This is a genomic window from Bradyrhizobium arachidis, assembly GCF_024758505.1.
GTDB lineage: Bacteria > Pseudomonadota > Alphaproteobacteria > Rhizobiales > Xanthobacteraceae > Bradyrhizobium > Bradyrhizobium manausense_C.
In genome coordinates, this window is record NZ_CP077970.1 from 5845096 (window position 1) to 5960438 (window position 115343).

General features: G+C 62.9%; 102 protein-coding genes (2 of these 102 only partly in view). 45 read left to right on the top strand and 57 right to left on the bottom strand.

The annotated features are described in order from the left end of the window. Positions 1-280 carry the 5' portion of a VOC family protein gene (locus tag KUF59_RS27200; RefSeq protein ID WP_212459169.1) on the bottom strand. It extends 155 nt beyond the left edge of the window, so the window shows 280 of its 435 coding nt (coding positions 1-280); its start codon is at positions 278-280; its stop codon lies beyond the left edge, outside the window. A 220-nt stretch (positions 281-500) separates the two neighbouring features. Between KUF59_RS27200 and KUF59_RS27205 the strand changes: the two genes are divergently transcribed. The 5 genes from KUF59_RS27205 (at position 501) to KUF59_RS27225 (ending at position 5187) form a co-directional block, all read left to right on the top strand. Beyond that, a complete protein-coding gene (locus KUF59_RS27205) occupies positions 501-1373 on the top strand; it encodes an NAD(P)-dependent oxidoreductase (RefSeq protein ID WP_212459170.1) in 873 nt (290 codons plus the stop codon). Positions 1374-1395: 22 nt separating this feature from the next. After that, complete coding sequence (nhaD, locus tag KUF59_RS27210; RefSeq protein ID WP_212459171.1) at positions 1396-2673, top strand: sodium:proton antiporter NhaD; 1278 nt, start codon at positions 1396-1398, stop codon at positions 2671-2673. Positions 2674-2812: 139 nt separating this feature from the next. Beyond that, on the top strand, positions 2813-4408 hold the full coding sequence (locus KUF59_RS27215) for a sensor histidine kinase (protein ID WP_212459172.1): 1596 nt from the start codon (positions 2813-2815) through the stop codon (positions 4406-4408). A 43-nt stretch (positions 4409-4451) separates the two neighbouring features. Continuing rightward, on the top strand, positions 4452-4649 hold the full coding sequence (locus KUF59_RS27220; protein ID WP_212459173.1) for a DUF1289 domain-containing protein: 198 nt from the start codon (positions 4452-4454) through the stop codon (positions 4647-4649). A gap of 25 nt (positions 4650-4674) precedes the next feature. After that, positions 4675-5187 carry a TIGR02281 family clan AA aspartic protease gene (locus KUF59_RS27225; RefSeq protein WP_212459174.1) on the top strand — a complete coding sequence of 171 codons (513 nt, stop codon included), beginning with the start codon at positions 4675-4677 and terminating at the stop codon, positions 5185-5187. Positions 5188-5192: 5 nt separating this feature from the next. Here the strand turns inward: KUF59_RS27225 and dusA are convergent, their stop codons facing one another. The 5 genes from dusA to KUF59_RS27250 all read right to left on the bottom strand — a co-directional run bounded on the left by dusA (position 5193) and on the right by KUF59_RS27250 (position 9845). Continuing rightward, entirely contained in the window at positions 5193-6152 is a 960-nt protein-coding gene (gene dusA / locus KUF59_RS27230; RefSeq protein WP_249140403.1) for a tRNA dihydrouridine(20/20a) synthase DusA, read from the bottom strand. A gap of 541 nt (positions 6153-6693) precedes the next feature. Continuing rightward, positions 6694-7278: a GntR family transcriptional regulator gene (locus KUF59_RS27235; protein WP_258767238.1), complete on the bottom strand. Its 585-nt coding sequence runs from the start codon at positions 7276-7278 to the stop codon at positions 6694-6696. A gap of 222 nt (positions 7279-7500) precedes the next feature. Beyond that, the gene (locus KUF59_RS27240; RefSeq protein ID WP_212459177.1) at positions 7501-8289 is read right to left on the bottom strand and encodes a transporter substrate-binding domain-containing protein; all 789 of its coding nucleotides are present in this window, start codon (positions 8287-8289) and stop codon (positions 7501-7503) included. A gap of 58 nt (positions 8290-8347) precedes the next feature. Continuing rightward, positions 8348-9019: an amino acid ABC transporter permease gene (locus tag KUF59_RS27245; RefSeq protein WP_212459178.1), complete on the bottom strand. Its 672-nt coding sequence runs from the start codon at positions 9017-9019 to the stop codon at positions 8348-8350. A 34-nt stretch (positions 9020-9053) separates the two neighbouring features. Next, positions 9054-9845 carry an amino acid ABC transporter ATP-binding protein gene (locus KUF59_RS27250; protein ID WP_309500867.1) on the bottom strand — a complete coding sequence of 264 codons (792 nt, stop codon included), beginning with the start codon at positions 9843-9845 and terminating at the stop codon, positions 9054-9056. A gap of 165 nt (positions 9846-10010) precedes the next feature. On the opposite strand from KUF59_RS27250, the gene KUF59_RS27255 reads away from it, so the two are divergent. Further along, positions 10011-11003 (top strand): hydroxyacid dehydrogenase, encoded by a 993-nt coding sequence (locus KUF59_RS27255; RefSeq protein WP_212459179.1) that lies wholly within the window; start codon positions 10011-10013, stop codon positions 11001-11003. Further along, entirely contained in the window at positions 11000-12262 is a 1263-nt protein-coding gene (locus tag KUF59_RS27260; RefSeq protein ID WP_212459180.1) for a Zn-dependent hydrolase, read from the top strand. The genes KUF59_RS27255 and KUF59_RS27260 overlap by 4 nt, the downstream gene beginning before the upstream one ends. A 26-nt stretch (positions 12263-12288) precedes the next feature. Here the strand turns inward: KUF59_RS27260 and KUF59_RS27265 are convergent, their stop codons facing one another. Then, complete coding sequence (locus tag KUF59_RS27265) at positions 12289-13065, bottom strand: LamB/YcsF family protein (protein ID WP_212459181.1); 777 nt, start codon at positions 13063-13065, stop codon at positions 12289-12291. Positions 13066-13151: 86 nt separating this feature from the next. On the opposite strand from KUF59_RS27265, the gene pxpB reads away from it, so the two are divergent. From pxpB to KUF59_RS27280, 3 genes are read left to right on the top strand one after another with little or no spacing between them, the layout of a single operon-like run. Next, complete coding sequence (pxpB, locus tag KUF59_RS27270) at positions 13152-13901, top strand: 5-oxoprolinase subunit PxpB (RefSeq protein ID WP_212459182.1); 750 nt, start codon at positions 13152-13154, stop codon at positions 13899-13901. A gap of 8 nt (positions 13902-13909) precedes the next feature. Then, positions 13910-14974, top strand: a complete 1065-nt coding sequence (locus tag KUF59_RS27275; RefSeq protein ID WP_212459183.1) for a 5-oxoprolinase subunit C family protein — start codon at positions 13910-13912, stop codon at positions 14972-14974. A 17-nt stretch (positions 14975-14991) separates the two neighbouring features. Beyond that, positions 14992-15921, top strand: coding sequence for a dihydrodipicolinate synthase family protein (locus KUF59_RS27280; RefSeq protein WP_212459184.1), 930 nt, complete (start codon positions 14992-14994; stop codon positions 15919-15921). Positions 15922-16043: 122 nt separating this feature from the next. Here KUF59_RS27280 and KUF59_RS27285 read toward each other — a convergent pair whose 3' ends face one another. From KUF59_RS27285 to KUF59_RS27315, 7 genes are read right to left on the bottom strand one after another with little or no spacing between them, the layout of a single operon-like run. Further along, positions 16044-16928, bottom strand: coding sequence for a LysR family transcriptional regulator (locus KUF59_RS27285; RefSeq protein ID WP_212459185.1), 885 nt, complete (start codon positions 16926-16928; stop codon positions 16044-16046). 31 nt (positions 16929-16959) lie between these two features. Continuing rightward, a complete protein-coding gene (locus tag KUF59_RS27290; RefSeq protein WP_212459186.1) occupies positions 16960-18000 on the bottom strand; it encodes an MBL fold metallo-hydrolase in 1041 nt (346 codons plus the stop codon). Position 18001: 1 nt separating this feature from the next. Then, entirely contained in the window at positions 18002-18394 is a 393-nt protein-coding gene (locus KUF59_RS27295) for a RidA family protein (RefSeq protein ID WP_212459187.1), read from the bottom strand. 29 nt (positions 18395-18423) lie between these two features. After that, on the bottom strand, positions 18424-19731 hold the full coding sequence (locus KUF59_RS27300; protein WP_212459188.1) for an MFS transporter: 1308 nt from the start codon (positions 19729-19731) through the stop codon (positions 18424-18426). Between the two features lie 42 nt (positions 19732-19773). Then, entirely contained in the window at positions 19774-20562 is a 789-nt protein-coding gene (locus KUF59_RS27305) for an SDR family oxidoreductase (RefSeq protein ID WP_212459189.1), read from the bottom strand. Then, positions 20559-21551, bottom strand: coding sequence for a D-2-hydroxyacid dehydrogenase family protein (locus KUF59_RS27310; protein WP_212459190.1), 993 nt, complete (start codon positions 21549-21551; stop codon positions 20559-20561). The genes KUF59_RS27305 and KUF59_RS27310 overlap by 4 nt, the downstream gene beginning before the upstream one ends. A gap of 15 nt (positions 21552-21566) precedes the next feature. Further along, positions 21567-22190 (bottom strand): RraA family protein, encoded by a 624-nt coding sequence (locus KUF59_RS27315; protein WP_258767239.1) that lies wholly within the window; start codon positions 22188-22190, stop codon positions 21567-21569. A 248-nt stretch (positions 22191-22438) separates the two neighbouring features. On the opposite strand from KUF59_RS27315, the gene KUF59_RS27320 reads away from it, so the two are divergent. Beyond that, positions 22439-23371 (top strand): LysR family transcriptional regulator, encoded by a 933-nt coding sequence (locus KUF59_RS27320; protein WP_212459192.1) that lies wholly within the window; start codon positions 22439-22441, stop codon positions 23369-23371. 265 nt (positions 23372-23636) lie between these two features. On the opposite strand, the gene KUF59_RS27325 is transcribed toward KUF59_RS27320, so the two are convergent. The 10 genes from KUF59_RS27325 to KUF59_RS27370 form a co-directional block, all read right to left on the bottom strand. Beyond that, on the bottom strand, positions 23637-25322 hold the full coding sequence (locus KUF59_RS27325; RefSeq protein ID WP_212459193.1) for a GMC family oxidoreductase: 1686 nt from the start codon (positions 25320-25322) through the stop codon (positions 23637-23639). Further along, positions 25319-26836, bottom strand: a complete 1518-nt coding sequence (locus tag KUF59_RS27330; protein WP_212459194.1) for an FAD-dependent oxidoreductase — start codon at positions 26834-26836, stop codon at positions 25319-25321. The genes KUF59_RS27325 and KUF59_RS27330 overlap by 4 nt, the downstream gene beginning before the upstream one ends. A gap of 20 nt (positions 26837-26856) precedes the next feature. Further along, positions 26857-27969 (bottom strand): ABC transporter ATP-binding protein, encoded by a 1113-nt coding sequence (locus KUF59_RS27335; protein ID WP_212459195.1) that lies wholly within the window; start codon positions 27967-27969, stop codon positions 26857-26859. A gap of 4 nt (positions 27970-27973) precedes the next feature. Further along, positions 27974-28921 carry a carbohydrate ABC transporter permease gene (locus KUF59_RS27340; RefSeq protein ID WP_212459196.1) on the bottom strand — a complete coding sequence of 316 codons (948 nt, stop codon included), beginning with the start codon at positions 28919-28921 and terminating at the stop codon, positions 27974-27976. After that, complete coding sequence (locus tag KUF59_RS27345; protein ID WP_408918034.1) at positions 28918-29874, bottom strand: carbohydrate ABC transporter permease; 957 nt, start codon at positions 29872-29874, stop codon at positions 28918-28920. The genes KUF59_RS27340 and KUF59_RS27345 overlap by 4 nt, the downstream gene beginning before the upstream one ends. Positions 29875-30007: 133 nt before the next feature. Then, entirely contained in the window at positions 30008-31273 is a 1266-nt protein-coding gene (locus KUF59_RS27350; RefSeq protein WP_212459197.1) for an ABC transporter substrate-binding protein, read from the bottom strand. 155 nt (positions 31274-31428) lie between these two features. After that, complete coding sequence (locus KUF59_RS27355) at positions 31429-32202, bottom strand: enoyl-CoA hydratase/isomerase family protein (protein WP_212459198.1); 774 nt, start codon at positions 32200-32202, stop codon at positions 31429-31431. Further along, positions 32199-33788: an acyl CoA:acetate/3-ketoacid CoA transferase gene (locus tag KUF59_RS27360; RefSeq protein WP_212459199.1), complete on the bottom strand. Its 1590-nt coding sequence runs from the start codon at positions 33786-33788 to the stop codon at positions 32199-32201. Before KUF59_RS27360 ends, KUF59_RS27355 begins: the two co-directional genes overlap by 4 nt. Before the next feature lie 7 nt (positions 33789-33795). After that, positions 33796-34746, bottom strand: a complete 951-nt coding sequence (locus KUF59_RS27365; RefSeq protein WP_212459200.1) for a Gfo/Idh/MocA family protein — start codon at positions 34744-34746, stop codon at positions 33796-33798. A 50-nt stretch (positions 34747-34796) separates the two neighbouring features. After that, on the bottom strand, positions 34797-35843 hold the full coding sequence (locus KUF59_RS27370) for a LacI family DNA-binding transcriptional regulator (RefSeq protein ID WP_212459201.1): 1047 nt from the start codon (positions 35841-35843) through the stop codon (positions 34797-34799). 183 nt (positions 35844-36026) lie between these two features. On the opposite strand from KUF59_RS27370, the gene KUF59_RS27375 reads away from it, so the two are divergent. After that, positions 36027-36800: a 3-ketoacyl-ACP reductase gene (locus KUF59_RS27375; RefSeq protein ID WP_212459202.1), complete on the top strand. Its 774-nt coding sequence runs from the start codon at positions 36027-36029 to the stop codon at positions 36798-36800. 20 nt (positions 36801-36820) lie between these two features. On the opposite strand, the gene rhaI is transcribed toward KUF59_RS27375, so the two are convergent. Beyond that, positions 36821-38119, bottom strand: coding sequence for an L-rhamnose catabolism isomerase (gene rhaI, locus KUF59_RS27380; protein ID WP_212459203.1), 1299 nt, complete (start codon positions 38117-38119; stop codon positions 36821-36823). Beyond that, positions 38116-40212, bottom strand: a complete 2097-nt coding sequence (locus KUF59_RS27385; RefSeq protein ID WP_212459204.1) for a bifunctional rhamnulose-1-phosphate aldolase/short-chain dehydrogenase — start codon at positions 40210-40212, stop codon at positions 38116-38118. The genes rhaI and KUF59_RS27385 overlap by 4 nt, the downstream gene beginning before the upstream one ends. 184 nt (positions 40213-40396) lie before the next feature. On the opposite strand from KUF59_RS27385, the gene KUF59_RS27390 reads away from it, so the two are divergent. From KUF59_RS27390 to KUF59_RS27415, 6 genes are all read left to right on the top strand, one after another. After that, positions 40397-41209 (top strand): DeoR/GlpR family DNA-binding transcription regulator, encoded by an 813-nt coding sequence (locus KUF59_RS27390; RefSeq protein WP_212459205.1) that lies wholly within the window; start codon positions 40397-40399, stop codon positions 41207-41209. A gap of 2 nt (positions 41210-41211) precedes the next feature. After that, a complete protein-coding gene (locus tag KUF59_RS27395) occupies positions 41212-42753 on the top strand; it encodes a sugar ABC transporter ATP-binding protein (RefSeq protein ID WP_212459206.1) in 1542 nt (513 codons plus the stop codon). Continuing rightward, on the top strand, positions 42750-43736 hold the full coding sequence (locus tag KUF59_RS27400) for an ABC transporter permease (RefSeq protein WP_212459207.1): 987 nt from the start codon (positions 42750-42752) through the stop codon (positions 43734-43736). Before KUF59_RS27395 ends, KUF59_RS27400 begins: the two co-directional genes overlap by 4 nt. A gap of 5 nt (positions 43737-43741) precedes the next feature. Beyond that, positions 43742-44725, top strand: coding sequence for an ABC transporter permease (locus KUF59_RS27405; RefSeq protein ID WP_212459208.1), 984 nt, complete (start codon positions 43742-43744; stop codon positions 44723-44725). 50 nt (positions 44726-44775) lie between these two features. Continuing rightward, entirely contained in the window at positions 44776-45891 is a 1116-nt protein-coding gene (locus KUF59_RS27410; RefSeq protein ID WP_212459209.1) for an autoinducer 2 ABC transporter substrate-binding protein, read from the top strand. A gap of 133 nt (positions 45892-46024) precedes the next feature. Beyond that, positions 46025-47389: an FGGY-family carbohydrate kinase gene (locus KUF59_RS27415; protein WP_212459210.1), complete on the top strand. Its 1365-nt coding sequence runs from the start codon at positions 46025-46027 to the stop codon at positions 47387-47389. A gap of 88 nt (positions 47390-47477) precedes the next feature. Here KUF59_RS27415 and dinB read toward each other — a convergent pair whose 3' ends face one another. From dinB to KUF59_RS27450, 7 genes are all read right to left on the bottom strand, one after another. After that, a complete protein-coding gene (gene dinB, locus KUF59_RS27420; protein ID WP_212459211.1) occupies positions 47478-48725 on the bottom strand; it encodes a DNA polymerase IV in 1248 nt (415 codons plus the stop codon). A gap of 180 nt (positions 48726-48905) precedes the next feature. Then, the gene (locus KUF59_RS27425) at positions 48906-49484 is read right to left on the bottom strand and encodes a histidine phosphatase family protein (RefSeq protein WP_212459212.1); all 579 of its coding nucleotides are present in this window, start codon (positions 49482-49484) and stop codon (positions 48906-48908) included. Positions 49485-49538: 54 nt separating this feature from the next. Beyond that, complete coding sequence (locus KUF59_RS27430; RefSeq protein ID WP_212459213.1) at positions 49539-50627, bottom strand: ABC transporter ATP-binding protein; 1089 nt, start codon at positions 50625-50627, stop codon at positions 49539-49541. 9 nt (positions 50628-50636) lie between these two features. After that, on the bottom strand, positions 50637-51470 hold the full coding sequence (locus KUF59_RS27435; protein ID WP_212459214.1) for a carbohydrate ABC transporter permease: 834 nt from the start codon (positions 51468-51470) through the stop codon (positions 50637-50639). Between the two features lie 9 nt (positions 51471-51479). Then, the gene (locus KUF59_RS27440; protein ID WP_212459215.1) at positions 51480-52430 is read right to left on the bottom strand and encodes a carbohydrate ABC transporter permease; all 951 of its coding nucleotides are present in this window, start codon (positions 52428-52430) and stop codon (positions 51480-51482) included. 144 nt (positions 52431-52574) lie between these two features. After that, positions 52575-53837 (bottom strand): ABC transporter substrate-binding protein, encoded by a 1263-nt coding sequence (locus KUF59_RS27445; RefSeq protein WP_212459216.1) that lies wholly within the window; start codon positions 53835-53837, stop codon positions 52575-52577. Between the two features lies 1 nt (position 53838). Beyond that, the gene (locus tag KUF59_RS27450) at positions 53839-54780 is read right to left on the bottom strand and encodes an N-acetylmuramic acid 6-phosphate etherase (protein ID WP_212459217.1); all 942 of its coding nucleotides are present in this window, start codon (positions 54778-54780) and stop codon (positions 53839-53841) included. 93 nt (positions 54781-54873) lie between these two features. Here KUF59_RS27450 and KUF59_RS27455 point away from each other — a divergent pair, with 93 nt between their 5' ends. The 5 genes from KUF59_RS27455 to KUF59_RS27475 are packed head-to-tail and all read left to right on the top strand — an operon-like array spanning position 54874 to position 59797. Then, positions 54874-55752, top strand: coding sequence for a glucosamine kinase nucleotide-binding domain-containing protein (locus tag KUF59_RS27455; protein ID WP_212459218.1), 879 nt, complete (start codon positions 54874-54876; stop codon positions 55750-55752). Next, on the top strand, positions 55743-56498 hold the full coding sequence (locus tag KUF59_RS27460) for a GntR family transcriptional regulator (RefSeq protein ID WP_249140404.1): 756 nt from the start codon (positions 55743-55745) through the stop codon (positions 56496-56498). The genes KUF59_RS27455 and KUF59_RS27460 overlap by 10 nt, the downstream gene beginning before the upstream one ends. Then, entirely contained in the window at positions 56495-57520 is a 1026-nt protein-coding gene (locus tag KUF59_RS27465) for an SIS domain-containing protein (RefSeq protein WP_212459219.1), read from the top strand. Before KUF59_RS27460 ends, KUF59_RS27465 begins: the two co-directional genes overlap by 4 nt. Continuing rightward, on the top strand, positions 57520-58686 hold the full coding sequence (gene nagA, locus KUF59_RS27470; protein ID WP_212459220.1) for an N-acetylglucosamine-6-phosphate deacetylase: 1167 nt from the start codon (positions 57520-57522) through the stop codon (positions 58684-58686). The genes KUF59_RS27465 and nagA overlap by 1 nt, the downstream gene beginning before the upstream one ends. Positions 58687-58705: 19 nt before the next feature. Next, positions 58706-59797, top strand: a complete 1092-nt coding sequence (locus tag KUF59_RS27475) for a Gfo/Idh/MocA family protein (RefSeq protein WP_258767240.1) — start codon at positions 58706-58708, stop codon at positions 59795-59797. A gap of 101 nt (positions 59798-59898) precedes the next feature. Here the strand turns inward: KUF59_RS27475 and KUF59_RS27480 are convergent, their stop codons facing one another. Next, a complete protein-coding gene (locus tag KUF59_RS27480) occupies positions 59899-60717 on the bottom strand; it encodes an IclR family transcriptional regulator (protein ID WP_212459222.1) in 819 nt (272 codons plus the stop codon). A 152-nt stretch (positions 60718-60869) separates the two neighbouring features. Between KUF59_RS27480 and KUF59_RS27485 the strand changes: the two genes are divergently transcribed. Genes KUF59_RS27485 through KUF59_RS27525 form a run of 9 tightly spaced genes read left to right on the top strand, consistent with a single transcriptional unit; the run spans position 60870 to position 69693 of the window. Next, a complete protein-coding gene (locus KUF59_RS27485) occupies positions 60870-61865 on the top strand; it encodes an ABC transporter ATP-binding protein (RefSeq protein WP_212459223.1) in 996 nt (331 codons plus the stop codon). Continuing rightward, entirely contained in the window at positions 61858-62553 is a 696-nt protein-coding gene (locus KUF59_RS27490; RefSeq protein WP_212459224.1) for an SDR family NAD(P)-dependent oxidoreductase, read from the top strand. The genes KUF59_RS27485 and KUF59_RS27490 overlap by 8 nt, the downstream gene beginning before the upstream one ends. Continuing rightward, positions 62550-62837 carry a (2Fe-2S)-binding protein gene (locus tag KUF59_RS27495; protein WP_212459225.1) on the top strand — a complete coding sequence of 96 codons (288 nt, stop codon included), beginning with the start codon at positions 62550-62552 and terminating at the stop codon, positions 62835-62837. Before KUF59_RS27490 ends, KUF59_RS27495 begins: the two co-directional genes overlap by 4 nt. Continuing rightward, a complete protein-coding gene (locus tag KUF59_RS27500; protein ID WP_212459226.1) occupies positions 62834-64204 on the top strand; it encodes an FAD/NAD(P)-dependent oxidoreductase in 1371 nt (456 codons plus the stop codon). The genes KUF59_RS27495 and KUF59_RS27500 overlap by 4 nt, the downstream gene beginning before the upstream one ends. Continuing rightward, positions 64201-65361, top strand: a complete 1161-nt coding sequence (locus tag KUF59_RS27505) for an NAD(P)/FAD-dependent oxidoreductase (protein ID WP_212459227.1) — start codon at positions 64201-64203, stop codon at positions 65359-65361. Before KUF59_RS27500 ends, KUF59_RS27505 begins: the two co-directional genes overlap by 4 nt. Further along, complete coding sequence (locus KUF59_RS27510) at positions 65339-66889, top strand: ABC transporter substrate-binding protein (protein WP_212459228.1); 1551 nt, start codon at positions 65339-65341, stop codon at positions 66887-66889. Before KUF59_RS27505 ends, KUF59_RS27510 begins: the two co-directional genes overlap by 23 nt. 31 nt (positions 66890-66920) lie before the next feature. After that, positions 66921-67859 (top strand): ABC transporter permease, encoded by a 939-nt coding sequence (locus tag KUF59_RS27515; RefSeq protein WP_212459229.1) that lies wholly within the window; start codon positions 66921-66923, stop codon positions 67857-67859. After that, positions 67856-68722, top strand: coding sequence for an ABC transporter permease (locus KUF59_RS27520; RefSeq protein WP_212459230.1), 867 nt, complete (start codon positions 67856-67858; stop codon positions 68720-68722). The genes KUF59_RS27515 and KUF59_RS27520 overlap by 4 nt, the downstream gene beginning before the upstream one ends. Before the next feature lie 50 nt (positions 68723-68772). After that, positions 68773-69693: an ABC transporter ATP-binding protein gene (locus tag KUF59_RS27525; RefSeq protein WP_258767241.1), complete on the top strand. Its 921-nt coding sequence runs from the start codon at positions 68773-68775 to the stop codon at positions 69691-69693. Between the two features lie 68 nt (positions 69694-69761). Here KUF59_RS27525 and phaC read toward each other — a convergent pair whose 3' ends face one another. The 15 genes from phaC to aceE all read right to left on the bottom strand — a co-directional run bounded on the left by phaC (position 69762) and on the right by aceE (position 91401). Further along, positions 69762-71480, bottom strand: a complete 1719-nt coding sequence (gene phaC, locus KUF59_RS27530; RefSeq protein ID WP_212459232.1) for a class I poly(R)-hydroxyalkanoic acid synthase — start codon at positions 71478-71480, stop codon at positions 69762-69764. A 139-nt stretch (positions 71481-71619) separates the two neighbouring features. Continuing rightward, positions 71620-72996, bottom strand: coding sequence for a sigma-54-dependent transcriptional regulator (locus tag KUF59_RS27535; RefSeq protein ID WP_212459233.1), 1377 nt, complete (start codon positions 72994-72996; stop codon positions 71620-71622). Continuing rightward, positions 72986-74881 (bottom strand): sensor histidine kinase, encoded by a 1896-nt coding sequence (locus KUF59_RS27540; RefSeq protein ID WP_212459234.1) that lies wholly within the window; start codon positions 74879-74881, stop codon positions 72986-72988. Before KUF59_RS27540 ends, KUF59_RS27535 begins: the two co-directional genes overlap by 11 nt. After that, the gene (locus tag KUF59_RS27545; RefSeq protein ID WP_212459235.1) at positions 74874-75878 is read right to left on the bottom strand and encodes a cytochrome d ubiquinol oxidase subunit II; all 1005 of its coding nucleotides are present in this window, start codon (positions 75876-75878) and stop codon (positions 74874-74876) included. Before KUF59_RS27545 ends, KUF59_RS27540 begins: the two co-directional genes overlap by 8 nt. Beyond that, positions 75875-77266 carry a cytochrome ubiquinol oxidase subunit I gene (locus tag KUF59_RS27550; RefSeq protein ID WP_249140405.1) on the bottom strand — a complete coding sequence of 464 codons (1392 nt, stop codon included), beginning with the start codon at positions 77264-77266 and terminating at the stop codon, positions 75875-75877. The genes KUF59_RS27545 and KUF59_RS27550 overlap by 4 nt, the downstream gene beginning before the upstream one ends. A gap of 50 nt (positions 77267-77316) precedes the next feature. Next, positions 77317-78639 carry an NAD(P)/FAD-dependent oxidoreductase gene (locus KUF59_RS27555; RefSeq protein WP_212459237.1) on the bottom strand — a complete coding sequence of 441 codons (1323 nt, stop codon included), beginning with the start codon at positions 78637-78639 and terminating at the stop codon, positions 77317-77319. A 50-nt stretch (positions 78640-78689) separates the two neighbouring features. Continuing rightward, positions 78690-80966 (bottom strand): NADP-dependent malic enzyme, encoded by a 2277-nt coding sequence (locus KUF59_RS27560; RefSeq protein ID WP_212459238.1) that lies wholly within the window; start codon positions 80964-80966, stop codon positions 78690-78692. A 72-nt stretch (positions 80967-81038) separates the two neighbouring features. Further along, complete coding sequence (phaP, locus tag KUF59_RS27565) at positions 81039-81464, bottom strand: TIGR01841 family phasin (protein ID WP_212459239.1); 426 nt, start codon at positions 81462-81464, stop codon at positions 81039-81041. 66 nt (positions 81465-81530) lie between these two features. Continuing rightward, positions 81531-81866 (bottom strand): acyl-CoA thioesterase, encoded by a 336-nt coding sequence (locus KUF59_RS27570; protein ID WP_258767242.1) that lies wholly within the window; start codon positions 81864-81866, stop codon positions 81531-81533. Between the two features lie 54 nt (positions 81867-81920). Further along, a complete protein-coding gene (gene phbB, locus KUF59_RS27575) occupies positions 81921-82646 on the bottom strand; it encodes an acetoacetyl-CoA reductase (protein WP_212459241.1) in 726 nt (241 codons plus the stop codon). Positions 82647-82757: 111 nt separating this feature from the next. After that, positions 82758-83930, bottom strand: coding sequence for an acetyl-CoA C-acetyltransferase (locus KUF59_RS27580; RefSeq protein WP_212459242.1), 1173 nt, complete (start codon positions 83928-83930; stop codon positions 82758-82760). Positions 83931-83972: 42 nt separating this feature from the next. Beyond that, the gene (locus KUF59_RS27585; protein ID WP_212459243.1) at positions 83973-85316 is read right to left on the bottom strand and encodes a dicarboxylate/amino acid:cation symporter; all 1344 of its coding nucleotides are present in this window, start codon (positions 85314-85316) and stop codon (positions 83973-83975) included. Positions 85317-85358: 42 nt separating this feature from the next. Next, positions 85359-87104, bottom strand: coding sequence for a dihydrolipoyl dehydrogenase (gene lpdA, locus KUF59_RS27590; protein ID WP_258767243.1), 1746 nt, complete (start codon positions 87102-87104; stop codon positions 85359-85361). A 16-nt stretch (positions 87105-87120) separates the two neighbouring features. Beyond that, positions 87121-88689 (bottom strand): dihydrolipoyllysine-residue acetyltransferase, encoded by a 1569-nt coding sequence (locus KUF59_RS27595; RefSeq protein ID WP_212459245.1) that lies wholly within the window; start codon positions 88687-88689, stop codon positions 87121-87123. 24 nt (positions 88690-88713) lie between these two features. Continuing rightward, positions 88714-91401 carry a pyruvate dehydrogenase (acetyl-transferring), homodimeric type gene (gene aceE / locus KUF59_RS27600; RefSeq protein WP_212459246.1) on the bottom strand — a complete coding sequence of 896 codons (2688 nt, stop codon included), beginning with the start codon at positions 91399-91401 and terminating at the stop codon, positions 88714-88716. Positions 91402-92013: 612 nt separating this feature from the next. On the opposite strand from aceE, the gene lipA reads away from it, so the two are divergent. Beyond that, the gene (gene lipA, locus KUF59_RS27605) at positions 92014-92982 is read left to right on the top strand and encodes a lipoyl synthase (protein ID WP_212459247.1); all 969 of its coding nucleotides are present in this window, start codon (positions 92014-92016) and stop codon (positions 92980-92982) included. A gap of 137 nt (positions 92983-93119) precedes the next feature. Here the strand turns inward: lipA and KUF59_RS27610 are convergent, their stop codons facing one another. The 7 genes from KUF59_RS27610 to KUF59_RS27640 form a co-directional block, all read right to left on the bottom strand. Continuing rightward, positions 93120-95072, bottom strand: coding sequence for a TonB-dependent receptor (locus KUF59_RS27610; protein WP_408918035.1), 1953 nt, complete (start codon positions 95070-95072; stop codon positions 93120-93122). A gap of 800 nt (positions 95073-95872) precedes the next feature. After that, complete coding sequence (locus KUF59_RS27615) at positions 95873-96799, bottom strand: cation diffusion facilitator family transporter (protein ID WP_258770035.1); 927 nt, start codon at positions 96797-96799, stop codon at positions 95873-95875. A 42-nt stretch (positions 96800-96841) separates the two neighbouring features. Beyond that, positions 96842-97477 (bottom strand): response regulator, encoded by a 636-nt coding sequence (locus KUF59_RS27620; RefSeq protein WP_212459249.1) that lies wholly within the window; start codon positions 97475-97477, stop codon positions 96842-96844. A gap of 133 nt (positions 97478-97610) precedes the next feature. Continuing rightward, entirely contained in the window at positions 97611-98270 is a 660-nt protein-coding gene (locus KUF59_RS27625) for a response regulator (RefSeq protein ID WP_258767245.1), read from the bottom strand. Between the two features lie 95 nt (positions 98271-98365). After that, positions 98366-99550: a sensor histidine kinase gene (locus tag KUF59_RS27630; protein WP_258767246.1), complete on the bottom strand. Its 1185-nt coding sequence runs from the start codon at positions 99548-99550 to the stop codon at positions 98366-98368. Between the two features lie 393 nt (positions 99551-99943). Then, positions 99944-101206 (bottom strand): arginine deiminase, encoded by a 1263-nt coding sequence (arcA, locus tag KUF59_RS27635; RefSeq protein ID WP_212459252.1) that lies wholly within the window; start codon positions 101204-101206, stop codon positions 99944-99946. A 14-nt stretch (positions 101207-101220) separates the two neighbouring features. Beyond that, positions 101221-102654 (bottom strand): basic amino acid/polyamine antiporter, encoded by a 1434-nt coding sequence (locus tag KUF59_RS27640; RefSeq protein WP_212459253.1) that lies wholly within the window; start codon positions 102652-102654, stop codon positions 101221-101223. 342 nt (positions 102655-102996) lie between these two features. Here KUF59_RS27640 and KUF59_RS27645 point away from each other — a divergent pair, with 342 nt between their 5' ends. Next, positions 102997-103500, top strand: coding sequence for a DUF1269 domain-containing protein (locus KUF59_RS27645; RefSeq protein WP_212459254.1), 504 nt, complete (start codon positions 102997-102999; stop codon positions 103498-103500). A gap of 18 nt (positions 103501-103518) precedes the next feature. Here KUF59_RS27645 and KUF59_RS27650 read toward each other — a convergent pair whose 3' ends face one another. Next, the gene (locus KUF59_RS27650; RefSeq protein WP_212459255.1) at positions 103519-104232 is read right to left on the bottom strand and encodes a Bax inhibitor-1/YccA family protein; all 714 of its coding nucleotides are present in this window, start codon (positions 104230-104232) and stop codon (positions 103519-103521) included. 267 nt (positions 104233-104499) lie between these two features. Between KUF59_RS27650 and KUF59_RS27655 the strand changes: the two genes are divergently transcribed. The 11 genes from KUF59_RS27655 to KUF59_RS27705 form a co-directional block, all read left to right on the top strand. After that, positions 104500-104733: a DUF6894 family protein gene (locus tag KUF59_RS27655; RefSeq protein WP_212459312.1), complete on the top strand. Its 234-nt coding sequence runs from the start codon at positions 104500-104502 to the stop codon at positions 104731-104733. A gap of 145 nt (positions 104734-104878) precedes the next feature. Further along, a complete protein-coding gene (locus tag KUF59_RS27660) occupies positions 104879-106318 on the top strand; it encodes a basic amino acid/polyamine antiporter (protein WP_212459256.1) in 1440 nt (479 codons plus the stop codon). A gap of 34 nt (positions 106319-106352) precedes the next feature. Continuing rightward, a complete protein-coding gene (locus KUF59_RS27665; protein WP_212459257.1) occupies positions 106353-106640 on the top strand; it encodes a hypothetical protein in 288 nt (95 codons plus the stop codon). 31 nt (positions 106641-106671) lie between these two features. Then, positions 106672-107805 (top strand): AI-2E family transporter, encoded by a 1134-nt coding sequence (locus KUF59_RS27670; RefSeq protein WP_212459258.1) that lies wholly within the window; start codon positions 106672-106674, stop codon positions 107803-107805. A 10-nt stretch (positions 107806-107815) separates the two neighbouring features. After that, complete coding sequence (locus KUF59_RS27675) at positions 107816-108409, top strand: hypothetical protein (RefSeq protein ID WP_212459259.1); 594 nt, start codon at positions 107816-107818, stop codon at positions 108407-108409. After that, positions 108410-108892: a DUF992 domain-containing protein gene (locus KUF59_RS27680; RefSeq protein WP_212459260.1), complete on the top strand. Its 483-nt coding sequence runs from the start codon at positions 108410-108412 to the stop codon at positions 108890-108892. Between the two features lie 148 nt (positions 108893-109040). Then, positions 109041-109598, top strand: coding sequence for an HdeD family acid-resistance protein (locus tag KUF59_RS27685; RefSeq protein WP_212459261.1), 558 nt, complete (start codon positions 109041-109043; stop codon positions 109596-109598). 503 nt (positions 109599-110101) lie between these two features. After that, entirely contained in the window at positions 110102-110386 is a 285-nt protein-coding gene (locus KUF59_RS27690; protein WP_212459262.1) for a hypothetical protein, read from the top strand. A gap of 63 nt (positions 110387-110449) precedes the next feature. Continuing rightward, positions 110450-111694 (top strand): efflux RND transporter periplasmic adaptor subunit, encoded by a 1245-nt coding sequence (locus tag KUF59_RS27695; RefSeq protein ID WP_212459263.1) that lies wholly within the window; start codon positions 110450-110452, stop codon positions 111692-111694. Beyond that, positions 111691-114843 carry an efflux RND transporter permease subunit gene (locus KUF59_RS27700; RefSeq protein ID WP_212459264.1) on the top strand — a complete coding sequence of 1051 codons (3153 nt, stop codon included), beginning with the start codon at positions 111691-111693 and terminating at the stop codon, positions 114841-114843. Before KUF59_RS27695 ends, KUF59_RS27700 begins: the two co-directional genes overlap by 4 nt. Positions 114844-114846: 3 nt before the next feature. Next, on the top strand, positions 114847-115343 hold the start of the coding sequence (locus KUF59_RS27705) for an HlyD family secretion protein (RefSeq protein ID WP_212459265.1). Its footprint extends 574 nt past the window's final position; 497 of the gene's 1071 nt are visible here — the first part of the coding sequence; its start codon is at positions 114847-114849; its stop codon lies beyond the right edge, outside the window.

The following is a 115343-nucleotide window of genomic DNA, read 5'->3' on the forward strand; positions in this document are numbered from 1 at the left end:
CCTTGGAGCTCAGCCGCCGCTTCATGCCGTCAAACCCCTGGCTCACGAAGGCGACGTGATGGACAACGCCGGAATCGGGCTTTTGGGCCTCATCGGTCACGGAAATATCGACCAGGTGCACCACCGCTTTGCCCTCGCTGTACATCCAGGCGCCCGGAAAGGCGAAATTTGGCCGCGCGCCCTTCTCGAGCCCCAGCACGTCCTCGTAGAAGCGGACGGTCTCGGCGAGTTTCCGGGTCCTGATGTTGAAATGATCGAGGATGCCCACGCTCACACCCATGTCGTTCACTCCCTTTTTTTGAAATCCTTGTCCTTGCATCCTAACACAGGAGGTCACCAAACGAAGCCGTTGCCCTCCTCGCTCTAGGGTTTATGGTGCGCCCGTTCCGCCCGGCGCGGCGGAACCCCTCTGAAAGAAGAACCCCTCTGAAAGAACTGGCCCGGCTGGCTCCAGGCCCGGCAAAACCGCAAAATCCCAGGGTCAAAACAAGGTTACAAACATGGCTAAAGTCGCTTTCCTCGGTCTCGGCGTGATGGGCTTCCCGATGGCGGGTCACCTCGTGAAAAAGGGCGGCCATGAGGTCACCGTCTACAACCGCACCGCGGCCAAGGCGAAGGAATGGGCCGACAAGTTCGGCGGCAAGACCGCGGCCACGCCGAAGGCCGCCGCCGAAGGCCAGGATTTTGTGATGTGCTGCGTCGGCAACGACAACGATCTGCGCGCGGTGACGATCGGCGCGGACGGCGCCTTTGCCGGCATGAAGAAGGGCGCGACCTTCGTCGACCACACCACAGCTTCGGCTGAAGTCGCGCGCGAGCTCGATGCCGCCGCCACCAAGGCCGGCTTCAAATTCGTCGATGCCCCGGTCTCCGGTGGCCAGGCCGGCGCGGAGAACGGCGTGCTCACGGTGATGTGCGGCGGCGCGGCGGACGCCTATGCCGGCGCCGAGCCGATCATCACAGGCGCCTATGCGCGGATGTGTAAACTGCTCGGGCCCGCCGGCTCCGGCCAGCTGACCAAGATGGTCAACCAGATCTGCATTGCCGGTCTCGTGCAGGGGCTCTCCGAAGGCATCCACTTCGCCAAGAAGTCGGGCCTCGACGTCGCGGCCGTTATCGAAACCATCTCGAAGGGCGCCGCGCAGTCCTGGCAGATGGAGAACCGCTACAAGACCATGAACGAGAACAAGTACGATTTCGGCTTTGCCGTCGAATGGATGCGCAAGGACCTCTCGATCTCGCTGGCCGAAGCCCGCCGCAACGGCGCCAATCTGCCGGTGACCGCGCTGGTCGACCAGTTCTATGCCGAGGTCGAGAAGATGGGCGGCAAGCGCTGGGATACGTCGAGCCTGCTCGCGCGCTTGTCGCGCTGACCCCGAAAGCTCCGGCCGCATCTTGCTCATCGCGATCGCCGCCATCTTCGTTCTGGCCTATGCGGCGATCGCGCTCGAACATCCGCTCGGTGTCAACAAGAGCGCCACCGCGCTGATCGGCGCGGGGCTGCTGTGGGCCGTCTATGCGATCATGATCGGCGACCACGCCATGGTCGGCCGCCAGATCGATGAATCCGTCGCCTCCACCGCGCAGATCGTATTCTTCCTGATCGGCGCGATGACGATCGTCGAAGTGGTCGACGCGCATGACGGATTCGAGGTCATCACCTCCCGCATGAACACGACGAGCCAAGTCCGGCTGATGTGGCTGGTCGGCTTCGTCGCGTTCTTCCTGAGCGCCGTCCTGGACAATCTCACGACGACCATCGTGATGGTCTCGTTGATCCAGCGGTTGCTCGCAAGGCGAGACGACCGCCTGCTGTTCGCGTCCGTGATCGTCATTGCTGCGAATGCGGGCGGCGCCTGGACCGTGATCGGCGATGTCACCACGACGATGCTGTGGATCGGCGGACAGATCACGCCGCTGAACATCATGGGCGCCGTGTTCCTCCCCTCGCTGGTCAACCTGCTGGTGCCGCTGGCGTTCATCAGCTTCTCCCTCCAGGGCAAGACCATCGCGCCTGCCCCGAAGGAAGACAGGCTGCACGGCGTCGAGCTGCTTGAACGCAACCTGATGTTCTACCTCGGGCTCGGCACGCTGATCGCCGTGCCCGCCTTCAAGACGATCACGCATCTGCCGCCCTTCATGGGCGTGCTGCTCGGGCTCGGCATCGTCTGGCTGGTCGGCGAGCTCGTTCATCGCAACAAGGACGAGCATGTCCGCCGCCCTCTTACGCTGGCGCATGCGCTGACCCGGATCGACATGAGCGCGATCGTGTTCTTCGTCGGCATCCTGCTCGCGGTCGCCTGCCTCGACCATGCCGGCCTCCTGACGATGCTCGCCCGATGGCTCGAGGCGACCGTGGGCCGGCAGGACGTCATCGTGATCCTGCTGGGGCTGCTCAGCGCCGTGATCGACAACGTGCCGCTGGTCGCCGCGACGATGGGCATGTACGACCTCGCGCATTATCCGCCCGACAGCTTCATCTGGGAGTTCATTGCCTACTGCGCCGGCACCGGCGGATCGATCCTGATCATCGGCTCGGCGGCGGGCGTCGCCGCGATGGGGCTCGAGAAGATCGAGTTCCTCTGGTACGCCCGCCGCATCGGTGGGCTAGCGCTGCTTGGCTATCTGGCCGGAGCGGGCGTCTACGTCGCGCAATACGCGCTGATGCCTTGAGCCGAGCCATGGCGGCCTGCTCAAATTAACTCCCCGTTAACGTAATTCTTTAGCTCCTTAAGTCAGCTCTTAAGGATTTGTTGCCAGAGATAGACAATGCAAAAGGCCCGTCTCGCGCGGGCAGGAATTGTGTTGTTTCATGAGTAACCCCGCTGAAAAGCCCGAGGTTGTGCAGGTTCCGGCCGAGCCGTTGCCCCCGCCGTCGGCGAGCAGCCGAAAGGCTGCGGCGAAGCGGGTGCGCGAGGCCCGCGACAAGTTAACGTCCACGAGCGGAACGCGGCCCGCCTTCGACAACGAAATGCTCCGGCAGTATGCCCAGACGCGGCTGTCGGCTTCCTACGTCGTGATGCTGCTGGTGGTCGCAACCGGCCTGTTGTTCGGGTTCTGGATGCAGCCGATCCCGGCGGCGCTCTGGACCTGCGGCATGCTCTGCATCCATGCTGCGATGATCAAGAGTTGCAATCGCTTTCTGGCCGAGCCGGCCTCACCGGCCGCGACGCGCAAATGGCGCACGCGCTTCGTCGTGCTCGACCTGCTCTACGGCCTGTGCTGGATGGCGATCCTGATCCACCCCGTGCTCGACATGGTCACGGAAACGCTGATGATGTTCCTGATGCTGCTGGTGATCGCAGTGTCGAGCATGCTGGCGGCCAGCCTGCCGATCGCAGCACTTGCAGCCACCGCCCCGGTCGCGGTCGCGATGGCGCTGAGCTTCATCGTGACGGGGTCGATCGACAATTACATCCTCGCCGCGCTGGCGCTCGCAGCCGAGTTCTACTTCGTGTTGCTGGCGCGTCAGCTGCACTCCTCGACCTTCGCGACGCTGGAAGCGCGCGCGGAGAAGGACGCGCTGATCGGCGAGCTGGAACAGGCCAAGGCGATCTCCGACGAGGCGCGCCACCGCGCCGAATCCGCCAACGTCGCGAAGTCGCGGTTCCTGGCGCAGATGAGCCATGAGCTGCGCACGCCGCTCAACGCCATCCTCGGCTTCTCGGAGGTGATGAAGAGCGAGATCTTTGGCGCGCATGCGGTGCCGGTCTACAAGGAATATTCCGCCGACATCCATAATTCCGGCGTGCACCTGCTCAACCTCATCAACGAGATCCTCGATCTGTCGCGGATCGAAGCCGGCCGTTACGAGCTCAACGAAGAAGCGGTCTCGCTGGTCGGCGTGGTCGCCGACTGCCATCATCTGATGAAGTTGCGCGCCTCGAACCGCGGCATCACCATCCACGAGGTATTCGAACAGGACATGCCGCGGCTATGGGCCGACGAGCGCGCGATCCGGCAGGTCGTGCTCAATCTGCTGTCCAACTCCATCAAATTCACCCCGCAAGGCGGCGAGATCTGGTTGAAGGTCGGCTGGACCGCGTCCGGCGGGCAATATCTCAGCGTCAAGGATTCCGGCTCGGGAATCCCCGAGGAAGAAATCCCGATCGTGCTGGCCTCGTTCGGCCAGGGCTCCAATTCGATCAAGTCGGCCGAACAAGGCGCGGGCCTCGGCCTGCCCATCGCCAAGAACCTGATCGACCTGCACGGAGGCACCTTCACGCTGAAATCCAAACTGCGCATCGGCACCGAGGTGATCGTCACCTTCCCGCCGGAGCGCGTGATGTCGGCGCTCGCGCCCATGGCGGAAGAAGCTCCGCCCCTTCAGCCGGACAACATGGCTGTTACCGACGAGAAACGCCGGCCGCGCAACAAGCCGATAATGAGCGCGGGCACGGGTTCATAAGAGATGCTTGCAGACCTGCCCGATCATCCGTCACTATGTCTAAATGAGCAAAGACACGCCGTGCATCGCCGTCTGTATGATCGATCCCAAGACCAAGCTGTGCTTCGGCTGCGGCCGCACGCTGCCCGAGATCGCGCGTTGGCATGCGATGGAGCGCAGCGAACGGCTCACGGTCATGACGCTGTTGCCCGCGCGCATGGCGGAGGCCGGGCTTCAGCCGCTGGCGGGTTCCAAGGCCTGACGGTGCAGACCTTTGGAGGCGCCCGATGAGCCGCCTCATCCTGGTGATCCTGCTTCTGATGGCAACCGTGGGCGCGGTCGTCGCCTACAACGATCCGGAGCAGGTCGCGCGCGCCAGCGACACTGTGTCCGATTTCCTGCGCAAGCGCACCACCGTCAAGACCCAGGCCGTCGAAATCCAGCGCGGCCGCGGCGGCGAGTTCGCGTTGCTGGCGCGGATCAACGGCGTCAATGCTCCGATGGTGGTCGACACCGGTGCGACCTCCGTGGTGCTCACCTACGAGACCGCGAAAGCCGCCGGCCTGCCGCTGGAACTATTGGACTACAACGTCGACGTCGAGACCGCGGGCGGCCACACCAAGGCGGCGCGGCTCACACTCGATCGCCTCGCGATCGGCAAGCTGGTCGAGCGCTCGGTGCCCGCATTGGTGGTGCCGCACGGCACGATGAAGACCAATCTGCTCGGCATGAGTTTTCTCGACCGGCTGGAGCGCCTTGAAGTGCGCGCCGACCGGCTGAAGCTGCACGGTTATCAGTAAACGATTTATGCCGCGGCCTCGGCCGGCACGCGCTGGGTGACGCACGCGATCGCATCGCGCAACACGTCGATGCCCGATCCCGGCTTGACGCCATTCTCCGCCAGATGACGGCGGAACGCGCGCGCGCCCGGCACAGCATGGAACGCGCCGACGAAGTGCCGCGTGACGGCATGTAGCCGCGTTCCCTGCGCGAGCTGCGCCTCAATATAGGGCATCATCGCCTCGAACGCGTCCTGCATCGTCGCGTGCGGCGCGGCTTTGCCAAAGATCTCGGGATCGACCGCGAGCAGCCGCCACGGCTCCTGATAGGCGGCGCGGCCGAGCATCACGCCGTCGACATGCGCGAGATGCGCCTTCGCTTCATCGATGCTCAAAATGCCGCCATTGATGATGATGGGCACCTGCGGCATCGCGCGCTTGAGGCGGTAGACGCGATCGTAGTCGAGCGGCGGGATGTCGCGGTTCTCCTTCGGCGACAGCCCATTGAGCCAGGCCTTGCGCGCGTGAACGATGAGAGCATCGCTGCCCGCCGCCACCACGCCGCGCGCCAGCGCATCGAGTGCGACCTCCGGATCCTGGTCGTCGATGCCGATGCGGCATTTCACGGTAACGGGAACACGCACTGCGCGTTTCATCGCGTCGACGCAAGATGCAACGAGCTCCGGCTCGGCCATCAGGCAGGCGCCGAAGCGGCCGTCCTTCACGCGGTCCGACGGGCAACCGACGTTGAGATTGATCTCGTCGTAGCCAAACCCTTCGCCGATCTTCGCGGCTTCCGCAAGGTCGCGCGGATCGGAACCGCCGAGCTGCAGCGCCACCGGATGCTCGCTCGGATCGAACCCGAGCAGCCGCGCCCGGTCGCCATGAATGACGGCGCCGGTGGTCAGCATCTCCGTGTAGAGCAGCGCGCGACGCGTGAGATGACGATGGAAGACGCGGCACTGCCGGTCGGTCCAGTCCATCATGGGCGCCACGGAAAAACGATAATTATGCAATCTCAATGGTTTACCTATGCGAGACCGCTTTCGATTTGAACGTGTTACTCGCACCTCCTAGCGCTTCGTAACATAATCCTCAAGATCGCGCTTTCGCGCAATCGTTTGAAGATCGCAGCCAGCAAGAGAGAGCATACCGATCACAAATGCTGCAACTGGAAGAAGCTTCATCCCGCCCACAGCACAGTTCATCCAACACGTCAACAGATGGTGAGCAGCCGGCTCACATTGAATAAAGGTTCAATTGGGCTGCTCGACAAAATCCACAATCCAGGCCAATGGGCTCCGACCGCTACCGTCAGGAGTACAAAATCGCAGCGGATCGTCGATTGGCGTAAGAGATCGTAGCCCGTGGTTGCGGGGCCCCTACATCTTAAACCCAGCATATCGACGCGCTGGTTTCGTATCACCGCGCTGTCTAGATTAAATCGCCTGGCTCCATCTCCATGGCCCACCGGGAGCCGCGGCTCATGGCAATGCGTCGCCCTATCTGGTCGAGCGCGGGTGGCCATCAGCCAATCGCGCCAAGCTTGCGCATGATGCTGAGCTTGATATTTTCAATGTGGGTGTCGACGCCAGCACGAATTGCCGCAGGATCTTTGGCTCGCAACGCGGCGATGATAGCCAGGTGCTCGTTATGGACGGGAATGAAGCGCTCCGGCAGTCGGCTGAGATTGAACATCTGGGTCTTCAGGCGCAGATCGCGGATCAAGCCGGCGAGAACTGCATTGCCGCTGTTTTCGGCGAGCAGCGCGTGGAATCGCCTGTCGACTTCACGATTCTCCGGCGTATTCGGATCGCCGCGTTCGCGCAGGCGCAGGATCTGCGCCTCCACATCATCGAGCTCCGGCGACGCAATGCGACCGATCGACAGCACCGCCGCCTCTGCCTCGAGCACCCGGCGGACCTGCAGGATCTCGATGAACTCCTGGAGAGAGAATTCCTTGACGATCAGGCTGTTGCCGGGCGCACGCGCCACCAGCCCCTCGGTTTCCAGGCGATAGAGCGCCTCGCGGATCGGCGTGCGCGAGATGTCGAGAAACTCGGCAAGCCGCCGTTCTTGCATCACCGTGCCGGCCGGTAGCTCGCGCTTCACCAATAGGTCCAGGATTCGCTCATAGGCGAGCTGGCTCAGGCTCTTCTCGGACGGCGCGAGCAGAACGGACACGTCGGACGAGGGCTGATGTCGGCTGGACGGCTTCCTCGCTGTAGTCGGCCTGCGCGTCATGTCATCACATTCCTTCACTGCGCCGCCCGGCTGCCTCCGAAACCACCGGGGCAGCCGGGCGAAATTGATTCGACGTTCGCGGCAACGGACTCAGAGTTCGCTGCGGATCGGCTCCTTGGGGTGAGGGTCGAAACCGATCAAATCCGTCGTCAGCCTGGCGTAGGTTCCGTCTGCAATCATATCCGCCAAGGCGCCATTGATAGCCTTCGTGAGATTCGGCTTGCCCTTCTGGATGGCGAATCCCTTCTGAACCTGGCTCAGTGTGCCCTCGCCCGTGACCAGCGGCAACTTCCTGGCCTTGATCGCGTAGTTGGCGGCGACCGCATCGGTGACGACGGCGTCGAGATTGTCGTTGACGAGATCCTGCACGGCATCGACCTCGGCCTTGTAGCTCTTGAGCGTCGCGCCGCTCTGCTCAGCAATCTTGCCGAAGGTCGAGGCCGCCACGGCGCCGACATTCTTGCCCTTCAGGTCGTCGCCGGTGCGGATGCCGGTCGTCTTGCGGGTGAGGATCATCGCTCCTGATGCGAGCCAGCCATCGGCGAAGGTCACCTGCTTCTGGCGCGCCGCCGTAATGTCCATCGAGACACTGGTCATGTCGTATTGGCCGGAGAGAAGGCCGACGAGAGCGGCATCGAACTGGGTGATGACGGGCGTGTATTCAAGCTTGAGACGACGCGCGATCTCCTTGACGACGCGGATCTCGAGACCATCGAGCTCGCCATCCGGCCCGCGCATTGAAAAAGGAGCGAACGTGCCCTGCGTCGCCACCAGCAGCTTGCCTGGCTGAATCAGCTCGAAATCGGCGGCGGATGCGGGAGCTGCGAGCGTCAGGCCGATGCCGACTGCCAGGAGGGAGAATTGCCGTCGCGAAATCATTACAGGTCCTTTCGGGGTTGTGGTTTGCAGGTCCGTGAATCGTTTCGTCCTCAAGAGGTCAGTAACGCAGCGCGTAGCGCCGCTCGAGCCAGTGCGCGAGCCTGGAGAGCAGAGATGTCATGACGAGGTAGATGAACGCGCTGGCGATGTAGAAGTCGAAGGGCCGGAAGGTGCTCGCGATCAGGAGCTGCGAATAGAGCGTCAGCTCGACCACCGTGATGGTCGACAACAGCGAGGTGTTCTTCAGCGCCGCGATCGCCTCGTTGGTGAGCGAGGGAAGAATGATGCGGAACACCTGCGGCAGGATGATGCGCTGCATCGCGCCGGCGCGGCTCATGCCGAGTGCCAGCGCCGATTCCATCTGGCCCTTGGGGATCGCGGTGAGGCCGGCGCGGATGGTCTCGGCGACATAGGCGCCGCTGGAAATGCCGAGCGCGAGCGTGCCGGCGACGAACGGCGACAGTTTCAGGCCCAGCTGCGGAAAGCCGAAATAGACGATGAACACCTGGACCAGCGTCGGCGTGCCGCGGATGAACCAGACATAGAAGGACGCGGCGGAACGGACGAACTTCAGTCGCGACTGCTTGCCGAGCGCGGCGATCAGACCGCAGATCCAGCTCACCCCGATGATCAGCAGCGTCAGGACGAGAACGATCCCTGCGGCCTTCGCGAAGCCCGGCAGATAGGCCGCGAAGTCGACGATCCACTCGTTGATGTTCGTCAGGTTCATCGTCGTCAGATCCAATGAAACAATGCAGCAAAATTCATCCGGCCACGCCCTGATGCAGCACACGCCTGAGGAACTGGCGCAATCGATCGCTCCTGGGATCGGCAAGGACGTCGCCAGGCGCACCCGCCTCGGCAATGACGCCCTGATCGAAGAAGACGACGCGCGAGGACACGTCGCGTGCAAACGCAATCTCATGGGTGACGAGCAGCATGGTCATGCCGTCGGCGGCGAGCGACCCCATCAGCTCCAGCACCTCGCCGACGAGTTCGGGATCGAGCGCGGAGGTCACCTCGTCAAACAGCATAACCTCCGGCTTCATGGCGAGCGCCCGCACGATCGCCACGCGCTGCTGCTGTCCGCCGGACAGTTTTGAGGGATAGGCGCCGCGCTTCTCGTACAAACCGATGCGCTGAAGCAGCGCCTCCGCCTGTTCGACCGCTTCCTTGCGCGGCACCTTCTTGACCCGCACCGGTGCCTCGATGACGTTTTCGAGCACCGTCATGTGTGGCCACAGATTGTAGCTCTGGAACACCATCCCGATCTGCGCGCGCAGCTCGCGGAGCTGGAGCGGCGTCGGCTGGCGCCGCGCCCCCTCGATGTAGTCGAAGGAGAAACGGCCGAAATCCATGAAGCCTTCGTCCGGGATCTCCATCAGGTTGACGCAGCGCAAGAACGTGCTCTTGCCAGAGCCGCTGGCGCCGATGATGGAGATCACTTCGCCGGCGGCAACGTCGAGCGATACGCCCTTCAGCACCTCGTTCGCATCGAAGCGCTTGCGGATGTCCTTCAGTCTCAGGATCGGCGCATCGGCTGGCGTCGCAGTCACGAAGATCTCCCGACGAATGCCACCTTCTGTCTCCATCTCGCCGGCGCCGCACCGCTTTTTGCGAAGCCGAATTTTCAACGCTTGAAAAAATCCACTTAGATGTTAGTGGTATACCATTGGAGTGCAAGTGGCATTTTTTGGGCTCCGAATGCACAGGAAATGAGCATGGTTGAGACTTCGCGAACCTGCCTGATCGTTCAGCCGATCCATCAGGCCGGGCTGGATCTTCTCGCGCGAGGCGGGCTCATGCTGCGCCATCTCAAGCAGGCGGATGCACAAACGCTCGTCCGGGAGGCTAGCGACTGCGTCGCCGTCGTGACGCGCAGCGCCGGCTTTCCGGCCGCTGCGATCGAGGTCGCGCCGGCGCTCCGGGTGATCGGCTCCCATGGCGTCGGCGTCGACGCGATCGACGTTCCGCTCGCAACCGCACGCGGCATCGCCGTCGTCAATGCACCGCACAGCAATGTGCGCGCGGTCGCCGAACATGCGATTGCACTGATCTTCGCGCTGGCCAAGTCACTGGCTGCAGCTGACCGCGCCACGCGCGCCGGCGATTTCGGCTTCAAATATCGCACCCGGCTCGTGGAGCTCGAGGGGCTGACGCTCGGCATTGTCGGCTTCGGCAGCATCGGCCGCCAGACCGCGGTGCTCGCGAAGGCGCTCGGGCTGAAGGTGATTGCCCATTCGCTGGAGACCGCGCTGGAGATCTATGCGGAGATCGGCGTCGAGCCCGTGGCGGATCTTCATGAACTGCTTTCGCGCTCCGATATCGTCTCGCTGCATTTGCCGCTGACCGCATCCACCAAGGAGCTGATCGGCGCGGCGGAACTTGCGGCGATGCGGCCGGGCTCCTTTCTGGTGAACACCGGCCGTGGCGGTGTCGTGGACGAGATGGCGCTCATCGATGCGCTCGACAACAGTCCTCTTGCCGGTGCCGGTCTCGATGTCTTCGCAAGCGAACACATGCCGGCGGATCACCCTCTGCTGCACCACCCGCGGCTGCTGCTGACGCCGCACATCGCCGGCTCGACCGAAGCGAGCCTTGCCCGCACCGCGGAGGACGTTGCCCGCGGCGTCCTGGCGCTGCTCGCCGGCGAACGGCCCCGTTTCCTCGTCAACCCGGCGGTCTGGCCGCAACGCCGCGGAGCACGCACATGACCATTCACCCACGGCTCAGCGCGGACCGCGAGCTTGCGATTCGCCTCTTCGATCAATTGGCGGAACAGAGTCGCGACGAGCCCGGTGTGACCCGCGATGCCTATGGCGCCGGCGAGCAGCGCGCGCATGATCTCATCAGCGAGGAGGCCGCCGAGCTCGGTTTCATTCGCGCCGTCGACGCTGCCGGCAATCTTTTGCTCACTCTGCCGGGAACGGAGCCCGGTCTTCCGGCCTGGGTCGTCGGCTCGCATCTCGACTCCGTGCCGCATGGCGGCAACTTTGACGGGGCCGCCGGCGTCATCGCCGGGCTTGCCGCGGTTGCAGGACTGAAGCGTGCGGGCCGGCTGCCGCGACGCCCGGTCATTGTCGTCGCCACGCGCGCCGAGGAGAGCAACTGGTTTCCTGCCTCTTATATCGGCAGCCGCACCCTGCTCGGCCTGCTGCCCCCCGAGTTACTCGACCTGCCTCGCTCCGATACCGGCCGCCCGCTGCGCGACCACATGCGCGAGCTCGGATTGTCGCCTGAAGGCGTCGCCAAGGGCGAGCGGCTGCTCGCCCCCGAGCGCGTCCACGGGTTCGTCGAAACGCATATCGAACAGGGACCGGCGCTCGAAGCCGAGAAGATTCCACTGGGCCTCGTCACCGGCATCAGCGGCAGTTTTCGCTATCGCAAGGCACGTTGCCTCGGCAGCTACGGGCATTCCGGCGCGGTGCCGCGCCGGCATCGTCAAGACGCAGTGTTCGCCGTCTCGGATCTGATCCAGTCACTCGACCGGCTCTGGAGCGAGCTCGACGGCGCCGGCCGAGCCGCGACCATCACGTTCGGCGAGGTCTTCACCGACGCGAGCCAGCACGGCTTCAGCAAGATCCCGGGCGAACTCAATTTCTGCCTCGACGTGCGCAGCGCTGATCGCGATCTCCTGGATGACATCCACGCGCGGCTAATGGCCTTCGTCGCCGAGATCGAGACCAGACGCGGCGTCCGCTTCGCGCTCGGCGAGCGAACCGGGAGCCAGCCGGCCGTAATGAGCGCAGAGTTGTTGCGGCAGCTCGGCAGCATCGCCGATCGCCTTGGCATCCCGCATCTGTCGATGCCGAGCGGTGCGGGCCACGATGCGGCGGTGTTCGCCAATGCCAGCATTCCCAGCATCATGCTGTTCGTGCGCAACCAGAATGGCAGCCACAATCCGCATGAAGCGATGCGGATCGAGGATTTTCACGCCGTGGCCACCGTCCTCACCCATCTGATACTGGAATGAGCAACCATGATCGACTGCGCTCGAAATCAGGCGGCGATGACCTGCGACATCGGGGCAAGGGTGATGCCGGCGGCAGCGAGCCGCTCGCGCAGGCGCTGCGCCATCGCGACCGCGCCCGGCGTATCGCCGTGGACGCAGACGCTGTCGATCCGGGTCGGCAGCCGCGTTCCCGACAGACAGGTGATGGCGCGATCCTCAACCATGCGAATGACCCGTTCAGAGGCGACCTCCGCATCATGAATCACGGCGCCCGCAAGACGACGCGACACCAGATTGCCGTTGTCGGCATAGGCGCGATCGGCATAGATCTCGCGCACCAGCGGCAGGCCGAATCTCTCGCCGGCTCGCTCGGTCTCCTGACCGGGCATGACCACGAAGATCAGGTTGCGATCGATGGTGCGGATTGCCCGCGCCACCGCTTCGGCGAGATCGCGGTCCTCGGCGGCGATGTTGCCGAGCGCGCCGTGCGTCTTGACGTGGCGAATGGCGTGACCGGCATCGGATGCAAGCGCCATAAGCGCGCCCACCTGATAGAGCACGATCTTCTCGATGTCGGCGGGACGCTCGCCTTGGATCGGCCTGCGGCCAAAACCCCAGAGATCGAGGAAGCCGGGATGCGCACCGGCCTGCACGCCGTTGGCCTTCGCATCCGTCAAGGTGCGATGCATGACCAGGGGATCACCGGCATGGAAGCCGCAGGCGATGTTCGCAGAGGTGACGGTTCGCAGCATCTCTGCGTCATCGCCGAGCGTGTAGACACCAAAACCTTCGCCCATGTCGCAGTTCATATCGATCAGAGTCATCGTTGTCCTCGTTTCGCCCGTGTCCGTTATAGACATGGCGTGCCGCAGAGGTCACGAAGAAATCTCATGACGAGCGATCCACCAGCATGACATCTGACTCACTCTACGCCCTACCGCGTTTCTGCCGGTCCGGCGACGCGGCGCTGACGATCGAGGTCGGAGACGGCATCGACGCGGACGTCAATGCGCGTGTCGTCGATCTCGACCGCGCCCTGACCGGGCGTGCACTGCCCGGCATCGTGGAAATCGTGCCGACCTACCGCACGCTGCTGGTCTGCTTCGATCCGACCGTGCTGTCACGGCGCACCGTCGAGGCCGAGGTGATGTCGCTGTGGCCGCCGGTTAAGCCAAAAGGACAGATTCACCGGCGCTGGACCGTTCCTGTCGCCTATGGCGGCGACAACGGGATGGATCTCGACTGGCTCGCAGAGCGTCTCGACACGACGACCGACGACATCGTGGCGCGGCACAGCGCGGCCGAGTATCGCGTCTACATGATCGGCTTCATGCCGGGATTTGCCTATCTCGGCGGGCTCGACCCGCGGCTTCATGTCGATCGACGCCCGGAGCCCAGGCTGGTGACACCGCCTTGCAGCGTCTCCGTCGGAGGCCAGCAGGCGGCGATCGCGCCTCCGCTCGCCGCTCCCAGCGGGTGGCACATGCTGGGACGCACACCGGTGCGCTCCTATGATCCCCGTCGCACGCACGAAGCCTTCCTGTTCTGCGCCGGCGATCTCATTCGCTTCCGCCCTATCGGTGTTGCGGAATTTGCCGCGCTCGAGCGCGCCGCGGACGCCGGCGAGATCATCGCTGAGAAGGAAGAAGTCGAGGTTTGAGCAGCGCAATGTCTGCCCATCTTGAAATCATCGAGCCCGGCCTTGCGACGACCATCCAGGATCTCGGCCGCCGCGGCCTGCAACGCTTCGGCATCTCGGCGTCCGGCGTGATGGATCCGATTGCGCTTGCCACGGCGAATGCGCTGGTCGGCAACGCTACCGATACCGCCGCGCTCGAAATCACGCTGGCGGGACCGGTGCTCACCTCCGTCGGGGCCGACATCCGCGTCGCGCTCGCCGGCGCGGATTTCTCGATCAGCATCGACGGCCGGCCGGTGACCTCCCACGAGTCGCACGATCTGATGGCGGGTCAGCGTCTCGCGATCGGGACGGCGCGGGACGGCGCGCGGTCCGTTCTTGCCGTCTCCGGCGGCTTTGCGATCGCACCGATGCTCGGCAGCCTCTCCACCCATTCGCGCAGCCAGCTTGGCGGCCTCAACGGCGGTCCGTTACGCAAGAGCGACAGGTTGCCGCTCGCGGTCCCTCGCCTGCCGGCGAGTCCGCACCTGATGGTGTCCCCTGCACATCGCCGCCGTGCGCAGGGACCCGTTCGCGTCCTGCTCGGACCGCAGGATGACGCTTTTGGCGCAGAAGGCCTCGCCACCTTCTTCGGTTCCGAGTACGCCGTCACGGCGCTGTCCGATCGCATGGGCTGCCGGCTCGAAGGGCCCCGGATTCAGCATGCCGGCGCTGTCGGTATTGTGTCCGACGGCACGGTGTTCGGCAGCATCCAGATTCCCGGCAACGGCCAGCCGATCATCCTGCTCGCCGATCGCCAGACGACCGGCGGCTATCCGAAAATTGCCACCGTCATCTCAGCAGATCTTCCCCGCCTGGCTCAGCTTCGCCCTGGCGAGCACCTCCGTTTTCAAGCAATCGAGGAAGACGACGCCGTCAAGCTCGCACGTGCGGTGCGACAACAGATCGATCGCATCGGCGATGCATTGATCGAGGTTCACGGCGGCGGTCTCACAAGTGAGCATCTCCTGGCCAGCAATCTCATCAGCGGCGTGATCTCTGCTCTCGAATGGATTCAAGCCGATGCCGCGACCTGCGGCCCACCAGCCACCTGAAGACAAGGAAACAATCCATGGCTTTGCTCAACGAAACCGCGAACGGCGTCTACGTGATCGCGGTAACCCCGTTCACCGAGACAGGAGCGCTCGACCTCGACAGCACCGACCGCATGGTCGACTTCTATCTGGAGAAGGGCGCAACCGGGCTCACTTTACTCGGCATGATGGGCGAAGCGCCCAAGCTCACAGCGGACGAGTCCCGGCGACTGGTTCGCCACGTCCTCAAGCGCACCGCCGGTCGCGTGCCGATCGTCGTTGGTGTATCGGGGCCCGGTCTGGCCGCGATGGCCGAGCTCACCCACGCGGTGATGGACGATGGCGCCGCAGGTGTCATGGTGGCGCCGCCCTCCTCGCTGCGCACCGACGATCAGATCGTCGGCTATTATGACATGGTCGGCGAGGCGATCGCCGGCGCGCCGCTCGTGCTCCAAGATTTCCCGCTGACCACTCAAGTGCAGTTCACGCCCAAGGTGATCCTGACCATCGTCGAGCGGCTCAGCAATCTCGTGATGCTCAAGCATGAGGATTGGCCGGGCCTTGCAAAACTGTCCGCGCTGCGTGCGGCCAGTGATGCCGGAAAAACCCGGCGGATCTCGATCCTGGTCGGCAACGGTGGCGTCTTCCTGCCAGAGGAGCTCAGCCGCGGCGCCGACGGTGCCATGACCGGCTTCGCCTATCCGGAGATGATGGTAGACGTCTGGCGCGCCCATACGGCTGGCAACATCGATCGCGCCCACGACCTGTTCGATGCCTATCTGCCGCTGGCTCGTTACGAGCAACAGCCCGGCCCTGGTCTTGCCATTCGCAAACATGTTCTGGCCAGGCGTGGTGTCATTGCATCCGCAACCCTGCGCAAGCCAAGCGCAGTGCTGTCGGCCGCCGACATTGCCGATATCGAGCGGCTGATTGCGCGTCAGACCCGCCGCCTCAAAGAACTCGGCTGATGGAAACGCCAACAGCCAATGCCGGCGCAAGGTATCCGGTCGCCCTCGATACGTGAGTAATACGAGTTCTGCACAATTGGTATAACTCCCTGGCTCGTAGTGTTCGCGAACCGCTATCGGCGTCAGTTCAACTCGAAAGAGAGCCTAGCTGCTTTCGCCGACGCGGCGATGAAGCGATAGACCTCTTGGACCCTTCGCGCCTCGTGCGTGTCGGGGTGCGAGGTAAGCCAATAACTTCGAATGAATCTCACGTCTGGAAGAAGACGCTTGAGCTGTGGATAGCGCTGTGCCGCATAGTCGTGCAATATTCCGATGCCGTGGCCGGAGCGGACGGCTTCAATCTGAGCGACCACGCTTCCGCACTCGTAGCGGCGCGACATGAGGCGCCCAAGAGCCGACGCATAGTCCAATGCCTGGCTGTAAACGAAATCCTCGACATGCGTGACGAAAAGGCGCCCCGCCAAATCGGCGCTGCTGCCGATCGGCCCTTCGCGCGCGAGGTAGCTGTCTGCCGCGTAGACGCTGAGCGTGTAGTTGGTCAGTTTTGACATGATCAAACGGCCCTGCTTCGGCCGATCGAGGGTGATCGCTATGTCCGCTTCGCGGCGCGGCAAGGAGAAGGTGCGCGGTAGCGGTACGAGCTGAATGATGAGTCCGGGATATCTCGATGCAAGCACTCCGAGACGATCGGCCAGGAAATAGTTGCCAAGCCCGTCCGGTGCTCCGACACGCACGGTGCCGGTGATCGCCTCGACGTCTCCGATATTCGAGCCAACCTTGAGAAACTCGCTCTCCGCGCGTTCCGCAGCTGCAAGCAAGACCTCGCCCGCGGCCGTCAGCGTGCAACCCGACACACCTCGCTCGAGCAGCTTGGCGTTGAGGCTGTTCTCCAGTGAAGTTAGCTGGCGAGCGACAGTCGTGTGATTTAGCCGCAGACGTTTCGAGGCCTTCGAGATCTGCCCGGCGCGCGCAACTTCAAGGAATATACGGACACGTTCCCAATCCATCGCCTACAAGGTTCGCTTTCATAGACGCTTCTTAGCCGCCCAATTTACCCTGCGAGTAATTCAAGGGCACATACGTGTACGCTTTCTCGCCGTTGCGACGGACGTGGCCCAGCCCAGGAAACGATATGTGCGCGCCACCGACCAGATAGCCGTTCTCCGCGGCATCTGCGAAGGCGAGCTCGTGGACGTGTTCGGCCTCAACTGCATCCACATCGTAACCGATTGTGACGGATGGGTCCGCGAATTGCACGGCGGCGACATGCACGACATCACCCCACAGAACCAGCTTTTCCCCCCGGCTCTCGACCACGTACATGGTGTGTCCGGGCGTGTGCCCATAGGCTGTTTGCGCGCGCACGCCAGAAATCAGCTCGGCATTTCCATCGAAAACGACGAGCTTGCCAGCCTCCATGTACGGGGTGATCGAAACCAAGGCAGCCTGAAAGAACCGCTTCGCTTCAGCGGGGGCGGCGCGCATGTTTGCCTCGCTGAGCCAGAAATCGGTATCCCGCTTGCTGACATGTATAGTCGCGTTGGGAAAGGCGCGTTGCCCCTCAGCCACGAGTCCGCCGATGTGATCAGCATGCAGATGCGTGAGATAGATCTCGTCGATCTGCTCCGGTCTATGGCCCGCGGCGCGAAGATTGCTTAGGAGATGGCCGCTATTGGGTCCCAAGAGTGAGCCGGCGCCTGCGTCGATCAACACCAGCTTACTGCCGGTGTTCACCAGAAACGAATTATGCGACGTCTCGACGAGGGCGCCAAGGTAGTTGCGTCTCAGTGCTTCCTCAAGCCGAGCAGGGTCGCCCCGCAGCAACTTCGTAGCCGGGAGCATGTTGGTGCCGTCGGACAGAACCACCACTTCGAAATCCCCGAGCATCAATCGATAGAACGCAGGTGCTTGGCCTTTGGCCATAGGCGCATCGGCAAACGATGCCGTCGGCAGCCCGCACCCCAGGCAAAGGCAGCCGGCGGCCAGGAACGAACGGCGGCTCAGATCGACGGCGCTGTTGTTTGCCAGCTTCTGCCGGCCGGAGCGTTTCGCACTATCAAACAAACGGTCGAGCATCATGCTATTGGCGCTCCTCGATGACGGCCATGAAGTCACAGAGCACCAAGGCAGGTCCCTCCACCTGAAGTGGCTGAGCGTGTCGGGCTGGGCGGGACTCGGGATCGGGAAACATGCGCAGCCACTCCACGTTCAGCGGTTCGCGGTTATTTCGATCCCGTATGAATACATTCACTTTGATAATGTCCTCGGTCGTTCCGCCAGCCGCTTCGATCACCGCTTTCAGGTTCTTGAACATGTTCGCGCATTGAGCGGCCAGGTCATCGGGGATGGCACGTGTGGCGGGGTCCGTTGGTTGGATCGCACCCGAGACGACGATGTTGGCAATACGACAAGCGTTTGGCACCGGAAGTTTGTGCGCTATCTCCGGAACTGTAATGCTCTTGCGGCCAGACATGGCAGAACTCCTCATTGTCGCGATATCGGTCACGGGGTTGCGGGACCTGGTTGAGCGACCGCCAGATCTTTGCGCGTGTCGGGCCTGATCTCACCCTCGAGGCCAGGCGTCAGGCTGATGCCCTTTGTTTCGGGGAGGAGGAGCGTGGCGACCAGGGCGATGGCATATCCGATCAGGGCGACGAGCCCGATCGCCTCAGCCAGCGTGATCCACTGGGCGAGCACACCAATGCAGGAAACCGCCGCCGCGCCGACTGCCTTGCCGAAATTGTAGGCGAAGCTTTGGCCGTTTGCGCGGATCGCTGTCGGGAACAGCTCTGTGAAGAACGGCCCCAGCACCGCATAGTTGCCGATGGTGAAGAAACCGAAGGGCACTCCGAGCAGGATCAGCGTCCAACCTGATAGCGGCAGGAACATGTAGACGACAGTCACGATCCAGGAGCAGACCAGGAACAGCTGAAACGTCCGCCGGCGGCCAAGCCGATCCGACAGATAGGCGCTCACCAGGAAACCAGCGAAAGAGCCGCCCGTCACGAAGAACACGTAGTATCCGGATTCACTTGGTGACAATTGACGAATGGTCTTCATGAAGGTGGGCAGCCAGTTGACGATGGCTCCGCCAACGCCGATCACACCGAAGGCTAGGAGTGACGACAGGACGGTCGTTGGAAGAATGGCGGGCCGGAATATGGCGGCGAGGCCAGGCAGTTCGTTGGCCGCTGCGAGAGCGGCGCGCGTATTCATGTACACGTCTGGCTCTGTGAGGCCGCGACGCAAATAGAGAACAAGAAGTCCGGGCAAGACGCCGATCATCAGCAGTATGCGCCAGCCATAATCGTGCGGAATGAGCGCGAGAACGACACCAGCCAGAACTGCGGCCATGCTCCAGCCGATTCCGAAACCGCTTTGGACACAACCGACGGCCTTGCCCCGATGCGCCGGCCGGATGATCTCGCCCATCAGAACGGCCCCTGCGGCCCATTCGCCGCCGAATCCCAATCCCTGCAGCACGCGCACCAAGATGAGTTGATCGAAATCTTGCGTGAAGCCCGCGATGAACGTGAACAGCGAAAACCAGAGGATCGTAAATTGCATCACCCGGACTCGGCCGAACCGGTCAGCCAAATATCCGCAGGCCCAGCCACCAATCGCTGCAGAGAGGAGCGTGGCCGTCGCGAGATAGCCGGCCTGTGCCGTGCTCATCCCCCAGGCGGCAATAAGTACGGGAAGCGCGAAGCTGAAGAGCTGAGCATCCATGGCGTCCACGGCCCAGCCTGCGAAACAGCTCCAAAACGTACTGCGCTCGCGGTCAGTCAACTCCCGATACCAACCGAACATCTGATCCGTCCCTGATTTGATCTTATTGATTTACCGCGCTTCTTAGACGACGAGTGGTGTCAAACCTCCGTCCATCGTCAATGAGGCGCCGGTTACGTACGAAGCCCGGGCGCTGGCGAGGTACAGCACCGCGTCGGCCACCTCTTCTGGATTGGCGTAACGGCCGAGCGGAATTCGCTGCTGATTCAGTTGGAGCAATTCCTCGGGCGGCTTGCCCGTCAGCCGGGATTCAGCCTCGAGCGACATCTGCACACGGTCGGTGAGAGTGGCGCCGGGGTTGACTACGTTGATGCGAACGCCGGCATGCCCCCAGGCCGCCGCAAGTCCAGCAGAGGCGAGCATGAGCGCCGCGTTGGCGGCTCCGCCCGGGAGGTGGATCGGGGACGCGATCTTGCCGCCGGTGCCGACGATGTTGACGATCGCGCCGGCCCCGCGCGCGACCATTCCCGGCAAGACGAAGTCGATCACATTCATGTAGGAGAAGAACTTCGCGTCCATGGCAATCCGCCATTTCTCCGGCGTCAACTCCGCCGGGGGAACGCGTTTGGCGCCTCCGGCAGAGTTGACGAGAATGGCGAGAGGACCAACCTGCTCCTCAACCTCTGCGACCACCTTCTTGGCATCCGATGAATTGGACAAATCCGCAGCGAAGCAGGCGACAGCAAGGTGGTCCTGGGCGAGCGTGGCCCGCGCTTGCTCAAGATTGCTCTCGTTGCGCGACACAATCGCCACGCGCGCGCCTTCTCGTCCGAACGCACGGGCGCAAGCGAGGCCGATACCCTTGCTGCCGCCGGTGATCAGGACGACTCTTCCATCCAGTTCGAGCCTCATGTGCACGCTTCCTGTTTGAGCACGGCTGGGTTGCGAACGTTGATTGGTGTACGGCGCGCGAATGCCGCGATCTGATCGAAGGCGTTGCCGTAACCGAACTCGTAATTGTCACGCTCGACATAGCCGAGATGCGGCGTGCACAGAGCATTTGGGAGCAAACGGAGCGGGTCGTCGGCATCCGTGAGCGGCTCACGCTCGAAGACGTCCACGGCCGCCTTGCCCGGCCGACCTTGTTTTAGGGCCGCAACAAGAGCTCCCGGCGCAATCAGCTCCGCCCGGCTGGTATTCACGATCAGCGCGGTGGGCTTCATCCGCGCGAGGTCATCCGGCCCGATCAATCCTGTTGTATCGGCGTTCAGGCGCAGGTGCAGGCTGAGCACGTCCGATTGCTCGAACAGTTCCTGCCTGCTCGTCGCCACGTAGTAGCCGGCGGCCGACGCCCGATCGAGCGAGCCCTGCCGACCCCATACCAGCAGGTTCATTCCGAAAGCGACGCCGATTTCCGCCACGAGGGCCCCGAGCTTGCCGAAGCCATAAATACCGAGCGTACGCCCCCGCAATCCTAACCCGATCGTCGATTGCCACCGACCCGACCGCAAAGCCTCGCTTTCGAAGGGGATGTTGCGCATGGCAGCCAGGATGAGGCCCCAGGTCAACTCAACGGTGCAGTAGGATGGCTTCCCGCCGGAGGCTGAGCAAACGACCACCCCATGATGCGTGCAGGCCTCCAGATCGATGTGCGGCACGTGCCCGTTTTGGCTGATCAGCTTGAGCTTTGGCAAGCGGCTGAGCAGCGCCGCATCCACCTTTGTGCGCTCTCGCATCAGCACGAGCGCATCGGCGTCAGCCAGACGCTCGGTCAACGCGTCGAGATCGTCGACATGGTCGTTCCAAATCGTGACCTCGTGACCCCGTAGTGTCGCGAAACAGTCGAGGGTCCGGACAACATCCTGATAGTCATCGATGATGGCAACGCGCAGCCGTTGCATGTGAATGCTCCTGGCTCAGGCGTTTGTCGGAAGGTCGGCGACGGAAACCCCAGCATCGATCGCGTCACATTTCCGAGTCTCGGACGACGCCTTCTCGAGTGCGCGCGCCAGCACCTCCGGTGCCCGCTCGAGCGGGATGAAGCACACACCCGTCTCATCGGCGACGACGATATCGCCCGGCGAGACGCGCACGCCGGCAATCTGAATGTCGCCGTTGATCTCGATGGTCTCGATTCGCCATTTGCCGGTCACGGGCGTGATCTCGGTGGCCCAGATGGGATAGCCGACACGCCGGGAGTGACCTACATCGCGGACCCCACCCTGCACGATAGCGCCGACCTCACCCTGTCGCTTGCCAGTTTGCGCCGAAATGCCGCCCATGTTCGAAATGCCGGCAACACCGTCGATCACCACCACGTCGCCCGGAAGTGCGAGGTTGTGCGCTTCGAATTCCGCCATCCGGTTCACGTGCCCGCGAGCGGTTTCATAGACGTGCTCTCGCTGAACAATGTTGCGCACCGTCAGCGCCGGTCCAACCATCGTCGAGCCCGCGATGGTCGGCTTCAGCACCGACGCACCGGTCGCGCCGGTGATGCCCATCTCATCCATGATGTCCGAAATCACGCTGCTGGCATCCACGATCGATTTGAAGCCCTCGACGAGACCGTGAGGCGGACGCGGAGTACGGGTCATGAGAATACGATCGGGAGCTATTTTCCCGGTCAATTTCGGCGGCAGGTCGACAGCAACAACGGGGGTCATGGGTCGGGGTTTCCTCAGGTGCGGACTGGGTGCGTGCGCCGCCGGTCCTTGGTTTATAAGTTGCGCAAATCATCGTCCGGGTCCAATTTAGATCTGGATGCATCATCATCACTTGGATGAATAACGTGCGGTTTGACTTGAACCTGGCTGCGGTGCTCGAAGCCATCATGATGGAGCGGAACGTCACGCGGGCGGCAGCCGCCCTCGGCATGAGCCAGCCGGCCGTGAGCAACGCGCTGCGACGTGCTCGTGCCTTGGCGGGCGACCGGCTGTTCCTGAAAGTCGCTGCCGGGATGCAACCCACAGCAAGAATGCTGGCAATCTGGCCGGAGCTTCACCGCTCACTCGGGATGATCCGGGCTTCGATCACACCGCACCATTTCGATCCACGCACGGAAACGACCACCTTCCGCCTTGCGGTGACGGACAGCCTAGCCGTCGAAGCCGTCTCCGCCATCACCATGAGGTTGAGAGCTGCGGCGCCGCTGTCCCGTATCGCTTTTTCCATTCACACCAATGCAAATTCCCTGGCAGGCGTTGAGCGCGGGACCTTGGACTGCGCGGTCGGCATGTTCCCCGCCCTTCCCCGGCACATGCATGTCCAGGGGGTTCGCACGGACCAGTACATTTGCGTCATGCGCCGAGACCACGAATTCGCCCAGCGCTTGACTTTGGAGCGGTTCGTCGCAGCTAATCATGTTCTGGTCACGCCATCCGGCAATGAACTGGGCGTGGTCGATGGATGGCTCAGCTTGCAGGGCCACGCACGATCGATCGTTGCGGTGGTCAATCACTTCGCCGATGCTCTGCGAATTGTTGCGGAAAGCGACCTGCTCACCTGCGTGCCCCAGAGCTATGTCGAGGGTTACGGCCGAGCTCTCACCGTGAAGCACGGGCTCGTGACCTGTGCATTACCCTTCGAAACCGAGCGAATACTTCACAAGATGATCTGGCACGAGCGCCTTCACACTCATCCCGCGCACCAGTGGTTTCGCGCGTTGGTAGCCGATGTTTGTGAGCTTCCTGCAGCCTTCGGTGATGAAGCTGTCGAAACTTAGTCAGTTCCATTGGATCATGTACGCATGGATGAGCCCGTGCGAGCAATTGCATCTGACGTCGTCGATCGACCAAGGACGGAGCTCAGCAAAGCCATACGATCGCGATCTTGATCCCCCGCAACGCCTTTCCCTCTTCCAGGCAGCATATCTCGTTGCCCATCAGCGAACGCTGCTCGGCCGGATGATGCTTTGCGCCCAAAGCCGCACTCCTCGAGATCACTTGCTGGCCCGACGCTGATCCACCCACCGTGGAAAATCAGATGCGCTACAACACAGCCCACTTCATCGAGATTTTCGGGCTGAGCCGTTCGTTCGACGTGTTAGGTTCCATGTTTGCCGAGTGCGGTGCGGCGAACGTCGTCTTCCCGAGAATCAGGTCTGCCGCCTTCTCCGCTATCATGATGGTGGGTGCGTTCGTATTGGATGACGTGATGCGCGGCATCACGGAAGCGTCGCAAATCCGCAGACCATCGACTCCACGAAGTCTCAGCGACGGATCGACCACCGCCAGTTGGTCAGTGCCCATTCGGCAGGTGCCTACAGGGTGATGATCGGTCTTGCAGGTCCTGAACGCATAGTCGACGAGAGCGGCCTCGCTTGTGGCCGCAACACCGGGCATCCGCTCGACCATGACGAATGGCTCGAGCGCGGGTTGCCGGAGAATCTCACGGGCCATCTTCAGCCCCTCGATCGCTGTCGAGCGATCGCGCGCGTCAGACCAGTAGTTCGGGTCAATCATGGGCATCGCGAAGGGATCGCCGCTTGCGAGCCGCACGGTGCCGCGTGAGCCCGGCCGCAAGAATGCCGAATTGAGCGTGACACCCGCGTTGCGGAGCTTCTCCACGCCCGCCTCGATTCCTGAGCCGAGCCCGAGATGGAATTGCACGTCCGGCCATTCCTGCGCCCTCGCCGCCGGCTCGACGTACCAGAAGCCCCCTGTCTCAAATAGGGTGGACGCGACCGGTCCGCGCTTGAACAGCAGATATTCCAGGCCCGCCCAGATCGTGCGGTGCAGCTTCACATAGCTGTCGTAGGTAAAGTCGCCCCTGCACTCCGCAATCGCATAGAGGTCGAGGTGGTCCTGAAGATTCTCGCCCACACCGGGTAAATCGTGGATCGGCTTGATGCCGACTGAACTCAGATGGTCGGCCGGACCGATCCCCGATAGGAGCAGAAGGCGAGGCGATCCGATGGCGCCGGACGCAAGGATGACCTCCCGCTCGGCGCGAACGATCTCCCGCTGCCCTTGACGCATCATCTCCAGTCCGACAGCACGCCCATTCTCGACCACGATCCGCGTGCTGTAGGCGCTGGTAAGGACGGTGAGATTCGGTCGGCCGTGGATTGGCTTCAGATAGGCGGTAGCGGTCGAGCACCGCCGCGCATCGCGCACCGTCACCTGATAGTGGCCGACGCCCTCTTGCCGCGCACCGTTGAAATCGGGATTGTAGGGAATTCCGTATTCCTGCCCGGCTCGCAGAAAAGCCTCGCTGATTGGCAAGGGGTTGACGGGCACCGAGACGCCCAGGGGGCCACCACGCGCATGGTAGGCATCGACGAAGCGCTGGTTATCTTCGGCGCGCTTGAAATACGGCAAGACATCCGCGTAGCTCCAACCTGTCGCGCCGTCCTCCGCCCAGCCATCATAGTCGCGGACGTTTCCACGGGTGTAGACTTGCGCGTTGATGCTGGAACCGCCGCCGAGCACCTTCGCCTGCGTATAGCGCAGCACCCGGCCCCCAAGGTGGCGCTGGGGCACCGTCGAGTATCCCCAGGAGGCGATGCCCTTGGTCATCTTGGCAAAACCCGCCGGCATGCTGAACAGCGGGTTGTTGTCGCTGCTGCCAGCCTCGAGCAGGAGCACCCGGATCGACGGATCGGCACTCAGGCGGTTGGCGAGAACGCAGCCGGCGGAGCCGGCGCCGACGACGATGTAATCGTAAACCGTCATCTCATGTCCCCATGAGTTCGAAGATCGGTCCTCGCAACATGATCCGCGACGCGCAACGCCTGGGCCGCGATTGTCAGCGACGGGTTCACCGCCGCCGAGGTCGGCAGGAACGACGCATCGACAACGAACAGATTGGGGTGATCAAAGGCACGGCAGAACGGATCAAGCGGTGATGTCGCGGGATCGAGGCCGATGCGCACCGTCCCGCACTGATGCGAGGGTGTGCGCCGATCAAACGCCTTTGACAGGACGATCGGGTAGCCCGCGGCACGCAGCCGTTCCTTCAACGTCGCCACCAGCGCCAGATGGGTCGTCCAGTTCGAACGCCGCCAGTCGAGCCGGATACTCGCACCATCGACCGTCACACGGCTCTCGGCGCTCGGCAGATCCTCGCTCATCGCGTACCAGTCGACCGCATGCCGGCTCATCAGCCCAAGCGCCAATTCCGGTGCGAGCGGCATGTTGGCCTTGAGAATCGGCGCGGTGACCCGTCCAAGCAACTGGATGTTGCCGAGGGGCGGTCCGCCGTGCCCGTCATCAAGATAGAAATCGTTGATGCCGATCGTCTTCTGGTAGATCGAGTCGTTCACGACGCGCGGGTCGATCGCCAGCACCGCCGAGGAATTGTGGTTCATGAAATAGCGGCCGACCGCATCGGAACGGTTCGCGATGCTGGCCTGTGACGAGCGCAGAAGCAGTGCGGCAGAATTGACGGCGCCTGCCGCGAGCACGACGATGCCGGCGCCGATCGTCGTCCGCTCACCGGCCTGGATAACCTCAACGCCGGCGATGCGTTTGCCGTCCGGCTCGACGACCAGCCGCTCGACCTGCGCACCTTCGCGCAGTTCGACATTGTCATGGGCGAGAGCACAGGCAAGCCCACAGGATTCGGCATCCATCTTGCCGTGCCCGGCGTCCGGGAATGCATCCCAGGGCGTCTTGGCACGTCTGAGCCATGTCTCGATATCGATGCCGAGCGGCAGTGAAAACGGCTTGAGCCCGATCTTTTTGAGCCGCTGCCGTACCGCTGATATCGCTGGCTCGTCCGGCACCGGACCGAACGGATAGGGCCCCGAGTGAAACGGCTCCGAGGAATCGTCTCCGAGCGCGCCGCGCACGTTATAGAGCTGCTCCGCGCGGGTATACCACGGCTCCAGTTCGCCATAGCTGAACGGCCAGCCCGGCGTCGTTCCGTCGCGATGCACGATGGGAGCGAAGTCTTCCGCGCGGTAGCGGATCAGGACCGCCCCGTAGAGCTTGGTATTGCCGCCGACGTAATAGTAGTTGCCGGGGTTGAAGGCCTTCCCGGCCCCATCAAGCCAGGACTCCTGGGGCCGGAACACTCCGCGCTGAAAGATCGCCCTCGCGTCCCGCGCGGCCTCGCAGTCGTGCAGACGCTGGCCGCGCTCGAGGATCAGAATACTTGCGCCCGTAGGCGCCAGACCCGCGGCAAAGGTCGCACCGCCCATTCCCGATCCGATGACGAGGACATCGGCCGTCTCCGTGATCTTCATGCAGCTCTCGCAGCGCTCGTTCAGATACGGTGCGTGGTCGTTGGGTCGAACAGCACCGCCTTGTCGAGGTTGAACGCAAATGTGTGCGGTTCGCCGAGCCGAACGTCAGCATCGGCACGCATGCGGGCAGTCACCTCCTTGCCCGCGACCTGGATGACGACATAGGTGTCCGATCCGGCAGGCTCGATGATCTCCACGCGCGCATTGAACCTGACAACCGATCTGGCGTTGCGGTCCATGCTCTCGTCGTCATTCACTGCCTCTGGGCGAATGCCGAAGATCACCCTGGCACCGTCCTTGAGCCCGGTAGCATCGGCACTCGCCGGCACGGGCAGCATGATCGGTGACCCATCCTTGCGCACGAGCGCGATCCGCTGCTGGCCATCCGCCTGCACAACGGTGCCCTCGAGCAGGTTCATCGCCGGCGATCCCATGAAGTCCGCAACGAACATATTGGCGGGACGATTATAGATCTCGCTCGGGCTTCCCACCTGCTGCAGTTCGCCATTCTTCAGCACGGCGATCTTCGTCGCCAGCGTCATGGCCTCGATCTGGTCGTGCGTGACATACACGATCGTCGTGCCGGTCGTCTGATGCAGACGCTTGATCTCGACCCGCATGTCGACGCGCAGCTTGGCATCGAGGTTCGACAACGGCTCGTCGAACAGAAAGACACTGGGGCGTCTGACGAGCGCCCGTCCCATGGCGACCCGCTGTCTCTGTCCGCCGGAAAGCTGGCTCGGCCGGCGCGACAAGAGATGTTCGATCTGCAAGGTCTTCGCGACCGAAGCGACCGCTTTGTCGCGCTCCGCTCTCGGAACACCACGCATTTCCATGCCGAACCCGATGTTCTCGGCGACCGACATGTTCGGGTAGAGCGCATAGGACTGGAAAACCATTGCGATGTCCCGCTTTGACGGGTGCAGGTCGTTGACAACAGCGCCGCCGATGCGGATCTCGCCCGAAGAGATCCCCTCCAGGCCCGCAATGGTGTTGAGCAGGGTCGATTTACCGCAGCCCGACGGACCGACCAGCACCAGAAAGCCGCCTTTCTCGAGGGTGATGTCGATCCCCTTCAAAACCTCGATCGTCCCGAAGCGTTTGCGGAGCGAGCTGATCTCGAGCGTGGCCATCTCTTCATCCCTTTACGGCGCCAGCCATCAGGCCGCGGACAAAATATCGACCGGCAATGACATAGACGAGCAGCGTCGGCGCGGCGGCGATGATCGCAGCCGCCATGTTGACGTTGTATTCGACCACGCCCGTCGAGGTGTTGACGAGATTGTTCAGCGCGACCGTCATCGGCGCGGTGTCGCCGGCCGCAAAGGTCGAGCCGAACAGGAAATCGTTCCAGATATTGGTGAACTGATAGATCACGGTGACGATGATGATCGGCGTGGAGTTCGGCAGCAGGATCCGGCGGAAGATCTGGAAGAAACTCGCACCGTCGATCATGGCGGCCTTGACGAGTTCGGACGGAAACGCCGCGTAATAGTTGCGGAAGAACAGGGTGGTGAATCCCAACCCATAGATGACGTGCACAATCACCAGATTGACGGTCGCGTTGCCGAGACCGAACGACCAGCCGGTCAAGTCAGCGAGATTGACTCCGATGCGGCCGAGCATGCCAAGGATCACGGCCATCGGGATGATGACCGACTGGAACGGGATGAAGCAGGCGAACAGCATCATCCCGAACACAAGCTTGTGGCCGGGAAAGCTCCACTTGGTCAGGACGTAGCCGTTCAATGCACCGAGCAGAGTCGAGATCAGAACTGCCGGAACGACCATTTTGACCGAGTTGAAGAAATAGCCGCTGATCCCGCGCGTGTCCGACACTCCGATGCGTGCCTCGCCCCATGCCATGGACCAGGGCGCGAACGTCAGGTGCCGCGGAAGAGCGAACATGTTGCCGCCGGTGACCTCGTCTAGCGGCTTGAGCGACGTCATCACCATGACCAGCAGCGGCACGAGATAGACGAGCGCAAAAAGAAACAGCAGGCCATAGATGACGATCCGCGTCGTCCGAGAATGGCCCGGACGGCGGCGCGATGGCGCTGACGTGACCAGATCCGCGGCGCTCATCGGTTCTGCTCCCTGGTTTCCGAGTAGATGTAGGGAACCATGATCGCCGCGATCGTCATCAGCATGATCACCGCGCTGGCCGATCCGATCGCCATCTGGTTGCGGGTGAACGTATAGGAGTACATGAAAGTTGACGGCAGCTCCGCGGCCCCGCCGGGGTTCTTGCCAGTCACCGACAGCACGAGGTCATAGGACTTGATCGCCATGTGGGCCAGCACGATCAAGGCCGAGAAGAAGACCGGGCGTATGATCGGAATGACGATGCGGCGATAGGTCTGGTAGGTCGAGGCACCGTCGATCTGCGCAGCCTTGAGGATTTCGCCGTCGACACCGCGAAGCCCGGCGAGAAACATCGCCATGACGAAGCCCGAGCTCTGCCAGATGCCCGCGATCGCGACGCAATAGATCATCATCTTCGGATCGACCACCCAGTCGAAATGGAAGCTGGTCCATCCCCAGTCGTGCAAGGCGTTTTCGAGCCCGATGCGCGGATCCAGGAACAGCTTCCAGGCCGTGCCGGTAACGATGAACGACAGCGCCAATGGATAGAGATAGATCGGCCGCAAGATGCCTTCGCCGCGAATCTTCTGATCAAGCAGGATCGCCAGCAGCAGGCCGAGGAAAAGGCAGAAGAAGATGTAGAGCCCGCCGAACAGACCCATGTTGACGAGGGCGGTGTACCAGTTCGACGGCGGATCGGTCTCGAAGGTCCAGTTCCACAGCCTCACATAGTTGGTAAAGCCGATGAGGTTGGTGGTTGGAAACGCCTTCGAATTCGTAAACGACAGAAACAGGGTCCAGAGATTGAAGCCGTAGACGAAGACCAGCACGAGCAGGAATGACGGCGCCAGCACGAGCCGTGGCAGCCAGTCCTGGAAATACCCGCGCAGAGACGGGCCGAGCTTCCGCCGGGTCATCGCGGTTGCCGCCTCGCGTTCGGTCATCGCGGTCATGATGATCCTCCGAAAGCCACGCCCCGTCGCCGCGACGAGCCCTGGACGGCGACGCAGGCATGGCGATGACTTCGATTTCGACAGCCTCTCCCGTTTGCAGAGCAGTGCAAACGGGAGAGGAGCCGCCGAGCCACTACTTGGCTGCGTTGATTGCCTTCACGAGCTCGGTCACGGCAATGTCCGACGTCTTGATCCCGCCGTGCATGAACTTCGTCACGACATCGTAGTACGCCGTGGCGATGGCCGGCGGCTGGGCGTAGTTCTGGGCGAGCGAGCCGAAGAACGTTCCCTTTGCGTTGGCCGCCTTGACGTCCGCGATGCCCTTCTTGCCGCATATATCGAAGGCAGCGTCGGAAACGTCCGTTCTCGCCGGGACGGAGCCCTTGATGACGTTGAACGCCGACTGGACGTCGGGGTTCATCGTCACCTGGGCCAGTGCAAGCTGCGCCGCCTGGCGATCCGCCGGGACCTTGAAGAAGGCGAACATGTCGGAGTTATAGAACACCGAGCCGTCCGTGCCCGGGAAGCGGTAGCAAAGGTAGTCCTTTCCCGCCTCTTTGTGCGCGGCCGCGAACTCGCCCTTGGCCCAGTCGCCCATCACCTGCACGAGCGCGTCGCCCTTGATCACCATGGCGGTCGCGAGATTCCAATCGCGTCCGGTGTAGTTCGGGTCGACGTAGTCGCGCAGCTTGGCAAGGTTGTCGAACGCCTTCTTCATCGTGTCGGACTTGAGCGCGCCCTCGTCGAGGTCCACGAAAGCCTTCTTGTAGAAGTCGGTGCCGCCGGTCGAGGCGACGATCGAATCGAACATCGTCGCCTCCTGCCAGGGTTGGCCGCCAAGTGCGAGCGGAATGACGCCTGCCTTCTTTGCCTTGTCGAGCAGCGCGACAAACTCATCGAAGCTCTTCGGCTCCGTACCGCCGATCTTCTCCATCACGGCCTTATTTAGCCAGATCCAGTTGACGGAATGAATGTTGATCGGAACGGCACCCCACTTGCCGTTTGTCTTGGCAAACTTCTGCAGTGCAGCCGGCACGACCTTGTCCCAGCCGTCCTTGTCCGCAAGCGACGAAATGTTGGCGAGCGAGCCCTGTTCGGCATACTCGAGCGCGTAGTAGCCGAGGATCTGCGACGCCGTCGGCGGGTTGCCCGCGGCGACATTGGCCTTCAGCGTGGTCATTGCCGCACCACCGCCGCCGCCGGCGACCGGCACGTCCTTCCAGGCAAATCCCTGCTTGGCGACGGCCTGCTTGATGACGTCGAGCGCGGCCGCCTCGCCGCCTGACGTCCACCAATGCAGCATCTGCACTTCCTTGACGTCCGCCGCGTGCGCCAGCGTCCCATAGCTGATGGTGACGGCAGTCAAAGCCGTCGAGATCAGAAATGCGCGGAACTTCATACGCGTGTCCCTTCCCTTTTTTTGGTCGTTTCCTGCCGGAAACGGTCCGGCACCGTTTCGAGAGGCCTATTCGAGAGGCTCTAGAATTTTATTCTCGTTGTCGTCCGCGGTTGCCGCCGAACCCATTGGAGCGGCCCGCCTTCAAAGCTCCTTTCCTAGTGTCCAACAAAACGGGGGGCGCGCTTGCCCCTGAAGGCGGCAACGCCCTCGGCGAGATCATCGGTCGTGGCGGTGAGCGCACCGGCAAGCCCTTCGATGGGGGCATCACTGTCCTCCCCTTCGGCCGCATTGATCATGGCCTTGACGATCTGCACGGCAAGCGGGCCGCGCGCGGCAACATCGGACGCCAGGCTTTCAGCGCGCGTCAGTGCCTGGCCGCCGTCGGTCACTTCGTCGACCAGCCCGATCTCGCAGCCTTCTTCGGCCGTGAACAGATAGCCCGTGAGCGCCATGCGACGCACCACGGAGGCGCCGAAGCGACGAACCAGGCGCTGCGTCCCCGACCAGCCCGGCGCCATGCCCAATCCCGTCTCCGGAAGTCCGAGCTTGATGCCGCGCTCGGCGATGCGCACGTCCGCCACCGCGGCGAGCTCCAGTCCGCCGCCGAAGGCGTGGCCGGTGAGCGCCGCAATGAGTGGCACGCGCAGGCGCGCCAGCGCCTCGAAGGCGCGATGACCTGCGCGCGTCCAATCGCGCCACATGTCAAGTGGGGGCAAATCGCCCCAGGCCGCAATATCGCCGCCGGCGCAAAATGTCTTGCCTTCGCCGAACAGGATCGCCACGCGGGTCTCGCGTGAGGCCTCGATGGCCCGCGCCGCCTCGCCGAGCGCCTCGACCATGTCGCGGTCAAGCGCATTGAGCTTTTCGGGGCGCTTGAGGCCGAGGCGGGCGATCGATCCCTGGAAGGTCAATTCGACAAACGGGCTCAAGCTGCCCTCCGCAATTCGAGGCCAATCGGTTCGGGACGGAACAGCATGGCCGGCATCAACTTCAGATTGCCTGCCACTCGCAGCGGGAACTCTGATTGTGCAAGCACGTCGCGCTGCAAGTCAACACCGGGCGCGATCTCAACGACGGTGACCCCCTCGGGCTCGAGCCTCAGGACGCAGCGTTCGGTGACGTAGACGATCTCCTGCCCCTGCGCGACCGCCCGCCTACCCGAGAAGGACACCTGCTCGACCTCGTTGACGAGCTTCCTGACCTTCCCTTCCCTTGTAATCCGCAATGAGCCGTCGGCGATCTCAAGCCCTGCTCCCGCGGTGAAGTAACCCGAGAACACGATGCGCCTGGCTCGCGCCGTGATGTCGACAAAGCCGCCAGCCCCGGCCGTCACATGGGGACGGAGGCCGAGCTTCGAAACGTTGACCGAGCCTGAGCGGTCGATCTGCAGAAACGAGAGCAGCGACATGTCGAAGCCACCGCCTTGGAAATAGGTGAATTGATGCGGCGACTGGACGATAGCCTCGGCATTGGACGCGCAGCCGAACTGGAAGTCGAGCAGCGGAATGCCGCCGATGGCGCCCTGCTCGATCACCCAGGTGACCGCACCGTGCCGCCCTTCCTCGATCAGAATACGCGGGACGTTGGCCGAAATGCCGAATCCGATGTTGACGGCGTCGCCGTCGCGAAGCTCCATCGCGACGCGCCGCGCGATGGCTTTGCTGACGTCGAATTTTGGCGTCTCAAACGAGGCGATTGGCCGAAAGATCTCGCCGGAAATCGCGGGCTCATAGGGCGTGTTCGTGGTCTGCAGCTGGTCCGGGGCTACGACGATCGCGTCGACGAGCACGCCGGGCACGACGACGTCGTGAGGGCGCAATGTGCCGGCAGCCGCGAGGCGCTTGACCTGGGCGATCACGAGACCACCATTGTTGCGCACGCTCAGCGCCTGGTCGAGCGGCCCGAGAATGCCGCCTTCGTGTTCATAGGACAGGTTGCCGCGCTCATCCGCGGTCGTGGCGCGAATGATCGCGACTTGCGGAATGATGCTCGGGAAAAACAGCCAGTCCTCACCGGCGAAATTCACACGACTGACGATCGGCTCGGCGGCAGCCTTGGCGTTCATCGCGCAGCCTTCTCGCATCGGGTCGACGAAGGTGTCCATGCCGACCTTGGTCAGCACGCCCGGGCGCTTCGCGGCGGCTTCACGATGCATGTCAAACAGGATGCCCGACGGCACGTTGTAGGCGGGAATGGTGTCTCCCGAAATCATCTCCCAGATCACCGGGGGAGAAGCCGAGGAAGGGCCGGATGGATAAGAGCCGGCCAGAACCTTCTTGAGGCATCCGGGCTTTGCGATGTGATCGATGCCTTTGATACCCCACATGTCGCCGGCAGCGATCGGATGCAGCGTCGTCAGGTTGCGCGGGTGGCCTTCGGCATCAAATCTTGCGCCGATGGCGGCGAGCACCGCATCCGGACAGCCCAGCCCGGACGACGAAGAGACCGTCACGACGGCGCCGTCGGGGATCAGATGGGCCGCCTCCGAAGCGGTCAAGACCTTCGTTCGTGCCATGTCCGCCTCAGATCGTCAGATCGATGGGAGTCTCGCATCCCGTTCGCGCGGCCTCGCGCGTCGACAGCGCAAAGCTCAGGGACTTGATCCCGTCCTCACCCGTAGCAGAGGGGGGGCCACGGCCCGCAACCGCATCGTCGAACAGGCGCACTGCCCGCAGATACAGATTCTCATGCGCGATCGAGAGCTGCCTCTCGCCGTCCCTGGTTCGCAGCAGAACTTCGCCTTTGGGCTGCTGGGTCATGCAGTCGGTCCCGATCAGCGACCCCTCTTCGCCATGGACCTCGAAGCCGGTCACCGCGTATCGGGTCGTGAAGGCATCGTGGAACTGGGCAATCAGCCCGCTTTCGAAGCGGACCACCCCCATGACGCCATCTTCGAGACCCGCCTGGCCCATACCACCCCGCGACGTCATCGCTGTCACGGCCACGGGATTCTCATCGAGCACGAAACGCATGGTGTCGGCGTCATGAACGGTGATGTCGAGCACCACACCGCCACCCGACTCCGGCCGCTCGATCCGCCAGCCCTGCAGGTGCGGCGGGAGGTAGACCGCATGAAACACGCGGGCGAAAAGAGGCTTGCCGATGTGGCCCGCCTTGATCGCCGCATGAATTGCGCGATGGGTGGCCGCATTGCGCAGATGATGGTTCGTCCCCATTTGCACGCCTGCCGCCTTGCAGGCCGCAACCATTTGCCTTGCGTCCGCCAAACTCAGTGCGAGCGGCTTTTCGCACAGCACGTGCTTGCCGGCCGCCGCTGCGGCCAGCGTTTGCGAACAATGATGCTCGTTCGTTGTCGAGATGTAGACCGTATCGATACCGCTTCCGAGCAACGCGTCGAGGCTGGTTGCTGCTGTCGCGATCCCATTCTCGCCGGCAAAGTGCTGTGCCCGCTCCGGATTGCTGCTCATCACAGCCACCACCTCGCCGCCCGCTCCGCGGATGGCCTCGATCATCCACTCGCGCGCAATTGTACTTGCACCGATCAATCCCCAACGCAGGCCACTCAAGATGCGATCCTCCGTTTGAATGTCGCTCCACAACTCTCCCGAACGACCAACCGCGCTTCGCCCACGTAACTCTCGAGACGACGCTCGCCTTCGTTGATCTGCCTCAGCAGCATCTGCGCGGCGCGTTCTCCGAGACTGCCGGCATCGACCGACACAGTGGTCAGAGCGGGAGAGACGTGACGTGCCTCGGCGGTATCATCGAAACCGACGACGGCAACATCGCGCCCGACGGTCAGCCCCTGTCGCGCGATCGCCAACATCGCGCCGATGGCCACGACGTCGTTGAAGCAAACCACCGCCGTCGGCCGCTTCTCCGACGACAGCAAGCGCTTCATGGCGTCGAAACCGCCATCCTTCGTTGGCATGCTCTCAATGATCTGCGCGGGCTCGACGGCAAGTCGCGCCTTCCCCATCGCGCCGGCAAACCCGGCAACACGGTCCTGGAAAACGACCATCCGGCCGACGCCGCCGACGAAAGCAATATCGCGATGGCCGAGCTCGATCAGATGCTCGGTCGCCCGCGTTGCACCGGCCAGATTATCGGAAACCACCAGCGAGGCCCGGGTTCCGATGATCCGCCGGATCGCAAGCACGATGGGCAGGCGCGCCTCGAGCCGCGAGATTTCCGCCACGTCAGTGTCGAGCGCCGGACAGAGGATCAGGCCCGAGGCGCCATGCTCCCGCATCGAGCGCACCACCTCGGCCTGCCGGACGACACTTTCAGCGGTATTGGCGATGAACGGAACAAAGCCGGAGTTTTGCAGGGCGCGCTCGATGCCAATGGCAAGCTCTGCGAAAAACGGGTTCGACAGGTCATTAATGACCATTCCAACGATGTCGGCCCTCGCGCGCCGCAAGCTCGCAGCACCGCGATTGTAGACATAGCCGAGCGCGTCCATCGCCCCTGCCACGCGCTGGCGCGTCTCCTCTCTGACGAGAGGACTTCTCTTGAGCACAAGCGACACCGTCGACTTCGACACGCCCGCCGACTTGGCAATGTCGAGGATCGTCACCGCACGAGTCTTGTGCCCCGCACGCGCCATGCCCTTCGCGAGCCTCCCGAAATTTGGAACGTTCCAATACTCCCATTCCTCTCGATGCGCAAGGGCTCAAAATTGCGACGAATGTGGAATCTTGGCCTGGAACGTCAGAGCTTCCATATTATAGAACGTTCCAAATCAGACCCCCTCGTTCGCTTGGGCTCGAGCGCATGAAAGGAGACCGATATGGACGATCAGCAACGACCTCGCGCTTTGGTGACGGGAGCGGGACGCGGCATCGGCCGCGCCATCGCGCTCGCGCTATCGCGAGCCGGCTTTTCGATCATCGTGAATGATCTTCCTGGCTCGAAAGATCTCGACGAGACGGTGGCAGCCATCCGCGAAACAGACGGGGATGCAAATGCCATCGCGCTGGATATTTCGCAGGTCGAACAGCACCATCAATTCGTGGACGAAGCCTGGAACGCCTTTGGCGGCATCGACTGCCTCGTCAACAATGCTGGTGTATCCGTTAGCGTCCGCGATGATCTCTTGAACATGACGCCGGAGAGCTATGACCGCGTCATGAGGATCAACCTGCGCGGTCCCCTCTTCCTCACCCAGGAGGTCGCACGGCGGATGATCGACGCGCAATCGCACCACTTTCGCAGTATCATCACGATCTCGTCGATCAATGCCGAATTCGCCTCGATTGACCGCGGCGAGTACTGCGTCTCCAAGACGGGCTTGTCCATGATGGCTCGGCTTTTCGCTATCCGGCTTGCCGATCACGGCATCGGGTCCTACGAGCTTCGGCCCGGAATCATCCGAACGCAAATGACCGCAGTCGCCAAGGATAAGTACGACCGACTCATCGGCGAGGGTCTCACGCCTATCAAGCGCTGGGGTGAGCCTGAGGACATCGGAAAGGCCGTCGCTACCCTGGCGACAGGCCAGTTCAGCTATTCGACGGGAGATGTCATCCACGTCGATGGCGGTCTGGCGCTCCGGAAGCTCTGACGCGGAAGCAGGCCCCTCGCCTAGACAATTCCTGCCGACATCCCGCCGATGGCGGGACGCTCTATCGCCTTTTGCGCGCGATAATGGGATGCGCGATAGGCTGCGATCGGCGCGATCGCACCGCCGGCGCGCAGGCGGGCAATGGCGAGCAGCGGCGAGACGTCGGTCGTGAAGGCGCGTTTCAATTCGAGATGCGCACCGAGCGCGTCATTGGCCTCTTGCGCCGCCTCGAGCGCCGCGCGGTCGACGATCAGAGCCTGCGCATAGGCGCGCTGCAACTCGATCGCCGATTGCATCAGGCTCTCGATCGGATCGGTCACGTTATGCGACTGGTCAATCATATAAGCGGGCGCGAAGCCTTCCACCTTGCGGCGCTCGGCGTCGATCAGCTCATTGAAGACGAGAAACAGCCGGAACGGCTCGACCGAGCCGCTGTCGAGATCGTCGTCGCCATATTTTGAATCGTTGAAATGGAAGCCCGCGAGCTTCCCGAAGCGAACGAGCCTGGCGACGATCTGCTCGATATTCACGTTCGGCGCATGATGGCCGAGATCGACGAGACAATAGGCCTTGGGCCCAAGCTCATGCGCGACCGCGAAGCTCGTACCCCAATCCGAGATCACGGTCGAGTAGAACGCCGGCTCGTAGAGCTTGTGCTCGAGGAACACTCGCCAGTCGGCAGGCAGCGCGGTGACGATCTCGCACATCGCGTCGATATAGCGGTCGAGTGCCTTGCTCAGATTCGATTGGCCGGCAAAGTTCGAGCCATCAGCGATCCAGACGGTCAGCGCCTTCGAACCGAGCTTCCGCCCGATCTCGATGCATTTGATGTTGTGGGCGATGGCCTGTGCGCGCACACGCGCATCAGTATGCGACAACGAACCAAACTTGTACGAAAGCTCCTGTCCCGGCTGATCCTGGAACGTGTTGGAATTGACCGCGTCGAAGGCAAGGCCGTGCGTCGCGGCCTGCTCGCGCAAGGCAGCATAGTCGTCGACCTTGTCCCACGGAATGTGCGGCGAGATGGTCGGAGTCGCCCGCGCCAATCGCTGGATCACCGCGCAATCGTCGATCTTCTCGAAGACATTGCGCGGCTCACCCGGCCCCGGAAAGCGGGCGAAACGCGTGCCCCCTGTACCGACACCCCAGGTCGGAATGGCGACACCGAAGGCCATGACCTTCTGCACCAGGGCTTCCGCGTCGATCCCGTGCCGCGCCAGCGCGCGCTTCAGGGCGTCATAGTCCTCGGTGGTCGCGTCTTCGAGCCGCGCATTGTGCTCGGCAATGAAATCGGCGCTGATCGAGAACGGCGTGCTCATCGCGTGAAGGCCTGGGCGTTGCCGGCGTCGACATTGAGGATATTGCCGGTCGATTTGGCCGATAGGTCGGATGCAAAGAAGTAGACACCCTCCGCGATATCCTCCGGGAAAACCGACAGCTTGAGCATCGAGCGCTGGCGGTAGACTTCCTCGAGCTGGTCTTCCGTGACCTTGTTGGACGCCGCGCGCTGCTGGCGCCATTCGCCTTCCCAGATCTTCGAACCCCGCAGCACCGCGTCCGGATTGACCGTGTTGACGCGGATGCCATGCGTAGCGCCTTCCAGCGCCAGGCAGCGGGCGAGATGGATCTCCGACGCCTTGGCGGCGCAATAGGCCGAAGCGCCTGCCGAAGCGGCAAGGCCGTTCTTCGAGGCGACGAAGATGATGGCGCCGCCCATGTTCTGACGCTGCATCAGCCGGAACGCCTCGCGCGAGACGAGAAAATAGCCGGTGGCGAGAATGTCCATGTTCTTCTGCCAAAGCCCGAGACTCGTGTCCTCGACCGGCGAGGCCGAGGCGATCCCGGCATTCGAGACGACGATGTCGACACCGCCAAAGGCGCGCGCGGCTTCATCGAACGAAGCGACCACCGCCGCCTCGTCGGTTACATCGAGCTTCACACCGATCGCCGCGTCGCGGCCATGGCGCTTCGTGATCGCCGCAACGCGCTCGTTCAACGCCTTCTCGTCGATATCCGCAATGACGAGGCACGCGCCTTCACCGAGTAGCCGCTGCGCGGTCGCCCCGCCAATGCCGCCGGCACCGCCGGTCACATAGGCGATCCGCCCGGCAAGCGATTTCGGCTTGGGCATGCGCTGGAGCTTGGCCTCTTCCAACAGCCAATATTCGATATTGAAGGCCTCCTGCTCGGCGAGACCGACATAGGCGCTGACGCCCGAGGCGCCGCGCATGACGTTGATCGCGTTGACGTAGAACTCGGCCGCAACGCGCGCCGTCGCCTTGTCCTTGGCAAACGTGAACATGCCGATTCCCGGCACGAGATACACGACCGCGTTGGGATCGCGCATGGCCGGCGAGTCCGGATGCTTGCAGCGCCCGTAATAGGCGGCGTAGTCGCGCCGGTAAGCGGCGAGAACGTCGTCGAGGCCGGCGATCACCTCGTCGAGATTGTCGCGCACGGGATCGTAGGGCAGCAGCAACGGCCGGATCTTGGTACGAAGAAAGTGATCCGGACAGGAGGTGCCAAGCGGCGCCAGCTTCGTCAGCGCGCTGGAGTTGACGAACTCCAGAACCTCCGGGGCATCGGTAAAATGCCCGATCTTGCGCTCGTCCGCGGAGATCTTGCCGCGGATCAACGGCATCAGCCTTGCCGCGATCGCGCGGCGCTTTTCCGGCGAAGCCGTTTCGACCTTGACACCGCCGAAAGCCGGCTTCTGCTCATGCGCGGCAAGCCAATCGGCGGCCTGCTGAATCACGCGCAAGGTCATCTCGTAACAGGCTTTCGACGTCTCAGCCCAGGTGAAGAGCCCGTGGCCGCCGAGGACCACGCCGACATAGTCGGGATGGCGCGCGGCCATGTCGCCGAGCTTCAGGCCAAGATCGAAACCCGGCCGCTGCCAAGGCAGAAACCCGAGCTTGCCGCCGAAAACCTCGCGCGTCAGACGCTCGGCGTCGGCCGAGGCGGCGATGGCGATGACCGCGTCGGCATGGACGTGATCGACATGCCGGTGCGGCACGAAGGCGTGCAAGGGCGTATCGATCGAAGTCGCGCGCGGATTGAGATCGAAGGTGCAGTGATTGAACAATGCGACCATCTCGTCCTCATGGGCGAGGCCGCGATAGAGACCTTTCAGGCTCTCGAGCTTGTCGAGGTACAGCGTCGAAAAGCCGTCGCGCTTCATCGAGCCGAGATCGCCGCCTGACCCTTTGACCCAGAGCACGCGTACGTTCGCGCGCGTCAGCGGATCCTTCATCTCGATCTTGGCCGAGGTGTTACCGCCGCCGAAATTGGTGATGCGCAGATCGGCCCCGAGCAGGTTCGAGCGGTACAGCAATTGACCTGCCTCATCGAGCCCGGCGGCGAGCGCATCGTCCCAGAGATTTGGCAGGGGCGTGGCCGCGACCTCGCTCATTAGGCATTCTCCCTGTACTTGATCTCCGAGCAGCTTAGGCCACGGATTCAATCAAGGTCAATCACCGACACTCAACACCGCGACGCGACATGATTGATGCAGCGCGATATTGAGCGAATTTGACGGTTTGCAGTTGACCACTGGTCGAGAGCGTGACCTATTTACGGGCAAAAGGGAGGGCGACGTGCACGAGCGGGAACGCTGGCAGGTCATCAAGGCACTCTTGCGTGAGCGGTCGCTGGTGCGCATCGCCGACGCTTGTCGCGCGACCGGCGTCTCCGAAGCCTCGATACGGCGCGATTTCGCCAGGCTCGCCGAGCAAGGCGTCGCGATACGGGTGCACGGCGGACTCGAAGCCCTGCCGGAAACCGCCAACGCACCGGGCGACGTCCTCTCCCTTGCCACCCGCTCCTTCGACGTCAGCCAGACGCTCAATATCGACGCCAAGCGCGCCATTGCGAAAGCGGCAGTCGCCCTCTGCGCCGATGGCGAGACGATCATCATCAATGGCGGCACGACCACGTACCAGATGGGCGAATATCTGCGCGAGCGCCGTCTGAAGGTGTTGACCAATTCCTATCTGCTCGCCGACGCGCTGATCCACACGTCGAAATGCCGCGTCGCCTTGCCGGGCGGCGAGGTTTATCGTGAGCAGGGCATGATCGTTTCGCCCTTTGAAGAGGACGCGATCCAGCATTATTCGGCCACACGGATGTTCATGAGTGCGATTTCGATCGGCCCGCTCGGCGTGATCGAGGGTGATCCCCTGCTCGCCCGCGCCGAATCCAAACTGCTGAAGCGAGCCGACAAGCTGATCGTGCTGGCCGATTCCTCGAAATTCGTCTCGCGCGGCAGCCTTGTCGTCTGCCCGCTCTCGCGCATCGATACGCTGATCACCGATTCCGATGCGCCGAGCGACGCACTCGACATGCTACGCGCGAACGGTGCCCGCGTCGTCGTCGTCGACGCAGGCGCTCAAACCAATGCGGCGGCGTGACCATGACAACGGACGCGCACAGTGAGACCCCCGCAGCGCCGCTTCTGTCGGTGCGCGCGATCGAGAAATCCTTTCCAGGCGTGCGAGCGCTATCCGGCGTCTCGTTCGACGCCGCCAGGGGCGAAGTCCACGCCTTGCTCGGCGAGAACGGCGCCGGCAAGTCAACGCTGATCAAGATCGTTTCCGGAGTGTTCCCGCCCGATTGCGGCGAGGTGCTCGTGGACGGCAAGGCGGTCGACCTCGCGCGGCCGGACGATGCAAGGCGCGCCGGCATCGCCACGATCTATCAAGAGCTGCTGCTGTTTCCGGAGCTCACCGTCGCTGAAAATATCTTCATGGGGCATGCGCCGCGCGCTGGCCTCCGCCGGATCGACTGGCGAGCGATGCACGAGAAGACGAATGCACTGCTCGCCTCGCTCGAGATTCACGATCTGCAAGCCGACCGCATCGTCGGTTCGCTCAGCGTCGGCAATCGCCAGCGCGTCGAAATCCTGCGCGCGCTGTCGCAGGACGCGCGCATCCTGATCATGGACGAGCCGACCGCGGCCCTGACCGAATACGACGTGGCGCGGCTCTTCGACATCGTGCGCAAGCTGAAAGCCCGCGGCGTCGCCGTGATCTATATCAGCCATCGGCTCGATGAGATTTTCGCGATCGCCGATCGTGTCACAGTGCTGCGCGACGGAGCACATGTCACGACCAAGCGCGTCGCGAACACGGACGCACCAGAGCTCGTGCAACTGATGGTCGGCCGCAGGATCGAAAGCCTGTTCCCGAAGATCACGGTTCCGATCGGCAAGCCGGTGCTGGAGGTAAAGGACCTCGAACGGCGGCCGCTGACGAGGAGCGTCTCGCTCACGGTGCGCGCCGGCGAGATCGTCGGCCTTGCCGGCCTCGTCGGCTCGGGTCGCAGCGAGCTGGCGCAAACCATTTTCGGCGTCACGCCGGCCGAGAACGGCGAAATCCGGATCGCCGGACACAAGGTCGATATCCGCTCGCCGGCGCAGGCCCGGTCTTTGGGCGTCGGCTATGTTCCCGAGGATCGCGGCACCCAAGGCCTGGTGCGGCCGATGACGGTGCGTGAGAATTTCAGCCTCGCCGCGCTTGGCAAGGTCGCATTCGGCGGCTTCATCAATCGCGGCGCCGAGCGCAAGCTGGCCGGCGACGGTATCAGGCGCTTTGCGGTCAAGACGAGCTCACTCGAGCAGATCTCGGGCAAGCTCTCCGGCGGCAATCAACAGAAGATCGTGCTCGGCAAATGGCTCGCCAACGCGCCCAAGCTGCTGATCCTCGACGAGCCGACGCGCGGCATCGATGTGGGCGCCAAGGCGGAGATCCATCGGCTGATGGGCGAGCTTGCGGCTCAGGGGCTCGCCATCCTGATGATTTCGAGCGAGCTGCCAGAGGTGCTCGGCATGAGCGACCGCGTGCTCGTGATGCGCGAAGGCCGTATCGTTGCCGAATTCGCGCGTGAAGAAGCAACCCAGGAGTCGATCGGCGCCGCGATGATGGGCAGCCACGAAAACGCGGAGGAAGCGGCATGACGGCGGTGACCTTAGCCGGTGCCGAGGCTGATCCGCGGCGGTGGCTGAAGGTGTTCGCCTCGCAGGAGGCTTTGCTCGCGATCGCGGTGATCGGGCTCGCCATCGCGGTCGGCCTTTACAATCCGCGCTTTCTGGCGGCGCGCAATCTTTCCGACGTGCTGCTAGGCAACGCCTATATCGCCGTCGCCGCAGTCGGCATGTCGATGGTGATTGTTTCCGGCAACATCGATATTTCCGTCGGCGCGCTGATCGGCGTCCTGGCGACGATCAGCGGCACTCTGGCAGTGAACGGCGCGCCGATTGTGGTCGCCTGGCTGGCGGCGCTCGTTGCTGGTATCCTCGTGATGGCCTTGCAGGGCGTCATCATCGCCTATCTGCGCATTCCGGCGATCGTGGTTACGCTCGGCATGCTGTCGATCCTCAAAGGCGGCCTGATCAGCGTCACCGGGGGCAAATGGATCACCGACCTGCCCGACAGTTTCCATCTCGCCGATATCGAACTCTTCGGTGTGCTGCCGTTTCCGGTTTTTCTCATGATCCTGGTGACGATCCTGGCAGCGTTGTGGATGCGCTATTCGGCCTCGGGCCGCGCGATCTACGCCGTCGGTGGCAACGCGGAAGCGGCGCGGCTCTGCGGTATTTCGCAGCCGCGTACGATCGTGATGGTCTTCGCGCTGCACGGCCTCTTCGCCGGGGCGGCCGCCCTGCTCTACGCGACGCAGTTGCGCGTCATCCAGTCGACCGTGCCGCCCAATCTCGAGCTGACGATCATCACCGCGTCGGTCGTCGGAGGCGTCAGCATCCTCGGCGGCGTCGGCACGGTGGTCGGCTCGACGCTTGCTGCCGTGCTGATCGCCGAGATCGCCAGCGCGCTGGTCTTCATCGACGTGTCGCCCTACTGGATCCGCGCGGTCCAGGGCGTGCTCATCCTCGTGACCGTGATCGCCGACATTCTGCGGCGCCGGCGCATGGCCGGAGTCTGAGCGCCATGAGCGAAATCCCTCTCCCCCACCGCGCCAAGCGTGTCGTGCCCTGGTGGCTGCTGCGCCACGAGACCATGCTCGCGGTGATCCTGCTCATTGCGTTGATCGTGCTCGGGGGCCTGAACAGCCGGTTCCTCACGCTCGACAATCTGCTCAATCAAGGCAGGCTGACGACCGAGGTCGGACTGATCGCGCTGCCGATGACATTCATCATCATCACCGGCGGCATCGATCTCTCGGTCGGCTCGATCGTCGGGCTCTGCGCCATCCTGCTCGGCTATTCCTGGAAGGTTTTCGGCTTTCCCTTACCGCTGGCGATCTGCTTCTCGCTGCTCGTCGGCGCCGCGGCGGGCTTTCTCAACGGGATCGTCATCACCAGGGTGAAAGTACCGCCGCTGATTATGACGATCGCGACGCTCGCCCTCTACCGCGGGCTCGCCGAGGGGATCAGCCAGGCGCGTTCGGTGCGCGGCTACCCGGAATGGTTCTACTTCATCGGACAGGAGAACCTCTTCGGCGTGCCGGCGCAGCTCTGGCTCCTGCTGATCGCGATCGTGATCTCGGCTATCGTTCTAGACCGTACCATTTTCGGTCGGACGCTCTATGCGATCGGCAACAACGAGACCGCCGCGCGCTTCTCCGGTTTGCCGGTCGATCGCGTCAAGCTGATCATCTACACGCTATCGGGCCTCATGGCCGGCCTTTCCGCTTGTGTTCTCGTCTCGCGCGTGACCACGACCCGCTCGGACATGGGGATCGGCTATGAGCTCGACGTGATCGCGGCGGTGGTGCTCGGCGGCACCAGCATATTCGGAGGCGTCGGCACGATCTGGGGCACGGTGGTCGGCTTGGCGATGATCCAGCTCTTGAAAAACGGGCTGGCCCTGACCGGCGTCAAGGGTGACGCGACGATCGTGGTCATCGGCACGGTGCTCATCCTTTCAACTCTTGTGGCGAGTTCGCTCCAGCGGCGACGTGAGGGCGTTTGATGCAGTGACTGGCCGCGAAAAGAGCGGCTTCAACATGGGAGGAAAACAAAATGAAGCTCGGATTTTCTGCTGCATTCCTCAGCGCGGCGCTGCTGGCCGGAACGGCCTCGGCGGCGGACAAGAGATGGGACGGCGCGGACGACCTGCCGGTCAATCCGCTTGCCTGTTCGGCTGGCGAGGCCAACGCCGCGCCCGCGGCCAAGCCTTATGACGGCGGCCGGCCAACCAATGCGGCCGACAAGGCCGGCAAACCGATCACGCTCGTCGACGTGCCGAAGCTAATCGGCATCGGCTATTTCAACGCAACGTCGAAAGGCATGCAGGACGCCGCCAAGGCGCTCGGCAATGTCACGGTGAAGACCGACGGCCCGACCGAAGCCAAGATCGACGAGCAGATCAAGTTCATCGACAACTACATCACCAGCGGCGTCGACGGCATTCTCTTCGCCGCCAACGATCCGGTGGCTATCGCGCCGGTCCTGAAGAAGGCCCTGTCGAAGGGCATCCATGTCGTCGGCTATGACGCCAACTCGGCGCCGGATGCGCGCGAATGGTTCGTCAACCAGGCCGAGTTCAACGGCATCGCCAAGGCGATGATCGACTCGATGGCCAAGGAGGCTGGCGAGGACAAGAGCTTCGCGATCGTCACCTCGACCTTCACGACGCCGAACCAGGCACGCTGGATCGCCGAGATGTGGGCCTATGCGCAGAAGTGTCACCCCAAGCTGAAATGGCTGGAAACGGTCGAGGCGCAGGAGGACAATAACCTGTCCTTCAACCAGGCGACGACGCTGATCAACAAACACGGCGACAAGCTCGCTGGCCTGTTCGGCATGACCTCGGTCGCGACACCCGCTTCGGCGGAAGCGGTGACCAAGGCCAAGCTCTGCGGCAAGGTGGCGGTGGTCGGCCTTGCCACGCCCAATGCGATGAAGCCGTATGTCAACGCGGACTGCGTCAAGTCGGTCGTGCTGTGGAATCCGGTCGATCTCGGCTATGCCGCGACCTACGTGATGCGTGCCGTGGTCGACGGCAGCCTGAAGCCAGGCGCGACCTCAGTGGACGCGGGCAAGCTCGGCAAGCTGAACGTGGTCAACGGCAGCGAGATCCTGCTTGGCTCGCCCTTCATCTTCACGAAGCAGAACATCAAGGACTTCGATTTCTGATCTGGACTCGTCGCCCGGCCACAGAACGCTCGCGGGCGACGCACTTTTGGCCTCCGCTGTCATGGCCGTAACAAGCGGCCATGACACGGTGGTGATGTTGCTTGTCGAGATTCCACCTGCCTTGAGCTTGACGATGAGCCAGACGGTCGCAGTCCTTGACATCGGCAAGACCAACGTAAAGCTTGCCTTGTTCGATGACGGCCGGCTTCTCTGGGAAAAGTCGGCGCCCAACCGTGTCCTACCGGGCCCGCCCTATCCGCACGAAGATGTTGAGAGCGCTTGGAACTTCTTCCTCGATGCGCTTCGTGAGGCCGCACGCACGCATCAGATCAGCGCGATCGTTCCGACCGCGCATGGCGCAGCCGGCGCTTTGGTCGGCGAGAACGAACTCGCCGCTCCGGTGATGGATTACGAATTCACGGGCGTAGAAGCGATCGAGCCCGACTATGCCAGGCTGCGGCCGCCCTTTTCGGAGAGCCTGTCGCCGAAGGTGCCAGCCGGCCTCAATCTCGGCCGGCAACTCGCCTATCAGAAGTGGCGTTGTCCGGACCTCTTCGCCAAAGCAAGGCACTTCGTTGGCTATCCGCAATATTGGACCTGGCGCCTGACCGGCGTCGCGGTCTCTGAAGTCACTGCCCTCGGCGCCCATACCGATCTCTGGGCGCCGCGGCAGGGACAGGTCTCGAGCCTCGTCGAAGCTCTTGGCGTCGACCACCTGCTGCCGTCGCTGCGCCGCGCCTTCGATTCGCTCGGTCCGATTCAGCCTGAAATCGCCGCAATGACCGCGCTCGCGCCTGAAACGCAGGTCTTTTGCGGTATCCACGATTCCAACGCTTCACTTCTGCCCTATCTCGTCTCGCGCCAGGCGCCGTTCACCGTGTTGTCGACCGGCACCTGGGTGATCCTGATGTGCGTGGGCCTTTCACTCGATCAGCTCGATCCTCGCGACGACACGCTCGCCAACGTCGACGCGCTCGGCCGTCCCATCGCCTGCGGGCGTTTCATGGGCGGACGCGAATACGCCGCCATCGCGGGCGGCGGCGGCAATCCCGATCTTGACGCAATCGACCGCGTCATCGTGTCTGGCGCGATGGCTCTGCCCTGCTTCTCCGGCCAAGGCGGACCATATGCGACGACCAAAGGCATGATCCGCGGCGAAGTCGCAGCGCGCGATCGGACCGCACTCGCGACACTCTATTGCGCCCTGGTGAGCGATTTGATGCTGACGCGCATGGGAGCGACCAGCGGCGACCTTGTTGTCGAAGGGACCTTCGCCGGCAATGTTCCCTACTGTCAGACGCTCGGCGCGTTACGGCCGAAACAGCGCATCTTTGCGGCAAAGGACGCCGCAGGCACCGCACGCGGCGCCGCCATGCTGGCGCACTGGCCCCCGACTTATCCCATCGCCGCACCGACGCCCGTTCGTCCAGCAGCGATCGCCGGCCTCGACGCGTATCGCGACGCCTGGACGGCGTCAGTCAATCAGATCGCGCGTTGAAGCTGATCGCCAAATTCACCACCTGATCACAGGTCGCTTTTTTTCGATCTCAACGCCCGCGATCATGAGAAGTCGTCGCGACGGACGGTCATAGTTCCTTTTCGGCGAGTTCGCGAAACTCGTCGGGAACGGAGCGAGAGATGTCCAGCGCCACCGAGCCGTATCCAATCGCGTCCCATCCGAAGCGACCGCGGATCTTGTCGATGGCACGATCGGCCGCCAATCGTGCCATGCCTATCTTGGTTCCGGGGCGGCGGGGCTCATCTTGAAGTCCAAGTGGAAGTTCGAGCTCCAGATCCCAGCGCTCTTCGAGATGCGACACAGAGATCGCCAGTAGCGAGATGGTCTTCTCATTTGGGTGTTCTGCGAGGACCGCGCGCACGAGATCCTCTGCAATCTCGGCAAGGATAACGGTCGCGGAAATTGGTGCGTCAAGCGTGACCGACCGGGTGGCCGAATTCAGATTTGCGAAGCGAACGCGGACCGTCACGGTTCGGCCAGGCCTGGATTTGGCACGGAGCCGGGTGCCGATTCGGTCAGCGAGATGAAACAGGGTTGGGCGAAAGACGTCCTCTTCGGCAGGCTTCCTGCCAATTGCCGATTGCGCTCCTGCCGATCGGGCCCGGCGGTGAGTCTTGATTTCCCGCGGATCGCGATTCCACGCCAGTGCAGCAAGTTTCTCTCCTGCCGCCGGACCAAGCAACCGTTCAAGCGACCATCCCGGCGTCTGCGCCAGTTGGCCGATGGTTAGCACGCCGATCTCCGCGAGCCGTGTCTTTGTGACCGGGCCCACTCCCCACATGAGTTCGACGGGCAGGCGGTGGAGGAATTCCAGTTCGGTGCCGGGATCGACGACCACAAGCCCGTCGGGCTTGGCGACTTGTGAGGCGATTTTTGCCAGATGCTTGGTGCGCGCCACACCAACTGAGATCGGAAGGCCAAGCTCAGTGCGTACGCGCCGGCGGATTGCACCGGCAATTTCGGCAGGTGAACCGAAGAGATGGGTGCAGCCCGCAACGTCGGCAAAGGCTTCGTCAATGGAAATGCGTTCCACAAGCGGCGTGAAATCGCCGATCACCTTGATGGCGGTGTCACCCAACCGTTGGTATTCCCCAAAATGCCCGCTGACAAAGGTGATCTGCGGACAGAGCTCGCGCGCCTGTCGTCCCGGCATGCCCCCGCGCACTCCAAAGGCCTTGGCCTCGTAAGAAGCAGCAAGCACCACCCCACTGCCGACGGCGATTGGTTTGCCGCGCAACGACGGGTCAAGCAGTTGCTCTACCGAGGCATAGAAGGCGTCCAGGTCCGCATGCAGGATGGTGGCTGTCGTAGCCATCCCGATCGTTTGCCCGTGCAGTTTCGAGGACGTTGCAGCATCGAGAACATAATGCGAACATTCGTGACGGGTGTCAAGCTACAGAGTGCGATCGAAGCAACACGGACCGCGCGGCGGGTTTCTCAAGAAGTGGTGTGTTGGCTTCAACGGATCGTCTAAGCTGGCTTGATCTTCGCGAAATCACAGCTCTTCGAGGCGACGCCAAGCATGCAGCACGCGACGGCCATCCGAGCTGAACGCGAAGAAGCAACCGCCGCCAGCGGGTTGGTCATGGGCGCGATCAATCTCCAAACCGGAATAATGGCAGTACAAGAGAGTACCCACGCCACCGTGGCCGACAAAGAGCACGTCGCCCGGCTCATTGCGCGCCAGCACCTGCTCGACCTCGTCGACAATGCGCAGCTGGGCGTCAACCGCTCGTTCCCAGCCACGAATGCTGATGTGGGGTTGCCCGAAGAACTGATTGGCCACCGCCTCGAACTCGTCGGGGACGAGGAAGCCTGTGGCCGATCGGTCGTTCTCGTGCATCGCCTCGCGCACCTCTATGTCGACGCCCAGCTTTGCGGCAATGATCTCAGCGGTCTCGATCGCCTTTCGCTCTCCGCTGGAGATGACCTGCGTGGTACCTGACAGCCGTCCCCTGGTCGTCACGGCTTCCGTACGCGCTTTCCCGACCTCACTGAGGCCCCAGCACGGAACGGGAATCGACGGATCGATATTCACCTGGGGATGGGTCAGATAGCGTACGACATTCGTCATGATTGACTGATCACGCTCGCAGGCCTGCTTGCAATCGGCATCGTGTCGCCTCCGTCAATCGGTTTGTGTCGCAACACGCAGGCCGGACGCGTCGAAGACGTGCACGTCGGGAGCCGCCGCAACGAGCGTCACCGTCTCGCCCGGCGCCGGCGTCCGGCGGCCGCGAACCTCTGCAACGAACATCCTGCCGTCGCTGCGGCGCACATAGGCGAACGAGGCCTCGCCGAGCCGTTCGACGAGCTCGACGATGCCTTCGGCGGCGAAGGGACCGTCCGCGCCCCGGACAAGGTGCTCCGGACGGACACCGAGTGTCAACGCGTCGCCGACCTTCAGCGATGCCGCCGGCAGATCGAGGTTGCGAAACCCGGCGCCGGCCACGCGCGCGCGTCCGCCCTCGATGCTTTCGACCTTCGCCTCGAAGAAATTCATCGCGGGCGAGCCGATGAAGCCGGCGACGAACAGGTTAGCGGGTTCATAGTAGAGGTCGAGCGGTTTGCCGACCTGCTCGATGCGCCCCTTGTTCATCACGACTATACGGTCGGCGAGCGTCATCGCCTCGACCTGATCGTGCGTCACATAGACGATCGTCGCTTTCAGCATTCTGTGCAGATTGGCGATCTCGACGCGGGTCGAGACGCGCAGCGCCGCATCGAGATTGGAGAGCGGCTCGTCGAACAGGAAGACGGCGGGTTCGCGCACGATCGCGCGTCCGATCGCGACGCGTTGACGCTGGCCGCCGGAGAGATCGCGCGGATAGCGATCGAGCAGTTCCACGAGCCGCAACATGCGGGCGGCTTCCGCGACACGCCGCTCGCGTTCGGCCGGCGCCACGCCGGTAAATTTCAGACCGAACGTCATGTTCTTGCGCACGTTCATGTGCGGATAGAGTGCGTAGGACTGGAACACCATCGCGATGCCGCGCGCGGCAGGAGCGAGCGTATTGACGAGCCTGTCTGCGATATGGATGTCACCGCTTGAGGCGCCGTCGAGCCCGGCGATCATGCGCAGAAGCGTCGACTTGCCGCAGCCCGATGGGCCGACGAGCACGACGAATTCGCCATCCTCGATGCCCAGGTTGATGTCGTTGAGCACTGTCGTCGCGCCATAGCGCTTGTTGAGGCGCTCGATTCGCAGATTGGCCATCCCAATAACCTATTTGACTGCGCCGGAGGTGAGGCCTGCGATGAGTTGGCGCGAGAGGAGCACGTAGATTATGACGACCGGCAGGATCGCCATCGACAGCGCGGCGAGCACGGAATTCCAGTCGGTGATGTACTGGCCAAGAAACTGCTGCACCCCGAGCGTGACCGTATGCGTGGAGTCGCTCGACGTCAGGATCAGCGGAAACCAGAGATCGTTCCAGATCGGCACGATGGTGAAGACGGCGACGGTCGCGATCGCCGGGCGCAGCAGAGGGGCGACCACTTCGAAGAAGATGCGGGTTTCCGGCACGCCGTCGCAGCGCGCGGCGTCGCGCAAGTCCCTGGGGATCTGCTGGATGAACTCGCTCAATATGAAGATCGACATCGGCAGGCCTTGCGCAACGTAGACGAGGATCAAGGCCGTCAGCGTGTCGTTCAGGCCTGCAGACCGCATCATGTTGAGGATCGCGACGGAGCCAAGCCGGATCGGCACCATGATGCCGATCGACAGGAACAGTGCGAGCGCCGTCGAACCGCGAAAGCGGTATTCGGTCAGGGCCCAAGCTGCCATCGCGCCAAACAGCAGCACCAGCGCCATGCTGACGAGAGTCACGATCAGCGAATTCGAATAGTAGGTCAGGATATGAGAGGAGCGAAAAACCTTCTCATAGCCGACGAGGCTGAAGGTCGCAGCGTCCGGCGGCGCGAGCGGGCTACCGAAGATGGCGCTGCGCACCTTGAAGGAATTCATCACGACGAGCAGGATTGGACCAACCGCAAGCAGGCTATAGGCGATCAGGACGAGATGGACACTGAAGCTCCTTGCGCGCTGCTCCGCCGTCATGCCGCCCCCTCAGAAAGCGTAACGGCGGATGCGCCGCTGAACGAGGAAGAGATAGAGGCAGAGGCCGAGGAGAATGATGAAGAACATCACGGTCGCGACCGCAGCGCCCATCGTCGGATTACCGAGCTGGAGCTGATTGCCGAAGAAGGTGCGATAGAAGAACGTGCCGAGAATGTCGGTCGCGAAATTCGGTCCCGCAAGCGCACCCTTGACCGAATAAATCAGATCGAAAGCGTTGAAGTTCGCGACGAAGGTCAAGACCGAGACCAGGCTGATCGTCGGTAGGACGAGCGGAAGCTTGATGTGGAAGAAGATACGGAATTGTCCGAGCCCGTCGACGCGCGCCGCGTCGATCAACTCATCGGGGATATTGAGCAGCGCGGCATAGATCAGCATCATCGGGATGCCGACGAATTGCCAGACGGAAATGAGGGACAGGGTTACGAGCGCGCTCGATTCGAGGCCCAGCCAGGGAGCGAACAGTGAGCCCAACCCCACGGCCTTCAAAGCGCCGGCAGCTACGCCCCAGAGCGGGGACAGGATCAGGTTCCAGGAGAAGCCGACGATGACAACCGAGAGCATCGTCGGCAAAAACATGACGGTGCGATAAAAGCCCTTGAGCCTCAGGCCCGGCAGGCTCAGCAATCCTGCGAGCGCGATACCGATCGGATTCTGTACACACATGTGCACTGCGAAGAATATCAGATTGTTGCCGAGGGCATTCCAGAACGGCTTCGACCAGAGCGCATCACGGAGCAGCGTTTCGAAGTTGGCAAGCCCGACGAAATACCGGGCTCCAGACGGATCGCTCGTGTAGGTGGAGAGCGCCATCGTCGCGACGAGAGGATAGATCGAGAACAGGGTGTAGATCACGACCGCCGGTCCGAGAAAGAACAGCAGAAGGCCCGCGAGTTTTGCGCGAGGCATCTGGGCCGTGATGTTCGAGACCGATTCAGCCATGACGGAAAGAGATTAAACCTGCCGTGCGTTGTCGTCCCTCTCCGCGCTTGCGGCTCATGCCGTCTTGTTAGCGGAGTGTGCAGCAACTATCGAATGAAACAAGGACAGTCCCTCTCCCCGCGAAAGCGGGAAGAGGGACCGACGTCACTTGGCGGGCTTGTACCACTTGTCGAGGCCGTCCTGGAGCTGCTTGCCGGCAGCATCGGGCGTCAGCTTGCCGTTGACGACCTGCGCGGACACGTTCCAGAGCTCGTTTTCCAGATTCGGCGTACCGCGCGACAGGATCTGATACGAGTTGCGGATAGTTGACTTGCAGATCTGGCGCCATCCGACCATCGTCGCGGCGACGTCGTCGTCCACCTTCACCGGAGTCTTGGCAAGGGGGAAGAAGCCGGGAAGCGCGTTGGCGTAGATCGTTGCGAATTCCGGCGTCGTCAGCCATTCCAGGAACTTCTTTGCGTCTTCCTTGTTCTTCGACGCTGCGTTGACGCCCATCGCGATGTCGGTGTGATCGGAGATATAGCAATCCGTCGTGCCGGCCGGCTGCGGCGGCGGGAATGCACCCATGGCGAATTTCGCCTGGCCGCGGAACGTTGAGATATCCCACGAGCCAGCCGCATAGATCGCGCCCTTGCCGAGCGAGAACAGGTTCTGACTGTCAGCGTAGGTCTGCGCCTGGAAGCCCGATCCAAGATACGGCGCCCAGCTTGCGATCTCCTTGAAGGCCGCAACGTATTGCGGGTCGGTCAGCTTCTCCTTGCCCGCAATCAGATTGGCGCGACCGGTCTCGCCCTTCCAATAGTCGGGACCGACGTTCTGAAATCCCATGGTCGCAGCCTCCCACTGGTCAGCCGTGCCCATCACCAGCGGGACGTAGGTCCCGTCCTTCTTCAGCTTCTCGAGTACGGCGTGAAACTCCTCGAGCGTCTTCGGCTCGGACACGCCGACCTTGGCGAAAGCTTCCTTGTTGTAGATGAACCCGGCGATGACGGAGGCGATCGGGACGCAGAACGTGGTTTTGCCGTCGTCGGTTTGCCATGCGGCCTTTGCGACATCGGAGAAATTGTCCATGCCCTTGATGCCGTCGACCCCGTCGAGCTGGCGCTTCTGGTAGAGCGCGAGCGAGGCGTCGAACGGACGGCACGTGATGAGGTCGCCGGCGGTGCCGCCATCGAGCCGCGCGTTGAGGGCGGCGTTGTATTCCTTGGGCGCCGAGGGCGCGAATTCGATCTTGATGTCGGGATATTGCTTGTTGAAGGCGGGAATGATTTTCGAGTTCCAGATGTCGGCGTCGTCATTGCGCCAGCTCTCGATCTTCAACGAGCCTGCCTGGGCCGACGAAAGCCCCGCAAGCAATGCCAACGCGGCAGCCTCAGCTCCCATTGCAGCCTTGAATGTCCGTCTCATGCTACGCTCCCTTATTCGGGCCTTCGCCCTTGATCTCGTTGACGCCTGCGCGGCGCAATGCATCGTCTATCCGGCCTTTCGCAGCAGCGAGACACGTGACCGCCTCGCTCACGGTGACGATACCGCAGGCAATCAGGATCGCCGGCTTGACCTCGCCGCCAGCCTCGCGCAGCGCCGCTTCCGCTTTGGTATCGCTGACGCCGGCGATTGTTGCGACGATCCCGCGCGCCCGCTCGCGTAATTTCGCATTATCGGCCTTCAGATTGACCATCAGGCCCTGATGGATGTGGCCAAGCTCGAATCCCATCAATGATGAGAGCATGCCGAGCGCGGCCTTTTGCGCAGCTCCGGCCGCGAGCCGGGTCGAGCCGCGCAGCGCCTCCTCCCCGCTCTCGAGCAAGATCGACGCGTCGGCACCGACGAGCAAAGGCGAACCTGGACGATGCGCAATGCCGATCACGAAGGCGCCGCGGCGGCGCGCCTCCGCGGCGGCCGCGACGGTGAACGGCGTCGAGCCGCTCGCCGATACGACGATCACGGCATCACCAGAGAGGTCACCCAGCCCGGACATGGCCTGCTCGCCGGCTGCGGCATCATCCTCCGCGGCCCCATCGATACGGAACGCCTCGGCGGTCCCGCCGGGCAGGACAATTGCGATGCGGCTCTGCTCAAGGCCGAACGTGCCAGGAAGTTCGGCGGCATCTTCGGCCGCCGCGAGACCGGAAGAACCTGCACCCGCATAGACCAGACGCCCGCCTGCTCGCCAGATCGCGGCGAGGCGAAGCGCGGCGGCGCGGATGTCGCCGGAGGCAGCCGCGACCGAAGCGATCGCTCGGCGGTAGGACGCGAGCATCGCCTCCGCGAACGTCGCCTCATCGATCCCGACACCGCCGGTGTGGCGGCACCTCTCTCCGTCCGTCTCCAAGCTCGGCAGTACCGACATCGTGAATACCAATGGTAGATACCTCTTGTATTTGTTTTTGCCACGTGACATACCACTTGTCTAGAGGCGTTAAGAAATTTTTTAGGAGGCTCCTTGGCGACGGCCCAGTTCTTCCTCGGTGTGGACGGCGGCGCGACCCGTTGCCGCGCGAGACTGCGGGATTCGTCGGGCCGCGAGCTCGGGCGCGGCCTCGGGCCGGCTTCGAACATCTATCTCGATTTCGACGAGGCCATGCAGGTCGTCCGTGAAACGATCAAGTCCACGATCGCCGCGGGCGCGCCAAGGCAGGAGATCGCAGTCGGCCTCAGCCTTGCCGGGCTTTCGGACGACAAGGAAGCCGAGCGCGTCTCCAGCGCCCTGCCCGGCTTTGCGCGCATCGTCGCCGTCAATGATGCTGTCGCCGCCTGCGTAGGCGCCAATGGCCTCGGCGACGGCGGCCTGATCATCGCGGGCACGGGCTCGGCGGGTATCGCGCGCGTGGGAGCGCGAACGACCATCATCGGCGGACGCGGCTTCTGGCTCGGCGACGACGGATCTGCCGCACGCCTCGGCGAATCGGCGTTGCGCGCGACGCTGCGTGCGATCGATGGCCTCGAGCCGATGAGCGGACTTGCGCAAGCGCTCGGGCGCCATTTCGATGACGATCCATTGCGGATGAGCCGTTGGGCAGCGGACGCGAGGCCCAGTGACTACGGTGCCTTCGCACCCCAGATCCTGGACGTCGCCAGGTCCGGAGATGCGCGCGCGCGCGAAATTGTCGGCGAAGCAGCCAGCGCGATAGCGGCGCTCGCGAACGCGTTGAATGCGCTTGGCGCCCAGCGCATTGCGCTCGCCGGCGGCTTCGGTGAGCCCTTGCGCCCCTTTTTGCCGCCTGATGTGGCCAAGCGCCTCGCCGCGCCCCGGCGCGACGCGGTCGACGGCGCGATCCTGCTCGCTGGCGGAACGCTCGCGGAGGACGCGGCATGTCCATGACGGTCGAAACCGCGCCGGGCCAGAAGCTCTATCGTGCCGTGGTCGACGCGCTTCGGCGCGAGATTGAGACCGGACGCTTCGCAGAGACGCAATTGCTTCCGGCCGAGCGCGTATTGTGCGAGCTGCTCGACGTCTCGCGCACCACGCTGCGCAAGGCGATTGCCGATCTGATCGCCGAAGGCGTGCTGTTTCACCGCCACGGCGCCGGCACCTTTATCCATCGCGCGACGCCGCGCGTCGAGCAACCCTCCTCGCGCCTGACGAGTTTCACGGAAGACATGCGGTTGCGCGGATTGGAGGCGAGTTCGCGCGAGCTCGAGCGCGGCGTGTTCCTGCCGACACCGGAAGAGTCCATGATGCTTGGCGTACGGCCGAACGAACGTGTGTTCCGGCTCGGCCGCCTGCGCCTGGCCGACGGTTCGCCCATGGCGATCGAGCGCGCCGCCGTGCCTATACGCTTTCTTCCTGAACAAGATTCGGTCGGCGGCTCGCTTTACGAGGCGCTCTCCGCGCGAGGCTTCAAGCCCGCCCGGGGCTTGCAGCGCTTGCGTGCGACCCTCGTCGATCATGCGGATGCGGAACTGCTCGGCGTCGCACCGGACAGCCCGGCGCTCTATATCCAGCGCATCGCCTATCTTGCCGACGGATCCTGCGTCGAGTTCACGAAATCCTGGTACCGCGCCGACGCCTATGATTTCGTCTCTGAACTCACGCTGTCGCCACCGGCTCGAAAGGCGCACCGATGACGACCCACATGCTTCAGGAGATCGGCGAGGCAGGCGATGCGGTCGCGCGCCAGCTTAGCCAGAATGCGGAGCGGCTTGCTGAACTTGGGGCGCGTCTACGCCGCCTCGATCCGCCGCTCGTCGCGACAATCGCCCGCGGCTCGTCGGATTGCTGCGCGCTCTATCTGAAATACCTCGTCGAGATTGTTTCGGGGGTGCCCTGTGCCTCCATCGGCCCCTCCATCGCGACGCTTTATCGTACGCCGATGCGGCTCGAAGGCGGCGTTTCCGTCGCGATCTCGCAATCGGGACGCAGCCCCGACATCGTCGAAATGCAGCGGTCCGCACGACGCGGCGGTGCGCTGGCCGTCGCACTGGTCAACGACGTGGCCTCGCCGCTCGCGCAAGAGGCCGAACTGCTGCTGCCGTTGTGCGCAGGCACGGAATGTTCCGTCGCCGCGACCAAATCGATGGTTGCAGGTCTCGTCGCGGGCGCGAGCCTGGTCGCGGCCTGGCGCCAGGATCGGCAGCTCGCAGACGCCCTCTCCGGCCTGCCGGACGTCCTGCGCGGGCAAGCGGCGCCGCCGCCCGCGGCGATACTCGAGAGGCTCGCAAATGCCCGCAGCGCTTTCGTACTCGGTCGCGGCGCGACGCTTGCGATCGCCGCAGAGGCGGCTCTGAAGCTCAAGGAAACCTGCGCAATTCACGCCGAGGCCTATTCCGCGGCCGAGGTGCTGCATGGCCCGGCCGAACTTGTGGACTCCGGCTTTCCCGTCATCGCCTTCCTGCCGTCCGACGCAGCACGAGAGGGAATGCTGGCGACGCTCGCGGCACTGACCCAGGCCGGCGCGGCGGTGATCACGATCGAGGCGAGCGGCGCTGATGAGGCGGATCGTCTCGCGACGGCAAAAGTCGAGGCGACGCTGCTGGAGCCCATCGTCATGATCCACCGCTTCTACCGCCTTGCCGAAGCGCTTTCGCTCCGGCTCGGGCGCGATCCCGACTGCCCGCGCAACCTGCGCAAGGTGACGGAGACTGTTTGATGACCGTTCTGTCCGGTGCGCGGATTTTTGATGGCGAGCGTTTTCTCGACGACCACGCAGTTGTCGTCGAAGGCGGGCACATCGCGGCAGTCGTCCCTCACTCCGAGAGACCTCACGGCGCCGCGCGCGATCTCGGCGGCGGCCTGCTCGCGCCCGGCTATATCGATGTGCAGGTCAACGGTGGCGGGGGCGTTCTATTCAACGAGGACCCGACAGCCGAAGGCATCTCCCGCATCGCCGCTGCACATCGCCAACACGGCACCGTCGGACTGCTGCCGACGCTGGTGACCGACACACCGCAGCTGATGGCGGCGGCGATCGCCGCCGCGCGCGAAGCGCGGCACTCGACCCCGGCGACCCTCGGCATCCATCTGGAAGGGCCCTTTCTGGACCCGCTCCGCAAGGGCGCGCATGAGCTCCGATACATCCGTGACCTTGAGCCCGGCGACCTCGCGACCATCGCCAACGCGAATTGCGGGGCGGTCATACTGACGCTCGCGCCCAATCGGGTCCGCGCGGAGAGCATTGCCGAACTCGCGCGGCATGGCGTGCTCGTCTCGCTCGGTCACTCCGATGCAAGCTACGCGGAGGCATGCGCGGCTGTCAAAGCCGGCGCACGGGCGTTTACCCATCTCTTCAATGCCATGAGCGCGCCCGCCGGCCGCGAGCCAGGCATGGTCGGCGCGGCGCTCGATCTCACCGAGGCTTACGTTGGAATCATCGCGGATGGTCATCACGTGCACGAGGCGAACTTGCGTATCGCCTTCGCCGCCAAGCGACACGATCGTTTCATGCTGATTACGGATGCAATGCCACCGGCGGCCGGCGGGCCCGATCAGTTCGATCTACAGGGCCGCCGCGTGTCTCGTGCAGACGGCTGCCTGCGGCTCGAGGATGGAACGCTCGCAGGCTCGGTTCTAACCATGGACGAAGCCGTACGCTATGCTGTCAACGTCGTGCGACTCGATCTCACCGACGCCCTCGCGATGGCGTCGCGCGTTCCGGCGACGTTTCTCCGGCGCGACGCGGAACTTGGCCGTATCGCACCAGGCTATCTCGCGAGCCTTGTACATCTCGACGACGATTTGCGCGTGCTCGAAACCTGGATCGAGGGCCGGCCAACCGCCGACGGCTCCAAGCGCGACGAGCTGGCAGGCAACACCTGACTGAGGGACCGATCGAGCCATGTCCTCGCCCTCCATTTCGACCGCACAGAAGGTTCGCGTTCTCGTGGTTGGCCTCGGCACGATGGGAACCAGCCATGCCCGCGCCTACAGATCGGTCGAGGGATTTGAGCTCGTCGGCCTTTGCACCCCCCGCGCAGCCGATCGCGACGATCTCGAGGCCGAGTTTCCCGCTCTTCCGCGCTTCGAAAGCTTCGACGAGGCGCTCACCAGCCTGCGTCCCGATGCCGTCGCGATCTGCACCTACACGGAGCATCACGCCGCCATGGCCTTGCAGGCTTTCGCCGCAGGTGCGCATGTTTTCTGCGAAAAGCCGCTGGCCAACACGCTCGAGGCCGCGCGACAGGTCGTCGGCGCTGCACGTACGGCCGGAAAGGCGCTGCTGATCGGCTATATCCTGCGCGTGCATCCCGCATGGTCGCGCTTCGTCGAGATCGGCCGGACGCTCGGAAAGCCGCTCGTGATGCGCATGAATCTCAACCAGCAGTCTGCGGGCTCCTTCTGGGAGGTTCATAAGAAGCTCATGCGGTCGACTTCGCCGATCGTCGATTGCGGCGTCCATTACGTCGACATCATGTGCCAGGTGACGCGAGCGCGTCCCGTCGCGGTCCACGCGGTCGGGGCGCGGCTGACGAGCGAGATCGCGCCGGCCATGTACAATTACGGCCATCTTCACATCATGTTCGACGACGGATCCGTCGGCTGGTACGAGGTCGGCTGGGGTCCGATGATGAGCGAGACCGCTCATTTCGTGAAGGACATGATCGGCCCGAACGGCAGCGTGTCGATCATCGCGAAAGAGAGCACCGATGCGGGCGCGCGTTCTGCGGACCATGACACGCATACGCGGACCAACGCCCTTCGCATCCATCACGCGGCGCGCGACACCGAAGACCGCTTTGCGAAGCCAGATGAGTTGATCTCGACCACAGACGAACCCGGCCATCAGGAGCTCTGCGAGCGCGAGCAGCGGCTGTTTCTGAGTGCGATCCGTGGCGAGATCGACCTATCCAACGAGGACGCGATCAACTCACTCCGCATCGTCTTTGCCGCCGATGAGAGCGTTCGGAGCGGGGAAGTCGTCCGCCTGTAGACGATCGAATGCGTCTCGCCGCGCCCCCCGGAACGGACAGAGAAATACCCAGGCAACCCACATCACTGCGCGACAGGGAGCGTAGGCACACATGGGACATCTCAATACGAGCCGGCATGTAGCCCCGGCCTGCGCAAGGCAGCATCGAACGGGTTGATCTTCGCCGCCAGCGCCTCGGCCTCGCGCCTCAGCACCTGGACCACAGTCGGCAAACGCTCGGCATTCAGCCGCTCGACTGTGGTGCCGATGCTGATCGCGGCGAGCGGCCGCCGCTCGCGGTCAAGGATCGCAACGGCAACACCGGCCATACCCGGCAGGAGCCCCGTCCCGCGCGCGGCGCAGCCGCTTTCCTGCACCCGTTCGATTTCGTTGCGGAAGAACACCTCGTCAAACGGGCCAAAATTGAGGAGACGCGGCAGGTTGAAGCGGATCACCTCCTCACGTTCCGCCTCCGGCAGGTAAGCGAGGATTGCCATGCTACCCTGTCCGACCCCGAGGATCACTTTGCCCCCGATATCGCCCGTAAAGGAGCGGATCGGTACCGGTCCCTCACAGCGATCGAGGCAGACCGCATCATATCCGCTGCGTACCAGCAGGAACACCGTGTCGCCCAACGCCGCCGACAGCCGCAACAGCGCAGGGCGGCAAACCTCGCGCAGATTGCCAGGGTTCCCGGCGCGGGCGGCGAGCGAAAAGAACTCGATGCCGAGCCGATAATACTTGTTGCGCGCATCCTGTTCGACCAAGCCTTCATCGATCAGCATGCGCAGCAACCTGTGCGCCGAAGCCGGAGTCACGCCGGCCGCCTCGGCCGCATTCGTCAGCCGCATACCCTCGCCACCCCTCGCGGCCAGCGCACGCAGCAAGGCCACGGCGCGCGGCAGACTTCCAGAAGGCCCAACGCCGGAAACATCATCCATCTATTGAAAATACTCCCTGCACGGCGGCGCCTTCATTACACATATCGGAAAAATGGCACCTAGTGTTTGCGCATATTGGAATATGGCATTGACACGACGCGGAGCAAAGACCTGAATAGCAGGTGACGTCCTCGCTCCGGCAGTCCAGCCCCATGCGCGAACAGGTCTTGCGTGTCGAAGATCTCCGAGCCGAATTTCGCATTCGTGCGGAATGGTATCCGGCCGTCGACGGCGTCTCCTTCACGCTCGATCGCAACGAGACGCTCGCTCTGGTCGGCGAATCCGGCTGCGGAAAATCGGTCACCGCACTCTCCATCATGGGTCTCGTGCCAGAGCCGCAAGGTCGCGTATCGGCGGGCCGTATCCTCCTCGACGGAACCGATCTGAGAACGATCGATGAGACGAAGTTCGAAGCTCTGCGCGGCGACCGCATGACGATGATCTTCCAGGAGCCGATGACGAGCCTGAATCCAGTGATGAGCATCGGCTCGCAGGTTGCGGAGGCGCTGCGCGTCCATCGCGGGCTGTCACGAGCGGATGCGGAAGCGAAGGCGCAAGCCGTTCTTGAGGAAGTGAAAATTCCGTCCGCCAAGCACCGCTTCCACGATTATCCGCATCAATTCTCGGGCGGCATGCGCCAACGCGTGATGATCGCGATGGCGCTCGCGTGCGAACCGACGCTGCTGCTCGCCGACGAACCGACGACCGCCCTCGATGTGACCATCCAAGCGCAGGTTCTCGGGCTGCTGGCTGACCTGAAGGGCCGCCACGGCATGGCCATGCTGTTCATCACGCATAATCTCGGCGTCGTCGCTCAGATCGCCGATCGCGTTGCGGTGATGTATGCGGGCCAGATCGTCGAGGAATCGTCCGTGCAGGAGATCTTCGCAAGGCCCGCCCACCCCTATACGCGCGCGCTCTTCTCGGCGATTCCGCGCATGGATCGCGCGGCGCAGGTGCTCGCCGCCATTCCGGGCCGTGTGCCCCCCCTCAACGACATGCCGACGGGATGCCGCTTCGCCCCGCGCTGCCCGTTGCGCCGCCAAGGTTGCGAAGCCCCGCAGGTCCTGGCGGCCGCCGCCCCGCGACACCTCGCCCGCTGTCACATCGCTACCAACACTTTCGCCAAGGAGCTTGCCCGTGCTTGAAGCATCTGGCCGGGTCGTGATGATCTCCGGCGCCTCGCGCGGCATCGGCCGCGCCGTGGTGGAGCGCCTGGTCGCTGGCGGTTATCGCGTCTCCGCTGGTGTGCGCGATTCCCGCGGACTGGTCGGATCCGACCGGCTGATGCTGCATCGTTACGATGCGGAGTCATTGCCTTCGGCGGAAGCATGGGTTGCGGCGACGATCGATCGTTTCGGCCGGCTCGACGGCCTTATCAATGCTGCCGCAATCAATCCGGAAGCCAATCTCACCGATCCCGACGAGACGGCGCTCGACGCCATGATGCTGATCAACGTCAAGGCGCCGATGCGGCTCATTCGACTTGTGCTGCCGCACCTTGCCAAGAGCGGCGAAGGACGCGTGATCAACGTCGCCTCGATGTCGGGCAAGCGCGTCCGCAATCCCAATGCCGGTTATGCGATGAGCAAGTTTGCGCTCATCGCGCTCACCCATGCCGTGCGGCAATATGGCTGGGACCACGGCATCCGCGCGACTGCGATCTGCCCGAGTTTCGTCGCGACCGACATGACCGCGCATGTCACCAAATGGCCGCGCGAAAAGATGAGCGATCCGCACGACATCGCCGAACTGATCGCGACGGTCCTGCGACTGCCCAACACCGCGACCATCGCCGAACTGCTGGTCAATTGCCGGCTGGAGGACATGCTATGAGATTGCAACGCCTGGCGGAGACGGACCGGCCCGCCGTGTCATTCATGCTCGACGGTGCGCCCGTGGCTGCGCTCGAGGGAGACAGCCTTCTCACAGCCATTCTCGCGCAAGACGGCGGTTACCTGCGCGCGAGCGAATTCGGCGATGGCCTGCGGGCCGGCTTCTGCCTGATGGGGGCATGCCAGGATTGCTGGGTGAACGTCGAGGGGGGCGGCCGCGTGCGCGCCTGCACCACCCCGATAGCCGAGGGCATGCGCGTGTCGCGCAGGATCGCGCAGCCATGAGCATCGTCATCGTCGGCGCCGGTCCGGCCGGCACCCGCGCTGCAGAGGTTCTCGTCGGCGCCGGCGTGCAGCCAATCGTGATCGACGAAGCGCCGGACAATGGCGGTCGCATCTATCAACGCCAGCCAAACGGATTCCACCGCACCGCGCGCGCACTTTACGGCTTCGAGGCCAAGAAGGCGCGCGCCATACACGAGGCCTTCGATAAGCTGCGCACGTCGATCGACTTCCGCCCGCGAACGCTTGCATGGAACTTGCGGCCCGGCGTGATCGACACGATCTGCGACGGCAAGGCGAGCGCAATGCCGTTCGCGCAGACGATCCTTTGCACGGGGGCGATGGATCGGGTGATCCCGCTGCCGGGCTGGACACTGCCAGGGGTCTTCACGTTGGGCGGATCACAGATTTCCTTGAAGGCGCAGGGCTGCGCCATCGGTGCGCGTGTCGCCTTTCTCGGGACCGGTCCCCTGCTCTATCTCGTTGCGTATCAATATGCCCGCGCCGGCGCCCAAGTTGCGGTCGTGCTCGATACGACGCCCTTCGCCACCAAGGCGGCCCAAGCGTTCGGACTGATGCGTGGCGGCGCAACTTTCGCCAAAGGCCTTTATTACATCGCCTGGTTGCGCGCGCACGGCATCCCCATCTTCGAGGGCGTGACGCCGCTCGCGATCGGGGGCGACGGCCAGGTCGAATCGCTGAGCTGGCGTGATATGAACGGTAACATGCACGAGGTGACAGCCGATGCCGTCGCGGTCGGCTTTGGGCTGAAGCCGGAAGCACAGCTCGCTGATCTCGCCGGGGTACCGTTCGACTTCGATCCCGTGCAGCACAATTGGGTGCCGCGCAAGGATCGGAGCGGGCAAACATCCGTCGAAGGCGTGTTCCTTGCTGGCGACGGCAACGGCATTCGGGGGGCCGACCTTGCCGAGGCGGCTGGCGCGCGCGCGGCCTGGGCTGTGCTGGCGGCGCGCGGCCTGGCGGTTGACGCGCGTGCCGTGGCACACCTTGATGCAACGCTGGGAGCCGGCGCCACCTTCCGTGCCGCATTGGAGCGCGCATTTCCATTTCCAGCAAAGCTCGCCGCCGACATGGCCGACGATACGATCCTTTGCCGCTGCGAGGTGATCACCGCGGGCGAATTGCGCGCCGCCGCGAAGGAAGCTCTCGCGACGCTTCCGCCATCGGAGGTCAATCGCGCCAAGGCCCTGACCCGTGTCGGCATGGGACGTTGCCAGGGTCGCGTCTGCGGCGCAGCCGCAGCCGAGATACTGGCAACGACATTGTCCTGCCCGATCGAGCAGGTGGGTCGGCTGCGCGGGCAGCCGCCGGTCAAGCCGATCCCCATCCTTCCCGCGGAGGCCGCATGAGCGCGACAGCGACCGACGTATTGATCGTGGGCGGCGGCGGTGCCGGCTGCTCCACGGCCCTGCATCTCGCAAAACGCGGTGTGCGATGCATCCTGCTCGAGCGCGGCCAGATCGGCGGGCAAGCCAGCGGCGTCAACTACGGCGGCGTACGCCAACAGGGCCGACATCCGGCCGAGTTGCCGCTCGCCCGACGCTCCCGCGACATCTGGGCCAGGCTGCCGGAGCTCATCGGCACCGACTGCGAATTCGAGGTGACCGGACACCTGAAGCTGGCGCGCAACGAGGCCGAGGAAGCCGACCTCATCGCCTATCTCGACGTCGCCAAGGCCAACGGACTGCCGCTGATCATGATCGGCGGCAACGCCATCCATCAGCAATATCCGTGGCTCGGCCCTGACGTCGTGGCCGGCTCGTTCGCGCCCGACGATGGCGCCGCGAACCCGCGCCTTTTGAGCCCCGCTCTGGCGCGCGCCGCGCGCGATGCCGGCGCCGATATCCGCGAGTTCACGCCAGTCGGCAAGCTGGCCCATGACGGCACTCAGTTCATCGTGACATCGGGCGAGCAGGAATTTCGCGCCCGCTATCTCGTCAACACGGCCGGCTACTGGGGCAGCGCAGTCGCCAAGGCATTCGGCGAGCAGGTGCCGGTGTCGCCGCTCAATCCCAACATGCTCGTGACCGAGCCTTTGCCCTACTTCATCACGCCCAATCTGGGCGTCGTTGGCGGCGACGTCTACCTGCGTCAAATCCGACGCGGCAACGTGATCTTCGGCGGCGGCCGCGGGCACTCCGATCCGGATGTTCCGTCGTCACGGCCGTCGCCCGAGGCAAGTTATGTCGTCATGGCGAAGGCGCTGCAGCTCGTGCCGCAGCTCGCCGGCGTGCAGGTGATCCGCAGTTGGACGGGCATCGACGGAGAGACGCCGGACGATATTCCGGTCATCGGACTGAGCCGCACCACGCCCGGCCTGTTTCATGCTTTTGGATTCTCCGGTCACGGCTTCCAGCTCGGCCCGGCCGTCGGGGCCATCATGAGCGAGCTCGTCCTCGACGGACACACGGACGTCCCGCTCGAGCCGTTCCGCATCGATCGTTTTGCAGCGGATCAATCATTCAACCAGCAGGGACAGAGACATGACGCTTCGCATCACGCTTAGTGCGGCACTCACCGCCGCCACCCTCGTTACGATACCTGCTTCCGCAGCGCCAAAGACCGATCTGAAAGTCGGCATGGCCGCCCAGGATGTCGGCCAGCTCGATCCTCATCGCGCGGTCAGCACGATCGACCGCACCGTGGTGGCCTGGATATACAACGGCCTCGTGCGCTTCAAGCCGGGGACGATGGATCCCAAGCAGATCGAGCCGGATCTCGCGGAGAAATGGGAATCGAGTTCCGACAAGCTCGACTGGACGTTCCATCTGCGTCACGGCGTCAAGTTTCACGGCGACTTCGGCGAGCTGACCGCCGACGACGTCGTCTTCAGCCTGAAGAGGGCAAGTGACGCCAAGACGTCAGCCTTCTCCGCCGACTTCGCAGCGTTCAAGACCATCGAGGCAACGGATCCCTACACGGTCCACATCGTGCTGGCGCGGCAGGTGCCGAGCCTGCTCGGGCTGGTCACCAACTATTCGGGTGGCTACATCGTCAGCCGCAAGGCAGTTGAGAAGTATGGCGCGGACTTCACGCGCAACCCCGTCGGTACCGGGCCGTTCGCGTTTGTCTCCGACACCCCGAACCAGTCGCTCGAACTTGCAGCCTTCGGCGGCTATTTCAGAGGCAAGCCGAAGCTCGAGCACGTGAGCTATCGCTACATTCCCTCCGATTCCTCTCGCGACCTCGCTTTCCAGAACGGCGAAATCGATCTCATCTACGGCAAGCAGGATCAGGCCTGGATCAACCGCATCCGCGCATTGCCGAACTCGGTCGTCGACGTGTTCGAGCCCGGCGAGCTCGCCAATCTCAGTCTCAATATCACGGCGAAACCGCTCGACGACCTCCGCGTGCGGCAGGCGATCGCCTACGCCGTCAACCGGCCGGAGCTCGTGAAGTGGCAGGGCGCCGACACCGCGCGATCCGGCCAGAGCGTGATTCCGGCGGGCTATCTCGGATCGTCAAATGATGTCGGCCTCGTCGCCACTGACGTCGCCAAGGCCAAGGCGCTGCTCAAAGATGCCGGCTATCCCGACGGCGTGACGATCAAGATCATCCACACGCAGTTGCCGCAAATGCTGGGCAGCATGCAGGTCGTGCAGGCGCAGCTCCGCAAGGCGGGCATCAATCTCGATATCCAGGTCGTCGATCACGCTACCTTCCATCAGCAGATTCGCAAGGATCTGAGCCCGATCGTGTACTACGCGGCGGCGCGCTTTCCCGTGGCGGACATCTACCTGACCCAGTTCTTCCATTCGGCCAGCATCGTCGGAAAGCCGACGGCGGTCACCAATTTCAGCCACTGCGACGTGGCGGACAAGGAGATCGACGCCGCCAAGACCGAGACCGATACCGAGAAGCAGGTTGCGCTCTGGGTCGAGGCCCAGAAGAAGATCGTCGCGGCCGTCTGCGCCGTTCCGCTGGCCGAGGCCTTGCAGATCTGGGCGCACCGCACCGACCTCGACTACGGCTACGAGTTGAAGGCGTCGCTGTCGCTCGGTCCGCTCTTGACGGAAGCGACGCACTTCAAGTGAGGTCAGCGCGAGCAAACCAAGGGATCGTCCGGTGATTGGCTTCATCATCCGAAGATTGCTGGCGTCGATACCGACACTGCTCGCGGTATTGACGCTCGTCTTTCTGCTGGTGCGCGTGGTTCCGGGCGATCCCGCGATCGCCATCCTGGGCGATCGAGCGACCCCGGAAACGCTCTCGGCCCTGCGCGCCGAACTCGGCCTCGATCGCTGGATCGGTACGCAATATTTCGAGTTCCTCGGTCATGCCTTGCGCGGCGATCTCGGCACCAGCATGGTCACGCATCGTGCAGTCTGGACCGAAATTGCCGAAGCTTTGCCGCACACCATCGTGTTGACGCTGGCGGCCATGGCGATCGGATGCCTGGTCGGCATTCCAGCGGGCGTCTGGGCTGCCCTCCACCGCAATGGCACGATCGACGTCCTGACGCGGCTGCTGTCATTGCTCGGGTTGTCCTTCCCCGTCTTTGTCTCCGGCATTTTTCTGCTCATCGTCTTCGCGTTGCAGCTGCACCTTTTTCCGGTGATCGGCAATCCGCGCCCCGGCGACTGGATCGACGGCCTGCACAAGCTCGTCCTGCCCGCGATAACCCTTGGCATCGTGATGGCGGCTTATGTCGTCCGCGTGACGCGCAGCTCAATGCTTCAGGTACTCGGCGAGGATTACATCCGCACCGCGCGCGCAAAAGGCGTTCCACGGCGCAGCATCATCTGGCGCCACGGCTTGTCCAATGCCCTGATCCCCGTGGTCACCGTGGTGGGCCTCTATGTCGGCATCCTCATCGGCAATTCGGTGCTCACCGAGATCGTCTTCAACCGCCCTGGCCTGGGCAAGGTGATCGTCAGCGCGCTGACCCAGCGCGACTACACCATGTTGCAGGGCATGATGGTGATCTATTGTTTCCTGATCGTCGTCGTGAACCTGATCACCGACCTCAGCTATGGGCTCATCGATCCGAGGGTTAAGCAATGACCGATGTGGCCGTTTCCGCCCCACCTTCAACACGCCGTGCCGTGATCGGCCGGTTCTTGAGCGATCCCACGACACTGGCCGGCGTCATTCTCTGCGCGATCGTCGTAGCCGGCGCGCTGCTGGCGCCATGGCTTTCCCCACACGATCCCCTCGAACAGAACATACTCGATCGCCTGGCGGGACCCGGGTCCGACTATCTGCTCGGCACCGACCAATTCGGGCGTGACGTGCTGTCACGGCTGCTTTGGGGCGCCCGGGTATCCCTGCTGGTATCCTTTCTTTCTATCGCCAGTGCCGTCGTTATCGGTGGGGCGATCGGTATGATCAGCGGCTATATCGGCGGCCGCTTCGATCTCGTGACCATGCAGGTGATGGACGTCCTGCTGTCGTTTCCGAGCCTGATCCTCGGCATGATCATGGTGGCGCTGCTTGGGTCGAGTATCACAAATCTCGTCGTTGCCATTGCGCTCACGGCGATCGCCCCGTTCGCGCGCATCGCGCGCGCACCGGTCCTGGTGCTCAAGGAGCGCGCCTTCATCGAGGCCGGCCGCGCGCTCGGCTTCTCGCATCTGCGCATCCTGCTCGTGCATGTGCTGCCGAACATCGTCACCGACCTCCTGGTCATGGGCACGCTCTGGATGGCGACAGCGGTCCGCACCGAGGCCTCGCTTTCCTTCATCGGGCTCGGCGTCAAGCCGCCGACGCCGACCTGGGGCGGCATGATGCGGGACGGATTTGAGAACATCCTCGATTCGGCATGGCTGTGCATCTGGCCGGGCCTGGCTATTCTTGTCCTGGTTTTGGGACTGAACCTCGTCGGTGATGGCCTTTGTGATATCACCGATCCCAAGGCGACCCAATGACCACGTCCGAAGCTTTGCTCGAGGTTTGCGACCTCGCCAAGCATTTCACGGTGACCAAAGGCTTCCCGCGCCCGGTCACGACGACAGTCCGCGCCGTCGACGGCGTCAGCTTCGCGGTCACGCGCGGCGAGGCGTTCGGCCTGGTCGGCGAATCCGGCTGTGGCAAGTCGACCGCAGCGCGCGCCGTCCTGCGTCTGATTCCGCCGGACGCCGGCCGCGTGCGCTTTGCTGGCATCGACGTAACCGACGCACACGGATCCGCGCTGCAGGGGCTGCGTCGTCGCATGCAGATCGTATTCCAGGATCCCTATTCGTCGCTCAATCCGCGGCGCACGATCGGCCAGGCCTTGACAGAGCCGCTTGGCGTGCATGGTCTTGCCCACGGCCGTGCCGCGCGCGACCGCGCAGTCGCGTTGCTGGAGGAGGTCGGCCTGCCGCCGTCTGCCTACGACCGCCACCCGCACGAGTTTTCCGGCGGGCAGCGTCAACGCGTCGGAATCGCCCGTGCACTGTCTGTCGAACCCGAGCTCATCGTTGCCGACGAGCCGGTTTCCGCGCTCGACGTCTCCGTGCAGGCACAAGTGCTATTGCTGCTGAAAGATCTGCAGGCGCGGCGCGGCCTGACATTCGTATTCGTCAGTCACGATCTCGGTGTCATCAGGTGGTTCTGCTCGCGCGTCGCGGTCATGTATCTCGGACGTATCGTGGAGGACGGCCCGGTCTCACGCGTGTTCGGCGCACCGCGCCATCCCTATACGCGCATGCTGCGTGATGCGTCGCCCATCCCCGATCCGGGCATCCGGGGCCAACTGCCGCGCATCGTCGGCGAAATTCCTTCCGCCGCCAATCCACCGGCAGGTTGTCACTTTCATCCCCGTTGCCCCCGCGCATCGGAGGTGTGCCGCACTGTGTATCCGCAATGGCGGTCTGATGGTGATAGCGGTATCGCCTGTCACCATCCAGAGGACTGATCGGCGCGGTAACCGCGGCGCACCTTCACGAGGCAATCCTGTAGCCAGCCGGATTCCCGAGAGTTCCGTCAACCTGCCCTTGCCTTCACGTACCGGCCGGGTGCGGATTCGCCGGTTGGGTAGAGATTGCTACCGAGTTGGCTGCGCGCGGGCACCTGGTCTTCCGCCCATGGCTTGAGCCAATCGATCCAGTTATTCCACCAACTGCCGGGCTTCTCCTCAGCGCTCGCGAGCCATGTCGCCGGATCATCGCAGCGGTTGTCCGAAACCCAATAGCTCCGCTTGTTCTTCGATGCTGGATTGATCACGCCGGCAATGTGCCCACTCGCACCGAGCACAAAACGCGTCTCGCCCGCGAACAAGCCCGTCGTTCGATAGGCGGATCGCCATGGCACGATGTGATCCTCGACGGTTGCCAGAATATAGGCAGGCAAATCGACCCGTCCCAGATCGACTGGTGTGCCGCACATCGTCAATTTGCGGGGCTCCCGGAGATTGTTCTCCAGGTACATATTGCGGATGTACCAGCAATACATCGGACCGGGGAGATTGGTCACATCCGCATTCCAGAACAGAAGATCGAAGCGCTCGGGCGATTTTCCCTTCAGATAATTGTTGATCACATTCGGCCATATTAGCTCTTTCGAACGCAGGGTCTGGAAGACGAATCCCAACTCGGAGCCCCGGTAGATACCGCCATGGCCGATCGTCTGTTCGCGCTGTCGCACGCTCTCTTCATCCACGAACACGCCGAGATCGCCGGGCTCTCGGAAATCGAGCATCGTCGTCAGCAGGGTCACACTGGCGACCGACTCGTCGCCTCGCGTCCGCAGGATCGCCAGCGCCGACGACAGGATGGTTCCTCCGACACACCATCCCACGACATTGACTTTGTCGGCGCCTGATATCGACTGAGCGATCTCAATGGCGCGCATCGCACCTTGCTCGACGTAGTCGTCCCAGCCAAAATGCCCGCACGAGGCATCCGGATTGCGCCAGGACACCATGAAGACCGTCAGGCCGTGCTCGACCGCGAACCGGACGAAGGAATTGGCCGGCTGGAGATCAAGGATGTAGAACTTGTTGATGCAGGGCGGAACGACCAGCAGAGGCCGCGCAGCCACCTGCTCCGTCGCCGGCTCATATTGAATGAGCTGAAACAGGTCGTTTTCGAACACGACCGCGCCGCTGGAGGTTGCGACGTCCTTTCCGACCTCGAATGCGTTCTCGTCCGTGATCGTCAAATTGCCCTTGCCCAGATCCGCGATCAGATTGTCGAAACCGGCCTTGAGGCTCTGACCTTCAGTGTCGGTCGCAAGCTTGATGACATCGGGGTTCGTGGTCATAAAATTGGTCGGGCTCATCGCCTCGACGAGCTGGCGCGTGAAAAAGCGCAGGCGGTGCTTTTCCTTCTCGTCCAGATCCAGGGCTTCCACGAAGTCGGTGCAATAGCGCGAGTTCAACAGATAGGACTGCTTCAGCAGGCTGTAGAGCGAGTTATCCCGCCATTCCGTGGCATTGAACCTGCGGTCGCCGCGCGCGGGCTCGAGACCTCCCTCGCTCTGCACGCCTGCCGCTGATTTGATGACGTGCTCGGTCAGCTGGTACAGACGCATCAGATGCTCGGCCTGTAGTTCAGCGATACGCGCCGACGAGCTGAGCGCCGAACTCTCCTTCGCGCCATCGCGATCGCCATCCGCCGGCCATCCCAGCGACCGCCACAGGCTCGCGCCCGCCTTCATGAAACCGTCGACAAACTCGTCCGGCATGTTGAATGGCCGATTCATCAGATATCCCTCACTCAGCAAAATAGGATGATGGGTCGCGTTTCCAGGTCCGGGCCGCTTCTATCTGGCGCCCTTCGCTCTCATACCCGGCCGGCTGCACCGCGCCGCCCGGAACGTCACAAACGTCCGCTTGCCTTCGTCAAGTTCCGGAGCGGACGAGCGAACCTTCACGGATCCCGTCAACGTTCACGGCAAGGCGCTTTATCTTATCGTACAGCGTCTGCTTTGGGACGCCCAACAGCGCCGCGGTTGCCTGGACGTCGCCTTGCTTGCGCCGCAGCGCGTCCGCGATGATCGATCGCTCGATATTTTCAAGTTGCCGGGGCAACGACATGTCCGACGTACCAAATCCAGACTTGTTGATCGCCTTGCCGTCGAGAACGCCCAGCACGAAACGATCAGCGACGTTGCGGAGCTCGCGCACGTTTCCCGGCCAGGAGTAAGCCAGCAGGGCCGACATCGTCTGATCGTCCAGTATCGGCGCATCGCGCTCGAAACGTCTCGCGGCGTCCAGCGTGAAGTGCTCGAACAGGAGGGGAATGTCCTCACGTCGCTCTCGAAGTGGCGGCAGTTCTATGAATGCGACGCCGAGGCGATAATAGAGATCGGCGCGAAACAGCTTCTTTTCGCTCAGCTCGAACAAATTGGTTTTGCTCGCCGCTACGACGCGGCAATCCACTGAGATCGGCTTGTTGGTTCCGACGCGCTCGATGGACCGATCCTGCAGCGATCGCAGCAACTTCACCTGGACGCTCAGCGGCATGCTCTCGATTTCGTCCAGGAACAGCGTTCCGCCATTGGCATACTCGATCTTTCCGATCCGCTGGCGGGTTGCACCGGTGAATGCACCGACCTCGTGACCGAACAACTCGCTCTCGACCAGCGACTCCGGCAGGCCGCCACAGTTCACCGCGACATAATTGCCGGCGCGACGACCGCTATGATTGTGGAGGCAGCGCGCGACGACGTCCTTGCCGGTTCCGGTCTCGCCATAGATCGTGACGTCGACATTGGTTGCGGCCAACGTGGACACGAGCCGACGCACCTCCTGGATCTGCGGCGATCGGCCGAGCAGGCTCGCCTCGATTCCCTGGCGGTCCGCCAAGGCCGACCGCAGCGAGCGGACTTCCAGTGTGAGGCGCCTCTTCTCGGCGGCTCTGCGCACCACCGAGATCAGCTGTTCCGAAGAGCACGGCTTCTCGATGAAATCGTACGCACCGTTGCGCATCGCCTGCACAGCCATGGAGATATCGCCATGCCCGGTGATGAGGATCACCGGCAGATCCTGATCCAACCTGCGCAGGTCGGCCTGCCATTCAAGGCCGCTCTTGCCGCGCAGGCGCACGTCACAAACCACAACGAAGGGCATGTCCGAGCGCACGGACACGTTGGCAGTCTCGACGGAAGCAAATCCCGAGACCGAAAAACCTGCAAGCTCGAGAGCCTGAACGCCGCCGATGCGGACATCCTCGTCGTCCTCGACATAGATCACGCCAATTGATTGGTCATCGCCCATGCAAAGCCGCCTCTGTCATCTCAGCCAACGGAAGGATTACGACAAATTCGGCGCCATCAGGCAGATTGCGCGCACGCAATTCGCCGCCAAAGGAACGCGCAATGTGGTTGGACAGCATCAAGCCGAGGCCGAGCCCCTTGCCCGCAGGCTTGGTCGTCACAAATGGCTCGAACATGCGCTGCAGAACATCGGACGCGATCGCCGGACCGCTGTTGCTGATGGCGATGCGGCAGCGGGCCGCCTGTCCCTGCTCCCTGGTCGCCCGGATCAGGATCGATTTTCGCTCGACGCTCTCCACGGCATCCAGCGCATTCGCCACGATGTTGCACAGCAGCTGCTCAAGCCGCGTCTGATCGGCAACGACGCAGAGCTTCGCGTCAATGTCCGTCGCGACGGCGACCCCGCCTTCCTTGACTCGCCCGGAAAGTATTTTGAGCGATTCAGCCGCGGCCTGCTCAACGGAAACCGCGCCGAGCGGGCTGCTCGACTTGTATGCGAACACCCGCAACTGGCCGGTCAAGCGTCCGAGCCGCCGCACCAGCTCGCCAATTCGGGTGAGATTTCCACGGGCATCGCCGATTGATCCGCGGTCGACCAGCAAAACTGCATTGTCGGCGGCGGTCTGCAAGGCCGCCAGCGGCTGGTTCAGTTCGTGCACGATGCCCGCCGACATCTGGCCGAGCGCGGCCAGCTTGCCGGCATGAACGAGCTCATCCTGCGCAGCGCGCAATTCGGCGGTACGCTCCTGCACCCTGGTTTCGAGCATGTCGTTCGCCGCCTGCAACGCGGCTTGGCTCGCCAACCGCTGCTTGATCTCTCTACGGCGTTGCTCGACAAGACCAAGCGCCAACAGCGCGACGAGGGCAGCGAGTCCCGATATGACCCCGATGACGAGCGCGGTCTCCCGCGTGGGCGCCTCGTCGTCGAGAAGCACGAGTTTCCACAGACCGCGGTTGATTGGAAGCTCGCTGACGGTATAGGCGGTGCCGTTCTCCGCGGTGATCCGTGCAGTGCCGTTGTCGGACCGGGCGACGAAGGTCCATCCGAGCGGCGCGAGATCGTGGTTTCCGTAGGGTTTGGATCGCGCAATGTCATCGCGTGTTTGAACCGACAGCGGCGCCATCGGGCGATAGCGCCACTCGTCACGGGAGGCGAGTATTGTCACCTTGCGCTCGTCGACCAGTAGAATGTCGTTGTCGGTGTTGCGCCACGCCCGCTCGAACGAATCCAGATTGACCTTGACGGTCGCGATCCCCTTCGTCGTCCCGCTGTCCTTCAGGGCGTAGGACAGATAATAACCGGCACGCGCGGTGGTGATACCGACACCGAAGAATGCGCCGCGACCGTTCGCTAGCGCTTCGCTCACATAGGGACGATACGACAGGTTTTCGCCGAAGGGTGTCCCGGGCTGGTCGAAATCAGCCGCGGCCAGCGTCGCGCCGGTGACCCCGAGGACATAGAGGTTGTCGGCCCCCGCCAGCAGGTTGATCGATTTCAGATACAGGCTGACGGCTTGTTGCAGTGCGGGATCGCTGGGCGCCTCGAGCAGCCGAAACACCCCGGGTGACGTCTCCAGGAGAGACGGAAGATATTCAAATCTCGAAAGATGGCCGTCGAGCCTGGCGGCCTCGACGGCCAACCGCTGCTGGGCCGCAGCGTGCAAATGGTCCAGTCCCCGGCGGAACGTGACCGCATATCCGAGCCACGCTGCCGCCGCGACCAACGCAAGGGCAAATGCGCCGCGAATGAACCAACGCGTGGACGCAGGCGCCACCGAACCGACCTTGGCAGGCTCCTTGACGTTCACCAGGGATGAAAGCTCCGTCATCTTGTGAACCAGCACAAACCCGGGAGCGCCGGCAATCGCGGCAGGCCACTCACGCATAGTCTAACTCTATGGTCTTGCCCCGGAATACGCGATAGGAAAATCCGGTGTAGGCGATGATGACGGGCAGCGTGATGCAAACCCCGATCAATATGACTCGGAGCGACTCCGGACTGCTGGCGGCCTGCCAGACCGTGAGCCGGTCGATCACGACATAGGGGTAGATGCTGTAGCTGAGACCCAGGAAACTCAGGAAGAACACGAGAACCAGTAATGCGAAGGGCAGCCAGCACAGCGCGCCGCGCACGGCCGGCGCCCCCAGCAAAAGGCGGACCGTCAGCAGCGCAACGCTGGTCGTGATCGGGATCGAGGCCACCGCGATCATCGCCGGCAGGGTAAACCACCTGAGGCGGACCGTCTCGCTGATCCACGGCGTTGCCATCGAGATCAGGATCAGGCCCAGGACCATGGGTGCCCAGGCGATCTTGCTCCACTCGATCGCCTTCTCCTGCAGCTCGCCATGCGTCTTCATCACGAGCCATGTCGCGCCGAGCAGCGCATAGGCCATCGGCAGCGCAATCGCGATAGCGCCGGCGAAGATCGGATAATTCCAACCCTCGCCAAAACCGCTGATATAGCGACCGAGCATCCAGCCCTGGCATACGGACGCCAGCATCGATCCGGCAATGAACATGCGATCCCACATCGCCTTCCGGTCGGCCTTCGCCTTCACCCGGAAATCAAAGGCAGCCCCGCGCAGGATCAGGCCGACCAGCATGAGGGCGGTCGGCAAGTACAATTCCGACAGGACCAGTCCATGCGCCTTGGGGAAGGCGACGAGGAGAAGGCCGACGCCGAGCACGAGCCAGGTCTCATTCGCGTCCCAGAAGGGGCCGATCGAGGCGACCATGGTATCCCGCTCGTCAGGCGTCGCCCGATGCATCAGCATGCCGACCCCGAGATCGTAGCCGTCGCTCACGACATAGACGAGGAGAGATACGCCCATCAGCCCGATGAAGATCAGCGGCAAAAGCTCGTCGAAGGACATCAACATCATGCGAACTCTCCGCGGCTCTGATAGCGAAGCGGGTCCTGTGCAAGATCCTCCGACGTGACGGCCGCCGAGCTCTTTTCCGGCTTCTCCGACATGTATTTCAGCACGCCGACATAGGCCACCAGCAAGCCCACATAGAGGGTCACGTAGATTGCCAGGGTCAGGGCGATACTCGCCGATGGAACGCGCGAAGCGACCTCGCTTGTTCGGATAAGGCCGGAAACGATGAACGGTTGCCGTCCGATCTCCGTGACGTACCATCCCGCGATGGTTGCAACCCATCCGGCAAAGGTCATTCCCGCGAACAGTTTGAGCAATGGTCGCGGCATAAGGGAAAACTCCCAACCGTCGCGCCAATGCCTCCAGAGGCCGACCCAGCTGACGAGCAACATCAGAATGCCCGTTCCCACCATGATCCGGAACGACCAGAACAGCGGCAGCACCGGCGGATGCGCCGATGGGAACTCGTTCAGCCCCTTGAGTTCCCCGTCAGGATCGTGGCGGAGGATCAGGCTCGCGAGTTTCGGCACCGGCAGTTCGAAACGGTTCGACCGGGTCGCATCGTCGGGAATCGCGAACAGGAGCAGCGGCGCGCCACGCGTCGTCTCCCAGATGCCTTCAACCGCCGCGATCTTCTGCGGCTGATGCTTGAGCGTATTGAGCCCGTGGAAATCACCGGCCACCATCTGGGCGGGCGCGGCCAGGGCCGCGAACACGAGCCCGGTTCGCAAGACCCGCGAGGCGCTCGTCGTCGCGACGCCTTTCAGGAGCTGCCAGGCGCTGATCCCGATCAGCAGGAAGGCGCAGGTCAGTGCGGACGCCAGCACCATGTGGACCAGACGATATGGGAAGGACGGATTGAAGATGATCGCGAGCCAGCTCCGCGCGTGGAACTGACCATTGACGATTTCGTATCCCGCCGGCGTCTGCATCCATGAGTTGAGCGCTAGGATCCAGAATGCGCTCATCAGCGTTCCCAGGGCGACGAGGACGGTCGCTCCCAGGTGAACTATCTCGCCGACGCGGCGATGGCCGAACAGCATCACGCCGAGAAAGCCCGCTTCCAGAAAGAACGCGGTCAGCACTTCATAACCGAGCAGAGGGCCGGCGATGTTGCCCACACGCTCCATATAGCCCGGCCAGTTGGTGCCGAACTGGAAGCTCATGGTGACGCCGCTGACCACCCCGAGCGCGAACGTCAGGGCGAACACCTTGGTCCACAGCCGATAGGCGCGGAGCCAATCGAGTTTCTGCTGCGGATCGGTCGCGCGCAGGTACTTCAGCCGGAAGAACAAAAGCAACCAGCCCAGCGCAATCGAGATCGATGGAAAAAGGATGTGGAACGTGATGTTGGCGGCGAACTGCATGCGCGCAAGGAACACGGCGTCCATCAACATTCCTCCGGGTTCACGCAGCACCTCCAGCGTGAATCAAATGCGCATCAATGCAGCTTCACGTGCGGCTCGGTGCGACGGGTGATCAGGCGGGCCAGCGTGTCGAGCGCTACCTTTACCGAACCGTGCAGCGCGTGTTCGTGCATCTTGTAGAGCGACAGGTACATCATCCGTGCAAAGAGGCCTTCGAAGACGAGGCTGCCGCCCACGAGCGCTCCCATCATCGAGCCGACCGTGCTGAATTCGCCGAGCGAGACCAGGGATCCGAAGTCCCTGTAACGGTAGTCCTTGAGCGGTTCGCCGCGCAGATGTCGCGGAATCTGTAAATAGAGATGGGAGGCCTGCTGATGCGCCGCCTGCGCGCGCGGCGGAACGTTGCCGCGTTCGCCCCACGAGCAGGCCGAGCAGTCGCCGATGGCAAAGATGCTATCGTCGCGTGTTGTTTGCAGCGTTGGCTTGACGACGAGCTGATTGATGCGGTTCGTCTCCAACCCGCCGATATCCTTCAGGAAATCGGGCGCCTTGACGCCCGCTGCCCAGACGATCAGTTCGGCGGGAATCGTCCGGCCGTCGGTCAGGCTCACGCGGTCGGGACCGACCTCGGAGACCTTGGCTCCGACCAGAACATTGACCCCCAACCTGGCGAGCAGCTTTTCCGTTTCTTTTGAAACACGTTTGGGTAGCGCCGGCAGCACGCGGTCAGCGGCTTCAATCAGCGTGATCCTGATGTCCTTCTGAGGATCGACCTGATCGAGGCCATACGCCACGACCTCGCGCGTCGTTCTGTGCAGTTCAGCCGCAAGTTCGACGCCGGTCGCGCCGGCTCCGATGATCACGACCTTCAACTGGTGCGCCCCCAGAGGCGCCGATTGGGCATGCGCGCGGATGCAGGCATTGACCATGCGTTCGTGAAACCGCCTCGCATCGGCCTGTGATTCAAGCTTGATTGCATGGTCCACGACGCCAGGCGTGCCAAAATCATTGTTCTGGCTTCCGATGGCGACGACGAGGGCGTCATAGTCGAAAGCTCGCTTCGGCGTGACTTCACGACCTTCGCTGTCGAAATACGGCGCCACCTGTACCTGACGCCGATCCCGATCTATCCCGATCATGTCCCCGATGCGGTAGCGGAACCCATGCCAGTAGGATTGCGCGAGGTAATCGACTTCGTGGGCGGAGATGTCCATACTGCCAGCGGCGATTTCGTGCAGTTTTGGCTTCCACACATGCGTGCGGTTGCGCTCGATCAACGTGATGTCGAGCTTGCCCTTACGCCCGTATTTGTCACCGAGCCGAGTCGCAAGCTCCAGTCCGCCGGCTCCGCCTCCGACGATCACAATTCGGGGTTTTCCCAATTGCGGCTTACCCATGATGGCCTCGACCAATCAAGTTCACAAACCGTCCGAGCGCATCCCCCTGATCAGGCTCTCTCGGACACGGCGTCGGCGACCGCAACCGCCGCCATGTTCACGATGCGTCGCACCGTGGACGATGGTGTGAGGATGTGCGCCGGCTTTGCCGCCCCGAGCAGGATGCCGCCGACAGTCAGTCCCTGCCCCGCGGCCATCCGCAGCAGATTGTAGGAGATATTGGCAGCGTCGAGATTCGGCATGACAAGCACATTCGCCGGCCCCTCGAAACCGGAGTCGGGAAACTCGTGGTGAAGCACGGATGGCGACAGCGCCGCGTCACCGCGCATCTCGCCCTCGACAGCCAGATCAGGCGCTCGCTCGCGAATGATCGCCCGCGCTTCCCGCATCTTGTTCGCTTCCGGGACCGCGGAGCTGCCGAAGCTCGAATGCGACAGCAACGCCACCCGCGGCGTGATGCCGAACCGCCTGACCTCCGCCGCCGCCAGCAAGGCGATGTCGGCGACCTGCTGTGCGGTCGGGTTGAGGTGGCAATGGGTGTCGCAAATGAACAGCTGATGCTGCTGCAAGATGAGCATCTGCATCACGGCCAGCGTCCGCACGCCATCGCGGGTGCCGATCACGTTGCGGATCGCCGTCAGGTGGTCGGCAGTCCTGCCGATGACGCCGCACAGCATCGCATCGCCGATGCCTCTTTCGAGAAGAAGCGAGGCGAGCACGGTCGCATCGCTCCGAGTCTCGGAGAGCGCCAGCGAGGCCGATACGCCGTCGCGCTTCCGCCGCGAATGATACACTTCCGCGCATTTGGAATAGATTTCCGCATCATGCGGATCAACGATCTCGCAGTCCTTGCCAGGCTTCAGCCGAAGATCGAAAGACCTGATCCGCTCCTCGATCGTCGAGGGCCGGCCGACCAGCAAGGGTCTTGCAATCCTCTCGTCAACGATCACCTGCGCGGCGCGCAGCACGCGCTCGTCCTCGCCCTCCGCCAGCAGCAATGATTTTCCGCTTTCCTTCGCTATCGAAAAGACCGGCTGCATCGCGTTGCCGGAATGATAGACGAACCGGCTCAGCTGCTGCCGATAAGCTTCCATGTCCGCGATCGGACGCTTTGCAACCCCACTGTCCGCCGCAGCCCTGGCCACCGCCGGTGCCACGACCTCGATGAGACGCGGGTCGAGCGGCTTTGGAATGAGATAGTCGCGGCCGAAGCGGAGCTTCTCGCCCCTATACGCAGCGGCCACCACCTCGGGCACTTCCGCCATGGCCAGATCTGCCAGCGCGCGCACTGTCGCGAGCTTCATCTCCTCATTGATTGTCGTCGCTCCACAATCGAGCGCGCCCCTGAAGATGAACGGAAAGCAGAGGACATTATTGATCTGGTTGGGATAGTCCGACCGTCCCGTACCTATGATCGCATCGGGGCGAACCGCCAGCGCGTCTTCCGGCATGATTTCCGGGATCGGGTTGGCCATCGCGAAGATCAAGGGATCGCGTGCCATCTTCTTGACCATGTCTTGCGTCAGCACATTGCCCGCCGACAGGCCCAGAAAGATGTCCGCGTCTTGGATGATCTCGTCGAGCTTTCGTGCCTCCGTTTTCACCGCATAGCGCGCCTTGTTGTCGTCCATGCCTTCCGTGCGGCCTGCATAGACGACGCCCTTTGCGTCGGTCACGATGATTCGATCGTGGCGCAAGCCAAGGCTGACGATGAGGTCAAGACAGGCCAGCGCCGCCGCGCCGGCGCCGGAGCAAACCAGCTTGACGTCGGCAATATTCTTCTTGACCAGCTTCAACCCGTTGAGGATCGCAGCCGCTGCGATGATCGCGGTCCCGTGCTGGTCATCGTGAAAGACCGGAATCTTCATTCGGGCGCGCAGCTTCTGTTCGATGTAGAAGCATTCCGGCGCCTTGATATCCTCCAGATTGATCCCGCCGAACGTCGGCTCCATCCTGGCGATGGTTTCGACCAACGCGTCCGGATCTTCTTCGGCCAGCTCGATATCGAAGACATCGATCCCCGCGAACTTCTTGAACAGGCACGCCTTGCCTTCCATCACTGGCTTGCCCGCCAGCGGGCCGATGTTGCCAAGGCCAAGCACCGCGGTGCCGTTGGTCACGACAGCCACGAGGTTGCTGCGCGCCGTCAACTCATCGGCCTTGAGTGCGTCCTTGGCGATGACCAGGCAGGGCTCAGCCACGCCGGGCGAATACGCCAGCGACAGATCGCGCTGCGTCGCCATGGCCGTGGTAGGCACCACGGAAATCTTTCCCGGCCTCGGCAAACGGTGATATTCGAGTGCGGCTTCCCTCAGATCCTGGTCCATCGTATTCCCCGATTCTAATTTTCGCTCGGGCGGCGGATGCGCCGCTCTCCTGCTTTGCGAGGCCGGCCGACCTCAGGTGCTTCCACCACGCGTGCGCATCGCGGCCATTCCGTCCTCAAAGCGCCGGCGCAGTATCTCGACGGTTTGTTTCTGCTGCTCTGTCGCAGTCTCGGCGAGCTGACGCATGTTGGCGAGAGCTTTTTCGAAGCCCTGCCGGGCGATTTCCGTTCGCCGTCCCGCTACCGTTTCGTTGCTGGCCTCCGCGGCGATCGCCTTCATGGTTTCCTGAAAAACCTCGGCCTGTCGCGCCATCAAGTTTTGCCAGCTGTCATACGCCGTACGGTTGACCTCGATGAGCGCGTCGATGTTTTTCTTCTCCATATCGATCAACGACATCATGTCGACGCCGCTGATCTGGCAGGATTCGATGAGCTTGGCGAAATCGAACGCGCCAAACCCCCAGTTGGCCTCATTTGCCTTCGGTTTGCTGTCGGACATTTCCCTCTCCTGTCGATGTTTCTTCGGTCCCAGCTTCGATGCGACACTGGCGTTCGCCTCCGCTAGTCACGCGGCCGCGATCGGCGCCGGCCGGCCTTCGGCGTCGAGCGCGACGAACGTAAAGATGCCTTCCGTCACCTTCACTCGGTCCCCGAGTCGCCTGCGCAACGCCCAGGCTTCCAGCCGGACCGCAACCGACGTGCGTCCCACCCGCTCGGGCGCCGCGTAGACGCACAGAACATCGCCGACATAGACCGGCTTGATGAAATGCATCGCCTCGACTGCAACCGTCGCAACGCGCCGCTGTGCGTGCTGTCCGGCATGGATTCCGCCGGCGATGTCCATCTGGGAAAGAACCCAGCCGCCGAAGATATCGCCGCTCGGATTCGCGTCCACGGGCATGGCGAGCGTCCGTGTCGTGAGGTCCCCTCGTGGCTGGATCGACATGGCGGTGGCTCAGATCATGCTCTGGCCGCCATTCGCTGAAATCGTCGAGCCCGTGATGAAGCCGGCATCGTCCGAGGCCAGGAAAACGACAGTGCGCGCAATCTCGTGGGGTTCGCCCAGGCGGCCGACCGGAATCTGCGGCAGGATGTTCTTGGCGACAATTTCCGGGTTGATCGCCTTGACCATCTCGGTGGCGATATAGCCGGGGCAGATCGCGTTGACGGTGATGCCGGCGCGCGCACCTTCCTGCGCCAGCGCCTTCACGAAGCCGATATCACCCGCCTTGGCCGCGGAGTAGTTGACCTGACCCATCTGGCCCTTCTGGCCGTTGATCGAGGAGATGCAGATCACGCGGCCGAACTTGCGCTCACGCATCCCCTCCCACACCGGCCTCGTCATGTTGAAGAGCGAGTTCAGATTGGTGTTGATGACCGCGTACCACTGGTCGGGCGTCATCTTGTGGAACATGCCGTCCTTGGTGATGCCCGCATTGTTGACCAACACATCCACCGGCCCGAGGTCGGCTTCGACCTGCTTCAGGCCTGCGACGCACGCCTCATAGTTCGAGACGTCCCACTTGTAGACATTGATGCCGGTCTGGCTCTTGAACTTCGCGGCGGCTTCATCATTGCCGGCATAGCTCGCGGCCACCTTATAGCCGGCCGCCTTGAGCGCAATCGAGATGGCCTCTCCGATGCCGCGCGTTCCGCCAGTCACCACTGCAACCCTGGACATGCTCTCCTCCTGAACTGGATTGACCTTGTATTCGCCGGCTCTTGGGAGCCGCCGTCCCCCGCAGGCGGCGGGTGCCGCCCGCGCCAATGCTTTGGTCGCAGCGATTGAACCCTAGCGCTCGACCGTCAGGGCAACGCCCATGCCGCCGCCAATGCAGAGCGTGGCGAGGCCCTTCTTCGCGCCGCGCTTCTGCATCTCGAACAGAAGTGTCGTCAAAACGCGCGCGCCGGACGCACCGATCGGATGGCCGATGGCGATGGCGCCGCCGTTGACGTTGACGATCGACGGATCCCAGCCCATGTCCTTGTTGACGGCGATCGCCTGCGCCGCGAACGCTTCATTGGCTTCGACCAGATCCAGATCGCCAACCTTCCAGCCGGCCTTCTCGAGCGCCTTTCTGGATGCCGGAATCGGCCCCGAGCCCATAATGGCGGGATCGACGCCCGCCGTCGCCCACGACACGATCTTCGCGAGCGGGGTGAGGCCGCGCTTTTTGGCCTCATCACCGCTCATCAGCACGAGAGCGGCCGCACCGTCGTTGATCCCCGAGGCGTTGCCGGCGGTGACCGTACCCTCCTTGTTGAAGGCCGGCTTCAGCTTGCCAAGCGCCTCGACCGTGGTGCCCGGGCGGACATATTCATCCTGGTCGACGATGACATCGCCCTTTCGGGTCTTGACGGTGATGGGAACGATCTCGTCCTTGAACCTGCCGGCCCTTTGCGCATCCTCGGCCTTGTTCTGCGAGCTGGTGGCGAACGCATCCTGCTCCGCACGAGTGATCTGCCATTTGGCGGCTATGTTCTCGGCAGTGACCCCCATGTGATAGCCGTGGAAGGCGTCCATCAGGCCGTCTTTCAGCATGGAGTCGACGAACTTGACGTCGCCCATCTTGGTGCCGTTCCGCAAATGCGACAGATGCGGCGCCATCGACATGGACTCCATGCCGCCTGCGACGATGACCTTCGCATCGCCGTTGGAGATCTGCTGCAAGCCCAGAGCAACCGATCGCAAGCCGGACCCGCAGAGCTGGTTCATGCCCCACGCCGTTTTCTCCTGCGGAATGCCAGCCGCCATGGCAGCCTGGCGCGCCGGGTTCTGCCCCTCGCCACCGGCCAGGACCTGGCCCAGGATGACTTCGTCGACATCTTCAGGCGAGACTTTGGCGCGCTCGAGGGCGCCCTTGATCGCCACGGCCCCAAGCTCATGGGCGGTCAGCGATCCGAACGCGCCATTGAAGGAGCCAACCGGCGTCCGCGCGGCGGACACAATCACTACATCAGTCATGACCATTTCCTCTTTTACGTTCGATGTCTCGCAATCCGATTGTCAGAAGCCCCTGCCCTCTGCCACGGCGGTCTCGAAATCTGTCGGATCAATGTCGCGATCGAGACCGACACGCAGCTTCTCGCGATCGAGTTCGCCCTCCCACCAGGCCACGACCACGCAGGCTACGCCGTTGCCGCAGAGATTGGTCAGGGCGCGGCATTCGCTCATGAACTTGTCGATGCCGAGCACGATCGCCATGCCGGGAAGTAGCTCCGGCCTGACGGCGGCGAGCGTGCCTGCCAGCGTAATGAAACCGGCACCCGTGATCCCCGATGCTCCCTTCGAGGTGAGCATGGCGACGACGAGAATCGTCAACTGCTCGCCGAAGCTGAGCTGCACGTTCATCGCCTGGGCAATGAACAGCGTCGCCAGCGTCATGTAGATGTTGGTGCCGTCCAGATTGAAGGAGTAGCCGGTCGGCACGACGAGGCCGACGACCGGCTTGGAGCAGCCGAGGCGCTCGAGCTTCTCCATCATCTGCGGAAGCGCGCTCTCCGAGGATGACGTGCCGAGCACGATCAGCAATTCATCCTTCAGATATCTGAGGAACTTGAAGATCGAGAATCCGGCGAAGCGGGCGATCAGACCAAGCACCACAAAGACGAACAAGAGCGCGGTGAGATAGAAGGTTGCAATAAGTCCGGCGAGATTGCCCAGTGCCTGCGGACCATACCGCCCGATCGTATAGGCCATCGCACCGAACGCACCGATCGGGGCAGCCTTAACAATGATCGAGATGACGCCGAACATCGCGTGAGCCACATCATCGATGAACGCCCGCACGGTATGGGCGCGCTCACCGAGCCCCATCAACGCAAAGCCGAACAGGATTGCAAACAGCAGGACCTGCAGGATTTCTCCTTGCGCAAACGCTCCCACGACGGTGTCCGGGATGACGTGCAGGACGAAATCGACCGACTTCATTTCGCTCGCCTGCTTGGCGTAGCCCGCGACAGCAGCGGCGTTGGATTGACCCTGAAAGCCTGCTCCAGGCTGCACCACATTGCCGACGATCAAGCCGAGTGCCAGTGCAAGCGTCGACACGATCTCGAAATAGATCAGCGCCTTGATTGCGACGCGACCGACCTTCTTCACTTCGGAGATGTGGGAAATTCCGGAGACGACGGTACAGAAGATGATGGGCGCAATCACCATCTTGATGAGCTTGACGAAGCCGTCGCCCATCGCCTTGATCCACTCGTTCTTGCCGAGTTCGGGCGAGACCCAACCGACGATAATGCCGAGCACGATCGCCACGAGCACCTGAACGTAGAGCACCCGGTAAAATGGCTTCTTCTGCGTCACGGCCTTCGTACCGACCGTCGCACTGGTCGCTCCAGACATTATGTCTCCTCCCTCATTTCGTTGCGTTCCGCGCGGGCAGCCCTACTTTTTCTTCTGCGGCGGCAAATCTGTGCAGTGGCCCTCAAAGACCTCCGCCGCCATGCCGATGGACTCGCCAAGCGTCGGGTGCGGATGAATGGTCTTGCCGATGTCGGCGGGCTCGCATCCCATCTCGACCGCTAGGCAGATCTCGCTGATCAGATCGCCCGCATGCGTGCCGACGATGCCGCCACCGATGACGCGGTGCGTCGCCGTGTCGAACAGCAGTTTTGTGAATCCCTCGTCGCGGCCATTGGCGATGGCACGGCCCGAGGCCGCCCAGGGGAAGACCGCCTTGCCGAATTTGATGCCCTCGGCCTTGCACTGGTCTTCGGTTTTGCCGGCCCAGGCGACCTCGGGATCGGTGTAGGCGACGGACGGAATCTGCCGCGCGTCGAAATATGACTTTTCGCCGTGGGCGACTTCCGCCGCGACATGGCCTTCATGCACGGCCTTGTGCGCCAGCATCGGCTGCCCAACGACGTCTCCGATCGCAAAGATGTGTGCCACGTTGGTGCGCATCTGCTTGTCGACGTCGATGAAGCCTCGCTCGGTCACCGCGACACCAGCCTTCTCGGCGCCGATCTTCTTGCCATTCGGGCTGCGACCGACCGCCACCAGAACGAGGTCATAGACCTGCGGCCCGGCAGGCGCCTGCTCGCCCTCGAACGTCACCTCGATCCCGGCTTCAGTCGCTTTCGCGCCCACCGTCTTGGTCTTCAACATGACCTTGTCGAAACGTTGCGCGTTCATCTTGTCCCAGACCTTGACCAGGTCCCGGTCGGCGCCTTGCATCAGGCCATCCAGCATTTCGACGACGTCGACGCGCGCACCAAGGGTCGAATAGACGGTAGCCATTTCAAGCCCGATGATGCCGCCGCCGATCACCAGCATGCGCTTGGGGATCGATTTCAATTGCAGCGCGCCCGTCGAATCGACGATGCGCGGATCTTCGGGCAGGAACGGCAGTTTCACGGCCTGGCTGCCGGCCGCGATGATGGCTTTGGCGAACTTGATCGTTTTCTTACCGCCCGCCGAGACCACTTCGAGATGATGCGGATCGAGGAAGGCACCCACGCCGTTCACGACCTCGACCTTGCGGGCCTTGGCCATCCCGGCAAGGCCGCCGGTCAGCTTCTTGACCACGCCATCCTTGAAGCCGCGCAACTTGCCGAGGTCGACCTGCAGCGTACCGAAGGAAATGCCGTGATCGGGCAGATGCTTGACTTCATCGATCACCGATGCCGTATGCAAGAGCGCCTTGCTCGGGATGCAGCCGACATTGAGACAGACCCCGCCGAGCGTGTCGTAACGTTCGACGAGCACGGTCTTCATGCCGAGATCGGCGGCACGGAAGGCAGCCGAGTAGCCGCCCGGGCCGGCACCCAGCACCACCATATCGCATTCGATATCCGCCTTGCCCGAATAGGATGATGCGGAGGGCGCGGCGACCGGCGGAGCGGCTTTGGCCGGAACTGCCGGCGCGGGCTTGGGTTCGGCAACCTCTCCCGTGGCTTCCAGCACGAGGATGATCGTCCCTTCGCTGACCTTGTCGCCGGTCTTGACCTTGACGTCCTTGACCACGCCCGCGTGCGAGGATGGAATCTCCATCGATGCCTTGTCGGACTCGACCATGATCAGGCTGGTGTCGACCGCGACGGTCTCGCCCGCCTTCACCATGACCTCGATCACAGCAACGTCCTTGAAGTCGCCGATATCCGGGACCTTCACTTCGATCTGCTTAGCCATGCTGCTCTCTCCCCTCTCAGAACAGCACGCGCCGCAGATCGGCGAGCACGTTGGCAAAGTGGACGTTGAAACGCGCAGCCGCCGCGCCATCGATGACACGATGGTCCCAGGACAGCGATAGCGGCAGGGTCAGACGCGAGACCCAGTTCTTGCCATCAACCGAATGCTGCTTCCAATAGCCCTTACAGACGCCCATGATCGCGACTTCCGGCGCGTTGATGATCGGCGTGAAGTAGATGCCGCCGATGCCACCAAGCGAGGAAATCGAGAACGTTCCCCCCTGCATCTGGTCCGGCTTGATCTTGCCTTCGCGCGCGACCTTGGCGAGCTCGTTCATCTCCCTGGCGATTTCCGGTACCGACTTCTTGTCGGCGTCTCGGATCACTGGCACCATCAACCCGTTCGGGGTGTCCGCGGCAAAGCCGATGTGCCAGTAGTTCTTGTAGACCAGCGTGTCGCCATCGAGGCTCGCGTTGAACTCCGGAAATTTCTTCAGCGTCGCGACGGCGGCCTTGACCATGAACGGCAGGAGCGAGAGCTTCACGCCGCCCTTCTCCAGCTCCTTGTTCATCTTCACCCTGAACTGCTCGAGATCGGTGATGTCGGCCTCGTCGTGGGTCGTGACGTGCGGAATGACGACCCAGTTGCGGTGAAGATTGGCCGCGGAAATTTTTTTGATGCGGCCGAGTTCCTTGCGCTCGACCGGGCCGAATTTCGCGAAGTCGATCTTGGGCCAGGGCAGAAGGTCGATGCCGCCGACACCGCCGCTGCTCGCAGCGGCTGCCTGCGGCTTGGCAGCTGCCGCCCCGCCCTTGATGAAGGCTTCGACATCTTCCCGCAGGATGCGGCCATGATTGCCGGTGCCCTTGATCTTGCCGAGATCCGCCCCCAATTCGCGCGCCAGCTTGCGCACGGCCGGTCCGGCATAAGCGAGCGCAAAGGCTTTCTCGTCGACCGTGCCGACTTGCGCGGCGGGAGCCGCGGCGGGCACCGGCAATGCGGTCGCCGGCGGAGGGGAAGAAGCGCTGGCTGCCGCAGACGCGTCACCGGTCGCCAGCACGAGGATGATCGAGCCCTCGCTCACCTTGTCGCCGGTCTTCAGTTTGATCTCGCGCACGGTGCCGGAAAGCGGCGCCGGCACTTCCATTGTTGCCTTGTCCGACTCCAGCGCGATCAGAGGATCCTCTGCCTTCACGCTGTCACCCGGCTTGACGAAGATCTCGATGACCGGAACGTCCTTGAAGTCACCGATATCGGGGACGCGCACCTCGGCGACGCCGGCCGGTGCGTTGACGGGCGATGGCGGGGCACTGACGACCGGGCGCGCGTCGGCCTGCTCCGCGCCGGCCCCCTCGAACTGGACGATCACCCCACCTTCGCTCACCTTGTCGCCGACCTTGACGACGACCGACTTCACCACGCCATCCCGCGGCGACGGCACTTCCATGGTCGCTTTGTCGGACTCCAGCGCAACCAGCGGATCCTCCGCCTTCACCTTGTCGCCCGGCTTGACGAAGATCTCGATTACCGGGACATCCTTGAAGTCGCCGATATCTGGAACCTTGATGTCGATCACACCGCTCATCGCTCTGCCCTCGGCTCCGCTGCCTTACACGGTCCAGGGCGCGGCGCGCCCGGCGTCGATCTGATATTTGGCGATGGCCTTGGCCACGACCGCCGGCTTGATGGCGCCCTCGTCGGCGAGCGCCTTGAGCGCAGCGACGGCGACGTAGTGCCGATCGACCTCGAAGAACTTGCGCAGCTTCACCCGGTAGTCGCTCCGGCCGAACCCGTCCGTGCCGAGCACGACGTAGCGCCGCCCGGCCGCCTGGACGTATTCCCGGATCTGATCGGGGTAGTTGCGCATATAGTCGGTGGAGGCCACGACCGGCCCCGGGTGCCCCTCGAGCTGAGCTTCGACCCAGCTCTTGCGCCGCGGCTCGGTGGGATGCAGCAAATTCCAACGCTCCGCGTCCATGCCGTCGCGGCGCAACTCGTTGAAGCTCGTCGCACTCCAGACGTCGGCGGTGACACCGAAATCGGCCTTGAGCAGGTCCGCTGCCGCGATCACCTCGCGCAGGATCGTACCGGAGCCGACGAGCTGGACGCGCAGCTCCTTCTTTGGCGCCTCGCCGCCGTTCTTGAGCAGGTAAAGTCCCCGGAGAATTCCCTCCTCAGCACCCTTGCCTGCATCAGCGAGCGCGGGATGCGGATAATTCTCGTTCATCAGCGTGACGTAATAGTAGACGTCCTCCTGCGCCTCATACATGCGGCGCATGCCTTCACGAACGATCGTCACGACCTCATAGGCAAAGGTCGGGTCGTAGGACACGCAGTTCGGGATGGTGGCGGCGAGGATGTGGCTGTGGCCGTCCTCGTGCTGCAAGCCTTCGCCGTTCAACGTGGTTCGGCCGGCGGTACCGCCGAGCAGGAATCCGCGTGCGCGCATGTCGCCCGCAAGCCAGGCGAGATCGCCGACGCGCTGAAGTCCGAACATCGAGTAGTAGATGTAGAACGGGATCATCGGCACGTTGTTCGTAGAGTAGGACGTCGCCGCGACGATCCAGCTCGACATGGCGCCACCTTCGTTGATGCCTTCCTGAAAAACCTGTCCGCTCCTGTCCTCGCGGTAGTACATGAGCTGATCGGCATCCTGTGGCCGGTAGAGCTGGCCCACCGACGAATAGATGCCGAGTTGGCGGAACATGCCCTCCATGCCGAAGGTGCGGGACTCGTCCGGCACGATCGGCACGATGTGTTTGCCGATCGCCTTGTCGCGTACGAGCGAGCCGAGCATCTGCACGAAGGCCATCGTGGTCGAGATCTCGCGGTCGCCGGTGCTCTCGAGCAGGCGCTGGAAGGTCGACAGCGGCGGGATTTGCAGAGATGCTGACTTGCGTCGCCTTTGGGGCAGGCTGCCGCCGAGCTTTTCGCGCTGCGCCCGGAAGTATTTCATCTCGGGACTGTCTTCCGGTAGGCGAATGAAGGGGACCTTCGTCAGGTCCTCGTCGGCAATCGGTACCTGGAAGCGATCGCGGAAGCCGCGGAGCGCGTCCTGCGTCATCTTCTTGGCCTGGTGGGCAATCATCTGGCCTTCGCCCGATTCACCCATGCCGTAGCCCTTGACGGTCTTCGGCAGGATGACCGTGGGCTGCCCCTTATGATTCACCGCAGCGGTGTAGGCCGCGAAGACCTTCTCCGGATCGTGGCCGCCGCGTGCCAGCTTCCAGATCTCGTCGTCGCTCATGTCAGCGACGAGTTGCTTCAGCTCGTCATATTTGCCGAAGAAGTGCTCGCGGATATAGGCGCCGCTCTTGCTCTTGAAATCCTGGTACTCGCCGTCGACGCACTCCTCCATGCGCTTGAGCAGCAGGCCGCTCTTGTCCTTCTCCAGCAGGCGGTCCCAGCCCGAGCCCCACAGCACCTTGATGACATTCCAACCGGCGCCGCGGAAAACGCTTTCGAGCTCCTGCACGATCTTGCCATTGCCGCGAACGGGCCCGTCGAGCCGCTGGAGGTTGCAGTTGATGACGAAGATCAGGTTGTCCAGCTTCTCGCGGCCGGCGAGCGAAATCGCCCCGAGCGATTCCGGCTCGTCGGTTTCGCCGTCGCCCATGAAGGCCCAGACCTTGCGATTCGAGGTTTCGGCCAGATCGCGGTTCTGGAGATATTTCAGGAAACGCGCCTGATAGATCGCCATGAGGGGTCCGAGACCCATCGACACCGTCGGGAATTGCCAGAAGTCCGGCATCAGCCAGGGATGCGGATAGCTCGACAGGCCTTTGCCACCAGTCTCCTGTCGGAAGCTGAGCAGCTGGTCTTCGCTCAACCGCCCCTCGAGAAAGGCGCGCGCGTAGATGCCGGGCGAACTATGTCCCTGAACAAGAATCAGGTCGCCGCCGTGGCTTTCGGTCGGCGCATGCCAGAAATGGCCGAAGCCTATGTCGTAGAGCGTTGCAGCCGACTGGAAGCTCGCAATATGGCCGCCGAGTTCCGAGCTCTCCTTGTTGGCACGCAGCACGATCGCAAGGGCATTCCAGCGAATGATGGAGCGAAGCTTGTGCTCGATGGTGCGGTCGCCCGGCAATGCCGGCTGCTGGCTCAGCGGAATCGTGTTGCAATAGGGGGTCGTCAGCGTCTGCGCAATCGCGAGCCCGCCTTTGCGCGCAACGTCGACCATCGTGTTGACGACGAACTCGGCGCGCTCGTTGCCGCGATGCCCCTGGATGGCCGACAGCGCATCCAACCACTCCTGGGTTTCCTGCGGATCCAGGTCGTGCGCGTCTGCAACTGTCATTACCCTCTCCATTGCAAGCGAAGCCGAAGTCAAGCGTCGACGTTCATTGCGGCCCCGCGTTCATGCGGAAGCGCGCAACGCCAAACAAGGCGATGCCGGTCGCTTTAGGTGATGAGCTGAATACTGGCTGACATGTGAGCGTCCCCTCGCGTATTTGTTCTAGAGCTATGGCTCTTTGACGCATGCTTAAGCAGCATTCGTGCCAGACAACGGGAGGCTCCAACATCGTTCGCATGTCATTCATTTCGCTAGAGTTTACCAAGCACCCCGCCTCGCCCTCGGGCTTCGTCGGCCAGGTTCCGTCCGGACCTCCAGAAAACTGATTGGAGAGCCGCCCGAAATGTCGGATCGCGACCGTCCCAAGAACGCGGAGCGCGATCTCAACACCTGCTTCGTTCGGTCCGAGCGATCGCGCGCGTCACGCGGCGACGTCACAAGAGCAGCGTCAAAAATGTGATTGACGAGGCTCGGCAGGACAGTCGAATGTCCTGAGCGCTGACGGTTTCAACGTGCGCATGTATCCCGAACCACCGTCTGGCGTGCAATTGGCACGATGGGCAATTTGAGCCGAACGGGACTCGCCTTCTGCCCCACACAACGAGGATGAGCAGAATGACAGTGACGCTTGATCTCCTCAACGACGACCCGCGTCCGAACTCGCAGCCCGAGAGACCGCGCCATCCCGAAAAGGCCAACCGCCCAGACACGCCGATCACGAGCAAGCCTGCATGGATCCGCGTGAAGGCTCCCGGCTCCGTCACATGGAACGAGACAAAGCGCATTGTACGCGAGAACAAGCTCGTGACCGTCTGCGAGGAAGCCGGCTGTCCAAACATCGGCGAATGCTGGGCGAAGAAGCACGCGACCTTCATGATCATGGGCGACACCTGCACGCGCGCCTGTGCGTTCTGCAACGTGCGCACCGGTCTGCCCGGCCCGCTCGATCCCAATGAGCCGGACACGGTCGCCAAAGCGGTAGCCAAGCTCGGACTGGAGCATGTGGTCGTCACGTCAGTCGATCGCGACGACCTTGCCGACGGTGGAGCCGCACATTTCGCCGCAACGATTGCGGCCATCCGCGCGGCAAGCGCCGGCACGACCGTCGAGATCCTTACCCCTGATTTTCTGCGTAAATGCGGCGCGCTCGAAACGGTCGTTGCGGCGAAACCGGACGTGTTCAATCATAACCTGGAAACGGTGCCGTCGAAGTATCTGACAGTGCGCCCAGGCGCGCGCTACTTTCATTCGGTTCGACTCCTGCAACGTGTGAAAGAGCTCGACCCGGAGATATTCACCAAATCCGGAATCATGGTTGGCCTCGGCGAAGACCGGAACGAGGTGTTGCAATTGATGGACGACCTTCGCTCCGCCGATGTCGATTTCCTGACCATAGGCCAGTATCTCCAGCCCACACGCAAACACCACGCTGTCGTGAGCTTCGTGCCCCCTGGCGAGTTCGATGCCTATGAGAAGATCGCGTATGCCAAGGGCTTTCTGATGGTCTCGGCCACTCCGCTGACGCGCTCCTCACATCACGCCGGCGATGACTTCCGCAAGCTGCGCGAGCGCCGACTTGGATAGACTGATTGCGGTCGGGCCGGACATTCCGGCGCTCGACGATCAGGCTTGTCATTGTCCATGCAACTCACGGCCCATCAGTTCGACCAACCGCCTTCACAGTATTTATGAAGCGTCTTACGGAACTCCAAGAGTAGCAACTACATGTCCACGCTCATTGACAGGAGATAAGTGCGCGGTGCCCCCAGGAAAAACGTTCCGAATGAGGCTACGCTGGACCAATAACTCGTACCGGTCACATTCTGAATGTTGGCGCGGAAAACCGTCTTCCTGCCGTTGATCGCCGTCGTGTAGCGGGCGCCGAGATCGAGCCGCGTCCAATCCGGGATCGGCTGCTTGTTCGCCGTATCGACGAACTGCTTGCCCGTGTAGATGACTGCCCCATTCAAAGTGAGCCCTCCGATCCACGGGAGATCCCACTCGGCTCCAATATTGGCCTGTACGTTCGGAACGCCGATTGGCGTGTTGCCCACATTTGCCGCGACGGCGGTCTTCGTCAGTGTGCCATCCAGCAGCGAAAACCCTCCGAGGACGCGAACATCCGGCATGAGTTCACCGTAGACGTTGAACTCGAGCCCACGTACCTGCTGTTCGGCGGTTACTGCGAACCGACCGGCGGACAGCTCGCCGCTCGCCTTCGATATTTGGAAGGCGCTGAAGGTGGTTGCGAACCGGCCGAAGTCCACCTTGATGCCGGCCTCATACTGCCTGGCGATGTAGGGCGGGAGCACTTCGCCAAAATTGGAAGCGGCCTGGGGCGCGACGTCACCCCGGCTTAGACCTTCGATGTAGTTCGCGTACAGAGAGATATTATCCCGGGGGCGGATGACGAGGCCGACCACAGGAGTGGTCGCGCTCTTGTCGTAGGACGACGTCAGCGTTCCGACATTTGAGAGATAGTTGTTCGCCTCGATGTCCTGGCGCCGGACACCCAAAGTCAACAGGACACGCTCATCGAGCACGGACAAGGTGTCGGCAATCGAGAGTCCCGTGAGCCCACTGTCCGAGAGCCGAGGGCGCCCGCTTGTCTCGTTCGCGAACTGGGTTGGCGCCACGGTCGGATGGTAGATGTTCGAGGTGACCATGCTGCCATTGGTGAGCCGCCGGTACAGCGCGTCATGATAGACCGAGGCCTGGAAGGCGACGGCATGGTGGACGAAACCGGTATCGAAGCGGGCTCGGACGCCGCCATCATATGTGGTTCGATCGATGCCAAGCCCGAAGAATTGGGGCGTCGAGGTCGTGTCGCCGCTCGTGTTGATGATCGTCGGAAGACCGAAGAACCGCTCGACATTGGTCCGCGATCCACCGACGTCGGCGAACAGCGTAACCTGATCGGTTACATCGTATTCGGTCCGCAACAAGGCAGATTGATCATTGATGCGCGACCATTCCCAGGGTTGCGTCACGTTCAGCCGACCGTCCGGCGCCTTTGGCACTAGTAGGCGGGGAGCCATGAGAAAGGGACGTGATGGAGCGTCGAACCGATCGGTCTGGGCGATGAGGTAGAGCCAAGACCTGAACCGTTCACCCTGATAGTCGAGAGCCAGCGATCCGACTCCCGTCGCTTCGGACTGACGGTCGATGGCCGTGTCGCCATCGCGCAGGCTGCCGCTGGCGCGTACGCCCCATTCCCTACCCTCGCCGTAACGCCTCGCAATATCCCAGTGACCGCCGAACCGTGCGGCCGAACCGTAATCCACGGTGAGGCGGGTCAAGTCCTCTCCGGCGCGCTTAGGTACGACATTGATGACGCCGCCGACGCCGCCATTGGGGGCTATCCCCGAGAGCGCAGCCGAGGGACCCTTGAGCACTTCGATGCGCTCGACGTAATCTGTGAAGATGCGGTAGCTCGGCGCGATCCCGTAAAGGCCCTCGAAGGCGAATTCACCGTTGTTGCCTTCGTTGATCGGGAAGCCACGAATATTGAAGGAATCGACCACACCGCCCGTTGGATGAGAACTGCGCACGGAAGGATCGAGGATCAAGGCATCCGCAGCCGTCGCCGCCTGCTGATCCCGAATGAACTTGTCCGTGTAGCTCGTCACGTTGAACGGCGACTTCATCGTGTCGGTGTTGCCGAGCAGTCCCAACCGCCCGCCTTGAGCCACCTGGCCGCCCGCAAAGGCGGGGACGACACCCGACTTCGACGACTGCGGTTGCACCGCGACGGTTTCTGTCTGCGGGGCACCGGGCGACGTGGCACGCCGTGAGGTTGATCGGACCCGAGCAGCATTTCGTTTGGCCGGCGCGCGACGGACCGACGGTTGTATCGGAGCATCGACGGTAACGGGTGGAAGGGAGTTGGTGTCTTGCCCCGTTTGGGATTGAGCGGGAGATTCGAACCACGCCAGCAACGCCGCTCCACCCAGCAATGTCGCACCAAACCGAACCACCGTTCCAACCCCACCTGCACGTCGCATTTCCGGAAAGTCCCTCATCAGCAGTACGTCGCCCGACGTGGAATGGCTCCACGGCCGGCTTGCAACATGGATCGAAGATCCGCTCTCCGCGTTCGGGCTCGGTCGACACTTATGGCCTTGTGAATCAGCTCCCCCGCAAACTCGCACTCCGGGTTGCTAGTCGGCGCCGTATCGGCAAGTGCGATCGCCAGCGATCTGCACCGCCTCTTTAGGGAGACGCTATGGTGACCACAACGCAAATGCGTGCGTTGCGACTTAGAATGTCTCGATCGTCGATCGACCCGGGTCAGCGACACCGTGTTTGGAAAACTTCGAAAGTTGCTTTGGACGATTCTAAATCAGTGCCGTTGACGTTGGCAGGAAACATAGAGGAGAGCCCTCTCCGCAGATGCTTTCCTGGAAGCGACAACCCAACAGGTCTCGCTTTTTCAGGAACGCTCCAGACCTTGCCCGATGCATTTCGCTACGGTTCAATCGGCCCATTCGGGATCGGTCGTGAAGGCGATGGTGAGCCAACGATCGGGACTATCGTCGCCGATCGCCTCACCAGTCTCGTCGCGGATGCGGTCCCAATCCTGCAGCCTGCATGGTGGCCAGTCCGTCGGCACGATGAAATAGAGCTCGATCTGCCTGCCGCGGCCGACCCTGGCAACATAGGCACGATACGACAGGAAGCCGTGGCGCTGCACGATCCCGCTCGCGACCTCATCCACATGCTGCTTGAGATCAGACGGCGTGACCAACAGGATATCGGCCAGCGCCTGCCTTATCGTTTTGGCCGGAATGGGAATGATCACCAGGCACACCAGCGCCAAGGCCGTCGGGTCGATATAGGGCGACACCCATTCGAGGCTCGATCCCTGGATCAAGAATCCGAAGATGAAGGCTATGAGCAGAGCGGCGCTAACAGCCGCCGACATCAGCCATGACTTGGCGTCGAGTGCGACGAACTCCGATTTGAGCGTCCGGTTCGCAGCGCGGCTCAACATGGTCATGGCGCTCGCAATGCCCAACGTCACCACTGCATAGATGACGGCATGATCAAAGGCGAGCGGCCGCCCGCCTGCCATAATGCTGCCGACGGCGTTGATGAGGCCGTAGATTGCAGCACCTGTCAGTAGAATGCCGTTGAGGCCCAGGACCATGGGTTCCAGGTGCCAGAAGCCCATGGTGAAGTGCTGGACCAGTTTGCTCCTGGCGGGGCCGCTCGCCGTTGACGATACGATCAGGTTTGAAACGAACAAGGCGACGATCGTCATGGTCGCGTCTGTCAGACCGTAGACGCCGTCAAACACAATCACGAAGGAGCCCGACAGGAGACCGAACAGGATACCGACAGCGGCCAAAAAGATCGCGGCAGCAATGGAGACGCGAAGGACGGCTTGTTCCGTTTTCAACGTCCAGCCCTTTGGTTCGCCGGTCACCGCCACCTGCGACACTCAGGGCGCGACCAATCTCTTGCGGATGGCATAGCGGACCAGCTCTGCCGTCGACGACATCCTGAGCTTGCGCATAGCCGACGCGCGATGGGTCTCGACGGTCTTCACACTCAGCTTCAGGACCGTGCTTATCGATCGGTTGGTATGTCCCTCCGCGATCAGCTGAACCACGCTCTGCTCGCGCGACGTCAACAGCATGTCCGACTTGTTCTGCTTGTTGACCTGGTAGTCGTGGAGAAGCTTCTCGAGCAACACGCTGGTGAAGTACGGCCTGCCGTCGAGCAAAGCTTCGATCGCGGAAATAAGGTGCTTCCGTGCATCCGATTTGAACAGGAAGCCGCGGACGCCCGCCAGAATGGCTTCCGTCAGCAGCTCCTCGCTTTCGTGCATCGTCAAGATCAACACTTCAGTGCGCACATGGAGCGCCCTGAGGCGGCGACTGACCTCCAATCCGTTCATGATGGGCATTGAATAGTCGACGATCACGACGTCCGGCCTGGTTTCCAAGGTCAAGGCGACGGCCTGCTCACCGTTGGTCGCTTCTCCGCATACGATCCAGTTGGAGCGCGTTTCAACGATCGCGCGAAGCCCGGAACGCACGATTTCATGATCATCCGCAATCACGATGCGTTTCACGGCGTCGTTCCCGTATGCCGGCACCGACCCTTCGAGCTATTGCCTGACGTGACCGGCAATAAAGTCGAACAATCATACTGATCGCGATCGGTAGGGTTATCCCACAAAACCCCGAGATTGGCCGGCGAATGTACTAACGTGACCGGAGCCCGCTCCGATCGTCGTCATCCTCCACCAGCCTCGCCCGAACCGCGTGTCGGACCAGGCCTGCGGTCGAATTCACGCCCAGCTTGCGCATCGCCGCCGCCCGATGCGCCTCGGTGGTCTTGACACTGAGGTTGAGAACCCCGCTGATGCTCTTGTTGCTGTAACCCTCAGCAACCAGCTTGACGACGATTTGCTCGCGCGGCGTCAGCTCGTGGTTCCCGTCGCGAGCACCCGATCCGTGATGATCCAGCTCACCTCGGCAGCTTCTGGTGCAGAACGGCCGGTGCTGCAGAAGCGACTCGACCGCCGTCAACAACAGCTTATTTGCGTCCGACTTCACCAGGAACGCGCGTGCGCCGGCCTCAAACGCCTGTTGGGCCAGCAGACTTGAGTTGTGGACCGTGAAGATCAGCACCTCCGTCTGCAACGGATACTGCCGGATGCGCCGAGCGACCTCCACTCCCGTCATTCGCGGCATGGAGAAGTCGACGATCGCAACATGAGGCTGATTCTCGATTGCAGCGGCCACCGCCCTGCCACCGTCGTTGGCCTCGGCCACCACTTCCCAATCCGCCCGTTGCTCGAGCACGGCGCGCAGACCCGATCGCACCGCATCGTGATCATCAGCGATAAGAAATCGTTTCATGGCAGAACACTCCAACGTCGTTTACACGGCGGCTCGGCGCAAGCACGCCTGCAACGGATGAACCATCTCCGTTTGCCGCCGGTCGCCAGTGTTTTTCATTTTGTGCCTGCGTTCCCTCCCACGACTGTAGCGGCCCTTCGCCGAATGCGCTTGCTGGCTGCAAGGTCATGCGGGAACACCGCGCATAAAATGGTGCCGCTATGCCGCCCAGCCGGATCGGGCTGGATATCGAGCGTGCCTCCGATCTCCCGGAGCCTCGCCTTCATCGCGGGAATTCCGACTCCGATCGATATCGCCTTCGCGTCGCGCCTTGCGGGGTGAACCGAAAGGCCACATCCGTCGTCGCTGATCGTCAGCCGAAAATGGTCGTTCGTTGCGTCAATGTTGATTCGCACCTTCGTCGCCTTCGCGTGACGAAACACGTTCGTGAGCGCCTCCTGAATGACCCGCAACAATGACCGCTGCGTCTCGTAAGGCAATCGGTCGATCTCGGACGCGATTCTGGTCGTGACCCGTAGTGAGGTGCGGGCCGCGAATCCCGCGGCGTAATTTTCGACAGTGGCCTTCAAGCCATCGACCGTCAGATTTTGCGGGTGCAGCAGATAGGCAAACGCACGGATTTCCCGCAATGCTTCGTCAATCGACGCATCGACGTCATCGCAAAGCCGCTCGGTACTGACCGGATCGGCCAGGCCGATCCGAAGTCGCATCAGACCGAGGCTCGCAGCAATCAAGTGCTGACAGGTCGAATCGTGGAGATCTGATGCAATCCGCTGCTGAATATCCTCCTGAATGGACACCAGGCTGCGCACATCGTCCAACCCCTCGCTAGCGGTCTCGCCAGGGCCCTTGCGTGCGGCACGATGGCTGCCGATCAGCCGGACAACGCGACCGGTGGCCGGATCGAGGATCGGAACAACGGTCGTCTCCATGTTTCGCAGCGCGCGGCCCAACGCAAGGCGATGGCAGATTCTGACCTCCGCGCCTTCCAACAGACACTCCCGAAAGGCCTCGCAGACGGATTGTGCATCGTCCGTGCTCATGCATTCGGAGACGTCCATCTCCCGGATTTCATCTGCCGAGACGCCAAGAACAGACTCGAACGCCGGATTGATCCCCTCGTAGAGGAATCGCCTCCCCTGTGACGGACGTACTGCGAAGAGCAGATCTGCTGAAAACACCCAGTAGAGCCGGTCGCTCGTTTCCTCCGAACCTATCTGGAGCCATGGTCCGACGCTGGTTCGATTCAAATCGTAGGCGGGGGAGTCATGTAGTTTCACGGTACGCTCACTCTTCTCCGGCGACTCCTGACATTGAAACTCAATATCGAGGCTCTTCTCCGTGCCTCGCCGGGCGAGGCATCGACATCACCGGATCGGAAGACGCGCGCCCTTGAGGTCGCCCGATTATACACCCGCTGGAGGGACCACACCATCAGGTAGTATTCTCAGACGACTAAAACTCTCGAATCTGTGAGATGCCGCCATTATGCAATTTGTGCCAGTTCGTTCCGGCGCGGCGAAACTCAAAAGCGACGCAACCGATATTAAAACTGCCTCAGACGGTTGGCTGCATCTCTAAAATCTTCGACTGAGACGGCGCACACGGAACCCATACTGTCCTTTCTCGGCGATGACGCGCCCGGCCGTCACGGTCGATTCACGCGACCCGCCCTAGTAATCCACGGCATCCCTGATGATCGGACAGGTCATGCAATGACCGCCGCCGCGGCCGCGGCCCAGTTCTGCGCCGACGATGGTGATCACTTCGATCCCCTCCTTGCGCAGCAGCGTGTTGGTGTAGGTGTTGCGATCGTAGGCGAAAACGACACCGGGGGATGCGCAGACGAGATTGGCTCCACTGTCCCACTGCGTCCGCTCCCGCATATAGGCATTGCCGCCGGTCTCGACGACGCGCAGCTTTTTGAGACCGAGCGCTTCAGCGACGACATCCACGAAGGGCTTTTCATCCTTGCGCAGCTCGATGCCGGCCGAATTGTTCGCCGGTCGATAGGAGAATGCCGCGATGTTGTTGACGATGTCGGGATAGAGCAGCACGCAGTCGCGGTCGGCAAAGGTGAACACCGTATCGAGATGCATCGCGGCGCGCAGCTTGGGCATGGCGGCCACGATCACGCGCTCGGCCGCCTTCCTCTTGAACAAGGCCGCGGCGACCTGGCTGATCGCCTGCCGCGAGGTGCGTTCGCTGAGGCCGATCAGGACATTGCCCTTGCCGATCGGCATCACGTCACCGCCCTCCAGCGTGGCAAGGCCGTGGTCCTGCGTCGGATCGCCCCACCAGACGTTGACCTTGCCGGCAAAATCCGGGTGGAACTTGTAGATGGCCGTGGCGAGGATCGGCTCTTCATGCCGCGCCGGCCAATAGAGCGAGTTCAGCGTGACGCCGCCATAGATCCAGCAGGTCGTGTCGCGGGTGTACAGCGTGTTGGGGAGTGGCGGCAGCAGGTACTCGGTCATGCCTGCAGCCTCGCGGACGAGCTTGAGCATCTCGCCGCCATGAGCATCCGGAAAATCGTAGGTCGACACACCGCCGATCAGGGTCTCCGCCAAATCGCGCGGCTTGAGGCGTTCGAGATAGCCACGCAGCTCGTCAACCAGACCGAGACCGACCTGGTTGGGCACCACCTGGTTGTCGAGAATCCACTTCCTGGCCTCCGGAATGGCAACGGTGTCGGCCAGCAGATTGTGCATCTCGACGACCTCGATGCCGCGGTCGCGCATCTTCTGCACGAAGTCGAAATGATCGCGTTTGGCGTTATCAACCCACAATACGTCGTCGAACAGCAACGTGTCGCAATTCGACGGCGTCAGGCGCTGATGCGCACGGCCCGGCGAGCAGACCATCACCTTGCGCAGTTGGCCGACCTCCGAATGAACGCCGAAGGGGATGGAGGAGTCCGAAGCTTGCTTTGCCATGGGAACTGCCTTGCCTAGATGGTGATGTAGCCGGTCGCCAATCCGTGAATCCCGACCACTGCGCCGATCGCGGCTGCGATGAAAATGACCCACTCGACCGGCGTGAAGACCTTCGCCTTCCGTTCGAGGCGAGCCCAGAAATACAGCACGGTACCGGGCGCGTAGAGAATGGCAGCCAGCAGCAGGTACTTCATTCCGGCCGCATAGATCAGAAACAGCGTGTAGATGACGGCTATGCCCGTAAAGATCAGGTCGCGTCTACGTTGGTCCGGGCGCTTCTCATAGGTCTCGCCCCGCCTGACCAGCAAGAGTCCGTAGGCGGCGACCAGGAAAAACGGAATGAGGTTCATGACGCTCGTCAAATTGAGCATCAGCGCAAAAGCGTCTCGGGACCAGTAGGTGCTGATGACGAAGAGCTGGACGATGACGTTCGTCAGCCACAGGGCCGCAGCGGGCACCTTGTTTGCATTTTCGGTGCCGAACACGGCCGGCATGTCTCGGGTTCGGCCCGCCGCCGAGAGCACCTCGGCACAGATCAGTGACCAGGCAAGATAGGCCCCGAGCACCGAGATCAGAAGCCCGATACTGACGAAGACGGCACCCCAATGCCCGACCACCGCTTCCAGCACCGTCGCCATTGAGGGCTGCCGCATATCGGCGATTTCTGCGCGGGGAAGCACCGCATAGGGCAGCATGGTGACGAGCACCATGAGGCTGGTGACGATCACAAAGCCCATGATGGTCGCAGCGCCGACGTGGGATCGCTCCTTGGCATAGCGTGAATAGACGCTGGCGCCCTCGATCCCGAGGAACACGAACACCGTGACCAGCATGGTGGCGCGGATCTGGTCGAAAAGACCCTTGTCCGGCATGCCCTCGCCGCCCCAGAAATTGGCCCGGAACATGTCGGCTTTGAACGCAAAGATGAGAATGAGGATGAAGATCAGGATCGGCACGATCTTGGCAACGGTGACGATGGTGTTGATCGCCGCCGCCTGCTGTACGCCGCGCAGGATCATGAAGTGAAACAGCCAGATCCCGATCGACGCGACGATGATCGCGGTGATCGTATTGCCGTCACCAAACACGGGAAAGAACGCGCCCAGCGTCGACTTGATCAGGACCCAATAGGATACGTTGCCTATGCAGCTTCCCATCCAGTAGCCGAGCGCAGAGAGGAAGCCCGGATAGTCGCCAAATCCTGCCTTCGCGTAGGCATAGACACCGGCGTCGAGATCGGGCTTCCGTTCAGCCAGCGACTGGAAGACGCGGGCCATCGTGTACATGCCCCCGCCGGCGATGCACCAGGCGAAGATGGCGCCGAACGGACCGGTGGCGATGCCGAAGGTGCGGGGCAGCGAGAATATGCCTGAGCCGACCATTGAGCCAACCACCATCGCGGTCAGCGCGAACAGCGAGAGCTTTTGGATTGATGGCGTTGCAGTCATATGAAGGCCTCGACCCGCGAGCAACGGCCCGGCCAGTCGGCTTTTCCGAGGTCCGGACCATGCGCCCGCAGCAGGCGGCGGAGTATCGGGTGATTACCTAGTCGAGGGTAAGGATTCCCCTCGCCGCTACGACTTTCACCATCACGTCCGCGTCACGGCGACGGCAGCTTCAGCACCACAATCTCAATTGAGGCCCGATGCAATGGAACATGGATCATTCATCCCCGGCACCGAGGGTTTTCTCTTATGTTGGGAGTATCGGCTACGCATTAGCGTTGACGTCATCGTGCCATCAGCGGCATTCCGTCGAGCCGACGGCAACCGGTCCAGCAGGAGGTATCCATGTCCGATCTAGTCGCGATCGTGTATCCGTCCGAAGCGAAAGCCGAAGAGGTACGTCAGCGCCTCCTCAAACTGCAGAAGGAGTATCTCATCACACTCAGCGATGCTGTAATCGCAGTCAAAACGGATTCCGGCGGCATCAAGCTCAATCAGCTCGTCAACACGACCGCGGTCGGCGCCATGACCGGAAGCTTCTGGGGGCTCCTGATCGGCGTGCTGTTCCTCAATCCAATCGTCGGCGTCGCGATCGGAGCAGCATCCGGTGCGCTCGGCGGCGCGCTGTCCGATTTCGGCATCGACGACGCCTTCATGAAGGACCTGTCCACGACCCTTCAGCCGGGCAACGCAGCGCTGTTCGTCCTGATCAAGCACATGACCGCGGACAAGGTGCTCAAGGAGATCAAGGACGCCGGCGGGATCGTGCTGAAGACCTCCCTGGACGAGACCAAGGAAAAGGCACTGCGCGACGCACTCGCCAGCGCGGCGGAGCGGCCGGCAGCCTGAAGGGCTGCCGTTCGCCTCTCAACGCCGGCCGCCAGCAAGGCGCAGCATCATCATGAACAGGTTGATGAAATTGAGGTAGAGGGACAGCGCTGATATCACGGACTTGCGGCCGGCGGACGTTTCATCATCCCTGCTATCGTACATCGCCTTGATCCGTTGCGTATCGTAGGCCGTCAATCCGGCGAATACGCCGACGCCGACGATCGAGACCAGCCAGTCGAGCCCGGTCGACCGCAGGAACAGGTTGACCAGGCTTGCGATGATGATTCCGATCAGGCCCATGAACAGGAAGGTGCCGAGGCCGGACAGGTCGCGCCGGGTCGTGTAGCCAAAAATGCTGAGCGCCCCGAACGTTGCGGCTGCGATGACGAAGACGCGGGTGATCGAGGCGTTGGTATAGATGTGGAACAGGGTCGAGAGCGAGACGCCGACCAGCGCCGCATAGAGGAAGAACAGGAGGCGCGCGGTTGACACCGACAGCGTATTGATACGCGCGCCGATGAAGAACACCAGCGCCAGCGGCGCCAGGATGAAGACCCACATCACCGGATTCTGCAGCAGTTCCGGACCCGTGAGCTGGTAGGTCAACCACGCGACAACGGCGGTGAGACCGACACCCCCGGCCATGTAGTTGTAGATGCGCATCATGTAATTGCGCAGTCCGGCGTCCACCGCGGTCGCGCCGCCGCCGACCGTGCCTGATGTCGTGACGTTCTGATCAAAGTTGGACATCGCTTGCCTCCTCCCGAACTCGCGGAGCTAGGCCACGCTATTCCCCGGGCCCGAGGGACGGCATCGGACAATCACCCGAGTGCCGACGGCGAAAACCACGTATTCCGCTGCAACTGACGGTAGCACCGCGCCCGAGGTTTCGCGGCGACAATCCGCTCGTTACAAACGCGAAATCTGGAACCGCCGCTCACTTCTCATCCCTTTGGAGTACGCCTCTTACGGCTTTGTCACTTGGAGGCCGGCCGTGGTCCGGCTTAATCGGGCGGCATGCGCTTCTTTTTCCACATCGTCGACAAATATGGTCTTTCTCCCGATGGCATCGGATGCGACCATGCCGATCAGGACGCAGCCATCCTGCATGCCCAGCGCATAGCCGCCGAGCTCGCGAAAGCCGGCGAATTCTTCCGCTCCAGCGTCGTATTTGTGGCTCGTGCCGCCGTTCCCGGACCAGCATCATGCGGCTGCGATCAGGGCACGGCCGTCCCCATCGCGAAGGTCTGACGGCGGCCCACGGAGCACTCGCCGATTTCCTGCCCCTGCTCCCTACAGAGAAACCCTGATGTGCGAGCGGGAGAGCCGCCTCTAAGGTCTGGCCACGATTGGCCGGCATCCCTGCCAGCCTCAACTCGGACTGGAAGGCCATCTCATGGCGCCTTCGTCGAACGAGGCCGATCAGAAGCTCTCCCGCAACGCGCTGATCGCCCTTGTGATCGGCTCGATGGTCGGCTCCGGAATCTTCGCATTGCCCGCATCGTTCGGACGAGCCACCGGTGCATTCGGCGCGATCATCGCCTGGGTGATAGCAGGCGCGGGCATGCTCATGCTGGCTTTGGTGTTCCAATCGCTGTCCCAGCGCAAGCCCGACCTTGATGCCGGCATTTACGCCTACGCCAAGGCCGGGTTCGGAGACTATATCGGATTCGCTTCAGCCGCCGGCTACTGGATTGGCTGCTGTCTTGCTGACGTCGCCTGCCTCATTCTGATCAAGGCGACCCTCGGGATATTCTTCCCGGTCTTCGGCGACGGCACGACACCGATCGCCATTGCTTCGGCAACCCTGCTCCTGTGGGGCGTGCACTTGCTGGTGCTGCGCGGCATCAAGGGAGCGGCCGCGCTCAACACGGTCGCGACCTATGCCAAGATCATCCCGATATTGCTGTTCATTGTCGTGGCTGCGATCACCCTTGACCGCGAATTGTTTACCCGGAATTTCTGGGGAACGGAGCAGCCGGACCTTTCGGATGTCTTCACCCAGGTCCACAGCACGATGCTGCTCACCGTATTCGTCTTCGTCGGCATCGAGGGTGCAAGCGTGTATTCCCGCTATGCCCGGAATCGCGCTGACATCGGCTTTGCGACCGTCGCCGGCTTTCTGTCCGTCCTCTGTCTTCTGGTCCTCGTGACGCTCCTGTCCTACGGCGTTCTGCCACGCGAGGGCCTCGCCGCCCTGCCGACCCCGTCAATGGCGGGCGTGATGGAAGCGATGGTCGGCCGCTGGGGCGGCGCGTTCATCAGCGTGGCACTGCTGATCTCGATTCTCGGCAACTACCTGTCGTGGTCGTTGCTGGCTGCCGAGGTCCTGCATTCGGCGGCCGTCAATCGGACCATGCCCTCCTTTCTCGCCCGCGTGAACCTACACAACGTTCCCACGGGCGCGCTCTGGCTGACCAACTGCGCCATCCAGCTCTTCCTCCTCGTGACCTGGTTTGCCGAATATGCGTTCACGCTCGCATTGAAGATGACGAGCGCGATGACGTTGGTTCCGTATTTCTTTGTCGCGGCCTACGGTTTGAAGCTTGCCTGGCGCGGCGAGACCTACAACGCCCTCGAGCGGGCGCGCGTCGTCGACGGGGTCCGTTCAGCCGTCGCGACCCTTTACGCGGCCGGCATGATCTACGCCGGCGGGCCAAAGTTTCTCCTGCTGTCCTCCATCCTTTATGCGCCCGGAACGCTACTGTTCGTTCTTGCAAAACGCGAACGCAAGGAGGCGGCCTTCACGCCGTTCGAAGCCGTTCTGTTTGCAGCGATCATGCTCGCCGCCTGCGCCGGCGTCTATGCGCTCGCCATCGGAGCCATCTCGATCTGAACCCTGACCACCTCTTGATCACGTGGAGGCGAACATGAAGATCCGGACTCTCTGCGGCACTCTGATCCTGGCCGGACTGATGGCGGCTATCGTACCGCCAACCATGTCCCTGGCCCAGTCGAATGCGCCTGTCACATCCGCTCCAAAGGACACTGGCATGTCCGCGCCCAAGGACCAGACCAAGAGCGAGGCGAAGACCAAGAGCGCGACGCCCAATACCAACATGACCCCGACGAAGCACCGTTACTGGCGTCACCGCGGCGGCAAGCATCCCCACTATGGTAGCCGGCGCGTGCGTACCCAGGTTCAGGCGCCGCAGTAGGCAAACTCGATCCCAGCATGTTGGTCGACCGATGAATGACGCGAGCACAGAGGAGAGATACCGCGAGGTCGCACTGCGCGACGAGCCGGCTGATCGTCCTCGCGAAGCCGGACCGCGCAGCTTCTTGGCGACGGGACTGACCCTGCTCGTTGTCGGCGTCGCGCTGTTCCTGGTCTGGCAGACGGTCTCGAGCCTTCTCATCGTCTTCGCGGGCGTGCTGTTTGCGGCGTTTCTGGATGCGTCCGCGAGGGCCCTGGCGCCGGTCATTCCGCTCAATCGCGCCTGGCGGCTGACGCTGGTGCTGTTGCTCCTCTCCGGCGTCGTGGGATTCGGGCTCGACTGGGGAGCGGGCAAGCTGCCGGAGCAGACGAGGAACTTGATCAAGGTGATGGATACGCAACTCGACATCGTCCAGGAACACCTGCTGTCGTACGGCGTGGAACTGCTCGGACCCGAAGGCGGCCGCAATTTCTCGCAATGGCTCTTCTCCGATCAGGGCAGGTTTCTCAGCCATGCCCAATTCGTGCTTGGCGGCGCATCAAGCCTGCTGACCGGCGCCCTAGTGATCCTGTTCCTCGGGATCCTCTTTGCGTTCGATCCGACCAGCCATCGTGACAGCCTGGTCATGCTGGTGAAACAATCCTATCGCGTACGGGCCAGAGCCGTCATGGACGAGATGGGCACCGTCATGCGGCTGTGGTTCGTCGGGCAATTGATCCGCATCATCCTCATGACGCTGTGCGTGTGGATCGCGCTCTACTGGATCGGGCTCCCCGGACCTTTCGTGCTTGGATTGCAGGCGGGCCTCTCGAATTTCATCCCCTATCTCGGGCCGATCGTGGCCGCCATTCCGATCGCGCTGGTGGCAATGCCGCTCGGCGCCTCGCTGCTGATCTGGGCCGTCGTCATCTACACAATCATTCAGTCGATCGAAGGCTATGTGATCGGCCCGCTGATCCAGCGCCAGGCGGTCGAGATCCCTCCGGCCTGGACCTTGGTCGCGATCGTTCTGCTAGGCGCGCTGTTCGGCGTCATGGGCATCGCGCTCGCCATGCCGCTCGTCGCCGTCGGCCGGGTCGCGATCATCAGGTTCTATGTCGAAGACTGGCTTGGCGATGACCCCAAGCAGGAACTCAACAAGCAGACATTCAACGGCGAACCATGAGTGGATGGTCATGAGCGAGATTGATGTGCAGCGGAGCGAGGGTGCAGAAACTTCCGTGCCGCAGTCGGGAATGGCCCACTTCCTGTGGCAGCAATTGCCTTACGTTGTGGCGCTGGTGCTCGCGGTCGCCGGCGTTGCCTACACCAATGTCTCGCACCAGCCTCTCGTCGGCTATTGGGAATTTTTGGCACTGGCCATCGGCGTGGTCTGCGTCATCACCAAATGGCCGGAGGTTGAGGGCAAGCAGGCGCAGCTTCGGTTGATCTGGACCCAGGCGCTGCACTGGGTCGCCGTGCTGGTGACGATGAACATCATGCTGGTGTCGGGCGTCCAGCAGCTGCTTCCAACACCTGCTACCGGTCTCGTCCTCCTGACCTTGCTCGCGCTCGGCACGTTCCTCGCGGGCGTGAGCCTTTTGTCGTTGCAAATCTCCTTCCTCGGCCTTGCGATGGGCGTGACCGTCCCGGCCATATCCTGGCTGAAGCAGTCCATCTTCTTCTTCCTGCTTGGCGGCGTCCTCTTGATCGGACTCGGCCTCACGTTCTGGCTGCGTCAGGACCGACGGCCCGCGCCTGCGAACACCAAGAGCCACGTGGAGGTTTGAATGCGAATGATGCGATTTTTCGGAGCCATCGGCGCATTGGCACTGCTTTGCACCACCGCCCTGCCCGCGCGCGCCGAGATGTTCAGGGTCGGCAGGCTCCTGTGCTCGAGCACACCACGCGTCGGACTGGTCCTCGGGTCGGCGCAGGAGTTGCGCTGCGTGTTCGTCACCAGATCAGGCAGACAGTATATCTACGACGGACGGATCCGGCGCGTCGGCCTCGATCTCGGCGTCACCAGCGCCGGCACGCTGTCCTGGGCGGTCTTCGCCAAGAACTCCCAGGTCGGCTCCGGCACCCTGCGCGGCAACTATGTGGGCGCGAGCGGCAACCTCGCCTTCGGCCCCGGCCTCGGCGCCAACGTGCTGATCGGCGGCTCGCGCCGGAGTGTCATGTTGCAGCCGCTCTCGATCGAGCGATCGATCGGGCTCAATCTCGCGGCGGGCGTGACCAATCTGACACTGGGGCCGAGAGGACGGCGATAGTTTGCAGTGGTGATGGATCGACGCAGTCACGGTTGGATGCATTGGAACATTCCCGCCCCGTCGCTCAGGGTTTCGTCTGATGTCGACGTTGCGGGTCGGAAGATACCATCCCGGGAGTGCCGATCACGACGCAGATCAGGAGCATGGCATGACAGTCTATGAACGCCATTCCGGCATCGAAGCTCTGGGTCCGCCTCCACTCTGGGTCTGCGCACTGCTTGGCATCGTGCTGATCGCCGCCGGATTCTTCGCGCTCGGCGACATCGCCTTTGCGACCATCCTCAGCGTCAAGCTGATCGGGCTGACGGCGATCGCAGCCGGCGCGTTCGAGATCATGCATGCGTTCTGGACCAAGGGATGGGGCGGCTTCCATTGGCAGATCATCCTCGGCGCGCTCTATCTCGCTTTCGGACTCCTGCTGCTCACGCAGCCGGCGTCCGGCGCCCTGATCCTGACCTATCTCCTCGGCGCCGTGCTGATCGCGTCCGGCGCCATTCGGTCCGTGCTGAGTTTCGCCCGCTGGCGACAGGGCGGCTGGATGATGCTGATCTCCGGCACCTTCGGATTGCTCGCCGGTGTTTTGATCCTGTTCGGTTTCCCCACCATCAGCGTCTGGCTCCTTGGATTCCTGCTTGGCGTCGACCTGATCTCGCATGGCCTGGCGTGGCTACTCTATGCGGTTCAGTCCGTGCGCCGGACCGCGTAGCAAGAGAGGAGAAGACGATGAACACTAGCCGCCGGGCTTTCCTGGCCCTCGCTCAGAATGCTGTTGCCGCCGCAGCGATCGGCGCCGTCGGGGTACGTTTTATCGACGCTGCAGAAGCGATGCCGATTGATCCCAATCTTGGCCTGGCCGGCAAGCCGTCAGACGTCCTGACTGAAGCGCAGTGGTGGGGACCACCGCCTGCTCCCGGCTGGGGCGCTCCCGGTTGGGGGCCAGCCCCCGGCTGGGGCCGGCCACCACCGCGCACGCGCCGCTGGGTTTGCTGGTGGGATCGCGGTCGGCGCCGATGCGGCTGGCAGTCGGGACCGGCGGCCGCTCCTGGTTGGGGAACTACTCCCGGTTGGGGCCCTGCCCCGGGCTGGGGCCGGCCGCCGCGGCGCAGGCGCCGCTGGGCTTGCTGGTGGCATCGCGGTCGTCGTCATTGCGGATGGCGCTGGTACTAGAAGCGTCTCTCGCGGTCCACGCAATGTATCAGCGGGTTTGTCATGAAGACTGCACAAGCCTCTACCCCGGTGACGAAGCGATCCGGACGCAACAAGCACCGAAGGCTTGTTGCGGCCGTTCTGGCGGCTCTTCTCGTTGGGACGATCTGCTACGGCGTGTCGATATGGCGAGCGACACCACCGCTGACACTCCAGGGCAACATCATCATGGGGGTTGCCGCCATCCTGGTTCTCGTGGCCGGGTGCGGCCTGATCACGCTCATGTTCTACAGTTATCGCAGGGGTTACGACGAGTCCGCGCGCAGCAATCGGCCTTCGCAGGAGTGAGCTTGTTCTTCGGAGACCGCTGATCCTCTCAGTTCTTTCCGCGCTTGGGGCAAGGAGTGCAAGATGTACCTTGCGAAGGTCTCGCTCAGACTGCTCGCAGCGAGCCTTGTCACGATCGCTATGTGCGGGGCTGGCTCGACCCAGCCAGCTCCGGGCGGTGCGCCCGCGGTCGGTGTCGTCGAGGCGACCAGGCGACCCATCACCGAGACCAGCGAATTCCTTGGGCGGATCGAGGCGATCAATCGGGTCAACGTCGTCGCGCGAGTCACCGCGTTCCTGGAACAGCGGCTGTTCAACGAGGGCGCCGAAATCAAGAAAGGCGACGAGCTCTATCGGCTCGAGCGCGGTCCCTTCGAGGCCGATCTCGCATCCAAAGAGGCGCAGGTCGCGCAGCTCCAGGCTACGCTCGACAACGCGAAGCTGACGACTGAGCGCGCGCGCACCCTGCTCGGCGGACCGGCCGGCCAACAATCCACCTATGACGCGGCAATCGCGAACCAGCGCAGCCTGGAAGCCCAGGTGCAGGCCGCACAGGCACAGGCCCAGGCGTCCCGAATAAATCTCGACTACACGCTGATCAGCGCGCCGATCGACGGCAAGATAGGACGCACAGCCGTGACAGAGGGCAACGTCGTCGGTCCAAGCTCAGGCGTGCTGACCACCATCGTGAGCCAGGACCCGATGCACGTCACCTTTCCGGTGCCGCTGCGCCAGGGGCTGGAACTGCGCGAACGATACGGACCGCAAGGCGGCCTGGAAGCGGTGGTGATCAGGCTGCGGCTGCCGGATGGCCGCACATACGGCCAATCCGGCAAGCTGAATTTCGTCGACAACACCATCGCGCAAAACACCGATACGATCACCGTGCGGGGCGAGATCGCCAACCCGATCCTGCGTGCCCCTTCGGCAGCAGGCGTGACCGTTCACGAGCTGACCGACGGCGAATTCGTCACCGTCGTTCTCGAAGGTGTGCAGCCGGTCGAGGTGCTCGCAATCCCCCGCTCCGCAGTGCTCTCCGACCAGCAGGGCGACTACGCGCTCACCGTCGGCCCCGACAACAAGGCCGAGCAGCGGCGTATCCAGCTCGGACAGTCGACCCCCACCATCGCCGCCGTGATCAGCGGCCTTGCGGCCGGCGATCAGGTGATCGCCGAAGGACTGCAACGCGTTCGCCCCGGCCAGATCGTGTCGCCGGGACCGGCAAGTCCGTTGATCCTGTCGAGCATGAAGCCCGGCGCGGGCGATGCGGCTCCGCACGCGGATCGCGGCACCTCCGGCACGGCGCGCCCGGCGGACACCAAGCCATGATATCCGGCGTATTCATCGATCGTCCGCGCCTGTCGATGGTGGTTGCCTTCATCATCACCATCGCTGGTGCGCTGGCACTCACGCAAATCCCGGTGGCGCAATTTCCGGACATCGTGCCGCCGCAGGTCACCGTCGCCGGCACCTTCCCCGGCGCCTCCGCGGAGGTCGTCGAGAGCAGCGTCGCCCAGCCCCTCGAAGCGCAGGTGATCGGCGTCGACCGCGCGCTCTACATGAAATCGACCAGCGCCAATGACGGCACCTATACGCTCACGGTGTCCTTCGCGCTCGGCACCAATCCCGACATCAATACGGTCAACGTCAACAACCGCGTCCAGAGTGCACTGTCGCAACTGCCTACGGAGGTGCAGCAACAGGGCGTGACCGTGCGCAAGCGGTCTTCGGCGATCCTGCAATTCCTCGTGCTCTACAGCGCCGACGGACAGCAGGATCCGCTCTTCATCACCAACTACGCCATCATCAACGTGCTCGATGCCCTCGCCAGCACGTCCGGGGTGGGCCAGGTCAACCTGTTCGCCAAGATGAACTACTCGATGCGGATCTGGTTCGATGGCCAGCGGCTCACCAGCCTCAACCTGACCCCGTCGGACGTCATTGCCGCCATCCGTGCGCAGAGCGTCCAGGCGCCGGTCGGCCGCATCGGCGCACGACCGGTCAGCGACGACCAGCAATTCCAGTTCAACGTGCAGACCCTCGGCCGGTTGGCGACGGTCGATCAATTCGCCAATGTCGTTCTTCGCTCAAATCCCGATGGTTCGTCACTGCTCGTCAAGGACGTCGCCCGCGTCGAGATGGGCGCGCAAAGTCTCGACAGCGAAGCGCGGATCGACGGGCGCGCCGCCGTGCCGGTCGCGATCTACCTTGCGCCCGGCGCCAATGCCGTAACCACGGCGCGGGCCGTGGCGGAGACGATGCAGCGGCTGGCCGTGCGGTTTCCCGCGGGCCTGAACTACCTCGTGCAATACGATTCCACGAGCTTCGTTCGAGATACGATCGCAGAGGTGTTGCGGACGCTGGCCGAGGCCTTCGTCCTCGTGGTGATCGTGGTTTACCTGTTTCTCGGCAACCTGCGCGCCACGGTGATTCCGGCCATTGCCGTCCCGGTGAGTCTGGTGGGGACCATCGCCGTCCTGCTGGCGTTCGGCTACACGGTCAATACGGTGTCGCTGCTGGCGATGGTGCTCGCCATCGGCATCGTCGTGGACGATGCCATCGTCGTCGTCGAGAACGTCGAACGCGTCATGGAGGAAGAGCCGGATATTTCTCCGGCCGAGGCCAGCAAGAAGGCCATGACGCAGATCACCGCGCCGATCATTGCAATCACGCTGGTGTTGCTTTCCGTATTCGTGCCGATCGCATTCATCCCCGGCATCTCCGGCACACTGTTTCGTCAGTTTGCGGTGACGATCAGCGCCGCTATGATGATTTCGGCGCTGAATGCACTGACACTGTCGCCCGCATTGTGCGCGCTGTTCCTGCGTCACACCGGCCCTCGGCGCGGCATCATGGGCCGCGTCCTCGGCGGCATCGACTGGCTGCGCGATCGCTACAGCGGTGGCGTCCGGCGGCTGGTGCGCGTGGCCGGACTATCGCTCCTCCTCGTCGCGGTGTTTGCCGCCGGCATCTTCGGCATGTCGCTGATCACGCCAACGGGGTTTTTGCCGGAGGAAGACCAAGGCGCCTTCTTCACCTCGGTGCAACTGCCGGACGGCGCGTCGGTGGCGCGAACCAGCGAAGTCACCCAACAGATCGAACAACTCCTGAAGCAGATGCCGGCCGTCGACCACGTCCTTGCCATCATCGGCTTCTCCCTGCTCGACGGCGCGTCCGAACCGAACAGCGCGCTGGTGGTCACACGCCTGAAGCCGTTTGCCGATCGTACGGCGGCCGCGGATTCGGCCCAAGCATTGATCGCACGCACCTTCGCGGCCGGTGCGCAGATCCGTCAGGCCAACGTGCTGCCGTTCAACCTGCCGCCGATCATCGGGCTCTCCACCGGCGGCGGATTCGAATACCAGCTCCAGGCGCTGGAAGGACAGAGCCCGGCCGCAATCTCCAGCGTCACGGGCGCGCTGATCGGCGCCGCAAACGCCGATCCGCGGCTGGCGCGCGTCTTCTCGACCTTCACGGCGACCAATCCGTCCTTGTATCTCGACATCGACCGCCGCAAGGCGCAGGCGCTCGGCGTCGGCATCAACGACATCTTCACCGCCCTGCAGGCGACGCTTGGCGGCATCTACGTCAACAACTTCAACCTGTTCGGCCGCACCTGGCAGGTGAACGTTCAGGGCGAAGCGTTCGATCGCGCGGACATCTCAGACATCTGGCGAATCTACGTGCGCAACAGCACGGGCGAGATGGTGCCTTTGCGATCGCTGGCCGGCGTCAAGATCGTGACCGGGCCCCAGGTGATCACCCGCTACAACAACTATCGCTCGGTGACGGTCAACGGCAGCCCGGCGCCGGGCGTTTCCTCAGGCACTGCGATTGCCACGATGGCACAACTCTCCGATGCCGTGCTGCCCTCGGGTTACAGTTTCGCGTGGACCGGCACCGCCTATCAGGAGCAGCAGGCCGCCGGCCAGACCGGCACTGTGCTCATGCTCGCCGTGTTGTTCGCTTACCTATTCCTGGTCGCGCTCTATGAGAGCACGATCATCCCGATTCCGGTGCTGCTGTCGGTCGTCGTCGGCGTGCTGGGCTCCTATGTCGGCATCAAGCTCGCGGGCCTCAATCTCGATCTCTACGGCCAGATCGGGCTCGTGGTGCTGATCGCACTCGCCGCCAAGAACGGCATTCTGATCGTCGAGTTCGCGAAGGAGCGCCGTGAAGCCGGCGTGGGCCTCAACGACGCGGCGATCCAGGGAGCCCATATGCGCTTCCGTGCGGTCATGATGACCTCGGTCGCCTTCATTCTGGGTCTCTTGCCGCTCGTGATCGCAGCTGGTGCCGCAGAGATCAGCCGCAGAGCTGTCGGGACCGCCGTCTTCGCCGGCATGCTCGCCGCAAGCTCGATCGGGATCTTCATGATCCCGATGCTCTACGTGACATTCCAGCGCCTGCGCGAGCGCGCCAAGGAGGCTTCCAAACCAACCAATCGGCTGACGCCGCCTGTGGATGACACGGTCTAGACCATGACAAGCAATCGAAAACGCTGGCTGATCGCCCTTCTCGTCGTAGTCCTTGGCGCAGGCGGCTATTTTGCCTGGCAGAGGCTCGGTGGCGACAGCCTTCCGCCCGGATTTGCCAGCGGCAATGGCCGCATCGAGGCCGTCGAAATCGACATCGCGACCAAGACGGCCGGGCGCATCCGCGACATCCTCGCCCGCGAAGGCGATCTGGTCTCGGCGGGACAGGCGCTGGCGCAGATGGACACGGTTCAGCTCGAGGCGCAGTACCGCCAGGCGCAGGCGCAGCTACGCCGTGCCAAGATCGGCATCGACACGGCCAAGAGTCTCGTGACCCAGCGCGAGGCCGAGAAGAAAACCGCGACTGCGGTGATCGCGCAGCGCAGCGCTGAACTGGATGCGGCCGCTCGCAAGCTGCAGCGTTCCGAGCAATTGATCAGGACCAACGCCGTGTCGCAGCAGGTGCTCGATGACGACCGCGCGGCTGCCAACGGGGCGACAGC

What these genes read in the sequence shown, in the direction of transcription:
- KUF59_RS27205 (WP_212459170.1), top strand. Translation starts at nt 501, where the DNA reads ATGGCTAAAGTCGCTTTCCTCGGTCTCGGCGTGATGGGCTTCCCGATG.
- KUF59_RS27215 (WP_212459172.1), top strand. Translation starts at nt 2,813, where the DNA reads ATGAGTAACCCCGCTGAAAAGCCCGAGGTTGTGCAGGTTCCGGCCGAG.
- KUF59_RS27220 (WP_212459173.1), top strand. Translation starts at nt 4,452, where the DNA reads ATGAGCAAAGACACGCCGTGCATCGCCGTCTGTATGATCGATCCCAAG.
- KUF59_RS27225 (WP_212459174.1), top strand. Translation starts at nt 4,675, where the DNA reads ATGAGCCGCCTCATCCTGGTGATCCTGCTTCTGATGGCAACCGTGGGC.
- dusA (WP_249140403.1), bottom strand. Translation starts at nt 6,152, where the DNA reads ATGATGGACTGGACCGACCGGCAGTGCCGCGTCTTCCATCGTCATCTC.
- KUF59_RS27240 (WP_212459177.1), bottom strand. Translation starts at nt 8,289, where the DNA reads ATGATTTCGCGACGGCAATTCTCCCTCCTGGCAGTCGGCATCGGCCTG.
- KUF59_RS27245 (WP_212459178.1), bottom strand. Translation starts at nt 9,019, where the DNA reads ATGAACCTGACGAACATCAACGAGTGGATCGTCGACTTCGCGGCCTAT.
- KUF59_RS27255 (WP_212459179.1), top strand. Translation starts at nt 10,011, where the DNA reads ATGGTTGAGACTTCGCGAACCTGCCTGATCGTTCAGCCGATCCATCAG.
- KUF59_RS27260 (WP_212459180.1), top strand. Translation starts at nt 11,000, where the DNA reads ATGACCATTCACCCACGGCTCAGCGCGGACCGCGAGCTTGCGATTCGC.
- KUF59_RS27265 (WP_212459181.1), bottom strand. Translation starts at nt 13,065, where the DNA reads ATGACTCTGATCGATATGAACTGCGACATGGGCGAAGGTTTTGGTGTC.
- pxpB (WP_212459182.1), top strand. Translation starts at nt 13,152, where the DNA reads ATGACATCTGACTCACTCTACGCCCTACCGCGTTTCTGCCGGTCCGGC.
- KUF59_RS27275 (WP_212459183.1), top strand. Translation starts at nt 13,910, where the DNA reads ATGTCTGCCCATCTTGAAATCATCGAGCCCGGCCTTGCGACGACCATC.
- KUF59_RS27280 (WP_212459184.1), top strand. Translation starts at nt 14,992, where the DNA reads ATGGCTTTGCTCAACGAAACCGCGAACGGCGTCTACGTGATCGCGGTA.
- KUF59_RS27285 (WP_212459185.1), bottom strand. Translation starts at nt 16,928, where the DNA reads ATGGATTGGGAACGTGTCCGTATATTCCTTGAAGTTGCGCGCGCCGGG.
- KUF59_RS27290 (WP_212459186.1), bottom strand. Translation starts at nt 18,000, where the DNA reads ATGATGCTCGACCGTTTGTTTGATAGTGCGAAACGCTCCGGCCGGCAG.
- KUF59_RS27295 (WP_212459187.1), bottom strand. Translation starts at nt 18,394, where the DNA reads ATGTCTGGCCGCAAGAGCATTACAGTTCCGGAGATAGCGCACAAACTT.
- KUF59_RS27300 (WP_212459188.1), bottom strand. Translation starts at nt 19,731, where the DNA reads ATGTTCGGTTGGTATCGGGAGTTGACTGACCGCGAGCGCAGTACGTTT.
- KUF59_RS27305 (WP_212459189.1), bottom strand. Translation starts at nt 20,562, where the DNA reads ATGAGGCTCGAACTGGATGGAAGAGTCGTCCTGATCACCGGCGGCAGC.
- KUF59_RS27310 (WP_212459190.1), bottom strand. Translation starts at nt 21,551, where the DNA reads ATGCAACGGCTGCGCGTTGCCATCATCGATGACTATCAGGATGTTGTC.
- KUF59_RS27325 (WP_212459193.1), bottom strand. Translation starts at nt 25,322, where the DNA reads ATGACGGTTTACGATTACATCGTCGTCGGCGCCGGCTCCGCCGGCTGC.
- KUF59_RS27330 (WP_212459194.1), bottom strand. Translation starts at nt 26,836, where the DNA reads ATGAAGATCACGGAGACGGCCGATGTCCTCGTCATCGGATCGGGAATG.
- KUF59_RS27335 (WP_212459195.1), bottom strand. Translation starts at nt 27,969, where the DNA reads ATGGCCACGCTCGAGATCAGCTCGCTCCGCAAACGCTTCGGGACGATC.
- KUF59_RS27340 (WP_212459196.1), bottom strand. Translation starts at nt 28,921, where the DNA reads ATGAGCGCCGCGGATCTGGTCACGTCAGCGCCATCGCGCCGCCGTCCG.
- KUF59_RS27345 (WP_408918034.1), bottom strand. Translation starts at nt 29,874, where the DNA reads ATGACCGCGATGACCGAACGCGAGGCGGCAACCGCGATGACCCGGCGG.
- KUF59_RS27350 (WP_212459197.1), bottom strand. Translation starts at nt 31,273, where the DNA reads ATGAAGTTCCGCGCATTTCTGATCTCGACGGCTTTGACTGCCGTCACC.
- KUF59_RS27360 (WP_212459199.1), bottom strand. Translation starts at nt 33,788, where the DNA reads ATGGCACGAACGAAGGTCTTGACCGCTTCGGAGGCGGCCCATCTGATC.
- KUF59_RS27365 (WP_212459200.1), bottom strand. Translation starts at nt 34,746, where the DNA reads ATGATCGAGGCCATCCGCGGAGCGGGCGGCGAGGTGGTGGCTGTGATG.
- KUF59_RS27370 (WP_212459201.1), bottom strand. Translation starts at nt 35,843, where the DNA reads ATGGCGCGTGCGGGGCACAAGACTCGTGCGGTGACGATCCTCGACATT.
- KUF59_RS27375 (WP_212459202.1), top strand. Translation starts at nt 36,027, where the DNA reads ATGGACGATCAGCAACGACCTCGCGCTTTGGTGACGGGAGCGGGACGC.
- rhaI (WP_212459203.1), bottom strand. Translation starts at nt 38,119, where the DNA reads ATGAGCACGCCGTTCTCGATCAGCGCCGATTTCATTGCCGAGCACAAT.
- KUF59_RS27385 (WP_212459204.1), bottom strand. Translation starts at nt 40,212, where the DNA reads ATGAGCGAGGTCGCGGCCACGCCCCTGCCAAATCTCTGGGACGATGCG.
- KUF59_RS27395 (WP_212459206.1), top strand. Translation starts at nt 41,212, where the DNA reads ATGACAACGGACGCGCACAGTGAGACCCCCGCAGCGCCGCTTCTGTCG.
- KUF59_RS27400 (WP_212459207.1), top strand. Translation starts at nt 42,750, where the DNA reads ATGACGGCGGTGACCTTAGCCGGTGCCGAGGCTGATCCGCGGCGGTGG.
- KUF59_RS27405 (WP_212459208.1), top strand. Translation starts at nt 43,742, where the DNA reads ATGAGCGAAATCCCTCTCCCCCACCGCGCCAAGCGTGTCGTGCCCTGG.
- KUF59_RS27410 (WP_212459209.1), top strand. Translation starts at nt 44,776, where the DNA reads ATGAAGCTCGGATTTTCTGCTGCATTCCTCAGCGCGGCGCTGCTGGCC.
- KUF59_RS27415 (WP_212459210.1), top strand. Translation starts at nt 46,025, where the DNA reads ATGAGCCAGACGGTCGCAGTCCTTGACATCGGCAAGACCAACGTAAAG.
- dinB (WP_212459211.1), bottom strand. Translation starts at nt 48,725, where the DNA reads ATGGCTACGACAGCCACCATCCTGCATGCGGACCTGGACGCCTTCTAT.
- KUF59_RS27425 (WP_212459212.1), bottom strand. Translation starts at nt 49,484, where the DNA reads ATGACGAATGTCGTACGCTATCTGACCCATCCCCAGGTGAATATCGAT.
- KUF59_RS27430 (WP_212459213.1), bottom strand. Translation starts at nt 50,627, where the DNA reads ATGGCCAATCTGCGAATCGAGCGCCTCAACAAGCGCTATGGCGCGACG.
- KUF59_RS27435 (WP_212459214.1), bottom strand. Translation starts at nt 51,470, where the DNA reads ATGACGGCGGAGCAGCGCGCAAGGAGCTTCAGTGTCCATCTCGTCCTG.
- KUF59_RS27440 (WP_212459215.1), bottom strand. Translation starts at nt 52,430, where the DNA reads ATGGCTGAATCGGTCTCGAACATCACGGCCCAGATGCCTCGCGCAAAA.
- KUF59_RS27445 (WP_212459216.1), bottom strand. Translation starts at nt 53,837, where the DNA reads ATGAGACGGACATTCAAGGCTGCAATGGGAGCTGAGGCTGCCGCGTTG.
- KUF59_RS27450 (WP_212459217.1), bottom strand. Translation starts at nt 54,780, where the DNA reads ATGTCGGTACTGCCGAGCTTGGAGACGGACGGAGAGAGGTGCCGCCAC.
- KUF59_RS27460 (WP_249140404.1), top strand. Translation starts at nt 55,743, where the DNA reads ATGTCCATGACGGTCGAAACCGCGCCGGGCCAGAAGCTCTATCGTGCC.
- KUF59_RS27465 (WP_212459219.1), top strand. Translation starts at nt 56,495, where the DNA reads ATGACGACCCACATGCTTCAGGAGATCGGCGAGGCAGGCGATGCGGTC.
- nagA (WP_212459220.1), top strand. Translation starts at nt 57,520, where the DNA reads ATGACCGTTCTGTCCGGTGCGCGGATTTTTGATGGCGAGCGTTTTCTC.
- KUF59_RS27475 (WP_258767240.1), top strand. Translation starts at nt 58,706, where the DNA reads ATGTCCTCGCCCTCCATTTCGACCGCACAGAAGGTTCGCGTTCTCGTG.
- KUF59_RS27480 (WP_212459222.1), bottom strand. Translation starts at nt 60,717, where the DNA reads ATGGATGATGTTTCCGGCGTTGGGCCTTCTGGAAGTCTGCCGCGCGCC.
- KUF59_RS27485 (WP_212459223.1), top strand. Translation starts at nt 60,870, where the DNA reads ATGCGCGAACAGGTCTTGCGTGTCGAAGATCTCCGAGCCGAATTTCGC.
- KUF59_RS27495 (WP_212459225.1), top strand. Translation starts at nt 62,550, where the DNA reads ATGAGATTGCAACGCCTGGCGGAGACGGACCGGCCCGCCGTGTCATTC.
- KUF59_RS27500 (WP_212459226.1), top strand. Translation starts at nt 62,834, where the DNA reads ATGAGCATCGTCATCGTCGGCGCCGGTCCGGCCGGCACCCGCGCTGCA.
- KUF59_RS27505 (WP_212459227.1), top strand. Translation starts at nt 64,201, where the DNA reads ATGAGCGCGACAGCGACCGACGTATTGATCGTGGGCGGCGGCGGTGCC.
- KUF59_RS27510 (WP_212459228.1), top strand. Translation starts at nt 65,339, where the DNA reads ATGACGCTTCGCATCACGCTTAGTGCGGCACTCACCGCCGCCACCCTC.
- KUF59_RS27520 (WP_212459230.1), top strand. Translation starts at nt 67,856, where the DNA reads ATGACCGATGTGGCCGTTTCCGCCCCACCTTCAACACGCCGTGCCGTG.
- phaC (WP_212459232.1), bottom strand. Translation starts at nt 71,480, where the DNA reads ATGAATCGGCCATTCAACATGCCGGACGAGTTTGTCGACGGTTTCATG.
- KUF59_RS27535 (WP_212459233.1), bottom strand. Translation starts at nt 72,996, where the DNA reads ATGGGCGATGACCAATCAATTGGCGTGATCTATGTCGAGGACGACGAG.
- KUF59_RS27540 (WP_212459234.1), bottom strand. Translation starts at nt 74,881, where the DNA reads ATGCGTGAGTGGCCTGCCGCGATTGCCGGCGCTCCCGGGTTTGTGCTG.
- KUF59_RS27545 (WP_212459235.1), bottom strand. Translation starts at nt 75,878, where the DNA reads ATGATGTTGATGTCCTTCGACGAGCTTTTGCCGCTGATCTTCATCGGG.
- KUF59_RS27550 (WP_249140405.1), bottom strand. Translation starts at nt 77,266, where the DNA reads ATGGACGCCGTGTTCCTTGCGCGCATGCAGTTCGCCGCCAACATCACG.
- KUF59_RS27555 (WP_212459237.1), bottom strand. Translation starts at nt 78,639, where the DNA reads ATGGGTAAGCCGCAATTGGGAAAACCCCGAATTGTGATCGTCGGAGGC.
- KUF59_RS27560 (WP_212459238.1), bottom strand. Translation starts at nt 80,966, where the DNA reads ATGGACCAGGATCTGAGGGAAGCCGCACTCGAATATCACCGTTTGCCG.
- phaP (WP_212459239.1), bottom strand. Translation starts at nt 81,464, where the DNA reads ATGTCCGACAGCAAACCGAAGGCAAATGAGGCCAACTGGGGGTTTGGC.
- KUF59_RS27570 (WP_258767242.1), bottom strand. Translation starts at nt 81,866, where the DNA reads ATGCCCGTGGACGCGAATCCGAGCGGCGATATCTTCGGCGGCTGGGTT.
- phbB (WP_212459241.1), bottom strand. Translation starts at nt 82,646, where the DNA reads ATGTCCAGGGTTGCAGTGGTGACTGGCGGAACGCGCGGCATCGGAGAG.
- KUF59_RS27580 (WP_212459242.1), bottom strand. Translation starts at nt 83,930, where the DNA reads ATGACTGATGTAGTGATTGTGTCCGCCGCGCGGACGCCGGTTGGCTCC.
- KUF59_RS27585 (WP_212459243.1), bottom strand. Translation starts at nt 85,316, where the DNA reads ATGTCTGGAGCGACCAGTGCGACGGTCGGTACGAAGGCCGTGACGCAG.
- lpdA (WP_258767243.1), bottom strand. Translation starts at nt 87,104, where the DNA reads ATGGCTAAGCAGATCGAAGTGAAGGTCCCGGATATCGGCGACTTCAAG.
- KUF59_RS27595 (WP_212459245.1), bottom strand. Translation starts at nt 88,689, where the DNA reads ATGAGCGGTGTGATCGACATCAAGGTTCCAGATATCGGCGACTTCAAG.
- aceE (WP_212459246.1), bottom strand. Translation starts at nt 91,401, where the DNA reads ATGACAGTTGCAGACGCGCACGACCTGGATCCGCAGGAAACCCAGGAG.
- lipA (WP_212459247.1), top strand. Translation starts at nt 92,014, where the DNA reads ATGACAGTGACGCTTGATCTCCTCAACGACGACCCGCGTCCGAACTCG.
- KUF59_RS27625 (WP_258767245.1), bottom strand. Translation starts at nt 98,270, where the DNA reads ATGAAACGATTTCTTATCGCTGATGATCACGATGCGGTGCGATCGGGT.
- arcA (WP_212459252.1), bottom strand. Translation starts at nt 101,206, where the DNA reads ATGGCAAAGCAAGCTTCGGACTCCTCCATCCCCTTCGGCGTTCATTCG.
- KUF59_RS27640 (WP_212459253.1), bottom strand. Translation starts at nt 102,654, where the DNA reads ATGACTGCAACGCCATCAATCCAAAAGCTCTCGCTGTTCGCGCTGACC.
- KUF59_RS27645 (WP_212459254.1), top strand. Translation starts at nt 102,997, where the DNA reads ATGTCCGATCTAGTCGCGATCGTGTATCCGTCCGAAGCGAAAGCCGAA.
- KUF59_RS27650 (WP_212459255.1), bottom strand. Translation starts at nt 104,232, where the DNA reads ATGTCCAACTTTGATCAGAACGTCACGACATCAGGCACGGTCGGCGGC.
- KUF59_RS27655 (WP_212459312.1), top strand. Translation starts at nt 104,500, where the DNA reads ATGCGCTTCTTTTTCCACATCGTCGACAAATATGGTCTTTCTCCCGAT.
- KUF59_RS27660 (WP_212459256.1), top strand. Translation starts at nt 104,879, where the DNA reads ATGGCGCCTTCGTCGAACGAGGCCGATCAGAAGCTCTCCCGCAACGCG.
- KUF59_RS27665 (WP_212459257.1), top strand. Translation starts at nt 106,353, where the DNA reads ATGAAGATCCGGACTCTCTGCGGCACTCTGATCCTGGCCGGACTGATG.
- KUF59_RS27670 (WP_212459258.1), top strand. Translation starts at nt 106,672, where the DNA reads ATGAATGACGCGAGCACAGAGGAGAGATACCGCGAGGTCGCACTGCGC.
- KUF59_RS27675 (WP_212459259.1), top strand. Translation starts at nt 107,816, where the DNA reads ATGAGCGAGATTGATGTGCAGCGGAGCGAGGGTGCAGAAACTTCCGTG.
- KUF59_RS27680 (WP_212459260.1), top strand. Translation starts at nt 108,410, where the DNA reads ATGCGAATGATGCGATTTTTCGGAGCCATCGGCGCATTGGCACTGCTT.
- KUF59_RS27685 (WP_212459261.1), top strand. Translation starts at nt 109,041, where the DNA reads ATGACAGTCTATGAACGCCATTCCGGCATCGAAGCTCTGGGTCCGCCT.
- KUF59_RS27690 (WP_212459262.1), top strand. Translation starts at nt 110,102, where the DNA reads ATGAAGACTGCACAAGCCTCTACCCCGGTGACGAAGCGATCCGGACGC.
- KUF59_RS27695 (WP_212459263.1), top strand. Translation starts at nt 110,450, where the DNA reads ATGTACCTTGCGAAGGTCTCGCTCAGACTGCTCGCAGCGAGCCTTGTC.
- KUF59_RS27700 (WP_212459264.1), top strand. Translation starts at nt 111,691, where the DNA reads ATGATATCCGGCGTATTCATCGATCGTCCGCGCCTGTCGATGGTGGTT.